Here is a 115343-nt window from a genome sequence, read left to right as displayed (position 1 = left end):
TGGCACCAAGCGCATTGGTATCGCTATTGGCCAGCGCCTGACCGGCAGCAGCCGCGCACTGGAGCCCATCAAGGCCAACAATGGCGCCCCCAACTGGGAACAGCTGGAAGCCATTGTCAAAGAGTGGCAACCGGATGCCTTTGTTACCGGCTTGCCGCTGAACATGGATGGCAGCCAGAGTGATATGAGCCTGCGCGCCGCCAAGTTTGCCCGTCGCCTGGAAGGCCGCCTGCACAAGCCGAGCTACACCCAGGACGAACGCCTGACCAGCTACGAAGCCAAGGGCATGGTGATCTCCGACAGCGGCGAACGTGATTTTGGTAAACACTCCGTCGATGGTTTGGCGGCACAATTGATTCTGGAAAGCTGGATGAACGAAAACCCCCGTTCATCTGAATCGCAGTAAGGGAGAACCCATGCAGTTACCTGATATTGAGCAAACCTGCCAACAACTGGCCACCGACCTGCAAGCCAATCTGGCCAGCCGTGGCATTGAGCAGCCGTTGATTGTTGGTATTCGTACCGGTGGCGTCTGGATTGCCGAAAAACTGCATTCGCTGATGCAACAGCAGGAAGCCGTTTACAGTGTCGACATCAGCTTCTACCGCGACGACTTTACTCGCCACGGCCTGCACCCACAGGTCAAAGGCTCCGAGCTGCCGGACACCATCGAAGACCGTCACATTGTGCTGGTCGACGACGTGGTGATGAGCGGTCGCACAGTACGCGCTGCCATCAACGAGCTGTTCGACTACGGTCGCCCGGCCTCCATCACTCTGGTGGCCTTGTTTGATATCGGTCGTCGCGAGTTGCCAGTGCAGCCGGACGTATGCGGTGCCACACTGGATCTGGCCGACGGTCAGCTGGTGAAACTGAGCGGTCCTCAACCACTGACCGTCAGCCTGCTGTAAGTCACAGCCCAAACACGCAGGATTGGCCAGAGCGGCGGCTGGCCAATTGATTTCCCGCCAGAGTGCCCCTAGTATTCGCGCCGCTTCACCCCGCCCAGACAACTTGCACGGTTCTGCCAGGAATTCAGCCATGAATACAGATCCCAGCCAGATTCAGCTCACCGCCGACGGTCGACTGAAACACTTCCTGACCACAGAAGGTCTCAGCAAGGACTTGCTTACCGAAATTCTCGATACCGCCGACTCCTTTATTTCCACCCAGGAGCGCTCGGTTAAAAAAGTCCCCTTGCTGCGGGGTAAAACCGTCGCCAACCTGTTCTTCGAGAACAGTACCCGTACTCGCTCCACCTTCGAGCTGGCGGCCAAACGCCTGTCGGCCGACATTCTCAATCTGGATATCCAGCGTTCTGCCACCTCCAAGGGCGAAACCCTGATGGATACCCTGTGGAACCTCGAAGCCATGTACAGCGACATGTTCGTGGTGCGTCACGCCGACTCCGGTGCAGCCCACTTCATTGCTGAACACGTTACCCCCAACGTTGCCATCATCAACGCCGGTGACGGTCGCCATGCGCACCCGACCCAGGCCATGCTCGACATGCTGACCATTCGTCGTCACAAGGGCTCGATTGAAGGCAAGGTAGTCGCCATTGTTGGCGATATTCTCCACAGCCGCGTTGCCCGCTCGCAGATTCACGCGCTGAACACACTTGGTGCCGCCGAGGTCCGTGTGGTTGGCCCTGCCACCTTGCTGCCACGTGATATCGAAGCACTGGGCTGTAAAGCCTATTACGACTTCAACCTGGCGCTGCGCGATTGCGACGTGGTGATCATGCTGCGGCTGCAAAAAGAGCGTATGCAGAACGCCCTGCTGCCGAGCGAAAGCGAGTTCTTCAAACTCTACGGTCTGACCACCGAAAAACTGGCACTGGCCAACCCGGACGCCATCGTGATGCACCCGGGGCCAATCAACCGCGGTGTTGAAATTGAATCCGCCGTTGCCGATGGCCCACAGTCAGTAATCCTGAATCAGGTCAGCTACGGCATCGCCGTCCGTATGGCGGTCATGGCCATGGCGATGAGTGGCCAGCAGTCTGAACAACAAGCCGAGCAGCAAGCCAAAGGGGAGACAGAGGCATGAAATACCTGCACATCCGTGACGCCCGTGTGATCGCTCCGGCTCAGCAACTGGATCAAGTGTGCGACATCTACCTCAGTGAAGGTCGCATTCGCGCCATCGGCCAGAAACCAGCTGGCGGCACCATTGAATCCACCCTGGATGCCAACGGCCTGTGGCTGGTACCGGGCTTTATTGATCTCAGTGCCCACCTGAACGAACCGGGTTTCACCCAGCGCGGTACCATCTTCAGTGAAACCAAAGCCGCCGCCAACGCCGGTTTTACCCATGTTTGCGCTCAGCCGCTGACCAAGCCCGTGGCCGACAGCCCGGCGGTCGTTCAGCTGATGCTGGAAAAATCCGCCAGTGCCGGTCAGGCGCAAGTGCTGCCCCTGGGCGCACTGACCCAGGGGTTGGCCGGTGAGCAAATCGCCAACATGGTCGGCCTGACCAGTGCTGGCTGTGTGGCCCTGTCGAACGCCCGTAAGCCGGTCAAGGACGCCTACGTACTGCGTCGTTTGATGGAATACGCCGCCACCTACGATATTCGCCTGTTCCTCGATGCCAACGACGCCGCACTGTCCGCCGGTGGCGTGATGCACGAAGGCCCGACTGCGACCCGCATGGGTCTGGCAGGCATTCCTGAGACGGCCGAAACCATCGCGCTGGCACAAATCATCCTGCTGGCCGAACAGACCGGCGCACGGGTTCACATCAGCCAGATCAGCTGTGCTCGCAGTGCCGCCATGCTACGTGACGCGCGCCAGCGCGGCCTCAACATCAGCGCCGACGTCGCCATGGCCAACCTGTGCTACACCGACGCCAAGGTGCAAGGCTTTGATGGCCGCTTCCATGTGCAGCCACCGCTGCGCAGCGAATCTGACCGTCAGGCCTTGCTGGCCGCCGTCAATGCCGGTGAATTGGCTATCTGTTCCAACCACCAGCGTCACGAAAGCGCAGCCAAGAAAGCGCCGTTCGCCGAAGCCGCTGTTGGCATCGCCATGTACGATGACTTCATTGGCTTGTTGCTACAACTGGTCGACGCCGGTGAGCTGACGCTGACCTCTGCCCTCAACGCCCTTAGCAAGCTGCCAGCCGATGCCCTGCAAATGGCCGTCGGTTTCGAGGAAGGCAAGGTCTTTAATGCTGCCCTGATCGACCCAACCAGCACCAACGAGCATGGCGTTAACGGCAAGGTGGTCGCGACCTTTGTGGACGGTTTCCGCACTCTCAAGGCCTGATTGATCAACCTCTGTTCAGGCAAATGCCCGACAAACCGTTCAAACCCGTCAGAAACTTTGCTGACTGACGGGTAGCCTCACAAATGCCTCCTATACTGGAGGCATGACCCTCACTCTCGATCGCTCCCGCTTCCGACAAATCAGCCAATGGCAAGACCAGTTTCTGCAACTGAATCAGCAGCGACTGGGGTTGGCGCGCGGCCTGTTGTCCGCCCGCCATCAACACCTGCTGACCCTGCTGCCGTCGATGCTGCACTTCAACCACCCGCAACTGCCGGGGTTTGTCGATTTTCACACCCCACAGGGCATCGATCATTTCCGCAGCGATGCGCCGGTCGAGCAAGCCATGCGCTACCTGTTGAAAATGATCCCCCGACTCGACGCCCACCAGCGTCTGCAAGGCGTCATCGGCGGCCTGTATCTGATGGGCAGCATGGGCACGCTGGCGCAGAACCAGCACAGCGACCTGGATATCTGGGTGTGCCTCAACCAGCCACTGGCCGCCAAACAGCGCCAGCAACTGCAAACCAAATGCGACCGGATTGAAAAATGGGCCGAAGAACAAGGGGTGGAGCTGCACCTCTTTATCATGGATCTGGACGAATTTCGCAGCGGCCAGCAGAAAGCCGCCGAGGGCGAAGACTGTGGTACCAGCCAGCACCTGTTGCTGCTTGATGAGTTTTACCGCAGCGCCATCTGGCTGGCCGGGCGCTGGCCCTCCTGGTGGCTGATTCCGGTGCGGCTCGGTATGCAAAGCGCCGAGGAGTACTGGAGCGAATTACTGCAACAGGATCTGGTGCAACCGGACCGTTGGCTCGACTTTGGCCATATTGGCTCGATCCCGGTCAACGAGTTCATGGGCGCGGCCATGTGGCAACTCAACAAAAGTCTTCACAGCCCCTATAAATCCCTGCTGAAACTGATGCTGTACCGCTCCTACGCCAGCACCTACCCCAATGCCCAACCGCTGTGTCAGGACCTCAAAACCCTGGTGCACGCTGGTGTCACCATCGCCAGTCAATGCGACGCCTATTTGCTGATGGTGCAACGACTGTCGTCGTTACCGGGGCTGAATCAACAGCGACTGGAGCTGATTCGGCGGGCGTTTTACTACAAGACCGGATTGCGGCTCAGCAAAGTCAGCGAAGAGGAACTGAAAAGCAACTGGCGAGCCAGTGGCATGATGTTCCTGGCCCAGCAATGGCAGTGGAGTGAAGAGCGGCTGCAAGAACTCGACAGCAACCGCCAGTGGACACCGCAACAGGTGTTCCGGGAACGCAATGAGCTGGTCAATGAGCTGATGGGCAGTTACCGCCAGCTGCGGCAATTCAGCGACCGCCATGCCCGCGAAGTGCATATCAGCCCGGGGGATATCCAGCGCCTCGGCAATCAGATGCACGCCGCCTACGACGCTCGCCCCGGTAAAATCGTCCCCATCAATCCGGGCATCTCCCCCGATCTGGTGCAGCATCATGTCACGCTGGTGCACTTTCCTGGCGTCTGGCAACTGGTGCCGGGCTTCTGGCAAGAGATTCCCCCCGACCGGCATATCCTGCGCCAAAGTCCGAGCCTGACGGAATTACTGGTGTTTGCCGAACTGAACGGCATGCTGGGGCGCGATACCCGCATCAGTAGTTTTCCCGCCGAAGCCGTCAGTCAGCATGAACTGAAGCTGACGCTGGGCAATATCCGCGAGTTGATGTCACGTGAGTTCGACAGCCCCGACTGGCTCGAACAACCCCATATCACCCATGTGCGGGTCTTCATTAACGCCGCCGACGACCCCATGGCGGAGCTCACCCGTCAGGGCATCCACAAGATCACCGATCACGACGACGTGCTGAACTTCACCGGTGCCAGTGTCAATCTGGTGCGCACCATCGAAATCCTCACCCGCAACCAGTGGGGCGAATGGCAGGTCGAACACTGCCGTGGCCAGCAAGCTCTCAACCACTGCCTACAAATGCTGATGCCGTGGCTAACCCACAGCGAACAGCGGCCGGACTTTGGCCTCAACTGCTACAGCACCACCCGCTCGGCACAGATTCGCCAGCGCCTGCTGAGGCTGATGTCGAATGCCATCGACCAGTACCAGCACCACCATGGTGCCTGTATTTACCGGCTCGGCAATCGCCGCTACGGCCTGCACCCGCAACAAACCAACGACCTCGATGAGCCACAACAATGGCTGACGGCCGACATCACCGATGATGACCAGCTAATGCGTTATCTGGCCCAGCCCAGAGGCCGCTATTCGGCCACCTTCAGCGATGCCCATTGCCCGATGCCAATGCCGCTGAACGACATCATGGCTCACTGCCAACCCAACCGCTGGCAGCTGTTCTTTCAGCAGCGCGGAGCCACCATCGACTTCTATCTGGTCGACGAATTTGCCGCCCTCGTGCGCTACCGACTGCAACGTACCGAGCTGAAATACTGGCTGCTGCCGACCTTGCGTTTTCTGCTGCAACTGCAAAGTCGCTGGTACGGCAACCAATCCGACTTTGCCGGACTGAAACTGTTTGAACTGGTGGAGCACCAACACCTGCACCCGATCTACAAATCGGTGGAATACGACTGGCAAGTGCACCCGCGGGACATTCCCGAAGCCGCCAATGAGCCGCCCGCAATTGAACTCACCGCCCGCTACGACAACGACCGCCAGCCCACCCTGTACTGCAACTACGAGGAATTCAGCGTCTGGCAGTACGGACCACAGCTGTACCAGACCGTCTGCAATCGCATCATCGAATTGCGTACCCAGCACGGCCAGTACCCCTGCTACCTCAGCGACCTCGAAATGGAAGACAGCAGCAACCGCGACCTACTACTGCACTGGCATCGCAAACAGGAGCAGGAACTGCACATCAACGCCGAACTGAAGCCTTCCTGAAGCGCCAACCAAGACAGCCCAGCCGCGGTGTGTATAATGCTGGGTAACCAAAGATACAGGCCCAACGCACACTGAAGCCGAGGCCTGCGAGTGAACGCTTGCAGGGGTTCGAAGCCGGTGTGTCGTCAACGGCCACAGCACAAGAGTTTTAGCATGAAGCACCTTCTGCGCACCCGCACCCTGTGGCTGGCCACGCTGGCTGTCAGCGCCCTGTTGCTGGGCGGCTGTGGACAAAAAGGCCCCCTGTATCTGCCTGATCAACCGGATACGGAACAGACCTCCTGATATGTCAGTATTTACTTACCAGCAGGGCAGCCTGCACGCTGAAAACGTCGATCTGGCAGCCCTGGCTGCACAACACGGCACCCCACTGTACGTCTACTCCCGCAAGGAACTGGAAACCCAGTATCTGGCCTACGACAAGGCACTGGGCGACTGGCCTCATCAGGTCTGCTTTGCGGTGAAATCCAACTCCAACCTGGGTGTGCTGAACGTACTGGCACGACTGGGCGCCGGTTTCGACATCGTCTCTCTGGGCGAACTGGAGCGCGTACTGGCCGCCGGTGGCGATCCTGCCAAGGTGATTTTCTCGGGTGTTGGCAAGCAAGCCGCCGAAATGCAGCGCGCGCTGGAAGTTGGCATCGGTTGCTTCAACCTCGAATCCGAAGCCGAACTGGAACGCCTTAACGACGTGGCTGTCGCGTGTGGCAAAGTGGCCAACATCTCCGTGCGGGTTAACCCGGATGTCGATGCCCAGACCCACCCGTACATTTCCACCGGTCTGAAAGACAACAAATTTGGTATCGCCATTGAGCGGGCACCGGCCGTGTACGAACGCGCTGCCAGCCTGCCGGGCATTAACGTGGTCGGTGTCGACTGCCACATTGGCAGCCAGCTGACGTCCATCACCCCATTCCTCGACGCGCTGGATCGTCTGTTGCTGCTGGTCGACGACCTGGCGGGCAAAGGCATCAGCATCGAGCACCTGGATCTGGGCGGTGGTTTGGGCGTTTGCTACAACGACGAGCAACCGGCGTCTCCGGCCGAGTACATCAGCGCGGTGAAAGAAAAACTGGGCGACCGCAAGTTCACTCTGGTGTTTGAGCCGGGTCGTTCCATTTCTGCCAACGCTGGTGTATTCCTGAGCCAGGTTGAGTTCCTCAAGCTCAACGAACACAAGAACTTTGCCATCATCGACGGCGCCATGAACGACCTGATTCGTCCATCGCTGTACTCCGCCTGGCAGGACATCAAAACCGTCAAGCAAACCAGCGACGCGCCGGTACGTACCTTCGACCTGGTTGGCCCTGTGTGTGAAACCGGTGACTTCCTTGGCAAGGACCGTGATCTGGCACTGGAACAAGGCGACCTGATTGCAGTGATGTCCGCCGGGGCCTACGGCTTTGTGATGGCTTCCAACTACAACACCCGTGGCCGTGCTGCGGAAATCATGGTCGACGGCGAGCAATCCTACGTGGTGCGCGAACGCGAAACCGTAACCGACTTGTTCAAGGGCGAGCACCTGCTGCCGGAGAACGCATGAGAGTCAAATTCAGCAAGATGCACGGCATCGGCAACGACTTTGTGGTGATCGATCTGGTCACCCAAACCGGTCGTATTCGCCCGCAACGTGTGAAAGAGCTGTCGGACCGCAACTTTGGCATCGGCTTCGACCAGATGCTGATTGTCGAACGGCCGTCACGGCCGGACGTCGACTTCCGCTACCGCATTTTCAATGCCGATGGCAGTGAAGTCGAAAACTGTGGCAATGGCGCCCGTTGCTTTGCCCGTTTTGTCTACGACAATCACCTCACCGGCAAGCGCGACATCAAGGTTGAAACCGCCAACGGCATCATGGAACTGCACCTCACCGACGACGGTCAGGTGGTGGTCGACATGGGCCCGGCGATTCTGGAACCGGCACAGATTCCACTGGTCGCCGAGCAGTTCATGCCGGAGTACCAGCGCATGATGCCCGAGATCGGCGACGTAAAATTCGGCGCCGTTTCAATGGGTAATCCCCACGCTGTGATTCGCGTCAACGACGTCGACAACGCTCCGGTTGAACATTGGGGCCCGATTGTCGAAGCCTGTGAATACTTTCCCAACAAGGTCAACGTCGGCTTCATGCAGATTGTGAACCCGAACGAAATCCGCCTGCGGGTGTTCGAACGCGGCAGTGGCGAAACCCTCGCCTGCGGCACCGGCGCGTGTGCCGCCGTGGTATCCGGTCAGTTGCGAGGCTGGTTGCAGCCCGGCGTACTGGTACACTTGCCCGGCGGTGATCTGAAAATCGACTGGGACGGCAAACACAGCGTCCGTATGACAGGCCCGGCCGAAACCGTCTTTGAAGGACGTGTAAACATCTGAATGGCAACAGCAATATGCAGCAGCAGGTAACAGCATGAGCCAACAACCGAGACTGACCGAAGCCGATGTTGTGCAGTTTCTGGAAGACCACCCGGACTTCTTCGTGGGCAAGGACGACCTGCTGTCGCAGCTTCGTATTCCCCACCAGACCAGTGGTGCCACCAGTCTGATTGAACGTCAGGTGCAGGTGCATCGCGACCGCAATATCGAATTGCGCCAGCGACTGTCCGACCTGCTGGAAAATGCCCGTCGTAACGACCACCTGTTTGAAAAGACCCGCCGTCTGGTACTGGCCCTGATTGAAGCCAACAGCTGGCTGGCGCTGCATACCGCCCTCGATGACGCCCTGCGCAACGACTTTGCGGTTGATTCCTGGGCCATGCTGCACTTCACCGAACGTCAGCTGGAACGTCCGCTGATTGCCATTCGCAGTCAGGAGCAACAGCGCAATATCCATCGTATGTTCAAGGGGCACCGTGCTATCTGTGGACAGCTGCCACGTAATGACATGGCAGCCCTGCTGAACCTCGACACCACCGACATGGGCTCGATTGCCGCCGCCCAGATTCGTGGTCAGGACAACCACGGCGTACTGGTACTGGCCAGCCACAACGAAAGCCACTACCGCACCTCGATGGACACCCTGTTCCTCGACTACCTCTGTGACGTACTGGCCCTGCGCCTGCAACAAACTCCGGTAACGCGCTAAGCGCGTTACCGCCGATCGGGAATTTGCCTTGGCTATCAAGCTGATCACCTTCGACCTCGACGACACCCTCTGGAATCCGGCCGACGCCCTCGTGCGTGCCGAACAGGTCTGCTACGACTGGATCACCGAGCGTTGCTCCGGCATCGCCGACCTCTACTCACTCAGCGGCCTGCGTCAGTACCGCATTGAACTGGGCGAATGTTATCCACAGTTGGCCCAGCAGGTATCCAAACTGCGCGAAGAAAGCCTGCGCCGGGTTGCCATGCAAGCGGGATTGAACCGCGATGACGCGGCAGAACTGGCCCAGCAAGCCTTTGACGTGTTTTACCGCGAGCGCAGTCGGCTCGACCTGTTTGATGCCACCCTGCCGCTGCTGAACAGCCTCAAACAGCGCCTGCCGGTGATTGCCGTCACCAATGGCAATGCCGACCTCGAACTGATTGGCGTCGACCACCTGTTTGATGCCTGCATCACCGCCGATGCCGTTGGCATCGCCAAACCGGCCCCGGATATGTTCCACGCGGCGCTGCAACACGCGGGTGTTGAAGCCCACGAATGCATTCACATTGGCGATCACCCGCACAACGACGTGGATGCCGCTCGCCAGCTGGGGATTCACGCCATCTGGACGCCGCTGTACCAACAAACATGGCCGCAAGACCTGGCAGCGCCGCAATACCAGATCAGCGCACTGGAGCAGCTCGACGAGCTGATTCAACAGATTGAACAGGCCCACGCCTGAGCTGCTGAATCACAGCACCAATAAAAACGGGGAGCCAATGGCTCCCCGTTTTTGTTCTGCATTCTTCACCAGCACATCGTCGCCTCAGATCGGGCGACTGCCGTAGTTCGACTGTGGCTTACGTGGTGGATCAGCCATCACGTTATCGTCGACCTGTTGAATGCTGCCACCCCGAGCCAAAAACGCGGCGACATCGTCTTCCAGCGCTTTGCGGGCTTCGTTGTGAGCAGTCATGGATTTGGCATCTTCTTCCTTTGGCTCAGCGGACTTGGCCGCCTTGGCCGGTTTGCCATTCTCTGAATCGACGCCAGAGTCATCACTGACGCCTGCTTCATCGTGCAGGTCTTCGTCATGCAGTTCAAAGTCCTCGTCAGACATGGAATGTCCCTCCTGTTGGTGCAAGCCCATTAGATATAGACAATCCTGCCGTTACTGCCGCGCCCTGAAACAATTCATAACAAAAAACCGCCAAGCCAACCCGTTACTGGATACAAGTCTGGCGAGCAATGCCAAAGCGACGAATGCGCCGGTACAGGGTTGGCCTGGAGATATTCAGCTGGCGGGCAACGGCACTGAGGTTCCATTGCTGCTGCTCCAGCAACTGCGCCAGCTGTCGCGCTTGTGGGTCCGTATCGATTGCCCCGGCCATGGTGTCAGCATCACTGCGGTCATTCAGGCCAGAACATTCAGCATCGGGGACTTCCACCTGCTGGAGCCTGGAATAAGCCTGCTGGGGCCTGATGATCGACTCCGGCAGCTGCGCCACTGTAATCACATCCGTTTCGGCGTTGGCTTCGGCATAACCCAGCACATTCACCAGCTCCCGTACGTTGCCCGGCCAATGCCACGCCAATAGCGCGCTGACGGCGTCAGCACGCAGCCGCAGTGATGGCCGCCTAACCCTAACCTTAAGAGCGTTCAGCAAGCTGCGCATCAAAAACTCTCTGTCGGCCCGCTGCCGCAGTGGCGGCAAGGTCAGTGTCGCGCCGTTAAGACGGTAGTAAAGATCAGCCCGGAACGACCCATTAGCCACGCGCTCGGGCAGGTTCTGATGCGTCGCGGCGATCACCCGGCAATCGACCGTCACCGGTTTGTCGGCTCCCAATGGCGTAACCTGCTGTTCGGCCAGCACCCGCAACAGGCGGGTTTGCAACGCCAATGGCATGTCGCCAATTTCATCCAGAAACAAGGTGCCGCCATGGGCTTGTTGTATCAGTCCTTTGGCGCCTTTGGAGCGACCGCCGGTAAACGCGCCGGGACAATAGCCAAACAGTTCACTTTCGATCAGCGACTCGGGAATGGCCGCACAATTAACGGCAATAAACGGGCCTTTGCCCCGTTCACTGCTGCGATGAATGGCGTTGGCCAACACGTCCTTGCCACTGCCGGTTTCACCCAGAATCAGCAAGCTGACCTGACGATTACGGAAGCGTTTGGCCTGCTGCAAGGTCTTGCGCATGGCGGCGTCGTCGCCGGCCAGCGCATCCAGCTCGGCGACACGTTCACTGAGATCGCTGCGACGCAGCGGCTCTTGTTCCTGCACCGGTTCAATCAGGCTGCCATAGAGGGTTTGCTGGGCAATACGAAACGCCCGTACACCATCCGGGCAGTCGTGGTTGATCGACAAGACGTCGTCCAGCGGGCAACCCAAAAGATCAGCCAGAGCCATCGGCGAAGGGGATGATTGACGCCCCGCAGCAGAGCTAGCACCGGAGATAGAAAAGGCCCGGGAGTCGAGCAAACGACGGCCTGCGGTATTGGCCGCCACAATATCACCGTTGTGGTCCAGCGCCAGCAAAATACGGCCATTCAGGGCCACCAGCTCGCGGCTTTCGTCGGCCCGGAAAATCAGCTGTCGACGATAGCAACGCAAGAAATAGGCATCTTCGATCATGCGGGCGTAAAGCTGGGTCAGATGCAGGGCAAAGGTCTGGCTGGCCCGCACATCCGGTGCGTTCAACGCCGAGATATCCAGCACCGCCAGCAGCTTGCCAAACGGATCGAAAATGGGCGCGGCGGTACAAGTGAGACCGATATGCGCACCGTCGAAATGATCGCCCCGATGACAGGTCAGCGCCGCTTGCTCCTGAATGCAAGTGCCCACTGCACAGGTTCCGGCATAGGCTTCGCTCCAGTCAGAGCCCAGATACAAACCCGCCCTACGCAGCACGTCATGCTGATCCTGCCGGCCATGAAACTGCACCGTAATGCCACGGCTGTCGGTCAACAACAGTACATAACCCAGTGACTGAATGCTGCGATACAACTGGTCCACACCCGCACGGGCCACGGCCAACAGCTCATCGGCGGCATCCTGATGCTCACGCAGCGCGCTTTGGGTGAGGATGCGAGCCGGTTGCTGACGGCCCGGCTCTAACCCGTAGTCCTGCAAACAACGCCACCATGAGCGGCCAATCAGGTCGGCCGCTTCAGGCATACCTCGGGTGCTGCGGGCAAACTGCAACAGTTGGTCGGTATGGCGGCGATGATCCAGCGTCGTCGAGAAAGCAGTCATGCAAGGCATCCTTGTCTACCACGCCGGCAGACGAATTATTGTTATCGGACGTTTGAACCCAGATTACCCGCTTTGTTTGATCGCTGTCGTAGGGCTATTCGTTCCACACCCAACGGGCGTTACACCTGTAACGCCACCGCAACAGCTGTAAATCCGTTGTCGTTACAGCTGTATCGAAGATGTGAAACGCGTTGAAAAGCACAGTGTTCACAACTGCGCCCCAATAAAAAATACTCACATAAAATCAACCACTTAAGAATTCCGGCATAACAAATATCCGGGCTGGCACAACGGCTGCAATAGCCACCACAGGGATCGTCAGATGACCCCCACTCACTTGCAGCAACAAAAACAACAAGCCTGCTCAGGAGCTTCATATGACCCAGCACAGCCTTTCTCCCGCCAGTGCCAGCGCACAACAATGGCTCGACCAGTTCAATCAGGCCCTGCGCCACGATGGCCCCCGGGCCGCCGCCCAACTGTTTGAAAGCGACGGTTTCTGGCGCGATCTGGTGGCCTTTACCTGGAATATCAAAACCATGGAAGGCCAACAGCAAATTGCCGACATGCTGGCCGCTACTCTGGATAACGTGCGGCCGTCCAACTGGCAGCTGGAAGAAGATGCCAGCGACAACGACGGAACGATTGAGGCCTGGATTACCTTCGATACCGCCGTAGCCCATGGCCGGGGCCACTTGCGACTGCGCAACGGCAAGGCCTGGACATTACTGACCACCATGGTGGAGCTGAAAGGCCACCCGGAACCACGCGGTTTTAACCGCCCCCGTGGCGCTGAACATGGCATAAACAAGCACCGCCAGACCTGGCAGGAGAAACGTCAGCACGAAGCCGAAACCCTGGGCTACAGCGAACAACCCTACTGCCTGATCATTGGCGGTGGTCAGGGTGGCATTGGCCTCGGCGCACGGCTGAAGCAGCTGAATGTACCGACCCTGATCATCGACAAACTGGAAAAGCCCGGCGATGCCTGGCGTCGCCGTTACAAGTCCCTGTGTCTGCACGACCCGGTGTGGTACGACCACTTGCCGTACATGCCCTTCCCGGACAACTGGCCGGTGTTTGCGCCAAAGGACAAGATTGGCGACTGGCTGGAGATGTACACCAACATCATGGAGCTGAACTACTGGGGCTCCACCGAATGTACCTCGGCTCGCTACGACGAACAGGCGCAAGAGTGGATTGTGCACGTCAAACGCGACGGGGCTGAGCTGGTGCTGCGGCCCAAACAGCTGGTGCTGGCAACGGGCATGTCGGGCATTCCGAATATTCCGTCACTGCCCGGTCAGGATGTGTTTGAAGGCGAACAGCATCACTCCAGCCAACACCCCGGCGGCGAAGCCTATGCCGGTAAGAAAGTGGTGGTACTGGGCGCAAATAATTCGGCTCACGACATTTGCGCCGCACTGTGGGAGCACGGCGCCGACGTCACCATGATCCAGCGGTCGTCGACCCACATCATCAAGTCCAACAGCCTGATGGAGAACGTGCTTGGCGGGCTGTACTCGGAAGAAGCGGTTCAGAACGGCATGACCACCTACAAGGCCGACCTGACCTTCGCCTCGATTCCGTTCAGAATCATGCCGGAGTTCCACATTCCGCTGTATCAGCAAGTAGCCGAGCAGGACAAGGAGTTCTACCAGGGCCTTGAAAAAGCCGGCTTTATGCTCGACTTCGGCGACGATGGCTCTGGCCTGTTTATGAAGTACCTGCGCCGAGCGTCGGGCTATTACATCGATGTGGGTGCCTCCGAGTTGATCGCCAGTGGCGACATCAAACTGAAAAGCCACACCACCATTGAGCGCCTGACTCGCAACTCGGTGATTCTGACCGACGGCTCCGAGCTGGAGGCCGATCTGGTGGTGTACGCCACCGGCTTTGGTTCCATGAACGGCTGGGCCGCCAAAATCATTTCACAAGAGGTCGCTGATAAGGTCGGCAAATGCTGGGGAATGGGATCAGACACCACCAAGGACCCAGGCCCCTGGGAAGGCGAACTGCGCAATATGTGGAAACCCACACGCCAGCAAGCGCTCTGGTTCCACGGTGGTAACCTGCATCAGTCGCGGCACTATTCGCAGTATCTGTCGTTGCAGCTGAAAGCTCGTATGGAGGGCATTGCCACGCCAGTGTACGGCATGGAAGACGTGCATCATCTGGCCTGATGGCTGTTTGAATCAGGCTATCTAAAACAACCGAAAACAACCGGCAGGGCTTGCCCTGCCGGTTTTCAAGTTTGCGAAGTTTACAGTTGCAGGTAGGTATAGGCCTGCAACGACTCCGACAATTCACGCTGGAACAGCGCCTTGTCTTCGGTGGTCAGCTGGCTTTGTGCCACCTGACTCATCAAGCGGTGACGAATGTCGTCGGCATCAAAGTTCACGTAACCCAGCACCTTGGCAATGTGGTCCCCCCACACCGGGTTGCGCAGCTGTGGTTCGCCGTTGCTGTCCATCACCACGTCGACCGAGTCGGTATCGCCAAACAGATTGTGCAGGTCGCCCAGAATCTCCTGGTACGCCCCCACCATAAAGAACGCCATCAGGTCTCCGCGCTGAATCGACGGCATCGGCAAACTGGTGCTGAGTCCTTCACTTTCCACGTAGGTATCAATGCGGCCATCGGAGTCACAGGTGATGTCCTGCAGCACGCCGCGGAAGTTCATCGGCTGGTCGTGACCGCTGACCGGCAGGATCGGGAAAATCTGCTCAATGCCCCAGATGTCCGGCAAGGACTGGAACAGCGAGAAGTTGACGAACACCTTGTCGGCCAGCTTTTCCTGCAACTCGTCGATCAACGGGCGGTGGGAGCGGTTGGCCGGGGTCAGTTTGTCCATCAACAGCTGGCAACAGCGGGTGTACAGGGTTTCGGTACTGGCCCGCTGCGGCAGGCTCAAAAGCCCCAGACTGAACGCCGTATTGGCTTCAGCCACCCAATGCTGAACGTCGTGAAACTGCTCTACCAGACCACTGGACGAACGACTTTCGAGCAGGATTTCATAAGCCCGGTGCAAACCTTTCAGACACGCCGGATCGTCTTCTTCCAGTGCCGCCAGCTCGCCGTCGGAGGATCGCTCGTGGTCGATGATTTCGGTCAGCAGCACCGCGTGGTGGGCGGTCATGGCGCGGCCGGATTCGGTGATGATGTTGGGCTCGGTAGCGCCCAGCTCGGTGCAGATTTCCTTCATGGCTTCGACGACCTTACGGGCGTATTCGTCCATGGAGTAGTTCATCGAGCAGTAGCTGCGAGAGTGGGTGCCTTCGTAGTCAACGCCCAGACCGCCGCCCACGTCGAGCCACTGCACCGGCACATCCAGCTTCACCAGCTCGGCAAAAATACGGGTGCACTCGCGCAGGCCGGTGTGAATGTCGTGAATATTGGCCAGCTGCGACCCCAGATGGAAGTGCAGCAGTTGCAGGGTATCGAGCTGATCGCTTTCTTTCAAAAGCTCGATCACCTGCAGAATCTGCAAGGCCGACAGACCAAACTTGGATTTCTCGCCTCCCGTGTTCTGCCAGTTGCCCTTGCCGATGGTGGCCAGTCGGGCCCGCACACCCAAACGCGGTTTGACGCCCACGCGCTCGGCTTCGCGCAGGATCAGCGGCAGCTCGGACATTTTCTCGATCACCAGAAAGACGTTGTGGCCCATTTTCTCGGCCATCAGCGCCAAACGAATAAAATGGGCGTCCTTGTAGCCGTTGCAGACGATATTGGCCTTGATGTTACGGGCCTGGGCCAGCACCGCAATCAGCTCCGGTTTGCTACCGGCTTCAAGACCAATGCGCTCCAGCCCGGCCTGTTGCTGACCGGCGACAATCTGCGCGACCACCGGCTGCTGCTGGTTCACCTTGATCGGGTACACCGGAGTAAACCCGCCCTGATAGCCAAATTCCTCACGGGCCTTGCTGAAGGCTGTTACCAGACTCTGGACACGGTGATGCAGGATGCCGGGAAAACGCACCAGCACGGGCAGCCGCAAGCCTTCCTGCTTGACCCGTTCGGCCAGATTCTGCAAATCAATACCGGCATCAACGGCCGGGTCCGGGTGCATACTGACACGGCCTTGCTCATTGATACGGGCATAGCCCTCGCTCCAGTGCGGCAGGTTGTAGACGTCACGGTGATATTGCGGAGTCTGACTGGTCATTGGCGGTCCTGAGTTCAGATTCGCTTGGCGCGAATCAAGGGTTAAGGTATCTTGCGGCGCTCTGGGCCGCCCCGGTTGTTGTCGGGTTGCTGCCGTCCTCGCTGGCGCTCGCAAGGCGACCGATTTTAAAGAACATCGATTCATTTGAGTATCTGATATGACACATCCACTGGCAGACGGCTGGTTTACTGAAGTATTCGATCAGGAAGGTTCCGCGTTTTCACTGAAAGTGAAGGCCAAAATCGACTCCGCCCAAAGCGAATTCCAGACCATCGACATCTATGACACCGAAACCTTCGGCAAATTGATGGTGATCGACGGTTGCACCATGGTGTCGACCCGCGAAAACTTCGTCTACCACGAAATGATGTCTCACGTGGCGCTGTTTACCCATCCGAATCCAAAGCGCGTGGCCATCATTGGTGGCGGCGACTGCGGCACCCTGCGCGAAGTACTGAAGCACCCGGGCGTTGAACAGGCGACTCAAGTCGACATCGACGAGCTGGTGACCCGCATGTCCGAGAAGCACTTCCCGGAGCTGTGTGAATCCAACAACGACCCACGTGCCAACATCCTGTTTGCCGATGGCATCCAGTGGGTGAAGGACTGCGCGCCGGAATCCCTAGACATCATCATCATCGACAGCACCGACCCGGTCGGCCCTGCCGAAGGCCTGTTCGCTGTCGATTTCTACAAGGATTGCTTCAAGGCGCTGGCGCCAAACGGCATCGTTGTACAGCAGTCTGAGTCACCACTGTTCCACACCGAATCGATCATCAAGAAGATCCACGAAGACATGGCCGTTGCCGGGGCCTCCAGCAGCCATACCGTGCCGTTCCCTCAGGTGATCTACCCGTCCGGTTGGTGGAGCTGCACACTGGCCAGCAAAGGCGGCGATGCCACCAGCTTCCGCATTGAAGACGCAGCCAACAAGGCGTTCCGCACCGAATACTACAACGCTGAAATTCACGCCGCCGGTCTGGCACTGCCGGAATTCATGCGTCGTGCATTGGGCATCAGCGATTGATGCTCTGACTGGCGCTGACCAGCCAGGTTACAGGCAGCCACAAAAAAACCGCCGGGGTTTACACCCAGGCGGTTTTTTTATGTGTTGCTGTCGTGCGGCCGCTTAGTGGGCCTGCTGCCAGGGTCCGGGTAACGGTTGCGGGTACCCGGCCACAGGCATGTTATTCACGACCTGCCATAAACTTGATGGCGGCGAGGATCTCGTCGTCCGAGCAGTCCAGACAGTTGCCCTTCGGTGGCATGGCGTTGATGCCCTTGATGGCGTTTTTGAGGGTGATGTTCATGCCTTTTTCCAGACGCGCATCCCAGGCAGCGACGTCACCTTTCATCGGTGCCCCCAACACACCCGCTGCGTGACAGGCAGTACAGGCGGCGTTGTACACGTCTTCGCCTGAACGGGGACCAGAGCTGACCGCAGCGACGGCACCGCCACACTCAGCACCCACACATACCTCGCCTACTGGCGCGATACGGGCTTTGATCTTTTCTTCACTGGACGCAACAGCAGCAAAGGTTTGCGCTGCAATCAAAGTTGCAGCAGCTACAACGAGTGCTTTCAAATGGTTCACAGGGATCCCCTTCCAGGCTAATACGGCATTTATAGAATTAGAATGCGCAAATTATAGCGACTTTTTATTGGGCGGTGGAATCGCACACAATGATCGAGGGCAAGGGACCCTAGGGAAATTAGTATTAATTCTGTATTCAAAAGGTAGCCGGCCAAGCTGATGGTTGAAAACCGGTCCTGCGGCTTCTGAGCCTGTCTGACGCCCGTTAGCAAGAGTCTCTCCAAAGTATGTCTGGCAAAACACGATCCGAAAATCTCGATTATTCGCCAAAGCGCGATCAAGACGATGCCCCGCCGTTGCAATGCAACACCGCCAAGGTAGAGTGAGCCTCAGGATACCCTCATCACGGTGCCGGTGTGCCCGGGAGTATCACCAAACCGCCAAGGAGCACATGCATGACCCATCCCTCTATTCGTCTGGTAACCACAGGTTGCCTGCTGAGTTTGCTTACCCTGTTGCTGCCAGCCTGTACGGTCAAGCTGGCCGCGCCGGAAGAACCCATCACCATCAACCTCAACGTCAAGATCGAACACGAAGTGCGGGTCAAGGTAGAGAAAGACCTCGACAACCTGTTTGAACAAAACGACGCCCTGTTCTGATTGTGGAGATTTCCGAATGAAAACCCTGATGACCTTCTGTGCCCTGATGCTGATGAGTCTGGGCGCTGCCGCCATGGACCTCGACACCGCCCGTGAAACCGGTCTGGTCGGTGAGCGACTGGACGGCTACGTCGGTGTAGTGAACGCCAGTGGCCCGGTGGACGCACTGGTGGCTGAGATCAACCAGCAGCGCAAGCAGCACTACCAGCAAATCGCCAACAAGCAAAACACCCCGCTGGCCAACATTGAAAAGATTGCCGGTGAAAAACTGGTCGGCAAAGCCAAACAACAAGGCTACTTTTATCAGTCGGCCAACGGTGAGTGGGCTCAGGACTGAGTCTGACCTTCTGCTATCAAGGAGTTATTCATGGGTACAAGTACCATTGTCACACTGGTCGTCATCGCGCTTCTGCTGGTGTATCTGGTGTCGATCTACAACACGCTGGTGAGCTACAAAAACCGCTACGAAAATGCTTTCGCGCAAATCGAAGTACAGCTCAAGCGCCGCTACGACCTGATTCCCAATCTGGTGGAAACCGCCAAGGCCTACATGAGCCATGAGCGCGAAACCCTGGAAGCGGTAACCGCCGCCCGTAACGAAGCCGTGGCCGGTTTGAAAGCCGCCGCCAGTATGCCGGGCGCAGCCGATGCCATGGCCAAACTGGCCAGCAGCGAAACCGCTCTGGGTGGTGCCCTGAGTCGTCTCAGCGTGACCATGGAAGCCTACCCGGACCTGAAGGCCAACCAGCAAATGATGCAGCTGTCGGAAGAACTGACCAGCACCGAGAACAAGGTGTCGTTTGCGCGTCAGGCGTTCAACGACGCCGTCACCAGTTACAACAGCTACCGTCAGTCGTTCCCACCGGTGTTCTTCGCCAATATGTTTGGCCACCGCGACAATGCCAAGCTGCTGGAATTTGCCGACAGTGCCGCGATTCAGGCAGCGCCGAAAGTCTCGTTCTGATCAGGGTGACCACACCCTGATGGGCAGCGGAGCCATAGGCCCCGTTGCCTGACATCAGAACGCCTGTCGTACTAACCGGACCCATCCATGGATTTTTTCAATCAACAGGACCTTGCCCGCAAGCGCACCCGTCGCTTGCTGATGCTGTTTGTCGCCGCTGTGGCCACACTGGTCGGCGCTCTGAATCTGGTGGCCGCCGCGCTGGTCTGGTACGGCGCCGACAAATCGGTTAACACCCCGCAAACCGCCAACAACCTGAGCCTGAGTGGCATCTGGACAGACCCTTATAACTGGCAACACGCCGGTTGGGTCACACTGGGCACGCTGGCCGTGATCATTAGCGGTAGCCTGATTAAATGGCTCAGTTTGCAAGGCGGTGGCAAAGTCGTCGCCAGTTCATTGGGCGGCCGCCTACTGATTCCCAACAGTAAGGATTTTTACGAACGGCGATTACTGAACGTGGTGGAAGAAATGGCCATCGCCTCGGGCATGCCGGTACCGCCGGTGTACGTTTTGCCCGACAGTTCCATCAACGCCTTTGCGGCGGGCTATCAAGCCTCCGATGCCGTCATTGGCGTGACCGAAGGCTGCATGAAAAAGCTCACCCGTGATCAACTTCAGGGGGTCATTGGTCACGAGTTCAGCCACATCGCCAACGGCGACATGCGCCTCAATATTCGCTTGATGGCGTTGCTGTACGGCATTCTGTTTATCGCCCTGATCGGCCGTTTTTTACTGGAATCCGGCGCCCATGGCAGTCGTATACGCAGCCGCGACCAGAAAAACGGCCTGCCGCTGTGGGCGATTGGACTGGCGATGACCGCACTGGGCTATCTGGGCGTGCTGTTTGGCAACCTGATCAAGGCCGGTGTCTCGCGCCAGCGGGAGTTCCTGGCCGACGCTTCCGCGGTGCAATACACCCGCAACCCGCAGTCCATTGCCGACGCCCTCAAAGTGATCGGCCACGGCGCTGGCAGCCGCATCCGCAGCCCCGAGCGGGAAGAAACCGCCCACCTGTTTTTTGGCAGCGCCATGAACTTCCGTTTTTCGGGATTTGCCACTCATCCACCGCTGGAAGACCGTATCCGTCGGATTCAACCCAACTGGGATGGTCGCTATCTGGCACCACAAACATTGCAGCAGGCCAAACAGGAGTCGCCGGAGTTGGTGGCTGCGGATAACAGCAGCCTGGGCTCGCCTGCGGCGGCGACGCTGGTTGGCGTTAGCTCTGAGCTGAGTGCGGCGCTGCTTGCCGCCGAAGCCAGTGTAGAGAAGACAAGAGTAGAAAAGGTCAGTGTAGAAAATGACACGGGGGCTGACAGCCTGCAGCGGTTGGCAGACCTGCAAGCCATGGCGCGGGAGCCATTCTCGGCCCAAACCCTGATTCTGTGCCTGTTGATGGCACCGGCCGAGCGTTTTATTCACAGCCAGCAGCAGGACATCGTCCTGAGATCCCTCGGCCAGGGCCTCTACAAGGAGGTGCTGCGCTGCAGCGCCAATGTGCGACAGCTGCCCGCCAGCCAGCGCTTGCCGTTGGTCGAACGGGCGATCCCTGCATTAAAACAACTGTCAGACAGCCAGTACCGCAGCTTCCACAGCGCGCTGGTTGCCATCATCAAGTCGGACGGTCAGATTGATTTGTTCGAGTGGTGCCTGTTCCGCTTGCTGAACCAGTATCTGGACAACCATTTCAATCAGGCCAGGCCCGTCAAGGAGTCGGTCAAGAAGCCGGAGCAGGTAAAACAGGACATCGCCGTGCTGCTGTCGTACATGGCGCACCACGGTCACGACGACGACGGTCAGGCCGCCAGTGCATTTAATGGCTGTTTGGCCGACGGTGCCTTTGGCTCGTTGGGCATTCAGTATCAGCCGGTCGATCATCGCCTCAAGCCGCTGAACCAGAGCCTCACGCGCCTGACCGGCCTCTATCCGCATGTAAAAGGACGGCTGATCAAGTCACTGGTCGCCTGTGCCCGCTACGACGGCGAGCTGCGCACCGTTGAGCGCGACCTGATTCAGGCCATCGCGGCGATTCTGGAATCGCCGGTACCCGCTGGCGTGCTGGATTCTCCTGACGTTCGCTAACCGCGGTACTCATCATCGACCAGCAACCCGCCTGCGAGCATCAGCTCGCAGGCATCAGGCCACAGGATTGCAGTGTTTTGGACATCATGGCCACATGGCGCTGACTGGCGGCCTGAAAGGCCTCGCGGTTAAGGTGCAAGGCTTGCAGCCAGTGTTGATAGGTCTGCAAGGCTGCTTGCCGGGCATCTTGCCGAGCCGCTGGCCAGGCCTCTTGCCCGACAACCGCCGCGACGGTTGTTTGATCTCCGTCTTCCCTCGCTTCACGACCACCACCATCTTCCCCACCGTTCCGGCCTTCCCCACTTTCTATCGCGTCACTATTGGCCCCGTTCGCCACGTCCGTTAAGCCAATAGTAGAAACCTGCAAAAGCCGCTCAATGGCATCCAGACGCTGCAATAGCGCCCCGCCCAAGCGGTCATTGCGGCTCATATACGGCTGCAGCCCTGTCAGATAGAACTTGTGCAATACGTTTTGAACAATGTCAGCATCCGGGGTTTTCCGGCCCGTCGGACACAATGGCCGCTGCGTCAGTCGATACTCCAGCAGGTCTGCGACCCGATTCAGACGATGGGTCAGTTGTTGCTGGGTTCTCGCCCAACGGCCGATGCTTTCCCCCAGCAACAAGCTCTGCAGCTGTTGCTCGAACACATCGGCGTCGTACTCAATGTGCGCAGTTTTCCAGTCGGTCTCTGCAGCCATGCGCTCGCCAAGAGCAAGGGCGTAGTCGAGTGCTGCCAGCGTGGCACTGATATGGCCGTCATTGTCTTGCTGCCAATCCAGCAAGGGCGCCGAGCGCGCCGTCAGCGCCTGCCATTCCTCACCACCAAGCCAGGCATTCCACCACAACGCCAGTCGCTGTTGATGCTTCAACTGCAATGCCGACGCCAACGCCTGTGCCAGTTCCGGCTTGTCTTCACGCAGCTGCTCGACGCACTCCGGCCCCCAGTTGATAAAGTCACGTTGCTGGTGCAGCACCTGACTCGGAGCCGCGACCTTGCCCAGTACGCTATTGCCCTGCGCTACAACAGCGCCCAAACGGCACTGATTCAGGCTCAGAAAATCGAGCAAGTCGATGTCCGGCGCTGCCAACCCGATGCGCAGCGCCCGCGCGGATGGTCGTTCGGGCACGGCGTACTCACTGGTTGGCCCAGCTGCCTGATCCTCCAGCGACAAGGCTCGCGCCATGCGCTCGGGATACTCGTCCAGCTGATCTTCCGTAGTGCTGACACAACCGCTCAACAGCAGCCACACAGACACTGCCAACGCATGAAAAAAGGGCGCTTTCAGGCGCGCCAGTGGCACTTGGGAATCCCTTCCGGAAAGCGTATGGTGGTTGGACATAACCCCTCCAGACGGTTGATGGACCGGCCTGCAGCCGGTCAGAGAATGACCGCTTTTATTGTGACCCGTGCGGGATTTGTTTACTATGCGCCCGTTCTGAACCCCAGAGGCCCACAACCATGAACACCGTCGTATACCCTGGTACCTTCGATCCCATTACCAATGGTCATACGGATCTGGTGGAGCGTGCATCGCGTATGTTCGACCACATCATCGTTGCCGTCGCGGACAATCCAAAGAAACGTCCGATGCTGGATCTGGAAACCCGGGTCGACCTGGCGCAAAGCGTACTCGCCCACCTTCCTAATGTAGAAGTTGCCGGTTTCAACAACCTGCTGGCTGAGTTTGCCCGCAAACGGGGTGCTAACATTATTCTACGCGGCCTGCGGGCTGTGTCCGACTTCGAATACGAATTCCAGCTGGCCAACATGAACCGTGTTCTGGCACCCAGCGTGGAAAGCATGTTCCTGACACCGGCAGAGAAATACTCCTTTATTTCCTCCACGCTGGTGCGTGAAATCGCATCCCTGCAGGGCGATGTCAGCAACTTTGTCCACCCGGCGGTGGAAAAGGCCCTGAAACAACACGTGAACAAGATCGGATAAATCCGGCATCACGACCCTGAAAGACCGGACTTACCACCCGGCACCGCGTGAAACAGATCGGACCAATCCGGCATCGCGCATCAGCACCGGGCCATCTACCCGGTTCTATCCAGTGATTAGTTAGAGCGGGCACTGCTGCCCGAATTGGAGATAAACATGGCATTGATCATTACCGACGAGTGCATTAACTGCGACGTGTGCGAGCCTGAGTGCCCGAACGAAGCGATTTCTGCCGGTGAAGAAATTTACGAAATCGAACCATCCAAGTGCACCGAGTGTGTGGGCCACTACGATGAGCCACAGTGCCAGTTGGTATGCCCGGTGGACTGTATCCCTCAGGATGACAACAACATGGAAACCCAGGAAGAACTGGAGGCCAAATACGAGCGCCTGACCGGTAAAACCATTTCCTGAGAACGCTTTGTTCTGATCCAATCGAAGCCCGCCGCTTGCAGGGCTTCGATGGGTTATCCACACTGCCTGTCATGATGACAACAAGGCACCCAAGGATAGCCCATGCTCCTCTCCTCAAGGCTGCATCAGCCAACCCGAAAGCCCCTATCCCGTATCGCCCGACTGGGCACCGCACTGCTCCTTGGCAGCAGCCTGCTCGGCCTGTTGAATGCCTGCAGTAGCGAGGCCGTTCAAACAGCCCCAGCAACGCTGCCAGCCATCAATCCTGCTGCCGCAACCGGCAAGCAAGCCATCGCCAGTGCCCACCCGTTAGCCACTCAAGCCGGCATGGACGTGCTCAACGCGGGCGGTAATGCCTTTGATGCTGCCATTGCCGTGGCAGCCAGCCTTGGCGTGGTCGAGCCTTACAGCGCCGGTATCGGTGGCGGTGGTTTCTGGCTGCTGTATCAGGCCGACAGCAAGCAATACCGCTTTCTTGATGCCCGCGAAACCGCACCAGCAGCCGCCGGACGCGATTACTATCTGGATGCCAATGGAGAGGTCGTCCGCGATCGCGCCATCAACGGCCCGACCGCCGCCGGCATTCCGGGTCAGGCAGCCGCGTTTGCCTGGCTGGCCGAGCACTACGGCAAGCTGCCATTAAGCCAATCGTTAGCGCCAGCCATCCAACAAGCCAACGATGGTTTTCCTGTCTATGAACATTACCGTCGCCTGATGGGCTGGCGCCAGAGCGCCATCCAGCGATATCCGGAAAGCAGCCGCCTGTTTCTCGATAACGGTGAGATACCTGCCGTGGGTTATATGGTCAAACAGCCTGAACTGGCGCTGACGCTTAAAGCACTGGCCCAGCAAGGTCACGATGGCTTCTACAAGGGTAAAACAGCTCAGATGCTGGTAGACGGCGTTCAGCAGGCAGGTGGCGACTGGAGCTTGCAGGATTTACAGAATTATAAGGTGGTTGAGCGTGCGCCAATCCGGATCAGCGCCGGCCACGGCCAGTTTGAACTGATCAGCGCGCCGCCGCCGTCTTCCGGCGGTGTGGCACTGGGTCAGATGCTAACCATGCTGGACCAGTTCGACTGGCAAAATATGAACACGGTACAGCAGGATCATCTGTTGGCCGAAGTGATGCGTCGGGCCTATCACGACCGCGCCAAATACCTGGGTGACCCGGATTTTGTCGACGTGCCTGTGGATAACTTGCTGTCCAGAGATCACAACATTGAGTGGGCCAGCTCAATCGACCTTAACAAGGCGACCCCAAGCATCATGCTACAAGGCCCGAAAAACATCGAAGAAGGTTTTCACACTACCCATCTTTCAGTGCTGGATGCCGACGGCAATATGGTTTCCGCCACGCTGAGCATCAATCTGCCCTTTGGGTCGGCATTCACCGTACCTGGCACAGGCGTGTTGCTGAACAACGAAATGGACGACTTTTCCGCCAAGCCCGGCGAGCCTAATGCCTATGGTTTGGTCGGCGCCGAAGCCAATGCCATTGCCCCGGGCAAGCGCCCACTGTCGAGCATGAGCCCGAGCTTTCTGGTGTCCAAAGATCAAACAGCCATACTCGGCACACCGGGCGGCAGCCGCATCATCACCATGGTGTTACTGGGCAGCCTCGAAGCCATGCAAGGTAAGCCGGTCGAAGACTGGGTATCGCGCCCACGTATTCATCACCAGTATCTGCCGGACGTGATCCAGTACGAAAGCGGAGCCTTGTCTGACGAGGAAATGGCAGGCTTGCGCGCGCTGGGGCACCAGCTCAAGGACGTTGGCCGTAAGTATGGCAATATGCAGGCGATCAAGATAGATAACAACACTGGTGCAGTCAGCGCAGCAGCCGACCCACGTGGGTTGGGGCAAGCGAAGGTTGAGCAGAGAGATTAACAACCTGCAACACCAACAAAAACGCCAGCATCATGCTGGCGTTTTTTATGATTTGCCCGGCAGCACAAATCAATACTTCTGGCAGCGGGAGCAATACACAGTCGCCCGCTGACCCAGACGAATCTCTTTAAGTGGTTCTTCACACACTCGGCATGGCTTACCGCCACGACCGTACACTTGCAGCTCCTGGGCAAAATAACCGGGCTGGCCATCGCTGTTCACAAAGTCGCGCAGCGTAGTGCCGCCCTGCTCGATCGCCTTGCCCAACACCTCACGAATGCAGGCAAGCAGCTTTTCGTAGCGCGGCTTGCTGATTTTGCCCGCCTGCGCGGTCGGCCGAATACCCGCCATAAACAGGCTTTCATTGGCGTAGATGTTCCCCACCCCCACCATGGTGGCGTTGTCCATGATGAACAGCTTGATCGCCTGCTTCTTGCCACGGCTCTTGTCGTACAGGCTCTGGGCGGTCAGACCGGTTTGCTCGGGCGGCAGCAGCGGCTCTGGCCCCAGCACGGCAATCTGCTCCAGCGTGGCATCGTTCGGTTGCCACAGCAGCGCGCCAAAGCGGCGAGGGTCGTGATAGCGCAGCACCCAGCCGTTCGACAGCACCCAGTCGATATGATCGTGCAAGCGGGCGTCTTCTTCCGGCTTGACCATCCGCAACGACCCCGACATCCCCAGATGCCACACCGCAGAACCATGGTCGAAGGTCACCAGCAAATACTTGCCACGGCGATCCAGCGACACAATGGTCTTGCCGACCAACTCAGCGATTTCGTCCGCCACTGGCCAGCGCAGCTTAGGCTGGCGAATGATTACCTTTTCAATGGTCTGGCCTTTGGTCCACGGCTCGATACCGCGTTTGGTGGTTTCTACTTCGGGTAATTCAGGCATAGGCGGTCTGGTGTCTGGGGTGGAGTTGAATCGCGCATAGCGTCGGACGTCGGAGAGTCATTCTAAAGCCGTGTAGATCATAAGCAACGCCTCAGACCTCCGACGAACAGGCATAAAAAAACCCGGAAAGCCGAAGCTTACCGGGTTTTTCAAGCGTCTCTGCGAGACAGGGAGCAAGATCAATTACTTGATCTTGGCTTCCTTGTACATCACGTGCTTGCGAACAACAGGATCAAATTTTTTGATCTCCATTTTCTCAGGCATGGTGCGCTTGTTTTTGTCAGTCGTGTAGAAGTGACCAGTGCCAGCACTGGAAACCAGACGGATCTTATCGCGTGGCATGTTAGTACTCCTTAGAATTTCTCACCGCGAGCACGCAGCTCAGCCAGCACCGTGTCGATGCCTTTCTTATCGATGATGCGCATGCCCTTAGCGGATACACGCAGACGAACAAAACGCTTTTCGCTCTCTACCCAGAAGCGGTGGTATTGCAGGTTAGGCAGAAAACGGCGCTTGGTTTTGATGTTTGAGTGGGAAACGTTATTCCCGGTAACAGGACCTTTACCTGTAACCTGACAAACCTTAGACATGGATCTAGCCCCGATTCTTAACTGTATCTATCTATACTTGAATTCGTTAGCAACCGTGGGCTCGGGGAGCGATATTTCGCACCACCAGAAAGGCCCTGGCTGAAAAGAGTTGCGCTTTATACCAAACCCAATTCAGCCCCGCAAGCAGAAGTGTATTTTTTGATCGAAAAAAGCGCTTCTGGTGTGAATATTGGCCCAAACCCGATTTTTTTGCCTTATATCCAGCCTCTTTCGGCAAACGACACGGTTTCGCCATCACCAATCACCAGATGATCCAGAACCCGAATATCCACCAATCCCAATGCCTGTTGCAAACGGTCGGTAATATGGCGATCGGCCCGACTGGGTTCCGACACCCCGGACGGATGATTGTGGCCAAAAATAACGGCAGCCGCGCCACAAGCCAGCGACTGCTTGACCACTTCCCGGGGATACACCGCCGCCCCATCGATGGTGCCACGGAACAACTCCTCCGATTTGATCACCCGGTTCTGGTTGTCCAGATACAACACCACAAACACTTCGTGGCCGAGATCACGAATACAGGACGACAGATACTGGCGGGTTAAATCCGGGCTGGTGAGGGCGTTGCCGCGTTGCAGCTGTTCAGCCAGATGCCGACGGGCCATTTCCAGCACCGCCTGTAATTGGGCGAATTTGGCGTTGCCAAGCCCCATGGGTTCACAGAACCGTTCCTGGCTGGCGGTTAGCAGTGGCCGCAGGCCACCAAAGTCCTGCAACAGCTCGCGGGCCAGGTCAACGGCACTTTTGCCTTTCACCCCGGTGCGCAGAAAAATCGCCAGCAGTTCGGCGTCGGTGAGTGCCTCGGCCCCACGAGCCAACAGTTTTTCGCGCGGCCGTTCCTGCTCTGGCCAATCGGTAATTGCCATCCTGCCTCCTTGCATTATTGGCGAGGCCTACTGCCATCCATGGCATGCCCGTGAATGTCAGCGAGCCGGTTTCAGGTGCCGTTCATACTGCCATATTTTTTCGCCGTGGCAGCCGGCGCAATGGTTACATTTGGGCTGAAGCCGTCGGGCTGGGTATACTGCCGCGGTTTTTTCTTTGCTGCGGTGAATCTGGCCATGCAACAACTTGCTAACAAACGCATCCTGCTGGGCATCAGTGGTGGCATCGCTGCCTACAAATCGGCAGAGCTGGTGCGCATCCTGACCAAAGCCGGTGCTGAAGTACGCGTGGTGATGACCCAGGGCGCGCTGGAGTTTATTACGCCACTGACACTGCAAGCCCTGTCCGGCAATCCGGTGCACCACACCTTGCTGGACGAAGAAGCCGAAGCCGGTATGGGCCATATTGAATTGGCCCGCTGGGCCGATGTGATTCTGATTGCCCCGGCCACCGCCGATCTGATTGCCCGTCTGGCAGCCGGTATGGGCGACGAGCTGCTGACCACCCTGGTACTGGCCAGCAAGGCACCGGTGTTTCTGGCACCGGCCATGAACCAGCAAATGTGGGCAGCCCCGACCACTCAGGCCAATCTGCAAACCCTCGCCGACCTCAAAGGCGACGACTTTGGGTTGTTTGGCCCGGACGCCGGTGTGCAGGCCTGTGGCGACGTTGGCCCCGGTCGCATGCTGGAACCGGTCGACATTGCCGCCCTGCTGGCCAAGCGCTTTCAGGCTGGCGTGTTAACCGGCAAAAAAGTGGTCATTACCGCCGGACCTACTCGCGAAGCTCTCGACCCGGTGCGCTACATCAGCAACCACAGTTCCGGCAAAATGGGCTACGCACTGGCACAGGCCGCACTGGACGCCGGCGCTCAGGTAACCCTGATATCCGGCCCGGTGCGCATTGCCGCCCCTGATCGCGTCACTCTGGTGAATACGGTTTCCGCCCAGGACATGCTGGAAGCCTCTATGGCCTGCATGGGCGAATGCGATCTGTTTATCGCCAGTGCCGCTGTGGCCGACTACCGCCCTGCTGACGTGGCCAAACACAAGATCAAGAAAGCCGGTGACGACATTCAGATCACCCTGACCAAAAATCCGGACATCGTCGCTACCGTGGCCAACCATGAACAGCGCCCTACAACCGTGATTGGCTTCGCTGCCGAAACCAACGACGTCGACGGCTACGCCCGCGGCAAACTGGCCAGCAAGCGCCTCGACATGATCGTTGCCAACGACGTTTCACGCTCGGACATCGGCTTTAACTCCGACGACAACGCCGTCACCCTGTACAGCCGCGACGGCCATCAGGACTTTGAGCGCATGAGCAAGTCCTTGCTGGCGACCAAGTTGATACAGGCCTTTGCCGAGCGTCTGTCGAACACCCAACTTTTGCAGACTGAGCCGGACAACGGCCAGTAAAACGCAAGCGACTACCTACTTTCGAAACAGGACATTCCATCGTGCATACCATGCAATTCAAGATTCTCGACGACCGTCTGGGCAACAGCATCCCACTGCCGGAATACGCAACGCCGGGCTCCGCGGGTCTGGACCTGCGTGCCTGCATCGAAGAAGACAGCATCACCATTGAGCCGGGCCAGACCGTACTGATCCCGACTGGTATGGCGATCTACATTGAAGATCCGGGTCTGGCGGCGATGATCCTGCCGCGCTCTGGTCTGGGCCACAAACACGGTATCGTGCTGGGCAACCTGGTGGGCCTGATTGACTCCGATTACCAGGGGCAGCTGATGGTATCCTGCTGGAACCGTGGTTCCGAGGCTTTCACCCTGAACTTCGGTGAACGTCTGGCGCAGCTGGTGCTGGTGCCTGTGGTACAAGCGCAATTCCAGCAGGTGGAAGAATTCACCGCCACTGAACGCGGCGAAGGCGGCTTTGGTCATTCAGGCCGGAGTTAAGGTCTTTTCAAGGCCGCTGTTCTATCCAGAGGCTTTGCCTGTAACCAAAACCTCCCTATGACCTCTTGGGAGGTCTTACCTCCCGCCGGTCGGCATCCCTCCGCCTCGCGCTACCGGTTCGCTGTTCGTCTTCAAACGGCGACTCCTGCAAAACACGCCCGGATGCGGCATCCCTGCCTTAACCGGGCTGCTCGGCCATCCATGGCCGTACGTTTTACCCGTCTTGTTTTCATCCGGCTCACCTCAAGGCGCAAAAGCCTTGCCGCAACAACGTATTTCAGACCAGAGAACTTCTGGAACTTCCAAGCCTTCGCTTCTTTGAAAAGCGGTGTAGCGGGACCACCCCGCGCATCGAGGTGAGCTCCGAACGAGCAAAAATGAACAGGGAGGAGGGCCATGGATGGCCCGGCAGGCGATTCCGGGCAGGGATGCCCGGTTGAGCCGGCCCGTTGTTCATTCGAAGCGAGGGAGGTATCAGCGAACCGGTAGCGCAAAAGTCTTGCCGCAACAACGTATTTCAGACCAGAGAACTTCTGGAACTCCCAAAGCCTTCGCTTCTTTGAAAAGCGGTGTAGCGGGACCACCCCGCGCATCGAGGTGAGCTCCGAACGAGCAAGAATGAACAGGGCGGAGGGCCATGGATGGCCCGGCAGGCGATTCCGGGCAGGGATGCCCGGTTGAGCCGGCCCGTTGTTCATTCGACGCGAGGGAGGAACCAGCGAACCGGTAGCGCAAAGCAGGGTTTGCCCGTCCGGCCAAGGGATAAGATCCCTTAAGAGGACAGAGGCTTTGAGTCAAACCAACCGCTAGCAACTGTGCTCGGACTCAGCGCCACATAAATCCGGGCAAATCCTCAAACTCAGGCCACTCGTCATCAGACATCATTCATACGCATGGGAGGAACCAGCGAACCGGCAGCGCAAAGCGGGGTTTGCCCGTCCGGCGTAGGGGCAAGGCCCCTGAAGAGGACAAAGGCTTTGAATCAGACCAGCCGCCAGTAGCCATGCTCGGATTCAGCGTCAAATAAATCCGGGCAAGAGGCAATACCCCCTGAAGAGGACAGAGGCTTTGATAAAATCCACTCCCCTTCACGAACAACGCATCCCATTAGCAGTAACCACTAACCTCGCGCTATACTCCGCCCCCAAGAATTCGAATAACCCCGCCGAGAGGGCCGTTCCCGTCCTCTTGCCCGGCATCCAATGGAGCTTTCACCATGCCTCTGAACGGCAAAGACGCCATGAACACCGTAAACGTACTCAGCCAGGCACTGCCTTACCTGCAGCGCTTTGTTGGCAAGACCGTAGTCGTAAAATACGGCGGTAACGCCATGATCGACGAGGAGCTGAAGAACAGCTTCGCCCGCGACATGGTGATGCTGAAGCTGGTTGGTATTAACCCGATCGTGGTTCACGGCGGCGGCCCTCAGATTGGTCAGTTGCTGGAAAAGCTCAACATCGAAAGCCATTTCGTCAACGGCATGCGTGTCACCACCGAAGAAACCATGGACGTGGTGGAAATGGTGCTGGGAGGTCTGGTGAACAAGGACATCGTTAACCTGATCAACCAGAATGGCGGTAACGCCATCGGTCTGACCGGTAAGGATGGCCAGCTGCTGCGTGCTCGCAAGCTGCATGTCACCAAGCGTTCTCCGGATCTGGAAAAAGACGAGATCATCGACATCGGTCACGTCGGCGAAGTCGCCAGCATCAACGTCAAAGTGCTGAACATGCTGACCAACAGCGACTTCATCCCGGTGATTGCCCCGATTGGTGTCGGTGAAGACGGTCATTCCTACAACATCAACGCCGATCTGGTGGCTGGCAAGGTGGCCGAGGTACTGCGTGCCGAGAAGCTGATCCTGCTGACCAACATTGCTGGCCTGATGGATAAGGAAGGCAAGGTAATGACTGGCCTGACCACCACCCAGGTGGACGAGCTGATCGAAGACGGTACGATTTACGGCGGTATGCTGCCAAAAATTCGCTGCGCGCTGGACGCGGTTCACGCAGGTGTAACAAGCTCGCATATCATTGACGGTCGCGTTGCCCACTCCACCCTGCTGGAGCTGTTCACCGATGAAGGTGTGGGCACCCTGATTACCAACCGCAAAAACTGATAGCACACGCGCTTAAAGGAGGCACGATGGCGGAGGATAAGCTGTCCCGCAGAGATCAGATTTTACAGGCTCTGGTGCATATGCTGGAAACCCAACCGGGTGCGCGTATCACCACCGCCAACCTGGCCAAGGAGGTCGGTGTTTCTGAAGCCGCCCTGTACCGTCATTTTCCCAGCAAGGCGAAAATGTTCGAGGGCCTGATCAGCTTTATTGAAGAGACCATTTTCAGCCGTATCAACCGCATCTTGCAGGATGTTGATGCGGCCGAAGATCGCTGTGAGCACACCCTGATGCTGGTGCTGACGTTCGCCGAGCGCAACCCTGGCATGTGCCGGTTGTTGTCGGGTGATGCCCTGGCAGGTGAAACCGAACGCCTGAGAGACCGCATCCAACAGCTGTTCGAACGACTGGAAACCCAGTTCAAGCAGATTCTGCGCGAAGCAGAGATGCGCGAAGACAAGTTGCCAGCCCAAACCGCCAGTTCTCTGGCAAACTTGCTGACCGCGGTGCTGGAAGGTCGTATTCGTCAGTATGTGCGTACCGGTTTCAAGCAGAAGCCAACCACGTACTGGGATGAGCAATGGCCGCTGCTGAAAAGCCAGCTGCTGCGCGAAAAGCGCATTCCGGCCTGATCGGCTGACCAGCTACACAAACAAAAAAGCAGCCGTTTCAGGCTGCTTTTTTGTTTCCGGCGCGTTGATATCTTGGGACCTGGCGATCCTGCTAATACCTGTCCAAGGTATCAACGGGTCTGAAAGGCGCGATCGACGCGGTCAAAATCCACGTCTTCGTACAAGGTGCCCGCCGGATACACTTGCAGAATGCGCAACCGCTCGTACTGCTCGGCGTATTCACGGGTGATGCGGCCAAATTCGGACTGACGGTCACGGATGTCACGACGGAACTCATTCTGGGCCGAGACAATCTCATCGACTTCCCCCTGAATGTCTTCCGGAACCGGCAGGTTGTCCTTGGTATAACGGCCGGCAGTTGCCTGAGCCGAGCGCAGCTTTTCCTCCAGACCATCAATCCGGCGACGCAACAGGGCAATGTAGGTGTTGATCTCTTCGGTCTTGCGCTGGCGCGCCCGCTCGACGTCTGCCGGCTTTTCATACAGTCGCAGCAGTTTCAGGTCTTCCGCCTGCTGCTGTTCCATACGGGTTTTGCGGGCCGCGGCTGCGGACTCATTGGCCTTTATCTCGGCCAACTCTTCCGGCGTTGGCGCTGGCGGTACCGACTCCAGCAGCATGCCGCTGGAGTTGAGCACGTCATACCCCATGCCGGTGTATTCCACCGGAATATGATCTTTAAGGATGATCCGGCCATCCACTTCAAAGCGGTACAGCCGGGCGGCCTCCGCTGGAAGCACCCAAATGGACATTGCTATCAGGCACACACACCAGCGGACTGGCTTCATCGTTACTTCACTCCATACTGAGCCCGGTAGGCTTCGATCGCATCAGCGTATTGTTTCAGTGAATCCTGCCCTGAAACGAAGTCCAGAACCTGGTTCAGGTTCACAATACTGACGACTTCAATACCGAAATCGCGTTCGACTTCCTGAATCGCACTCAGTTCACCCTGACCTTTTTCCTGACGATCCAGCGCAATCAGAGCAGCCGCAGCCTTGGCTTCAGGAGCCGCTTCGATCATAGCCATCACTTCACGAATGGCCGTACCGGCAGTGATCACGTCATCGACGATCACTACGCGACCCTCCAAAGCAGCACCCACCAGGTTGCCGCCTTCGCCGTGGGTCTTGGCTTCCTTGCGGTTAAAGACGTACGGTACGTCTTTGCCATAGTCGTTGGACAGCGCCACGGTCATGGTCGCAGCCAAAGGAATGCCTTTGTAAGCCGGGCCAAACACCACGTCGTATTCAACACCGGAGTCTTCCAGTGCAGCGGCATAAAAACGACCCAGTTTGGCCAGCGCACCACCGGTTTTGAACATGCCGGCGTTGAAGAAATACGGGCTGGTTCGGCCAGATTTGAGGGTGAATTCACCAAATTTAAGCACGCCTTGCTGAATGGCAAACTCAATAAATTCTTGCTGATACGCTTTCATAAATTATCCTGAACCAGTACAAACGAGCGGGCTGGCCGCTCAAGAGAAAAACAAGACACAACACCGGAAGCCTGTACTGACCAATGCTGCCATTCGCAGTAGTATCAACGACTTGTAACCTTTGGTCATGGCTATCATGACACTGTGGCAAAGTCTGGCATACCTGCGTTCGAGATGATGCGGTATGATACACGCTTCACTAGCTGGGAACCACGTATGCGAGTTATCACTTTACAGGTAGACGGATTACAACAGGCGGTCGACAAGGGCCTGTACACCTGGTTGGCCATGGCCGATGCGGATGTTGTCACCATCCAGAATCTGCGCGCCAAGGAATACCAACTCTCGGATGACGTGGTCTACCCAAAAGACTTCAACGCATACTTTTTTGATGCGGAAGCCGATGAGTACTCCGGTGTTGCCATCCTCACCAAAGACGTACCCAAAGCCATCATGACCGGGCTGGCGTTTCCGCAGTGCGATATTCAGGGCCGTTATATCCAGGCCGATTTCCCGCACGTCAGCGTTGGCTCGATTCTGTTCCCGACGGTCGATGCCCACAACAGCCTGGAAGACAAACTGGCGTTCCAGAAGTCGTTCCTTGAGCATTTGCAGAAAAGCCGTCGCAAACGTCGTGAATTCATCATTTGCGGTAACTTCGAAGCGGCTCACAAAACCATCGACCTGGCCGACTGGCAGGCCAACCAGGAAACCCCGGGCTTCCTGCCGGAAGAACGTGCCTGGTTCGACCAGATCTTCGGCCCGGTGGGTTATGTAGACGCCTTCCGTGAAGCCAACTTCGGTGAAAACCAGTTCACCTGGTGGCCGGACGAAGAAAGCGCCCGTCGCAACCAGAACGGCTGGCGCAAGGACTACCAGATTTGCAGCCCGAACATCCGTCAGTACGTGGTGGACGCCAAGATCGACACCAACCTGCAATTCGGTGACCACGCTGCCGTAATGGTGGAATACGAGTTCGACGAAGAATAATCCGGCTTCCCGGCCCGGATTGTTACTGCTAACGAATTCCCACAAAAAAGCCCGCGAACATCGCGGGCTTTTTTGGTTTTCACGGCGCTGAATAGCCCTGAAAAATGAATCAGCCGTTCAGAGCCGCAATCTGCAAATCGGAAATTTCGTTGATGCCTTTTTCCGCCAACTCCAGCATGGCGTTCAATTCAGCGCGGGTGAAGGTATCGCCTTCGGCCGTACCCTGAACTTCCACAAAGCCGCCGTTGGCGTCCATGATCACGTTCATATCGGTTTCAGCGTCGGAGTCTTCCGGGTAATCCAGATCCAGTACCGGCTCACCCTTGTAGATACCCACAGACACCGCGGCAATCATCTTCTTCAGCGGCTCGCCTTTCACCTTGCCGTTTTTCTTCAGCCACTCAATCGCATCCACCAGCGCCACACAAGCACCGGTGATGGACGCCGTGCGGGTGCCGCCATCGGCCTGAATCACGTCACAGTCGATGGTGATGGTGTTTTCACCCAAGGCCTTCAGGTCGACCGCCGCACGCAAGGAACGGCCAATCAGGCGGGATATTTCCACCGTACGGCCCTGCTGCTTGCCCTTGGCCGCTTCGCGGATCATGCGAGAACCGGTTGAACGTGGCAGCATGCCGTATTCCGCGGTTACCCAGCCCTGACCTTTGCCACGTAGGAACGGTGGTACATTGGTATCGGCACTGGCGGTACAAATCACTTTGGTATCGCCGAATTCCACCAGCACAGAACCTTCCGCATGCTTGGTGTAGTTGCGGGTAATCTTCACTTCGCGAAGTTGATCGAGAGCGCGACCGCTGGGTCTCATAGGGAATCCTCTTTCTGTGCCAATAGTTTTCAGGCGGGCATTATAACGACATAGCCGTGGGGTCTGGCCACCGTTACAATCAGGGAAAACGAATGCCAATCAATAAACGGGGAACACGATGGTTCACAGCATGACCGCTTTCGCACGCCAGCAGGCTGAAACACCCGCCGGACAAGTGATCTGGGAGATTCGTTCGGTCAACCATCGTTATCTGGAGCCTCACTTCCGCCTGCCGGACAGTTTCCGCGAACTGGAAACCCGCCTGCGCGACGCCATCAAGAAGCACCTTAACCGCGGCAAGGTAGAATGCACCCTGCGCCTGCAAGGGGTACAGCAACAGGACGAATTGAAGCTGAACCAGGCGCTACTGGGACAACTCAACACGGTATTGGCCAATGCCGCTGAGCAAGTCCCCACTGCCACTCCGGCCAACCTGCTGGAGATTCTGAAATGGCCCGGCGTACTGGAAACGGACCAGCCGGATGCCAAAGCCGTGCAACAAGCCACCTTGCAAGCGTTCAACGCGGCACTGCAAGCGCTTGCCGAAGTGCGCGCCAATGAAGGCGCCAGCCTCGCCGATATGATCCAGAGCCGTCTGGACACCATGAGCGAATTGGTGAATCAGGCCGACCAGCACATGCCGGAAGCCCTTGCCGCCCAGCGCCAGCAACTGCAAACCCGACTGGCCGACATGCTGGATAACCTGGAGCAGAATCCGGCCGCCAGCGAACGACTGGAGCAGGAAATGGTAATCCTGGCCCAGAAAGCCGACGTCGCCGAAGAAATCGACCGCCTGCGCACCCACATCAAGGAAGTGAACGCCATCCTTAAACGCAAGGAACCGATTGGCCGCCGCCTCGACTTTATGATGCAGGAGCTCAATCGCGAAGCGAATACGCTGTCGTCGAAATCACTGACCAGCACCATGACCGGCATTGCCGTGGAGCTGAAAGTGCTGATCGAACAGATGCGCGAGCAAGTGCAGAATATTGAGTGATCCAATGACGGATATCGGCGCCCGCATTCCTTCCATCCTTGTACTGATCCGCCAACAGGTTCCGGATTTACTGGCGGTCTATGGTTTTGGCAGCCAGTTTAACGGAACCGCTGGCGCCGACAGCGATCTGGATCTTGCGGTACTGGTTGCGGGCAAAGCCGATACCTTGCAGCTGTGGCAGGTATCTTCTGAGCTGGCCGAACTGGCCGGTTGTGATGTCGACTTGCTGGATTTGCGAGCGGCCTCAACCGTGATGCAGTATCAGATCATCACCCAGGGCGAGCGACTCTGGCAGCTGGACCATCAGGCCGGTGTTTACGAGAGCTTTATCCTCAGCGCCAAAACCGAACTGGACGAAGCCCGCGCCGGGCTACTCAAGGACATTCAACAACGAGGCAGCGTCTATGGCCGATGATGTGCTGATCAACAAAGCCGCAACGATCGAGCGTTGCGTTGGCCGGGTTCAGGAAGAATACGAAGCCGACAAAGCCAATTTTGCCACCAACTATTCCCGTCAGGATGCCGCCATTCTCAACATCCAGCGCGCCTGTGAAGCGGCCATTGATATGGGCCAGCACCTGATTCGCCGTGAAAAACTTGGCGTACCCCAAGGCTCCCGCGACGTCTTCAAACTGCTGGAGCAAGGTCAGTGGATTACCGCCGATATCGCCGACGTAATGAAACGCATGGTCGGCTTCCGAAACATTGCAGTACACGACTATCAGACCCTGCAACTGCCCATCACCGTTGCCGTCATTGAAAAGCACCTAACGGACTTTCTGTCCTTCAGCCAGTGCATTCTGCAAAAAGATGCTGAATCCTGAGGCGTTCACCGTGTTGCTCAGCGATCGCTGAGCACCGCCAAAAACCGCTCCAGACCACCAAGCAGCTGTGCCTGTTGTTCTGGCTGTTGCGCGATATCCAGCCCCGTACCCTTTCCAAGCAGCGCCAGCTCAACGCAGGCATCGTCAATGATATTGGCCGACATGGTGGTGAGGATTTCGCGAGTGCTATCCAACGCATGATGGGCACGTGGCGAGGTATTGATCAGCATCACGGGCTTTTGATAAAACGCCGGGCTGCTGACCATCCAGTCGAGGGCATTTTTCAACACACCGCTGATGCCGTGGGCGTATTCCGGTGAGGCAATCACCAACCCATCGGCAGCCTCTAACTGTTCGAGCAATCGGGCAACTGCCTCAGGCAGATCGTGCTCAAGGTCGGGGTTAAACAACGGCAACGCGGCCAATCTGGCCCACTGAAACCCGACGTGCGGCGCGGCAAGTGATTCAGTCGCCTGTAACGCTGCGCGGTTCTGTGAATACCTGCGCAGGCTGCCACACAAAGCCAACAGTTCCGCCATTCAATCCTCCTTATCGAACAGACAGCAAATAAAAAGCCCCGCATGTATATCACGGGGCTGTGTCTCTGACTCGGTATTCCGAAGTGGTCTATTTCAAGGCTTACTCAGAGTCAGACTGGCCGATTTTACGCATCACGTAACCCGCGGCGGCTGCGACCACAACGATGGTCAGCAGGTGATCCGGGCTGGAAATAAAGTGCACCAGACCGGCCAACAGGTTAGTGCTTTCATGGCCGTCGTGCGCCATCGCCATCACAGGAGTAACTGCCGCTGCCGCAACGACGGCCTTTTTGATCAGGTGTTTCATGGTCTGTCCTTATAAAAGAAATTAAACAACCGCTTTGGCTGGCGGGATCTGTTTGGATTCCAGCATACCTTCGCTGATGATGAAATTGATGATGTCATCCATACCTTCGGCTTTCTTCAGGTTGGAGAATACGAACGGGCGTTCGCCACGCATCTTTTTGGCATCGCGATCCATCACTTCCAGTGAGGCACCCACAATTGGCGCCAGGTCGGTCTTGTTGATGATCAGCAAATCAGATTTGGTAATACCCGGGCCGCCTTTGCGCGGAATCTTGTCGCCTGCGGAAACGTCGATCACGTAGATGGTCAGGTCAGACAGCTCCGGGCTGAAGGTAGCGCTGAGGTTGTCACCGCCGCTTTCAACGAATACCACGTCCAGCTCGCCGTGACGCTTACGCAGCTCATCAATGGCAGCCAGGTTCATGGAGGCATCTTCACGAATGGCCGTATGCGGACAGCCGCCGGTTTCCACACCCATGATGCGGTCGGCACTGAGGGCTTCGTTGCGGGTCAGGAATTCGGCATCTTCCTTGGTGTAGATGTCGTTGGTTACCACGGCAATGTCGTAGTGCTCACGCAGCGCTGCACAGAGGGAGCGCAGCAGCGCGGTCTTGCCTGAGCCTACCGGGCCACCCACGCCAACGCGCAGGGTTTGTTTTGGTTTAGTCATTCTTTTCCCTATCCAATCATCTTTGGGATACCTGAGAGCGTTATGAGCGATGTAAGTACCCGCGCAATGGCTCTCAGCTTCGAAATAGTCGTGTGTACATATGCTCATGCTTGCTGCTGGCAATCGCCAGACCCGGCAAACCAGCACCAATATCGTCTTCTTCCACCAGCGCCGCTGCGGCAATGGCGGTGGATAACTCTGGTTGCAGCTCAACCAGTAACTGCTGTGCCTGGGTCTGACCCAGCGGCACCAGCTTGGTGGCGGCAGCAATCTGGTTTTCCAGCCACGACCACAAAAAGCCGTTAGCCGCTGATGGGTAATCAATGCCCCAGCGGCTGGCGGCCACACCAAACAGCACCACAAAGCTGACGTCTTCGCTCGACTCGAACGGCTGTTCAAGATCCAGACTGTTCATCAAGCGCACCAGCGCTTCGCCCATGGCAGTGTCGGTCAAACGTAATTCCTTCGTTTCCCGGCAAGCCAGAATCAGGTTATTCAACTCACGCAGCCGGGCTTCCTGCTGACCTTTATCCACAAGCTCACAAGCATCCATCACCCGTTTGAGTACCGGTACATCGGTAGAGCACAGGCCCAGATGCAGCTGCTCCCGCGCCCATTCGGCAACTTGTGGTGCCTTGCGAATCCAGCCGGTTTCGATGGCGTATTCAAGGCCATGGGAAAAGGCGAAGCCGCCGACCGGCAAGCTCACCGAAGACAGGTGCATTAGCCGGACAAGTTGCAGGCCAGCTGCACTCGTTGGCTCAGGAGCTATCTGCGTTGGCTCAGCTGTGTTGTCTGTTGCTTCGATACGCTCATTTAACATCAGTAAACTCCGCTATCTCATTAACAGACGCCTTGCTGAGCCTGCCTCGATAACGTTCCTGCTTGGCAGCCCAACTATCAGTGCTCATGGTCGTGTGAGTGGTCATGGCTATGCGAATGGCCGTGGTCATGAGAGTGGCTGTGCCCGTGCGAATGATCATCATCATGGCCATGGGAATGCCCACCGAGGCCTTTGAAGTAAGCGCCATTCTCGGGAACGAACACCGCTTCCTTACGGCTGATATTCAGCTCCAGCAGCTCCAGCATTTGTTCTAACACGTGATCAGGAGTGATACGCAGCCACTTATCGCCCACCTGCAACTTCACATGGCGGTTGCCGAGGTGATAACAGGCACGGGCAAAGGTGTGCCAGTCGTCGCAAGTGGCTTCGGTGACCGGCTCCGGCGCACCCTGTACCTGAATGATCTTGCCGCAATGAGACTTCAGGTATTCGCCCACCAGCAGGGCTTTGCCGCGCTCCAGGAATACCCGCACTTCCTCGCCATCGGTACTGGTCAGTTTCAACCGACCACGGTCGCGTTGTTCGTGGGTCAGGCAGACCGTGGCGTAAACCGGGCCTGAGGCTTCAGTCCCCAGACGTTCATAAATTTCCAGCATGGATTTCTCCGTATCGGAGGCAAGCCTCCTCCTACAACGATGACTTATCCGACCTCGTTCCCACGCTCCGCGTGGTAACGGTTTGGCCAAAACAGCTCAATTAAAACAGGTTATACAACTGAGCTAACGGCAGTTCGGTAGCCGGTTCGCAGGTAAGCAGCTCACCATCGGCGCGTACTTCATAGGTTTGCGGGTCGACGGTGATGGTTGGCTGCCAGTCGTTCAGCACCATGTCTTTCTTGCCGATGTTGCGGGTGTTTTTACAGGCCACCAGCGTACGGTTAATGCCCAGCTGTTCGGCAATGCCGTTGTCGAGCGCAGCCTGGCTGACAACCGTAAATGAGGTTTTCGCAGCAGCTTTGCCGTGGGCACCAAACATCGGTCGGTAATGCACCGGCTGTGGGGTCGGAATCGAGGCGTTCGGGTCGCCCATTGGCGCGGCAGCGATCATGCCACCCTTGATGATCATCGACGGCTTGGTGGCGAAAAACGCCGGTTTCCACAGCACCAGATCCGCCAGCTTGCCCGGCTCAATGGAGCCTACTTCATGGCTGACGCCATGGGCAATCGCCGGGTTGATGGTGTACTTGGCGATATAGCGACGGGCGCGGAAGTTATCGGTGCCGCATTCTTCGTCTTCCGGCAGCAGCCCAAACTGCACTTTCATTTTGTGCGCCGTCTGCCAGGTGCGAGTCACCACTTCCCCAACACGGCCCATGGCCTGGGAGTCGGAAGAGATCATCGAAAACGCACCGCGGTCGTGGAAGATGTCTTCGGCAGCGATGGTTTCCTTACGGATACGGGAGTCGGCAAACGCCACGTCTTCCGGGATGGTGCTGTCGAGGTGGTGACACACCATCAGCATGTCGAGGTGTTCATCAACGGTGTTAACCGTATACGGACGGGTCGGGTTGGTCGATGACGGCAATACGTTCGGGTAAGCACAGGCGCGGATAATGTCCGGCGCGTGGCCGCCACCGGCACCTTCGGTGTGGTAGGTGTGGATCACCCGATCCTTGAAAGCGCCAATGGTGTCGTCGACAAAGCCGGATTCATTCAGAGTGTCGGTGTGAATCGCCACCTGCACGTCGTATTTTTCCGCCACACTCAGGCAGCAGTCGATGGCCGCAGGCGTGGTGCCCCAGTCTTCGTGCAGCTTCAGGCCACAGGCACCGGCTTCCAGTTGTTCTTCCAGCGACTCTGGCAGTGACGCATTGCCCTTACCCAAAAAGCCGAAGTTCATTGGCAAATCGTCGGTGCTCTGAATCATCTTGCCGATGTACCAGGGACCGGAGGTGCAGGTTGTAGCGTTGGTGCCGGTGGCCGGGCCGGTGCCACCACCAATCATGGTGGTGACGCCGCTCATCAGGGCTTCTTCGACTTGCTGCGGGCAAATAAAGTGAATATGGGCATCGATGCCGCCGGCGGTCAGGATCGATCCTTCGCCAGCAATTACCTCAGTGCCCGGGCCAACAATGATATCGACATTGGCTTGTACGTCCGGGTTACCGGCCTTGCCGACACGGACAATACGCCCTTCCTTGATACCCACATCGCCTTTGACCACGCCCCAGTGATCCAGAATCACGGCGTTGGTGATCACCAGATCCATCGCCCCTTCGGAGCCATCGGACGGGTGATTCACAATCTGGCTCTGACCCATGCCATCGCGGATGACCTTGCCGCCACCGAACTTCACTTCATCGCCGTAGACGGTGAAGTCTCTCTCAACCTGAATCCACAGCTCGGTGTCTCCCAAACGTACCTTGTCACCCACGGTTGGGCCGAACATCTGGGCGTAGGCAGTACGATCCATTTTGGCAGTAACGGTCGATTCATCAGCGCCTTCAGCAGCGCCAACCGAGCCCATCACATCACCGCGGAAGCCGTAGATTTCACGCTTGCCAGCAAACTCCACCAGCTCGACTTCGCGGCCCTGACCCGGCTCAAAACGCACCGCAGTACCAGAGGCGATGTTGAGGTGAAAGCCCTTGGCAGCGTCGCGATCGAAACTCAACGCCGGATTGGTTTCGGCAAAGTGATAGTGGGAACCGACCTGAATCGGACGGTCACCGGTATTTTCAACACGCAGCTTGAGGGTCTTGCGACCGGCGTTTAATTCAATCTCGCCGCTGGCGGCTTGTACTTCACCTGGAATGAACATGGAAGCTCCTTAATATTCTGGCGTCTGGCGTCTGGCGTCTGGCGTCTGGCGTCTGGCGAAAATTATTTGAATCTCTGGCAGGCCAACAAGCTCCAAACACCCGTATCCTGACACCCGACCAGCTGTTGGGCGGGGCCCAACCTACAATTTATTCGAGCGATTTTGGGGCGGTCGTAGGTCGGAAAAGCGCAGCGCCTTCCGACATCGATTGTGTCGGATGGCATTCGCTTCGCTCACTTATCCGACCTACAACTGCGTCAGACGTCTGGCTTCAGACATCCGACGTCCAGCGAGTTAACAAATTGGCTCGTGAACCGTCACCAACTTGGTCCCATCTGGGAACGTCGCTTCCACCTGCACTTCGTGGATCAACTCCGGCACGCCATCCATCACCTGATCGGCGGTCAGCAGGGTTTTGCCGTAGCCCATCAATTCGGCCACGGTTTTGCCGTCACGGGCGCCTTCCATGATTTCCATGGTGATGTAGGCCACCGCTTCCGGGTAATTCAGCTTGAGGCCACGGTTCAGGCGGCGCTCGGCCAGCAAGGCTGCGGTAAACACCAGCAGCTTGTCTTTCTCTCTTGGCAACAGTTCCATAGAGCCCTCGTTGTTATTTCATTTCGGGTCGCCCCGAGCCGTTACCACGCAGGAGCGTGGGAACGAGTTAATCGCGCCCGACGCCAGACACCTGACGCCAGACTTTAAATCACGTCGCCCAAATCCTCGGCGGACAGGCGCTTCTGTTCAGTAACAGAGGTCGAATCCGAGCCCAGCATTCGACGAACAGGTTGCGGGCCTGTTCGGAGCATGAACCCAGATAGCGAACAATCAGAAAATCGTGGTTCAGGGTAACGCCAGCTAACGCCTGTGAGTCGCGGGCGTTCCAGCCATCACACAGGTCACGCAGCTCATCCATCAAGGCTTCGGTAATCTGAGCGTTACTACCTGAATCATTATCAACCGAACCACTGTCGAACGGCCCGGCCACCATCATGCCGCTGATCGGCCGATTTTTGAGGCCGCTGTTGGCACTCAGCATGGCCTGCTGGCCCTTGCTATTCGCACCAATCACCAGCCGTTCACGCAGACACAGCTTGCCATCACGATAGATGTTCAGGGTTTGATTCAGGGCACTGTCGGCGTTGAACAACGCACATTGCGCGGGCAATCCCAGGCTGGTGACGTCCCAACCGATATAACGAGCGTTACCCTGAAGGTTCACTCGGGTATCCAGTTTGGTCACGGCACCCGGATAGATAATGGCTTCCAATGGCAGCCATTCCAGCGAAGCGTTGGCAGCGACGTTGAATTCAATGATCTGATGTTGCAGGGTTTTGTCACCCCGAGCGCGGTATACGCGGCCTGCCCCCGGCGTGGTAATCAGCGCCTGTGCCTGCTCGCCGAGGTTGGCGCCAATGGCAAGCGTATCGCCAGACACCATGCCACCCGGCGGGTGCAGCAGATACAGGTGCGCCAGTTCACGACCTTCGGGGTAAAACGGCTTTTGAATGTACAGAGGCCCCTGATGGGACTTTGTTTTCAGAACGGAGCCACGGGCGGTAGACTCGATGCCCAGAGTCAAAGAGGCATCCCAGCGGGATGCTTGCGTGGTTGCGTCGCCGTGATTTACCGGGCTGTCCGTCTGATTGTCAGGCTGGGCCTGCGTCGTCGATGAGACGGCGAGGTTCATGCAAATCGCTCCTTGTTACGGCTGGGCTGATGATTCAGGCCACACAATGACCACCCGGTCAGGTTTTGCCAGCATCATACCGCCAGATACTGCCGAATCAGCTCATCGGACAGATTGTCCATTTTGTCACTAGCGACGACCCGACCCTTTTCCATCAGCCGGAATTCACGGCCAACCCGGCGGGCAAAGCCCAGCTTCTGTTCGACCAGAATAACGGTTAATCCCTCTTCTGCATTGAGTTTCAGGATCACATCGCCTATTTGTTTGACGATGTTAGGCTGAATGCCTTCGTTGGGTTCGTCAAGGATCAGTACCTCGGGCTCAATAACTAACGCTCGTCCGATAGCCAATTGCTGCTGCTGACCGCCAGATAAATCGCCACCACGACGATGCATCATCTCCTTCAGGACCGGGAACAGCTCGAAGATTTTTTCCGGAATATCGTGGGTTTCATTTTCGCGTCCAAGCATTTTCAGGCGCTGCTTGCGAATCGGCAGGCCGATACGCAGGTTCTCTTCCACCGTCAGCATCGGGAAAATATCGCGGCCCTGTGGCACATAGCCAATGCCCGCCAAAGCGCGGGATTCGGCGCTTTGTTTGTGCAGAGCTTTGCCGTTCAACAGAATTTCGCCGTTGGACACTGGCAGCAAGCCCATCAGGCACTTCAACAGAGTGGTCTTACCCACACCGTTACGGCCCATGATGCAGGTGCAGGAGCCCTTTTCGATATTGAGGTTCAGGTCCCACAGAATCTGGGTGCCGCCGTAAAGCTGGTTTACCTGATTAATGGCGATCATGCGTCTTCCCCCAGATACACTTCAATCACGTCTTTGTTGGCCTGGATCTGATCCATGGTGCCTTCCGCCAGTACCGAGCCCTGATGCAGTACCGTTACTGTACGAGCGATAGAACGCACAAATTCCATATCGTGTTCCACCACAATCACAGTGCGCTCACCAGCCAGCGATTGCAGCAGTTCTGCGGTACGTTCGGTTTCCTGCGGTGTCATGCCTGCGACCGGCTCATCCACCAGTAACAAGCGCGGATCAGCCATCAGCAACATGCCGATTTCCAGCCACTGCTTCTGACCATGGGAAAGCGCACCCGCCAGCATAAAACGCTGTTCTTGCAGACCAATGATGTTCAACACCTCGTCGATGCGTTGAATCTCGGTGGGCGACAACCGCGCTAGCAGGGTCGGGATCACCCCCTTGTTGGATTTCAGCGACAGCTCGAGATTGTCGAATACCGTCTGGGCTTCGAACACGGTTGGCTTCTGGAATTTACGGCCAATGCCGAGCTGGGCAATTTCATCTTCGCTGCGGTCCAGCAGATTGATGTTGGAACCAAAATAGACGGTGCCGGAGTCCGGTTGGGTTTTGCCGGTAATCACGTCCATCAGGGTGGTTTTACCGGCGCCGTTGGCACCAATCAGACAGCGCAGCTCGCCGTCATTGATGTACAGGTTGAGATCGTTCAGTGCCTTGAAGCCATCAAAGCTCAGGTTCAGGCCTTCCACGTACAGCAGCACCTGCTTGGATACGTCCACTTGCTGGGGCTGGTCCGGCACCAGAAATGGCCAGACCTGATCCGGCCGGAAAAATTCGCTAGCCTGCTCACGGGCCTTGCTGACGCGCTCTTCAATCATGTTCATGCGCTGGCTCCTTCGGCAGTGTCACTTGTCTTGCGGTCGTTAGCTGATGACGGACCAGACGGCCCGGAAAATTTATCCTTCAACTGACCATACAAACCCATCAGTCCTTTTGGCAGATACAGGGTTACCAGCACAAACAGCGCGCCCAGCATAAATAGCCAGCCTTCCGGCAGAATGGCGGTAAAGCGGGTCTTGGCGTAATTCACCAGCAACGCCCCAACGACAGCTCCGATCAGGGTTCCACGGCCACCCACAGCGACCCAGATCACCACTTCAATGGAGTTAATTGGAGAAAACTCGCCCGGATTGATGATGCCGACTTGCGGCACGTACAAGGCACCGGCTACCGCCGCAATCACCGCCGAATACACAAACAGCCAGACCTTGTAGGTTTCGGTCTTGTAGCCGATGAAACGGGCGCGGGATTCGCTGTCGCGTACCGCCAGAATCACCTTTCCCATACGGGAGTTCATGATCCAGTGGCTGGTCACCAGCGCCACACTCAACAGAGCCGCGGTAATCAGGAACAGCACAATGCGAGTGGTATCGGATTGCAGGTCAAAGCCAAGGATGTCCTTGAAGTCGGTCAGGCCGTTGTTGCCACCAAAGCCCATTTCGTTGCGGAAGAAGGCCAGCATCAGCGCGTAGGTCAACGCCTGGGTCATGATCGACAGGTAAACGCCCGTCACGCGGGAACGAAAAGCCAGAAAACCGAACACATAAGCCAGAATACCCGGCACCAGAATCACCATGATCATGGCGAACCAGAACTGATCCATACCGAGCCAGAACCACGGCAGCTCCTGCCAGTCGAGGAACACCATAAAGTCCGGCAGGATCGGGTTGCCATACACACCACGATCACCAATCTGACGCATCAGGTACATGCCCATGGCGTAGCCACCCAGCGCGAAAAACGCACCGTGGCCAAGGCTCAAAATACCGCAGTAGCCCCAGATAACGTCGACGGCCAGTGCCAGCATGGCGTAACACAGATACTTGCCTAACAGGGTGATGGTGTAGGTACTAACGTGTAGCGCCGAACCTTCCGGCGTGAACAGGTTAAGGCAGGATGCCAGTACCGTGGCCACCAGCAGAATCATCACAAACGGCATCACTCGGCCACCCGGTTGACCACGATTGGCGAAGATAGAAGAAATCAGGGAGCTCATTCGGCCGCCCTCCCTTTTTGAGGAAACAGGCCTTTCGGACGTTTCTGAATAAACAGGATGATGAACACCAGCACCAGAATGCTGGCCAATACCGCGCCGGTGACCGGCTCAAGGAACTTGTTGGCAATGCCCAGCGAGAAAGCCGCCACCAGAGTGCCCCACAAATTACCGACGCCACCGAATACCACCACCATAAAGGAGTCGATGATGTAGCTTTGGCCGAGGTTAGGACCAACGTTCGTCAGCTGGCTCAGAGCCACACCGGCGATACCGGCAATACCGGAACCCAGACCAAAGGTCAGCGCATCCACACGATCCGAGCGAACGCCCATAGCACGGGCCATGGCACGGTTCTGCGATACCGCACGAACGTTCAGACCGAGGTTGGTTTTCTTGAGGATGATCAACAGCGCGAAGAACACCAGCAGCGCAAACGCCAGGATGTACAAGCGGTTCAGCGTCAGTGACAGCACCGGGTTGATGTCCAGCGTGCCGGACATCCAGCTTGGAGTGGATACCGGTACGTTCTGCGGCGAAATCACCGTGCGCACCAGCTGCTGCAGGAACAGGCTGATACCAAAGGTCGCCAGCAGCGTTTCTAACGGGCGTCCATGGAGATGGCGAATCACACCACGCTCAATGGCGACACCCACCAGACCAGACACAATGAAGGCCGCCGGAATCGCAATCCAGATAGACAGGTCGATGTGATTCGGCAGCAGCATCTGAATGATGTAGGTGGTGTAAGCGCCCAACATGATCATTTCGCCGTGGGCCATGTTGATCACCCCCATCACACCAAAGGTGATAGCCAGACCAATGGCTGCCAGCAGCAGTACCGAGCCGAGGCTCAGGCCAAAAAACAGCTGGTCGACAAAGCCGTAGAACTCGACTTTCTCCTGAATCTTGCTCAAAGCCTTACTGGCAGCAGCGGATGCCTTGGCGTTGTAGTCGCTGTGATCCGGCTCCATTTCCGCATACTGGCGCAGCAGGTTACGCACATCCTGCTCCAGACTGCCTGACAGCTGTTCGATAGCGTCCATTTTTTCTACATCCGAGTTGCCTTCGGCCAGGGCGTACATCGCCAGCGCCAGATCCATGGTCGCCATAACATCGGCATCGGTTTCATTTTCACGGGCTTCGCTGATGGCCAGCACCGTGCTGTCGTCGAGGTCGGACAGCAGGCTGCGAACCGCTGCGCCACGCTTGGCAGGGTCTTCGGAAGACAATTGAATGCGCGAGATAGAATCACGCAGGAAACCGCGTAACTTGTTGTTTACACGAATCTTTTTGGTATCGCGCTTGCCAAGGCCAGTGACCGGTTCAGCGGTCAGGAGGTCCTTGTAGGAGGTCTCACCGTCGACTTCCTGCTGGCCAACCACCCGCCCTGTGGCTTTTACGTAATAGAGGTCGCCATTCAGCATGGTACGGAACAGCGGCAGCATGGTTTCACCACCTTCACGTGCCAGTGCTTCCAGCACAGGAATGGCTTTGGTCAGCGACTTTTCTGTCAGCTGCTGCACCAGTTTCGGAATGGTTTCAGAGTCGGAATGGCCGGCCTGAATGGCAGCTTCAGCGGCGTCAGGCTCGGCGCCATGGGAAAGCGCGGGCAGCAAACACCCCATCAGCCAGAAACTGATGCACATTAGTTTTTTCACGTTGATCTCCGCTTCGGTTGTAACACCCCGCAGTGGCGGGTGAAGCTGTGGATAAATGGGTGGTGCGAGGTCGTTTTAATTTGAAGGTACAGCAGGCTATCCGTTAAGTGACATTCCTTACTGCACCCGCAAATACATGCGTCTTCACCGGATTCACATCGGAGCAGGATGGGCCAAGCCCATCGGTTGTTGGGCGGGGCCCAACCTACCCTGACGTTAACATCCGGAGGAATTGAACCCGGTATCAGGGATACCCGGTTCCAGTTCCTCCGACAGTCTCCAGGAACAAGCCTTACTCGGCAGTGGCCATGCTGCCACCACACGACTTGGTCTTGACGTTGTAGTTGCCGCACTCGGTAGGCGCAGTCCAGTCAGCGATCAGGTCCTTGGAACCTGGCAGGAAGTCGGACCATGCGTCACCAGCCACCACGCCGTCGGTTTCCCAAACCACTTCAAACTGGCCGTCGTCCTGAATTTCGCCAATCAGAACCGGCTTGCTCAGGTGGTGGTTTTTGTTCATCACCGCAACACCACCCGTCAGGTTCTTCACTTCCTGACCGATCATGGCTTTTTCAACCGCGTCTACGTCGGTAGTACCGGCTTTCTCAACCGCTTGCGCCCACATTTTGAAACCAATGTAAGTCGCTTCCATCGGGTCGTTGGTGACGCGGTCTTCGTTCTTGATGAAGGTTTTCCAGGTATCGATGAACTGTTCGTTTTCCGCGGTATCCACGGACTGGAAGTAGTTCCAGGCGGCCAGGTGGCCTACCAATGGTTTGGTGTCGATACCGGACAGTTCTTCTTCACCTACCGAGAAGGCAACCACCGGGATGTCTTCCGCAGAGATACCCTGGTTACCCAGTTCCTTGTAGAAAGGTACGTTGGCGTCGCCGTTGATGGTAGAAACCACGGCAGTCTTCTTACCCTTGCTGCCGAATTTCTTGATGTCGGAAACGATGGACTGCCAATCGGAATGACCGAATGGGGTGTAGTTCACCATGATGTCCTTGGCGTCCACGCCTTTGGACTTCAGGTAAGCTTCCAGAATCTTGTTGGTGGTGCGTGGGTAAACGTAGTCGGTGCCAGCCAGTACCCAACGCTCAACGTCGAGGTCGTTCATCAGGTAGTCAACCGCTGGAATGGCCTGCTGGTTCGGCGCTGCACCGGTGTAGAACACGTTTTTGGAAGACTCTTCACCTTCGTACTGAACCGGGTAGAACATCAGGCCGTTCAGTTCTTCAATCACTGGCAGTACCGATTTACGGGACACTGACGTCCAACAACCGAAAATCACATCCACGTCTTTTTCAGTCAGCAGCTCACGGGTTTTTTCCGCAAACAGAGGCCAGTTGGAAGCCGGGTCAACCACGACAGGCTCGAGCTTTTTGCCCAACAAACCGCCTGCCTTGTTCTGCTCTTCCACCATCATCAGTACGGTGTCTTTCAGCGTGGTTTCGGAGATCGCCATGGTGCCGGACAGGGAGTGCAGTACACCGACTTTAATGGTGTCTTCTGCGGTCGCGGTAAAGGTAACCATGGACGTACCCAGTGCCAGAGTGACACCTGCAAACAGCTTGTTGAATTTCATATCGAGTTCCTGTGCTCGTTATCGTTTGTGGCCAGATGGCCTTCCCCAGAACAGTTTCAGTATTCGATATTCTTGTAACGGCAGGTATTGGCCGATTAACGCAAGCCCATGCGTTGTTTTACGTAGCGGGGTACGTCATTTGACGTAGGTGCTCTGGCGTCTGGCGCCTGGCCAATAGCGTGGGAGGGAGCTTGCTCTCGATAAACCATCGCCAGCAAAGCAACAAAGTAAAAACAGCAGGCACAAAAAAGCCGCTCAAAGAGCGGCACAAGGGTATCCAACCAGCATGATCAAGGGAGCTAAGACCATGGTTACCTGGCTGAGGGGCAACGACTGCGCCCACTCCAACGACGGAGAGCCGATCAGGAGTTGCGCGCAGCCATAATCTGTTCGTACATTTTGGTGATGTCGTTCATTTTCCAGAGGATGGATTCGGTGGTCACTGAGATAACGGTCGGCACATAGCGACCGGATTCATCCAGTTTGAAGCCGCTTTGCGAGAAGGCCCATTGGCTGCCTACCCGTTGCAGGGCTTGCTCGACTTCCGGGGTGTTCATGCCAGAGGCTTGCAGTTTTTGCAGGGATTTTTCGAACAGCGCGATGGAGTCGGAAAATTCCTGACGTACTTCATCGGAATCAATGCGCCAATACATCGCCAGATAGGCCTTGGCAATGCGCTGCGACAACATCCGCTGACGGCCGGAAATATTGACCAGCTCGGCACTTGGGACGTTGGCGAATTTGGCAATCTCCACCACCACGTCGTTACAGGCCGTCAGCAGCTGGCGGTTTTCTTCCATAAACCCGAGGATTTGTTCTTTGTTGGGTTTTTTCAGCAAGCCACCACGATGCTGGTTCCAGATGCCTTGCACCTTGTTCAGGCGGGCTTTGATCTGGTCGGTGGGTGCGTAGTTCATCAGCGCTTCCAGGCGCTCTTCGAACAGCCCCATGGATTCGTCAAGCTGCTGCTGGGCAACGTCGGTTTTAACGTCGGCACCAATCATCAAATAGCTTTTCATCATGCGCTGGGACAGCATGCGCTGGCTGCCGGAAACGTTGATGGCCTCGGCGTCGTTCATGGCAAATGAGGGAACGCTGAAGCCCAGCAGGCTGGCAAGTACCAGCAAGGAAGTGATCAGGTTTTTCATTCGATCCTCCACTCTCTGTAGTCGGGTAACTGTGATACCACAGCGATCTCCCGAAGAGCGGACAAAAAAATAGCCAACCTCACAGGAGATCAGCTTTGATCTGCGATCAAATGACGGCTGGAGGGGATATCCCCAGCCTGCATCGGAGTCTTGCAAGTGCTCCGCCGTTGGAACACTGTTACTAAACTACCCGAAGAGTTGAGTGGTGAACAGAATTGTAGGACAACTCACTTTGCCAATACCGACAATTGAATGCCCGTTTAGCTATTTTGACCTTGAACACTGTTACAAAAGCTGTCAGTAGCGACGCCTTACTCGACAGCCAGCAATCGCAGTGCTACGCCTGCCGCCGCCGTGCGGTTTTCCACCCCCAGTTTCACAAACACCTGCTCCAGATGCTTGTTCACAGTACGTGGGCTCATGCCCAGAATTTCAGCGGCATCGCGGTTGGCCTTGCCATTGGCAATCCAGTACAAGACTTCCGACTCCCGCTCGGTCAGGCCCAACTGCTGACGCAGCATGGCGGCCCCGGTGGGGCGTTCGCCGTCAATCAGCTTCAACAGCGCCTGACCATTGCTCTGGGTTTCGACAAAGCGTACCGACAAGGGGTAGGAAATATCGTTAAACACCAGTGTCTGCCCGGCGGAAAGAGGCTGACTCAGCCACTGCTGTAACTGCGGTGCCAGCACCGCTTTCAGGGTCAGGTCATCGACCCGGGCTTTGGACAGCAAAGCATGAACCTGCGGGGTCGCCCAGCTGGGCAGGCCATCGACAGCCACCGTGAGCAGGTGCTGGCCGGTGGAGTCCAGTGCCGTGTGTGCACTGTGGGTAAGACGGGCATTCTTCAAATGTACCCGCATGCGGGCCAGCAATTCCTGCGGTTTGATTGGCTTGGTGAGGTAGTCGACACCGCCAGCATCCAGACCTTTCACCACGTGCTCGGTTTCGGTCAGGCCGGTCATAAAGATCACTGGAATGGCGGCCAGCTCAGGGTCGCTTTTCAGCAACCGACAGGCTTCAAAACCGTCCATGTTCGGCATGATGGCATCCATCAGGATCATGTCCGGCTTCATTTTGCGGGCAATGTTGAGCGCCTGACGGCCTTCCAGCGCCACCAGCACCTCGACTCCGGCGGCTTCCAGGGCGTCGTTGATCAGGCTCAGTGAATCGGGGGAGTCGTCCACCACCAACACCATGTCCGCCCGGCTTTCGGGAGCGGTGGTACTGGCAAAACCGGATTCCGTTGTGGACATCATGACGGGAGCATTCCTGCTTCTGAAAACTGCAAAGGAGTTTGATTCTCGTCGATAAGCTTCATCAAACACAAGCGCCATGGTCCGATTTGCCCAGTCAATCCCGTGCTCTGCTGGGCCATTTGGCGGGCCGGTGTGGTCAGAGTCATGTCAGAGTCATGATTGTGTGCTGTCCGGTTGGGCATCCGCCAGCAGTTGTTCGCAGGCGTGCTGCAATCCCTGATACTGATACCCTGCCGCTAACTGTTGCAATGACGTCAGCCAACCCGGCTTAGCGGTGTCAGTGGCTATAGCGATGTCAGTAGCGATATCAGTAGCCACAACACTGTCAGTCAGCGCCTCCAGACACTGCTGGACGCCCTTGCGATAGCCCATTTCCGCATACGCCATCAGCTCGCGCAGCTGTTGCTGCTGATGTTCATTCAGTTGCTCGAGTTTTGCCTCTTCCGAGGCCGTTGCAGCGGTGGACGGCTGCGCCCAGGACCACTGCAATTGCAGTTGTTCCGCCAGTACGCTCAACAGCCGTCGGTTAGCCACCGGCTTGACCAGATAGTCGTTGTAAATGGCCTGTTCATCGGCACTGCGATCCTGCTCCTGAGCATCCGCCGATAGCATCACCAAAGGCACGTCGAGCCCTTGCTGACGCAACAGCGCCGCCAGTTGCAAACCGCTCATGCCCGGCATTGAGATGTCCAGCAAAAACAGATCCGGCACCTTGCCCATCAGCTCGTCCAGCAAGCCAAGGCACTGCTCGGCGCTGCTGGCTTCCAGCACCTGAAAGCCCAACGGCCGTAGCAAATCGGCCAATAATCCCCGTACCACCGGATCATCGTCGACTAGCATCAGCGTACGTTGATAGCCCTGGTAACCAACCAGATGACGGGTATCGGCCAGCTCGTCTTCAGAGCGGGCGCTGTCGGTTTGGTCGCTCAGCCACGGCAACATCAGCGAAACCCGGAAGCAACTGCCCTTGCCCGGCTCACTGTCGACTTGCAAATCGCCGCCCATGATGTCGACCAGCAGCCGCACAATGGTCAGTCCGAGGCCGGTGCCCGGCAGGCTGGCGGTGGCCTGATCACGGACGCGCTCGAACGGGTCAAAAATCCGCTTGAGTGCCTCGCCATCAATGCCCGGCCCGGTGTCCCGAATAGAAAACTCCGCCACCTGATTGCGGTAGCGAATGTCGAAATGCACCTCACCCGACGGGGTGTATTTCACCGCATTCGACAGCAGGTTGATCAGAATCTGGCGCAGACGTTTTTCATCGGCCATGGTCCACTGCGGCAGCTTGCCCTGCACCGAGCTCTCAAACCGAATGCCCTTTTTGCTGGCTTCCATGGCAAACATGGCTTGCAGCTGGTCAATCACGGCAGGCAGCTCGACCCGCTCGCGGAACAGCTCCAGCCGCCCGGCTTCAATGCGGGAAATATCCAGCAGACCGTCGATCAGGTCGGTCAGGTACTGGCCCGAACGCTGGATAATTTGCAGACCATTGCGATGAAAATCCGGGGTATCGGTGCGGTTATCCAGCAGGTGGGCGTAACCGATCACCGATTGCAGTGGCGTTCTCAGCTCGTGACTGATGCCCGTCAAATAACGGCTCTTGGCGGCATTGGCACGCTCAGCCAGCTCCTTGGCCTGTTGCAGCTCGCGGTCGGTTTCCTCGTGGGCCTCGATTTCGGTCATCAGCTTGCGGGTCTGGCGGTTGGATTCCTTTTGCGCCACCACGCGGCTTTCATGGGCCAGCAGGAACAACCAGGACACCACCCCGGAAACAATCAGCAGGGTGAAAAACAAGGTCCAGAGGGTTTGCTGCAACAGCTCAATCTCGGCCGCCGACTGCGGTGCCATCTGCCGGTAAATCAACGCCAGCAAGGCGGCATTGAGCAGGTTCACCACCAGCAACAAACCCACAAACTGCCCCAGCCGGGAGTTCACCAGCCTGACGGTGGCGGTGGAGACAAACTTCGACAGGAAATGGGTAATCTGCCGCGACACCCGGCCGTAGGGTTTGCAGGCATCCATGCAGCGCACATCGAGGCTGCAACACAAGGAACAGATGGGCAGTGCATAGGCCGGGCACCAGCTCATGTCTTCCGGCTCGAAGTGGTTTTCACACACACCGCACTTATGGGTACCGCTGTGGCTGTGCTGCAAGGCATCGGGCAACGGTCGTCCTTGCGTTGCCGCATCCACCGGTGCCGGGGTCAGTGCCAGTTCATCCAGCTCTGGTGAGGTACGCGCCAGATAGTATTTGCCGCCGGTCATCCAGGCGATAAAGGGCACCGCGATAAAACACACCAACAGGCTGACAAAGTGACTCAGGGTCGCCAGCACATCGCCAAATACCCCGAGATACGACAACACTCCCAGCGTCGTCGCCAGCAGCATGGAGCCAACCCCAACCGGGTTGATGTCGTACAGGTGCGCCCGTTTGAACTCGAGGGTTTTCGGGCTCAGGCCCAGCGGTTTGTTGATCAACAGATCAGCCGCCAGCGAACCCAACCAGCTGACCGCCAGAATCGCAAACACCCCCAGTACCGCTTCCAGCGCCTGATAAATGCCCAATTCCATCAACAGCAAGGCAATGGTGACGTTGAACACCAGCCACACCACCCGGCCCGGATGGGAATGCGTCAGCCGCGAGAAAAAATTCGACCAGGCAATCGAGCCCGCATAGGCGTTGGTGACGTTAATTTTCATCTGCGAAATGATCACCATCAGCGCCGCCAGCAGCAGTGCCGTTCCCTCTGACTGGGTCAGGTAAAAATACACCCGCTGATACATATGGGTCGGATCGGTGGCTTCGGCGTAGCTCATGCCCTGGGTAATGGCCAGATAGGCCAGAAACGAGCCCAGCAGCATTTTGATCATGCCGATCAACACCCAGCCCGGCCCCGCCAGAATCAGCCAGAACCACCAGCGTTTGCGGTTGTTGTCGTTTTTCGGCGGCATAAATCGCAAATAATCCACCTGCTCGCCGATTTGCGGCACCAGTGCAAAAAACACCGAGGCAGCCGCCCCAAACAGCAGGATGTTGAAGCTGCCGGCAGCGCTGTTGACGGCACCGGCGGCAACATCCGCTTCCGGTAGGCTGTCCGCCGCTGGCAAGGCCTGCCCAAGGCCACTGAAACCGGTCCAGGCGGCCAAATGCTCCGACTCGTTAATGATCACCACCGCCAGTGCCGCCAGCTGCAAGGCCACCCACAACAACTGGGTGCCTGACTGGAATTTACTGATGGTCTTGATGCCGTGGGTCACAATCGGAATCACCGCCACCGCACAAAGGAAGTAACCAATCGCTAACGGCACACCCAGCAGGGCATGCAGAGCACCGGCCAGAATCACCGCCTCGATGGCAAAGAAAATAAACGTGAAGGTGGCGTAAATCAGCGAGGTCAGGGTCGAGCCCAAATAGCCAAAGCCTGCTCCGCGGGTCAGCAAATCGATATCGAGTCCGTGACGGGCGGAGTAGTAGGTGATCGGGAAACCGGTGATAAAAAACAACAGACACACCACCAGCATAGCAGCGACGGTGTTGGTAAAGCCGTAATTCAGGGTAACCGCTGCGGCTATGCCTTCCAGCGCCAGAAACGCTGTGGCGCCCAGCGCCGTTTGCGCCACCCGTTCGATCGACATCCGGCGACCGCTACGAGCGGTAAAGCGCAGCGCAAAGTCTTCCAGCGTCTGCTCGGTGACCCATTTGTTGTAGTGGCGGCGAACCTTGAATATTCGTTGAGACGCAGACATGCAAAGACAACACGCAAATCAGCGAGCATAACCACTTGCTGACGGATTACGAGCGACGAATGTGGCCAGCCCTGCAATTGGCAATTTTGTCTTGGGCAGCTGGAACACGCTCTCAGCAGGCCCTCTGCAACAAGCCCGCTGCAACAATCCGTTCTGGTTAAGGAACGTACAAAACCGAACCAGGAGCTTAAGCAAGTGCCTTATAAACAGCGCCTGCCGTTCAGTGCCTGAAACCTGATATAGCAGCTTGATATTGGAGCTTGATATTGGAGCTTGATATCGCAGTTTGGTCTCGCAGCTTGATATCGGCACGGGACAACAGGCTCAAACAACAAATACACGCCATTCCGGGGCTGGGCTACGCCCATCCCGCAGTAGAGGGATGCGCAGGAGGCAATCATGTTCAAGCCATACACCATTACGGAACGCTGGCCCGCCACCAACCCGGACATTATCCAGCTCTACAGCGTCGATACCCCCAACGGTCTGAAAGTCTCTGCCATGCTGGAAGAATGCGGTCTGGCGTATGAAAAACACCTCGTCAGCTTCAGCGACGACGAGCAACACTCGGCGGAATTCCAGTCGCTCAACCCGAACGGCAAGATCCCCGCCATCATTGATCCGCACGGCATGGACGGCAACCCACTGGGACTGTGGGAGAGCGGAGCCATCCTGATCTACCTGGCGGAGAAAACCGGCCGTTTTATCCCCAGCGATCACCACGCGCGCTACCGCACCATTCAATGGCTGATGTTCCAGATGGGTGGCATCGGCCCGATGTTCGGGCAATTTGGCCACTTCCACTCCTACGGCGGCGCCAACATTGAAGACCCCTACGCGCTGGAGCGTTATAAGGGCGAAACCCAACGTCTGCTGACGGTACTCAATGAGCGACTGCAAAACCGCACCTGGATCATGGGCAACGACTACACCATTGCCGACATCGCCAGCTGGCCATGGGTACGCGCCCTGACGGTGCACTACGAAGCCCGCGAGACATTGGAATTGAGCAATTACCCCAACGTCACCCGCTGGCTGAACCTGTGTCTGGAACGCAGCGCCAGTGTGGCGGTACTGAACGACTGATTCTGTCCTTGACGGGACAAGCCACCGGCCTCACGCTGGTGGCTCATTCGGGACACTCCGAAGGCCAGTGACCCTATCAATTAAATTGATACATAACGGCCGTTACCTAATTAGTCAGCCATAGAAGTACCCCGTAAACTCCGGCGCTTATCCTGACGATTCTGGCACCTTCCAAGCCATCTGGTGCCTGCTGGAGCCCTTCATGTTGCATGCCCTCGCCACGGCACTGACCCCCATCTTCAGTCTGATGTTGCTGGGGATTCTGTTAAGCCGCAAAACCGACTATCTGGACAGCCCCCAACTGGGCAGCCTGGTGTCCAATGTCGGGATTCCTGCCTTGCTGTTGCACTCGGTACTGGTGATGGAAATGGACGTCGAAGCCATGGGTAGCCTGATTCTGTCGACGGTGGTGATTCTGGCTTTGGTCGCCATGATCAACTGGGGACTGCTGAAGTTACTGAAGCTGAGCCCGACGTTTTATGTCTCGCCATTGACCAACCCCAACACCGGCAACCTCGGCTTGCCGGTCTGCTTCGCCTTCTTTGGACAACCGGGCCTGGCGGCCGGAATCGTGATTTCATCGGTGGTGCAGATCAGCCACTTCACCCTTGGCACCGGCACCATGTCGGGCAGCTACCACCCCAAAGCACTGTTGAAAAACGGCCCGGTAATGGCATTGCTGCTGGGCGCGCTGCTGTTGTTACTGGATTGGCAACTGCCGACCCCGGTCATGAACACTCTCGATATGCTGGGCTCTATCACCCTGCCAGTGATGCTGTTACTGCTGGGCCGCTCGGTGTCGCAGCTGAAGCTGTCCGACAAGGGCGCATTAGGGCGCGTACTGCTGTTTTCGGCCTGGCGACCGCTGGTCGGCGTCGCTGTGGCGTTTGTGGTGACCCGCTTTATGCCCCTCAGCAGCACCGAGCAGCTCACCATGATGGTGCAGATGGCCATGCCTATGGCGGTCATCAGCTACCTGCTCACCGTCAAATACGGCGGTCCGAAAGACGAAATTGCGCTGATGATTTTGCTGTCGATGCCCTTTTCGTTTCTTACCGCCAGCGCGGTCTGGTGGTTTGGCCTGCATTAAACCCCGGGGCCGCCATCGCCTGCCAATTCGGGTTATACTGGATAGCTATTCACGAACATGTTCGGATCTCTGAGACAATGATTGGCACCCTGTTTATTTTTTCGGCCCCATCCGGTGCCGGCAAAACCAGTCTGGTAAACGCCCTGCTGAAAACCACCAAGCACATTGGTGTGTCGGTATCCCACACCACCCGCGCGCCGCGTCCGGGTGAGGAAAACGGCGTGGCTTATCACTTTGTGTCTGTCGACGAATTCAAAACCATGATCGGCAACGCGGCCTTTCTGGAACACGCTCAGGTGTTCGACAACTTCTACGGTACTTCCCAGCCATGGGTGGAAAGCGAGTTGGCGGCCGGCCGCGACGTGATTCTGGAAATTGACTGGCAAGGTGCCGAGCAGGTGCGCAAGCTGATGCCGGAAGCCGTGTCGGTGTTTATTGCGCCGCCGTCCATCGAAGCCCTGCGTGAGCGCCTGACCAAGCGTGGTCAGGACGACGAAGCCACCATTGAACGCCGCATGCGCGACGCCCAGTCTGAAATGAGCCACTACTGCGAATACGACTACCTGATCATCAACGACAACTTCGACAACACCCTCGAAGAGTTGCGCTCCATTGTGATCGCCCGTCGTCACCGTCTGGAAGCCCAGCGTGAACGTCACGCCGACACCCTGCAAGGCCTGTTAAACGGCTAACTCCGTTTAACCGCAAGAATACAAAACGCCCGTCAGGAGTGATCCCGACGGGCGTTTTTATGGCCGATTTTTTGGCCAAAGGAGCGGTCACAGGGGCGGTCAGAATCAGAAACCACCCGGCGGAGTGCCGCCCATATCCCCATCTGGTGGTGTCCCGCCCATGCCACCGCCACTCATGTCATCACTGCTGTCAGAGCGGCTGTAACCATTGCTGCTGTCGATCATCAGCTCTTTCCAGGCCAACAGGGAGCCGTCCGACATTTTGTGGGTATCCAGCAGATACTCTTCGTAGCCGGTGCTCGGAAACACGGTGTCGTCGTAGTTGTAGGTATCCGGCAAACCGCGACCGGTGTCGCTGTAGTCGGTGCAGTTGGTGATGATGTCGTCGACCAACGTGTCGGCAAAACCCACCTGGGAGGTTACGTAGGTCAAGTCGTCGATGATCACCATAAAGTGAATGTGCACCGCCCGGCTCGAGTACCAGCTTGGCCAGCAGGTGCTGAACCAGACATAGCCATCGTCGTCGGTGGTTTGGGTGCCGCGAAAGAAATCGTTGCTGGTGTATTCCTCATCGCCGCCGGTGCAGAAATCCACCGCGGTCATGCCATCGCCGGAGTAGACCCCGTAGCGGTCGCAATGCCAGATATCGACCACCGCGCCAGCCACCGGATCGCAGTTTTCGTCCACCACCCTGAAGCACAAACGGGTTGGCAAACCGTCGAGCCCTTCGGAAATGTCTTCCCGCTCAACAGAATCCGAATAACAGGGGCCTTCGGTGGTTTCGGTGGTGAGGGTGCAAGTGGAATAGCTGCCCTCCTCGAAGGGGTTGGGGTACTCCACCGTGGCGTTGCTGGTGCCGCCCGTCGCCCAGTCAACATCGCTGTTGTCCTGACTCAGGGATTCCGTGCTGCTGGAATCGTCCGTCGAGCTATCAGAAGAGCTATCAGTAGCGCTATCCGAAGTGCTGTCATCGGTTGTTGTGCTGCCCGCGGTCGAGCTGTCTGAACTGCTGCCGCAGCCCACCAGACCACTAACAGGAATGGCAACGGCCAATGACGCCGAGCTGAGCAAGAGTTTGCGACGGCTGATTACGTCCATCGAAGGCGTATTTTTCATAAGAGAGTCCTCATCCATGCCATGAACAGAAACTGCTGATGGTGCTAATACCGCTGATGAGGGTAGCCCGAGAAACACTGTGTTTTTTTAAGAAAACGGCCAACCAGACAAAGCCATACCCTTCTTTACCGCCATGCCAACATTTTCATACCGCCAACGGCGTTTTGCTCACAGAGCACCACAGAGTGCCAACGTTATTCCACACTTGGCTGGTCTGGCCAGCGATGCTGGCGACCGTCTGTAGTGACCGCCAGAAAGGCTTGTTTCTGCTGTTGCAGCCACGCCAATGCTGTCGCCTGTTTGAGCATGGCAATGGTCGACAAACAACCGGCCAACAGCGCACTGCCAGACACCACCGTGACCGACGCCCAGTAGTCCACCGGGTAGCCGGTGCGCGGGTTAAGAATATGGCAATAACGACGGCCATCCAGATCAAAGCCCCGTTCGTAATTGCCACTGCTGGCAACACCACCCTGATACACCGGCAGCCCGGCCAGCGGCTGATCCGGTTGCGCGGGGTTACGCACCGCCACGAGCCAGGGTGAGCCGTCGGCCTTCGGGCCGAGCACCTGAATATCGCCGCCAAAGTCGATCAGACCGGAGCGAATGCCCAGCTGCTGACACACCGCCGCCGCCCGATCAACGGCGTATTCCTTGCCAAGGCCACCGAGGTCCAGCTCCATATCGGCGGGAATCTGAACCTGATCCGATTGCAGCTGCATACGCTCCAGCCCAATCCGCCGTAACAAGGGTTGCAGGGTCTGCGGTTCGGGAAGCCGCGGCTGGCGAAAATCCCACGCCTGTTGCAATACCCCCGAGCTGATATCAAACAGTCCGTCGCTCTGTTGAAAGCACAGCCAGGCAAAATTCAGCAACTGATGAGTCTCAGCATCAATCGGGCAAGCCAAACCGGCGCGGGCATTCAGCTGCGACAGCACGCTGTCTGGTTGATAGCGGGAATATTTGGCTTCGATACGGCGGGTCTCAGCTTCCACCGCCGCTGCTGCTTGCTGCGTCAGACGGCGGTCGTCACAGCCAAGATGCAACTCACAAGGGCCACCCAACGCCGTGAAATGACAGCGCCAGAGCCCCTCCGCAACCTCCTGGATCACCTCTCGAGTAACCATTGCGGCATCAGTACTGATAAGACACTCCCAGACTGAACAGCTGATAGTCCACCAGCCCCGGAGTTTCCTTGTCAGTATCTCCCACCAGCGCCAGACCTTCCGAGGCATCGTAGGTTTGGTAGTCCAGCGACAGCGACCAGGCCTTCCAGCCCAACTCGGAACTGAGCCCCAGCGCCAAGGCACCATAGGTCGACAAACGGGCATCCGAGCTGTGCGGGTTATTGGCATCCGGCGTTTGTTCAAGGCCATAAAACGCCGCCTGACTCTGGCGGTAGTAACGCAGCATCGGTGTCAGCTCAAAGCGCCAGTGAACCCCTGTCCAGCGGCTCACCAGCCGGGTGGTGAGAGTCTGCGAACGCACGGACCAGTCGTCCTGATACCAGCGGGCATCCAGATGCCAGCCGTTTTCTTGCCCTGGCCCCCAGCGGAGGTAGTGGCGGTAGCGACTGCTCAATGCCAGCATGGCGCGGCTGTCGGGGCGGCGATCGTCGGTTTTGTAGGGGTCGGACAGATAACCACTGCTGTGGGTAGCAACCAACCCCAGATTCAGCGCCGAATCCTTGTTCAGCACCAGCGATACGCCCTGAAACAGCGACACCGTGGTTTTGGTTGCGCCATCGGCCTGCTGACGGGCTGTGGATAACTCCGGATCAGTTGGCGACAGGGTGTCATGAGCCAGGCTCACGCCGCCCTGCAAGGTCGCCATGTCGTTAAACAGAGCCAACGAGCCATTCACCCCGGCTGCTAACGACTGATAGTCGTTTTCGCTGGAAATCGCCACCGAGCCACCCACGGTGCCCTGCTCGAAATAGCGGGTAGGCGCCAGCTTCAGGTCGATGCGGGTGTCGTCGATGCTGGCACCGCTCATCACCAGCACGCTTTGGCCGTCGCTGTTTTCGTAGGTCTGCATCGGTGATGCACCGGACATGGTTTCGTATTGCAGCTCAGAGGTCAGGTACCAGTCGTCGGCAATCGGCGTATCGAACCCCAGTTGGTGCACATTGACGCTATAGCGGTCGGTAACACCGTTGAAGGTCCGCGAGGCCGGGGCATCGTCTTCCTGATACTGGCTGTTGCGGTAACTGATGACGCGTTCGTCGGGACGCGCTTCTGCCTGTGCATCCGCCACCGGCAACGCCATACTGGCGGCCGCTGCCGACAACACCGCAAAGGCGGTTAACGGCTTCTGTTGCTGACTCATCCGTTGCACCCGCAACCACCACCAGCGGCCCCAAAACCGCCCGAGCTGGCTTCCTTGCTGCTGTGAATATGATCATCGAGGCTGCGCTTGAGGGCATTGCTGTCCCAGCTCATGACGTCAGAGCCCAAATGGCCTCGCTGCCAGGGGGCCACCTGGGCACACCCCGATGCCAGCAACAGACTGCCGCACAGTAGCCCGGCAGCAACACGAGTGATTCCCTTGTTCATGACGGGTCCGCCAATACCGCTTCAATTTGCTGACGAATCTCAGCCTCGTCCTTGCTGCTGAAGCCTGCATGCACCCAACGCACCACGCCTTTGCGGTCAATCAGGACCGCCGTTGGCATGCCCATGACCTTGTACTTCTCTGGCAGGGTCGCCATGCCATCGAACAGATTGGTGTAGGTGACGCCGTAACGTTCAACAAACTTCAGAGCCGGGGCTTGTTCGTCGTCGAGATTGACCGCCAGAATCCGCAAGCCCTCTGACGCTAGCTCCTGATGCAGGGCTTCCATAAACGGCATCGACTTGCGGCACGGCGCACACCAGGATGCCCAGAAATCCAGATACACCACCTGACCACGGTGATCCTGCAGGGATTGTTCAGCTTTAGTTCCCAGAACAGGTAAACGGAAGTCCGGTGCCGGATCACCGGCACTGACGGCCATCGCACTGGCAGGAAGCAGTCCCATTGCCACCACCGCCATTAACGTCAAAGCCGGTTTTTTCACCATACCCTGCGCCTGACGGGCCGCCGTGGCAGCACCAGCACACAATGTTGATAATTTGATACGCATTCGAAAACTCCGATGATCAGGCAAATATCCGGAACGGATTGGAACCCAGGGAATAGGATTGCACCACCGCACTGTTGTCGATTCCCAGCAAGGCACGCAGCGAGGCATTCACATGGGCTGGCGTCAACCGCTGGCCATTGGCGCTGTCGATCAGGCCGGTTTCGGTATTGATCGACTGCGCTTCAAAGCCTGGCCCACTGGCACCAAACACCCGACCGCCAGTGGCTTGAGGGTGCAGCACCATCATACTGGTTACTGGCCAGTGATCCTTGCCATTGCCGGAGTTGTAGTATGGCGTGCGGCCAAAGTCAGAGCCAATCACGATGGTGGTTCGGTCGGCCACGCCCGCATAGGTCAGCGCCTGCACCAGAAAGTGTACCCCTTCCAGCAGGTCGCCCAACCGAGGATAAGCGCTGGCGTCGTGATTGCCGTGGGTGTCAAAACCGCCGTAGTTCAGCGTTGCGCCAGCACAGAGGTTGGACGCAAACGCCGCCGCCACCACTTCGGCCTGGCTTTTCAGGTCATTGGCGCGGTTGCTGTTCCAGTTCAGGTCACGACTGACGTTGGCCTGAATGCTTTCCAGCGTTGGCACCATCAGGGCCAGGTTGTTATCGGCCCCCCGGATGTTGGCCAGCGCCTGCAATTGCTGACGACGTTGCAGCAGCTCGGCATTGTCCAGCTGACGCTGCAAACGGGCGTTACGCGCAGCGATCACCGGATCGTACAAATCAACCGACGCATCGGCGCTGCGATAGATAAAACCGCGCTGGTCGTAATACAGGTTCGGGTCGGCCAGCTGGGCAATGAAATCGGCATTGCTGGCCCGCGCCCGCGCCACCAGTGAGTCGGTGAAGTCGTAACCTCCATTGCTGATGAACGCCAGCGGCAAGGTCGGTGCAACCGCCGCCGCGTACAGCGCCGCAATGTTGGGATAACCGGTTTCTTCGTTGCCGGACCACACCACCCGCGAGCCGGTGTCGTGGTTGTTGGTTTCGGTATCGATGCCGTTGATCACCGTCAGCTGGTTGCCGTATTGGGTGAAAAAGGTGTCGAACTGGCTTTCGATCCGCGCCCGCACCTCCACGTCGTTTGATACCCCTTCCGGAATGGCGCTCCATTGAATCTGGTTAAAACGCTTGCTGCCGTCCAGCGCCACGGAGTTGGTCGAGCCTTCGTAGCGGTCGCTGTTCTCGCTGTACAAACCGTTCAGCCCTTTGGGATCGCACAGGCTGGTTGGGTCCCAGCCGCCGCTGGCGTTCACGGCAACGATGAATTGCGGCACGCTGGCAGCGTGCACACGGGATGCCGCAAACGGCGTCGCCAAAAGACCGGTGGCGGCCATCATTTGCAGAAAATTGCGTCGTTTCATGTCTGGCCTCCTTATTCGTAGACGAAGCGGTAGTCGGTCATCAGGTAGGTAATCACGGCAATCCAGGCACGGATGACGTAATCCGGATCATCGTCAATCCGTTGCTCCTCGGGCAGATTGCCATCGCTGCGCCCTTCGGCGTTGCGCTGCCACCGGGCGCGGCATTCCCACTCCAGCCAGTTACCCATCGACGGCTCCATTTGCTCATCGCTTGCAAGCAAGGCCCGGCCCTGCAGCCAGGTGGCTTCGAACAGCTGATAGGCCGCTTCCACTTCAGCATGGTCTGCGCTGACCTCTTCACCAAAGAAGGTCCAGAACAGGTAGGCGATGTTTTCACGAATGCGCTGGGCTGAAGAATCGATGGCATTGCCGTCCATGTCCTGCGGCATGGTATCGACCGCCACATCGGGGAACAGCACCCGCTCGGAAACGGCCTTGGTAAAGTCGTAGGCCACTGCCCGACAGGCCATTTCAGAGGCCATACGGTCCTGAATGGCAATCATCAGGCCGCTCGGCTCACGGATCATTTCCACGATGCTGTCGGAGTCCATGCCGCCGTACATGATGCGGTTGCTCTCGTAACGGAATTCATCCCAGCCAAAGCCAATCACGGCGTTGAGCTTGTTCTGCATTTGCTCCGGACTGAGGAAACGACTGGCACCAAACTGGCTGCTGGTGGCGTGAATGCTTTGGTCAACAGCGGCGGCGCGGAAATACGGCGACATCAGAATGCCCTTCACCGCGGTCTTGATGCGCCAGCCGTCGTTCACCATGTTGGTGGCGATGGTGTTGATCACCTTACGCTGGTCGTTGTACGCCTTCAGGTCTGCGTCACTGCCCTCGCTGCCGGGTGCGGCCAGCAGGTGGGTGGCCATCATGCCCTGATAGAGGGTGCGTACCGTCGCCCAGGCAAAGTTGGGGTCGGCGGCGGTTTCTTGCCCCAGCCATTGCAGCATGTTGCGGAAATAGCCACCGGAACCGGAAATCGGCATCGTTTTTCCATTAAACCCCGGCGCTTCGATGTCAGAACTGTCCCAGCTGTTGCGCGATGACGGCCCGGTGACGATATAACGGCCGTTGTCGGTCCAGTGCTGAAACGCCGAGGCCACCGGGTCCATCACCTGATGGCAGCCGTAACAGGCCGGGTCCAGCAGGGTCGGATTGGCAATGCCGCTGCCAACCCCGTCTTCCGGGCGATCACCTTCGATGGCCAGAATATCGATATCGAGGAAATAGTCGTAAAAGATCCGCGACCGGTGACGGTTGCGGTTGGTGTAGGTTGTCGGGTAGCGATTCAGGAACATCGGTGACGTCAGTACCCCGGCGTGTGGATAACCGCCAATGGCGTATTCGGTGTCGTGAGTAATACGCGCTGGCTTGAAGTCGGTTGGGTCGTAATAAATACGCTCACCGCTGGCCGGCACCAGCACACCGTCTTCTTCATAGGCCTCCACTTCGGCACAGACTGGCTCGTCCAGCTGGCGGAAGCTGGCCGCACCGTCGACCAATTCGGCGTCGTATACCTGTTGGCTGTACCAGTTAACCATCATGTAGTCGGCGGTCACAAACAGCGTATGGGGCTGCTCGGTCATGGCCGCGTAACGCACCAGTTCAAGCGGCTCGCGGGCAACGGCATCGTTGGCTTCGGTTCGCAGACAGCTGCGCAGACTGCTTTGCTCATCGTTCGGATACTGGTCGTTGTACCACTTGCGATTGGGGAAATCGTCGGCATCGAGCAGGTTAATGCCACCCTGGGTCAGGTTGGACGACAGGTACTTGTCGGTCAGGAACTGCTCGTTGAAGACCGTCATCAGGTATTCGTAAAAGGCGTCTTCGTTCATCACCTCATCCAGCACCGCCGACAGCCCGTCTTCACCTTCCAGACGCACCCGGTTCAGCTCGCTCTGGCTGGGTAAACGACCCAACATCAACAAGGTAGCGCGTCGCAAGGTGGCGCTGTACGGCTCGGCCGTAACACCTTCAATCGACAGCGCTGAGACCGTTGCGCTGCCACCATTAAAGGCCTGCATAATGTACTCGGCGACGTTACTGGCGCAGTCGCCCACACAGGAAGATACATTGGCCACCGGCATGGTGCGGCTGATCTCATCGGCCAAAACGTCAACGGATGAGCAGGTTGCACAGGCCACCAGCGATGACCCGACCGATGTGCCATTGCCTTCCAGACCATGACAGGAAGCGCAGCTGCTTTGGTAAATAGCACGGCCCTGTTCGTTGACCACCACCGCAGCATCACCGGATTCCGTGACGCTGCCGTCGTAACCATCGTCCATACAGCCAGACAGCAAACCCAACGCCGACAATGCCAACAGCGTGCGCAACGCCCGGCCAATAGCGTCACCGGCACTCCGTGCCAGGCTATGAGTGTCGGCTTGGGTTTGGGTTTGGGTTTGGGTTTGGGTTTGACCAGTAAACGGCCGTCGCCACGCCGCCGGGGTCAGCAAGCGGGCATAACGCTGCCGGACTCCCGCCAGGCGCCACCCGCTCGGCCACTGGTGATCAACAAGGGATCTCATCAAGGTTTCCTCAATAGGGTCACGGTGTATCAGTGTTTTTTGGGTAGTCGTTTTTGGTATTCGTTATCGGTATCCGCCGTCGCCATTGCGACCGGGATTGGGGCACTGCGCCTGACCACCCGAAAACTGCCTTACATTACCCGACACTCCATGAAGCTTTGCTAACAAAAAACACTGGTTCTGTGATCCGGTTGGCAAGGCAAATCCCGCCAATAGCCGCGCGCTGACAGAAAGTGTCAGTTAGCGCCGCTGGCCGCTACTCCTGTGCTATTCACCCTGGGACTCTCCACTGCTTTTCAACAAGACCCCTAGCGCCCGGAGCAGACGGCGGTCGAGATGCCCCGCCAGCTGGCTGCTAATGACCAATTGGCATCACAAGCCCCTTCCATCGTTCAAAAATTCAGCTACAATGTTCGGTCCTATCGATTTAAAACCATGACGGAAACCCTATGGCCCGCGTAACTGTTGAAGATTGCCTGACTAACGTTGATAACCGCTTTGAACTGGTCATGTTGGCTACCAAGCGTGCCCGCCAGATCGCCGTTGAGGGTTCTGAGCCGCTGGTTGCAGAAGAAAACGACAAGCCAACCGTTCTGGCGCTGCGCGAAATTGCTGAGGGCCTGGTAACCCCAGCGTCTGTTGCCGCACAGGAAGAAGCAGCTGCACAAGCTGACGAATACTGATCCAAAGACAGCGCATCAATCGCCGGAGATCTGAATGCCCACTCTTGATGCCCTGTCCGAGCGCCTTTCCCATTACCTGAGCCGCCAGCAAATCCAGCAGGTGCGCCGGGCCTACTACTACGCCGAACAAGCCCACGACGGACAACGTCGGCGTAGTGGTGAACCTTACATCATCCATCCGTTAGCCGTTGCCAGCATTCTGGCCGACATGCATCTGGACCATCACTCGCTGATGGCAGCCATGCTGCACGACGTGATTGAAGATACCGGGATTCCGCGTTCCGCACTGGATCAACAGTTTGGTGAAACCGTCAGCTACCTGGTAGATGGCGTCTCCAAGCTGACCCATATCCATTTCGAAGACAAAGAGCAGCAACAAGCCGAAAACTTCCAGAAAATGGCAATGGCCATGGCACGGGACATCCGTGTGATTCTGGTGAAGCTGGCTGACCGTCTGCACAACATGCGCACGCTGGGCTCCTTGCGGCCTGAAAAGCGTCGTCGCATTGCTCGCGAAACCCTGGATATCTATGCCCCGATTGCCCACCGCCTGGGCCTGAACAGCATTCGGGTAGAGATGGAAGATCTCTGCTTTGAAGCCATGCACCCGATGCGTTCCGACCTGATTCGCAAAGCGGTGAAAAAGCATCGTGGCAGCCACGCTGAAATCATCAGCAACATCGCCAACACCATTCGCAATCGCCTTAGCGAAGCCAATATTTCGGCCCGAGTGGTAGGACGCGAAAAGCACCTGTTCAGCATCTATTCGAAGATGGCGAAGTCCAAGAAAAAGGACATCGACGAAATCATGGATGTGTACGGTTTCCGCATCATCACCGATGAAGTGGACAGCTGTTACCGCATCCTTGGTATGGTCCACAGCCTCTTCAAACCGCTGCCCGGCCGCTTCAAGGATTACATCGCCATTCCCAAGGCAAATGGCTATCAGTCGTTGCACACTACCCTGTTCAATGCTGGTGAAGTGCCAATTGAAATCCAGATTCGTACCGAAGAAATGGACGCCATGGCCAACTACGGCATTGCCGCCCACTGGCTGTACAAGTCGGAAAGCGATCAGGCCAGTGGTTCCCAGCGTGCCCGCCAATGGGTGCAAAACCTGCTGGAACTGCAAAAGAACGCCGGCAGCCCGCTGGAATTTGTCGAGCACGTGAAGTTCGACCTGTTCCCGGAAGAAATCTACGTGTTCACGCCAAAAGGCAAGATCATGACGCTGCCCGCCGGGGCAACGCCCATCGACTTTGCCTACGCCGTGCACACCGACATTGGCAACCAGTGCATTGCCTGTCGTATCGACCGGCAGTTGTCGCCGCTCAGCGCCAAGCTCAGCAGCGGCCAGACGGTACAGGTGGTCACCGCCCCTAACGCCCAGCCGAACCCGGCCTGGCTCAATTTTGTGGTGTCCGGCAAAGCCCGTTCCGGTATTCGCAGCTACCTCAAGAGCCAGCGTCGTTCCGAATCCGTGGTGTTGGGTGAGCGGCTGCTGAACAAGGCCCTGGCGGCGTTCGACAAGTCACTCAACGACATCGCTCTGGAACAGATCGACCTGGTGCTGAAGGAAACCAACAACAAGGAACTGGAAGACCTGTTGGAAGAAATCGGCTCCGGTAACCGCATGGCACCGCTGATTGCCCGCCGCTTCCTGGCCGCCACCCGTGACGCCGACATTAACCTCGAATCGACCCCGGAAACCCCGTTGTCGATCAAGGGTACCGAAGGCTTGCTGGTGAGTTTTGCCAAGTGCTGCAGCCCGATTCCTGGCGATCCGATTGTTGGTCACGTCAGCTCTGGCAAAGGCATCGTGGTACACACCGAAACCTGCCGTAACATCGGTGATATTCGCAGCAATCCGGAAAAATGCGTGGCCCTGAGCTGGGACAAGGACATCGACAGCGACTTCACCGTCAGCCTCAAGGTGTACATGGAGACCCGCCGCGGCCTGATCGTGGCTCTGGCGTCTGCCATCAACATGGCCGATGCCACCATTGAGAACATCAATGTCGAAGAGCGTGATGCCCGCCTCAGCGTCACCAACCTGAAGGTCAACATCACCGGCCGTAAGCACCTTGCCCGGGTGATGCGCAAGCTGCGTAACATTGCCGGGGTCAACAAGATCGTGCGGTTGAAAAACTGATCATCGGCCTGCGATCAGCCAATGATTAGCCTGTGAAAAAGAAACAAAAAAGCCGCTGACGAATCAGCGGCTTTTTTGTTGTTGGCGATGCGGTTATTGCTGTCAGTTTTAAGCCATCCGGCTGAACACTCAGGAGTATCCCAATTCGGTCAGAATCTCATCGTAGCCCTGACGGAAGCCCTGATACCTGAATTCATACCCCAGCGCTTTCAGGCGGTCATTGCGACAGCGGCGGTTGGCCCGTCGGCTGGCTTCCGGCATGTCGTGATCCGGGTCGACATCGTCGATGCGCTCCTTGATCCACTCCAGCACATCAAACAGCGGCGCAGGCTCATCATCGGTGGCCAGATAGAGGGTATCGAGCGCCTCGTCCGCCAGTGCCTTCTCGGCCAGAAATTTCAGTACCCCGATGCAATCATCGCGGTGAATGCGATTGGTCCAGATCGGCGGCTCGGGGTCACAATGATTGCCCCTGCGGGCCTGCTCGATCATGCGATTACGACCCGGGCCATAAATCCCGGTAAAGCGCACGACCGTGGCGGGAAAACGGCTGTCCAGTAACGCCTGTTCGGCCAGCAAATGCTCTTTACCGGCAAACGCTGCCGGTTGGGTTTCTGACTGCTCGTCGACCCATTCGCCATTCATCTGATGGTAAACACTGGTGCTGGAGACAAACAGGAAGCGTTTGAGCGCTTGCTGCGGTAATGCCTGAATCACGTTTTTCAGGCCATTAACGTAAAACTCATGATACGACTCGCGGGAAAACACCGGCGAGGCAATGCTGTAAACCACCAGATCGAGATCGTCCGGCAGCGCCAGCAGGGTTTCGGGGTCGGTCACATCGGCCTGAATCCATTGCACACCGGGAATCTCGTTGCGCTCGGCAGCACTGCGACGCAGCGCCCAGACATCGTGCTGAGCCACCATGGCCGCTGCCAAACCACCACCGATGTCTCCTGCCCCAATAATCAGAATACGAGCCATCTGTTTCTCCTTACATTCACCGTTTGCACGTTCAGGGCTTGCCGCCCATAAAAACAGTTTAGGTGCTGACGCTCAGGTTCGTAAGACTGAATAAAACGATTCTGTCGTCAGCTATTTACTTGAGGCCAATGATAGGTAAACTAAATCAAATTCTTCATCGCTATGAAGGCAACCAATTATGACCTTGACCGAACTGAAATACATCGTAACCCTGTCTCAGGAAAAGCATTTTGGCCGCGCCGCGGAAAAGTGCTTTGTCAGCCAGCCTACCCTGAGTGTTGCCATCAAGAAACTCGAAAATGAGCTGGATATTGCGATTTTCGAGCGCAGCAAAAGTTCGGTGTCGGTGACCCCACTAGGTGAACGCATCGTCGCCCAGGCCCAACGGGTACTGGAAGAAGCCCGCTCCATCCGCGAGCTGGCCAGTGCCGGCAAGGACCAGCTGAGCTCACCGCTGAAAATTGGTGCCATTTTCACCATCGGGCCGTACCTGTTCCCGCATCTGGTGCCACAAATCCACCAGCGCGCGCCCTCCATGCCGCTGTACCTGGAAGAGAACTACACCGGCACCCTGCGCCGCCAACTGCGCGACGGCGACCTCGATGCCATCATTGTGGCGTTGCCGTTCAACGAACCCGATGTACTGACCCGGCCGCTGTACGATGAAAACTTTGTGGTAGTGCTGCCAAAGAACCACCCGTGGAAGAATCAGCAAACCATCGAGCCCGAACAACTGGCCGATGAAGACCTGCTGATGCTGGGCGAAGGCCACTGTTTCCGCGATCAGGTGTTCGAGCACTGCCCGGCCCTGAGCCGCAAGCACCACACCCGTTTGGGCAGTGTGCTGGAGGGCAGCTCGCTGGAAACCCTCAAGCACATGGTGGCGTCCGGATTGGGCATTACCGTGCTGCCGGAATCCGCCATCAGCAATCTGGATCGCAATCTGGTGATTACCCGTCCGTTCACCAATCCACAGCCATTCCGCACCGTGGCACTGGCGTGGCGCGCCAGCTTCCCTCGCGGTCAGGCCGTCGACCTGCTGATCGAAACTGCCCGTCAGTGCAGCATCAGCCGCTAAGCGGCCAACGCCCCGGGAACGCAGTATCGCCATGGACCCGCAACTGGATCTGACCCGCCTCAAGGGCGTCGGGCCCAAGCTCAAGGAGCAGCTCCAGCGCCTCAATATTGAGTCGCTGGCGGAGCTGCTGTTTCACCTGCCATTTCGCTATGAAGACCGCAGCCGCATCCAGATGATTGGCAGCCTGCAACACCAGCAGCCCGCGGTGATTCAGGGCGAAGTGCGCAGCGCCGACGTGCTGTTTGGCAAGCGTCGCTCGATGCTGGTGAAACTGGCCGACCACAGCGGTGTGATCAGCCTGCGCTTCTATCATTTCAACGCCAAGCAGAAAAACCAGTTCCGCAAGGGCGCGTTGGTGCGCTGCTATGGCGAAGCCCGTCGGGGTGCCAGCGGGCTGGAGCTGTATCACCCGGAATACCAGCTACTGGACGATGCCTCGGAAGAATTGCCCGAAGCACGCCTGACGCCGGTCTATCCCGCTACCGAAGGCATCAGCCAGCAACGACTGCGGCTGCTAATGGAACAGGCGCTGGAATTTCTGCGTGACGACAGCGTACCGCTCAACGACTTGCTGCCCCCTCAATGGCTGGCCGAATGGCACTTGCCGACGCTCAAACAGGCGCTGCTGTTTTTGCATCAGCCGCCCGCCGACGTGCAACTGGAGCAACTGCTGAACGGCAGCCACACCGCCCAACGTCGACTGATTCTGGAAGAACTGCTGGCGCATCAGCTATCGATGCATCGACTGCGTTCAAAAGTGCAGCAAGACGGTGCCCCCGTGATGACACCTGCAGGCACGCTGAAGCAACAGCTGGTCGCGGCCCTGCCATTTACTCCCACCAACGCCCAGCAGCGGGTCACCGGAGAGATTCTCAACGATCTCAGCAAGCCAGTGCCCACGCTACGGCTGGTGCAAGGGGACGTCGGCTCCGGCAAAACCCTGGTCGCCGCCATGGCCGCTTGTCAGGCGCTGGAAAGCGGTTTTCAGGTGGCCTTGATGGCACCCACCGAAATTCTCGCCGAGCAGCACTTTATCAATATGACCCGCTGGTTCGAGCCACTGGGCATCAAAACCGGCTGGCTGGGAGGCAAGACCCGCGGCAAAGCCCGTAATGAATCCTTGCAGGCCATCGCCAGCGGTGATGCCCAACTGGTGATTGGTACCCATGCGCTGTTTCAGGACGAAGTGCAGTTCCAGCAGCTGGGGCTGGTGATCATCGACGAGCAACACCGTTTTGGCGTCCACCAGCGGCTGTCGCTGAAGGAAAAGGGCAACCTCAATGGCCAGTCACCCCACCAGCTGATCATGACCGCAACGCCCATTCCACGGACGCTGGCGATGAGCGCCTACGCCGATCTCGATACTTCCATCATTGACGAGCTCCCCCCCGGACGTAGTCCGATCCAGACCGTCGCAGTATCGGACAACCGCCGCGAAGAAGTCATCTACCGGGTGGCCAGCGCCTGTCAGGGCGGCGCCCAGGCGTACTGGGTGTGCACCCTGATTGAAGAAAGCGAAGCACTGCAATGCCAGGCCGCTGAAAACACCGCCGCCGAACTCACCGAACAACTGCCGAACTTGCGGATTGGCCTGGTGCATGGCCGTCTCAAAGCGCAGGAAAAAGCCGCCATCATGGCGCAATTCAAGGCCCACGAACTCGATTTACTGGTGGCCACCACCGTGATTGAAGTGGGCGTCGATGTGCCTAACGCCAGTTTGATGGTGATTGAAAACCCGGAACGACTGGGACTGGCACAGCTGCACCAGCTGCGTGGTCGCGTTGGCCGGGGCTCAGTCGCCAGCCATTGCGTGCTGCTGTACAAAACGCCGCTGTCGATGACCGGTAAACAGCGCCTGCAAGTGATGCGCGACAGCCAGGACGGCTTCTACATTGCCGAACAGGACTTGATGATTCGCGGCCCCGGCGAGGTACTGGGCACTCGCCAGACTGGCCTGCAAACCTTGCGGGTGGCCGATTTACAACGGGATGGCGAGCTGCTGCCAGCAGTACGCGAAATGGCCACGCACTTGTGGAATAACCATCCATCGGTAGTCGATCCGCTGATCGATCGCTGGCTTGGTGAAGCCGAACGCTTCGCCGGTGTGTAATCAGGCTTTCTCTCGACACCTGACACCTGACACCTGACACCTGACACCCGACACCCGACACCCGACACCCGACACCCGACACCCGACACCCGACACCCGACACCCGACACCCGACACCCGACACCCAGCATTCCCCGCCAGCCGACAGAACAAGCCAGTTTCGCCGCATCGGCGCAAAATTTTCCGCCAGCCTTGCCACGCTGAACTATATTTTTCTAATAGCCTGAGATTCCGGAAGCCTGACACCGCAGCCGTTGCTGCCAATCATCACGCCTCCACGGACTCAGCGCCTCATCAAACGACAATTTGAGATGTTGGAGTAGGTAATGGCAATACCGGCCTCTGTGCAAAAGGTTCTGGACGAATGGAACGTCGAATACTCGATATCTGATGGTTTTCAAAACGAGCGGACGATGATCGAAACCGGATTCGGCACTACCCCAGGCAATTACGCCAAGGTTATTTTTCTCAAGGACACCGCGGGCAAGGTGCAGGTGGTGATTCCTGCCAACCGCATGCTCGACCTCAACCTGATTTCCCACCAGACCGGCCGTCAGTTCAGCGCCGTACCGCCAGAAGAGCTGGCACAGCTGAAACGCCAGTTAGGGCTGGATGATTTTCCGGCACTGCCGCAACTGACCCGACTCGACAGTCTGGTTGACCGCAGCTTGCTGGAGTATTCCGAACTGTTTATCCAAACCGGCCATGGCGACCAGCACCTGAGCATGCCAACCGACCAGTTCCGGGCGCTGACCGCCAGCTCACAAATTGGCAACTACACCGCCGCCCTGCAAATCGATGTGCTGCACAACGACGCCAGCGCCGATCAGGAAGATGTTCATGCTGCGGTCGAACAATTTACCCCACTGCGTATCCAGCAACGCCTGCAAGACACCCTCGACCTGCCGCCGCTGCCGGAAACCGCCCGCAAGATCATTGAACTGCGGGTCGACCCTGACGCCGATACCGTCACACTGGCGCGTACCATTGAAGTCGACCCTTCGATTGCCGCCCAGGTGATGAGCTGGGCCCGCTCGCCCTACTACCGCTCACGCGGCAACATCAACACGGTGGAAGAAGCCGTGCTGCGGGTACTGGGATTTGATCTGGTGATGAACCTGTCATTGGGGCTTGCTCTGGGCCGCACGCTGAGCGTGCCAAGAGAAGGCCCACACGGCTACACGCCGTTCTGGCAACAAGCGGTGATGGGCGCGGCACTGGCAAGCGAATTGACCCGCAAGATCAAGGGCAAGAAAAAGCCGGACAGCGGCCTGGCCTACCTGTGCGGCTTGCTGCACAACTTTGGCTATCTGGTGTTAGGTCAGGTATTTCCGCCGCAGTTTTCGCTGATTAACCGTCATATTGAAGCCAACCCCCACATCAACCGCTTCTACATTGAACGGCATTTGCTGGGGCTGTGCCGGGAACAGATGGCCAGCCTGCTGCTGGGCCAGTGGAATTTACCCGCGGAGGCCGTGCTGGCCATTCGTCAGCAGCACAACCCGTTCTATTGTGGCGACCACGACAACTATGCCCAGCTGCTGTACGTCACCACTCGGGCACTGCGCCAGCGGGGCTATGGCGACGGCCCGGTCGAGGCGCTTGATCCCAACGTGCTGGACGCATTGGGCTTGACGCAGGAAACCGTCGACGAGGTCGCCGATGAACTGATTGAACACGTGGGAGAATTGGCGGATATGGTCACGGCGCTGTCTTCCTGACAGCCCGGCCATCAGCGCTGTTAAATCACGGTATTCAAGCGCCCTGACGGCCGTCAGGGACGAAATATGTCCGAGTGTTTCAGCTCAGGAATCACTTCCAGCAAGCCGTCCAGTCCCATCCGCCGCAAGTGGCGTTGGTTACGCTCGGGAATCCGCTCCGGGTGGCTTACCGACGCCAGCGCCTGCTCCATGTCGTCTTCCCGAATCAGGTGCAACATAGGGTACGGAGAACGGTTGGTGAAATTGCTCGGATCTTCCGGCGCTTCGCCTTCAAAGCAGTATTGCGGATGAAAGGTCGCCAGCTGAATCACCCCTTCGTGGCCCATTTGCTGCAACAACTCGTCGCAAATCATGGCCCAGTTCCAGTACTCGTCAAAGTCCTGCAAGGCATGAGGCACCACAAACAAGGCGGTCGGAAGTTCGGCGGGATCGGCATCGACCACTTCGGCCAACAGATCCATGAATTCTTTGGTGATCTGATTCAGATCGGAGGAGTCACTGACCCGGATGGCCAGTTTCGGCATAACCGGATGGGCGAAAGGACAGAGTCCCTCGCCCACCACCAGCCGGGAAACCCAAAGGTGGGTTAATGCTTCGGCTGTCATCACTGTTGCTTATTGAACAGCGTCTTTCAGACCTTTACCTGGCTTGAAAGCAGGTACTTTGGCAGCAGGAATGGTGATAGCAGCACCAGTCTGTGGGTTTTTGCCCTGACGCTCAGCGCGGTTACGTACTTCGAAAGTACCGAAACCGATCAGGCTTACGTTGTCGCCTTCAGCCAGAGCCTGAGCGATACGGTCAGTGATCACAGTGATCACTTCAGACGCTTTTTCCTTGCTCAGGTCAGTTTTCTCTGCAATGGCCGCTGCCAATTCTGGTTTACGCATGAAATATCCTCTCTATGAAAGATACGGGTTATACCAACCCGATTTTAAAAATAAAGGCACACCTGTGAGCCCCGACCGTCCACAAGGTTCTGTAAATATCACAAAAGCTCGTAAATGCCGTCGGATCTGATCCCGACAAAACCGATCAACCCGTGGCAAAAGCCGGTCGATGACGCTGACCGGGTCAACAGGGCTACACCATATCCTCGCCCAGCGGCTGAATAAAACAAATTGCCGTTTCAAGCCAGCATTGCCCAAATTGTAGCCTGAGCCGCATGGTTACTGGGACCGGCCGCCTAAGCTACTGTCGAAATCGGCGAAAATCAATGGAAGAAAGCCCGACTCTTGCCAGTATTTGTGATTTGGCGCATGCTCCGCCGCCATGATTTCCCCGATTGCCTGCCAAACGCGCCCCTTTTTCACACCCGCTCCGCCGTGGAGCGGCCTGCACCGCAGCGCCGCGCTGCCATTACCGGCATCCCAGCGGCGCTGGCTGACCGACACCGGATCACTGACCCTGAGACTGTCCCGAATGGATCAACGCCAGTTCAGCGTCACACTCGTCAGCGAGCGTCAGGGACGTGCCAATCCGATCGAAAGCCGCGACCTGGGCTTACCCACCAGAGCCCCTGTGTGGATTCGGGAAGTACTGCTGTTGCTTGATGACGACTTGCAGGTTGAGGCGCGTACCGTTATTCCGATGCGCTATTTGCGCCAACTGGGCAACCCGGTACGCCGTCTGGGCAACCGCTCACTGGGCAGCTTCCTGTTTCGCCACCCACAACTGCAACGCCAGCCGATGCGGTTTTGCCGTCAGCCGACGCACAAAAGCGCCCGCGGCCGTCTGCAAGACCCCGTCACCAGCCCCTGGTGCCGCCGTTCGGTGTTTCACATTGGCACCAGCAAACTGTTGGTCAGCGAGGCATTTGCCAGTACCCTGCTCAGCGGCCAGCCCTGAAGGCCGCGCACCAACCCGATTTCGACCCGCACCACAGCAAGGACCCCGATATGAAGCCGTTGACCCAAACCCTCGATCGAGTCTGGCCAGACTGGCACCAATGGGTTCAGATCACACGGTTCGACAAACCGGTGGGTTCCTATCTGCTGCTATGGCCCACCTTCTGGGCCTTGTGGATTGCCGCTGAAGGGGTGCCAACGCTGGCCAACCTGATTATTTTCACACTGGGCGTGTTCCTGATGCGCTCTGCTGGCTGTGTGATCAACGACTACGCCGACCGTGAAATAGACCGCCACGTCAAACGCACCAAAGACCGGCCGCTGACCCAGGGCCGACTGACCGAAAAACAGGCGCTGATCGGCTTTGCCGTACTCTGTCTGACGTCGTTTGTGCTGGTGTTGTTCACCAACAGCCTGACCATCTGGCTGTCGTTTGGTGGCGTGGCGCTGGCGGCCCTGTATCCGTTTATGAAACGTCACACCTACCTGCCACAGGTGTTTCTGGGGGCGGCGTTTTCGTGGGCGATTCCGATGGCGTTTGCCGCCGAAGCCAATCAACTGACCACCATCTGCTGGTTAATCTTTATTGCCAAACTGAGCTGGACGGTGGGCTACGACACCATCTACGCCATGGTCGACCGTGATGACGATTTGAAGATCGGCGTTAAAAGCACCGCCATTCTGTTTGGCGACATGGATGTGACGATTATCGCCACCCTCTACGCGGTGGCGCACTTATGCCTGCTTTCCGTTGGCAGCCAACTGCAACTACACTGGAGCTACTGGCTTTGCTGGCTGGCCGCTGGCGGCTTCATGGTCTGGCAAATCATCAACATCCGCAGCCGCGATCGCATGGGCTGTTTCCGTCAGTTTCGACTGGCGCATTGGTATGGCGTGATGATGTGGGCAGGTTTGATTGCGGGCTATGCCCTGCGCTGAGCCCGGGCATTGGCCAGGCCACCCGTGAATGGCGCTGTCGACCGGCTTTTGACGAGTCGCTGACAATGTCACACCGCTGTAACACAAGGCCAGTGTAATACTAGCCGCCTATTAATATTGTGTGACAATTTTGTGACGAGCAACCTATGACTAAAGCTGGCAAAAGCGTCTTGATCGTAGACGATGAAGCACCGATTCGTGAAATGATCGCCGTGGCCCTGGAAATGGCCGGTTACGAATGCATGGAAGCGGCTAACGCTCAGGAAGCCCATGCACAAATTATCGACCGCAAACCCGACCTGATTCTGCTCGACTGGATGCTGCCTGGCACCAGCGGGGTGGAATTTGCCCGTCGTCTGAAGCGTGAAGATCGCACCGCCGAGTTGCCGATCATCATGCTGACCGCCAAAGGCGAGGAAGACAACAAGGTTCAGGGTCTGGAAGCCGGTGCCGACGATTACATCACCAAACCTTTCTCCCCTCGTGAACTGGTTGCGCGCCTGAAAGCCGTACTGCGCCGTTCAACCCCGCAGGGCATCGAAGAACCGATTGAAGTCAGCGGCCTGCTGCTGGACCCGGTTTGCCACCGCGTGACCTCGTTCGACAAGCCGCTCGACATCGGCCCGACCGAATACCGCCTGCTGCAATTCTTTATGACCCACCAGGAACGTGCCTATTCACGTGCACAGTTGCTTGATCAGGTCTGGGGCGGTAACGTTTACGTCGAAGAGCGCACCGTGGATGTTCATATTCGTCGACTGCGCAAGGCGCTGGGTGAAGCCCATGAACATATGATTCAAACCGTTCGTGGCACCGGCTATCGTTTCTCTACAAAAGTTGCCTGATATTCAATGAATCCAATTTGGCGCAGGGAGTTGCGTCGCGTGTTTTACCTGTTGGTAATGGGCGTGGCGCTGGGTTACTACCTCGACAACCCCTTCATCGGCATTTGCGCCGTACTGGCTGGCTATATTGGCTGGCACTGGCTACAGCTCTACCGCCTTAACCAATGGCTTGAAGATGGACAAAGCTCCTTGCTGCCCAGAACCCTCGGGATCTGGGGCTCCGTCTTTACCCAGACCCAACGTTTGCAGCAACGCAGCATTAAAAACCAGCAGCAACTGCAAGGCGTGATCAACCGTATTCAGGACTCCACAGCGGCGTTGAAAGACGCCGTGATGATGGTCGACTCCACCGGTGCGCTGGAATTCTGGAATCAGGCCGCTGAAGGCTATCTGGGCTTGCGCCATCCGGTCGACCTCGGCCAGCCGATCACTAACCTGATCCGTACGCCGGAATTCAAATCCTACTTTGAACAAGCCGACTACCGCGAACCGCTGGTGATCAAATCGCCGGTGAACCCGCAACTGTCGTTGCAGTTCAACATCACCCTGTTTGGCCGTCGTGACCGCTTGATTCTGGTACACGACATCACCCGCCTGAAGCAGCTGGAACAAATGCGCAAGGACTTCGTTGCCAACGTCAGCCACGAACTGCGCACCCCACTAACGGTGATTTCCGGCTATGTCGAAACCATGCAAATGGGTGCCGACATGCTGCCACCACGCTGGGCCCGCATGCTGCAACAGATGAACAGCCAGAGCCACCGCATGGGCAACCTGATCAAGGATTTGCTGATGCTGTCGCAGCTGGAAACCAGCCAGGCCAAGGATGAACAAAGCATCGACGTCGAAGCCATGCTGCAATCGATCGAAACCGATGCCCGTGCGCTCAGCAACGGTCGTCATCAGGTCAATCTGGTGCATGCCGACAAGCAGCGCCTGACCGGCAACTACAACGAGATTCGCAGTGCTTTCTCGAACCTGGTGTTCAACGCGGTGAAATACACCCCGGACGGTGGCTCCATCAACATTGAATGGCGCCAAACCCGACACGGCGGCTGTATGAGCGTAAAAGACAACGGTATTGGTATTGCTGCACATCACGTGCCGCGACTGACCGAGCGTTTTTACCGTGCCGACCCCAGCCGCAGCATTGAAACCGGCGGCACCGGTCTTGGACTGGCCATCGTCAAACACGTGTTGCTACACCACCAGGGCGAGCTGAAAATCGAAAGTGAGGAAGGCAAAGGCAGTACCTTCAGCTGTGTGTTCCCGCTGAAGCGTATGACCGACGGCGTTGCTGACGCGACTAGCGACAGCGAGCAATAAAGCGCGACAGGGCGTCCATTTTTTCGGGGTCGTCGTCGACAATCCGGATGCGGATCTGAATGGTTTCGGCATCCGGATGCGGCTCCTGTGCTTGCAGCATCCGCACAAAGCCGTTAATCCGTGCAATCACCTCTTGTTGGTCATCGGTGATATCAATCACCACCTGCTCCAACAGCCCCGGCACCTCACCACTGCGTTTGAAAACCCCCAGCAGCTCGATCAGATTCATGTCCTTGATCACCAGCTTGGCTTCCCCACCGGAAGCAAACCGCACCACTGCAAGCCCCATCGCCTTGCCACCACCCTTGGGCTTTTTCTCTGCCGCCGCAACCGGTTGCCCAGCCAACAGCGGTGACCCGGCAGCAGGCTTTGGCTTGGCAGGCGCTGAGGGTTTGGCCGGGCTGGCACTACCGCCCATCAAGACCGACGCACCGCCCATGTCCCCGGCGACCTTCTGTTCAGACGTTTTCACCGGCCGTACTTTCAGGTGCCGAAACACCATCCGGGTCAGCTTGTCGACGAAAGCATCGCGGGTAAATGGCTTGCCGATGTAATCCGACACCCCCGCTTCCACCGCCTTGACCACATGATCCTTGTCGCCCCGGCTGGTGATCATCATAAACGGCGTTTTTTCATGCTGGCTTTGCGAACGCATCCATTGCAGCACCTCCAGCCCTGACATTTCGGGCATCTCCCAGTCACACAGCACCACATCCACCTTGTGGCTATTGAGCATGGCCACCGCTTTCTTGCCATTAATGGCTTCCACCAACTGGCAATTCGGGTAGGTTTGCTTGACAGCTTTTTTCACCAGATCGCGAATAAACGCCGCATCATCTACCAACAGAAAGGTCAACTCGGCCATGCCTTGTGCTCCGCACCAGAAAACGCAGGTCCCCCTGCCTGATTCCTCAGCGTAGACGAGGTTGACGCTGCTCGCGCTCCATCTGCCACATGGTGGCACCAATGACCGCCGCCGGAGGCACCAGACAATTGAGTACCGGCACTGCCATCAGCAACGATACCGATGCACCAAAGCCATAAGCCGTCCAGCGCGTCTCGGCAACAATCTTGCGGCTGCTGCGGAAGTCTTTCTGATGGTTATCGAGGGTGTAGTCACTGTATTGCAGCGACATCACCCAGCTACCAAAGGCAAACCAGACAAACGGCATCACCGGAATCAGCAACGGCAGCAACCAGGGAATCACAAACAGCAGCAGATAGCGCGGCATGTAATAGGCCATTTTCACCAGTTCGCGGCCAAGCGTGCGGGGAATCAGACTGGCCAGACTCTCCTCCGGCGCAACAATGCCGTAACGCTCTTCAATCTTGCCCGCCAGCAAGCCGTAAAACGGGCTCGCCAGCAGCAACAAAATGGCCGAAAAGAAGTAGCCCGACACCATCACCGACAGCAACACAGCAACCGGCACAATCAACCACGCCAGCCAGGCCCACCAGCCTTCGTGCAGCCAGTCCATGCCGGTGACATAACCCACCGCCCAATACACCCCGGCGGTCAGAATCACCAGGTTCATCAGAATAGGCAGCCATACATAACGGCGAATGCCCGGTTCATTCAGCAGCGCAAAGCCTTTCAGCAGATACCCTGCCCCACTTACGAGGTTGTCTTTCATTTCCAGTCCGTGCAACAAATTGACAGTTTTTATACAATGCGCGCCCCATTGCGCAAGAGACACACCCACCATGACGCCTGATCGTCTTGACCGAGTGGTATCCACCCTCAATCGTCGGCAGCCGGACCTCACCGTGATTACCGACGAAGTCTACAAGTCCCACAACCAGGCGGCCATTGCCCGTACCTGCGATGCCTTCGCAGTACAGGACCTTCACGTGGTGTGGCCAAGCCGTGGCAGTGGCGATTTCCGCATGAGCAACGCCACCGCGGCAGGCTCCGGCAGCTGGGTAACGGTCAACACCCACGACAACATTGAAAGTGCCATCACCGGCTTGCAGCAACAGGGCTTCCGCGTGTGCGCTGCGCACCTGACCGACCGCGCGACCGACTTCCGCGACTACGATTTCACCCAGCCAACGGCGCTGCTTATGGGCACCGAAAAGGAAGGCGTCAGCGATATCGCCGCCGAACTGGCCGACGAACACCTGATCATTCCGATGTACGGTATGGTACAGTCGTTTAACGTTTCCGTCGCAGCGGCTATTATCCTTCATGAAGCCAGCCGTCAGCGGGAAGCCGCAGGCATGTTCGACCAGCGCCGCATGAGCGACGAGCGTTTCGAGCAGCTGCTGTTTGAATGGTGCCAGCCTTCAGCCACCAAACTGTGTCACAAGTACAAATTGCCGTATCCGGCACTGCGTGAAGACGGCGAAATTGCCGATCCACAGGCATTTTCACAACTGATCAATGAACAGGCGCACAGCCGCTGATTACCGCCATTTTCTGTTGTAGCGACATTGCCCATAAAGCTTGTGCGATATATCGCACAAGCTCGTGCGACATACCGAATTTCTCCCTCCAGACTATCCACAAAATCCAACGAAGAAATATCCAAGTGTTTGTTTTTAAAGGGTTTTTATAAATCACCCAAGCCTTGGATTCCCAATTGTCGGGTTTGGTTCACATAACGAAAGTTCTTCCTTTGCTACATTTCTATCCGCAGGCAGCACTTGATCAGGACGATCACCAGACAGCAGGACGTTGATCTGGTTGTAACGGACGACATTACTCAGGATGAGTGAGATGGATCTCAACACGGAGTGTTTGCAGGACAAGGTCTGGATGACCTCGACGATTCAGGATGAATCGGGCACGGACAGCAGGATAAGGTCTGGATGACCTCAACGATTCAGGATGAATCGGCACGGAGAGCAGGACAAGGTCTGGACGACCTCAACGGTTCAGGATGAATCGGGCACGGACAGCAGGACGCCTCAGGATGAGGTTATGGAACACGGATGATTATGCCGGGATGGCATCGCAAGGATTTGCGCAGGGAAGATTGGCCAGGATGCTTACCAGGACGGTGAAGGGACAATCAGCGATGGATTCGCGCAGGGATGACCAACACGATGGATTGTGGCAAGGATGATCGTGGAATCATGGAAAGTTCCAGGGTGCTGTGGCGGCCGGTACAGGATGTACTGCCGCCCATTTAACACCTGATCTTCTACACTCGCCGTTCAGGCACGCTTTACTCTTCTTTTTTATTCCCCAAAACACGCACGCTCAATATCTTCAGCCAAGCTCAGCTCGCGCACACTTGCCATGGTGTTTGGCCGTGTTGTCTTGCCGCTTTGTCTTGCCCGTAGTCTTGTGATGTAGCACCGAACGTTATGCCCGGGTTCAGCTTTTGCGATGGAATCGCTCGGCCATCAACCCCAGCGCTGTAAACGCCACCACGACTGAAACGCCGTAGTATTGCGCTGACACACTCATCAGTAAGCTTGCCAACAACGGCACCACCCAAACAGTGATCGCCCCGTAGCCGAACGTACAGAGCGCAATAAAGACAGCCACCCGAACCACCATCCAGTGCTTCCTGACCGCACGCCGTACCATGCCGTTAATCGTATCGCCAAAGACCACCAGCAAAGTGGCAACCAGTGCTAACGCAATATCGTGATTGTAGGGTCTGATCCAACCCGAAAGACTGACAAGAAGATCCATTCTGATTCCACAACGGCGGTGGCCAATAAGTGGTCGTTCAGGGCGAACGTCCGTTTCAGAATGAAGAATAGCAGGCATAAAAAAACCCGCGTAAAACGCGGGTTTTTTAATATGGTGCCGGCACCAAGAGTCGAACTCGGGACCTACTGATTACAAGTCAGTTGCTCTACCGACTGAGCTATACCGGCTAAGTGGGCGTGAATATTACTGATGAGATTTCACTGCGTCAACAGAAAAATCTCGTAATATTCTGAAAAACCGAAGTTTTTTTATTCGCCGCTGTGGTCCTGTTCGTCCTGCTGGGCACGCTCTTCCATCTCACTGATGGAGCTGTGACGAACGTCTGCACCACTGACCACGTAGATCACCTGCTCGGAGATGTTACGGGCGTGGTCACCAATACGTTCTACCGCACGCAGAATCCAGAGGATGTTGATCGCCTGGGAGATGGAGCGTGGATCTTCCATCATGTAGGTGATCAGCTCGCGCAGGGCAGCGGAGTACTGCTGGTCAACCAGCTTGTCGTTACGTACCACGTCCAGAGCACCTTGCACGTCACAACGGGCAAAGGCGTTCAGCGCACCAGAGATCATTTTGCAGACCTCGGCACCCATGTAACGAATGGACTGCTGGGAGAAGCCATTGGCGGCGTTGCCACCGACTTCACGAGCATGTACGGCAATTTTGCTGGCTTCGTCACCAATACGTTCAAGGTCACGTACCACGCGGGATACGGCCAGAACCATACGCAGGTCGGAGGCTGCAGGCTGACGGCGCACCAGAATCTGGGTGCATTCGCGGTCAATCTCAACTTCCATCTGATCCACCTCGTCTTCACGACGAATGATGTCGTCGGCAGGCGTTGAATCGCCAGACGTGATGGCCTCGATGGCATTGGCAACCTGACGTTCAACCAGGCCGCCCATTTCCATCATCTGGCTGCGGATGGCTTCAAGGTCAGCGTTGAACTGACCTGAAATGTGTTGGTTAAAACCAATCTCCATGGAGGAACCTGAGTTAGGCACTGAAATGCTCCTTTAGCCGAATCGGCCGGTAATATAGGCTTCGGTCAGGGCGTGCTGTGGCGTGGTGAAGACCATGTCGGTCGGATTCACTTCGATCAGCTGACCCAGGTGGAAGTAGGCTGTACGTTGGGAAACACGAGCTGCCTGCTGCATCGAGTGCGTTACGATGGCAATCGTGTAGTTCTCACGCAGTTCGTCAATCAGTTCTTCAATCTTAGCAGTTGCAATCGGGTCCAGTGCGGAACACGGTTCATCCATCAGGATCACTTCCGGGTCGACCGCAATGGTACGGGCGATACACAGACGCTGCTGCTGACCACCTGACAGGCCGGTACCCGGCGCGTGCAGACGATCTTTCACCTCGTTCCACAGACCAGCGCGCTGCAAGCTGCGCTCCACCACTTCGTCCAGCTCGTCACGGTGGTTTACCAGACCGTGGATGCGTGGACCGTAGGCGATGTTGTCATAAATGGATTTCGGGAACGGGTTTGGCTTCTGGAATACCATGCCAACCCGCGCGCGCAAAGGTACAACATCCACCTTTGGAGCATAGATATTTTCGTCGTCCAGCAGAATGTCGCCAGTGATGTTGCAGATATCAATGGTGTCATTCATGCGGTTGAGGCAGCGCAGGAAAGTCGACTTGCCGCAACCGGAAGGGCCGATCAATGCAATCACTTCATTGGCGCCGATGTCCAGACTGACGTCGAAGATGGCCTGTTTTTCCCCATAAAACACGCATACGTCACGTGCTTTCAGCTTGGGATTGTCGCAGAACGGTTCGCCATCGGTTTTGTGGTTTTCAATGATGCTCATAACTAAATCCTGAGAAAAAACTTACCAACGACGCTCAAGACGGCGACGCAGCATTACGGCTACTGTATTCATCGCGATCAGGAAGCCCAGCAGCACAATGATGGCGCCTGATGTACGTTCGGTGAAGGCGGCTTCCGGGCTGTCTGACCAGAGGAAAATCTGAACAGGCAGAACCGTCGCCGGGTCGGTAATGAAGCCCGGTACGTCAACCACGAAGGCAATCATACCAATCATCAAAAGCGGTGCAGTCTCACCCAGAGCCTGCGCCATACCAATGATGGTACCGGTCAACATGCCCGGCAGTGCCAGTGGCAGTACATGGTGGAACACCACCTGCATTTTCGAGGCACCCAGACCAAAGGCAGCTTCACGAATCGACGGTGGTACCGCCTTGATGGCAGCACGACCGGAAATAATGATGGTTGGCAACGTCATCAGGGTCAGTACCAGACCACCCACCAGCGGCGTGGAACGGGCAACACCAAAAATATTGATGAAGATCGCCAGACCCAGCAGACCAAAGGTGATACTCGGCACCGCCGCGAGGTTGTTGATGTTGATTTCAACGATTTCGGTGATGCGGTTCTTCGGTGCAAACTCTTCCAGGTAAATGGCAGCGGCCACACCAATCGGGAACGACAGCAGGAAAGTCACCAGCAAGGTCAGCAAGGTGCCTTTGATGGCGCCATGCACACCGGCCAGTTCTGGCTCACGGGAATCACCGTTGGTGAAGAAGCTGGTGTTGAAGCGGGTTTCCAGACGACCGGCTTCGACCCACTGCATGGCCCACTGGTACTGGACATCGCTCAGGCGACCCTGAATGCCCTGTGGGTAGTCATGCTTGAACCACTGGTCGACTTCGTCGTCCATGATCAGGTCAACCTTGATGGTGTCGCCAATCAGATCCGGGTTGTCGAGTACAAGCCCCTGCAATTGCCAGTGTGCGCCAACGCTGACCATGCTGTACAGGTCACGACGCTGACTGCGCTTGGTGACGTTCATTTCGTCACGCAGCTGCTGCTTGATCAGTCCCTCGTAGTTACCGTTCATCAGCTCTTTTTCAGACGACTGACGAGTCAGACCCAGGTAGTCCTTGTCGAGGTGAACTTCGGTGTGCAGCACGGTCTGCGCGAAGGCCGAGGTGCCTTTCGACAGAATGTTGCCAAACAGCACCACCAGGCACAGCAGACCAAATGCGATAGACAGCATACCGTAGGTGCGGAAGCGGGACTCCGCACGGCGGCGGCGTCCCATACTGCGCTCAACTTTGGCGCGAGTTGTCATGGTTTGATTAGTCATATTGTTCCCGATACTTCTGTACCACTTTCAGTGCAACGTAGTTCAGCGTCAGGGTCACCAGGAACAGAACCAGTCCCAGTGCAAACGCGGCCAACGTTTTGGCGGAGTCGAATTCCTGGTCACCGACCAGCAGGGTCACGATCTGTACCGTCACCGTGGTCACGCTTTCCAGCGGGTTAGCGGTCAGGTTGGCTGCCAGACCAGCGGCCATGGCTACAATCATGGTTTCACCAATGGCGCGGGACACCGCCAGCATCACAGCGCCGACAATACCCGGCAGAGCCGCAGGCAGAACCACCTGACGTACGGTTTCGCTGCGGGTCGCACCCAAACCATAACTGCCGTCACGCAGGGACTGTGGTACCGCGTTGATCACATCGTCAGACAGCGACGATACGAACGGAATAATCATCACACCCATCACCAGACCAGCAGCAAGGGCGCTTTCAGAGGAAACGGTAAGACCCAGGTGGGTGCCGAACTCTTTCAGAATCGGAGCAACCGTCAGGGCGGCAAAGAAGCCGTACACAACGGTTGGAATACCGGCCAGTACTTCCAGTGCTGGCTTGGCGAAGCTACGCACACGCGGGCTGGCGTATTCGGACAGGTAAATGGCCGACATCAAACCAATCGGCACCGCGATCAGCATGGCAATAAAGGAAATCAGCAAGGTACCGGTGAACAGAGGTACCGCACCAAAACTGCCGGAGGAGCCAGACTGGTCGGCTCGCAGGGCAACCTGTGGTGACCAGGTGGTGCCAAACAGGAATTCGATCGGGCTGACCTTGCCGAAGAACATCCAGGCTTCGAACAACACACTGGCCAGGATGCCAACGGTGGTCAGTACAGCAATACCGGAGCTGGCGAACAGCATGCCACGGATAATGCCTTCCATTTCATTTCGGGCGTTACGGCTCGGAACCAGGCGACGCAGGGTCAGCGCAAAGCCCGCCAACGCCAGCGCCAGAATCACGCCCGTACTCAGCAGTTCGTTGCGCGACTGCAACTCAACCAGGTGCAGAATCGCAGGGGACAGTGATGCATCAGCTTCCACGTTGGCACCGTTAGCGAGGTTATGAACCTTGCTCAGCGCCAGTTGCACACTGGTTCCGCCCTGCTCCTGCACTGCCTGAGGCAGTTGGGCAACCAACAAATGATCAATAACCGGCTCGTCCATAATGCCCCACAGGAGCATCAGTAACAGCGGTGGCAAACAGGTCCACAGGGACAACAGGGAACCGTAATGGCCTGGCAGGGAGGAAAGTGGCGTATCGGCCGAAGCCAGTGACTTCGCGCGCCGGGTGCCTACCAGATATGCGATAACGCATAGAATCGCGATGGTGATGAGCAGGAAGCTGAACGTCATGAGACAGGCCTGAAATTAAACGAAATTACCGGCTTAAGCCGGATTTATATCGGAGGTAGTCCATCAACCCGGCAGGCCGGGCTGATGGTAGCAACAAACTTACAGGGTCTTCAGAGCCTTAACGTTTGCTTCTACTTCCTTGCGGGCGGATTCAAGCATAGGAATCATGCCTTTGTCAGCAAGATAACCGTCTTCGCCCATTGCGCGAGGGGAAGTGAATTCGGCCAGGTACTCCTGAATGCCAGGAATCACGCCGATGTGAGCCTTCTTGACGTAGAAGAACAGGGAACGGCTGATTGGGTAAGAACCTTCAGCAATGTTGTCGAAAGTTGGCTTCACACCGTCAACGATGGCACCTTGAACCTTGTCTTCGTTCTGCTCCAGGAAGCTGTAACCGAAGATACCGAAGGACTCAGGGCTGGCGTCCAGCTTCTGAACGATCAGGTTGTCGTTTTCGCCAGCTTCAACGTAGGCGCCGTCTTCACGCAGACCGTGACATACGGCCTTGTACTTGTTCTTGTCGGACTTCTTCATGTCCTTGATGAACGGGAACTGCTTACAGCCACCTTCCATCGCCAGTTCAACGAAGGCATCACGGGTACCGGACGTTGGTGGTGGACCCAGAACCTTGATTGGGGTGTTTGGCAGCGCCGGGTTCACGTCTTTCCAGGTCTTGTACGGGTTTTCGATCAGGGTGTCGGAACCGTCAGTCGCAGGAACGTTCTTGGCCAGCGCCAGGAAGATGTCCTTACGGGTCAGTTCAACGTTATCAACCTTGCTGGAGTGAGCGAACACAATGCCGTCGAAACCGATGGTTACTTCAACGATGTCTTTTACGCCGTTTTTGGCACACAGCTCGATTTCAGACTGCTTGATCTGACGGGAAGCGTTGGTGATATCAGGAGTCGCATCACCCACACCGGAACAGAACAGCTTCAGACCGCCGCCGGATCCAGTGGATTCAACTTTTGGGGTTTTGAAGTCAGTAGACTTACCAAAGCGCTCGGCCACAACAGTGGAGAATGGGTAAACGGTAGAAGAACCGACGACGCTGATGTAGTTACGCTCTGCAAAAGCAGAGGAGCTGAAAGCAGTTGCCAGCAACAGAGCACCGGCTGCGATAGTACGTTTCATGATGTTTCCTTCGTTGCGACATTACGACCTGCACTCAACCACAGGTAGACCACCTGTTTTGCAAAGGCTGCTCTGCAAATCTGACCGCCGCCATACTGTTACTGTTTTGTGACATTAAAGTTACAGGCTAGACGGAATCGTGAAGAATTTTCGATTTTTTCACTCGCAGGCGCAGACAGCCCTGTCAGCAGGTGTAGCGATGAACCGAAAAGCAGTACACTGCTCACTAATAATTTCAAATAATGAGTGTGGCGATGAAACCAGTATCAAAGGACGACTCTGTGCCGTCTCCCAGTGGCGAACTGGCTCTGCGGCTGATCCCGACCCGGGGTGATACCAATGTGCATGGCGATATCAGCGGTGGCTGGGTGGTGGCACAGATGGATCACGCTGCCGAAACCGTTGCGGCCAGAGTGGCCAAGGGTCGCATTGCCAACGTGGCACTCGAATCCGTGGTGTTTATGTCGCCCATTCGGGTCGGTGCAGCCGTGTGTTTTTACACTCGCCTGTTGGATATCGGCTCATCGTCCATTCGCATTGCCATTGAAGTCTGGACCCAGAATCCGAATGAAGATGAGCGTCGCAAGGTGGTTGATGCTGTGTTTGTGTACGTTGCCATCGACGACACCGGCCGCATTCGCCGGGTACCCAAGGCGAAATAAACCGACGCCGGCACAGGCGTCGGTATTCCTGGGTCCCTTGTCAGTCTGCTGCAGGTGTTACAGCACCGTCAGTTTGGCAAAGCTGACCACCAGCCATTTGCTGCCGGCATCGTCAAAATTCACCTGCACGCGCAGCCCTGGCCCCTGGCCTTCAAACTGCAACACGGTGCCTTCGCCGAACATCTCATGAAAAACCCGCTGACCCAGCCCGAAGGGCAGGTCTGCGCCCTTGGTGAACATGGCTCGACGGGGCTGACTGTCACGGGCCGTGACCGGCCGGGTGACGCTGTTTTTCAGTCGTACTTCCTCGATCAGCTCGGACGGCACTTCGCGAATAAAGCGCGACGGCGTACTGAAGTTCTCCTGACCGTGCAGACGACGGCTTTCGGCATGGGTCATCACCAACTGCTCCATCGCCCGGGTGATGCCAACGTAGGCCAGACGGCGCTCTTCTTCGAGGCCATCACCGTCATCCATCGACATTTTGTGCGGGAACAGGCCTTCTTCCATGCCCGCCAGCACAACCTGTGGAAATTCCAGACCCTTGGCTGAGTGCAGGGTCATCATCTGCACCGCATCGTCGTATTCTTCGGCCTGGCCTTCGCCTGCATCCAGTGCTGCACTGTCGAGGAATTGCGCCAGCTGTGGCACCTCTTCGTCTTCGCCCTCAAACAGCTTGGCCGCGTTGACCAGCTCTTCGAGGTTCTCGATACGGGCCTGACCTTTCTCGCCTTTTTCTTTCTGATGGTGAGCGATCAGACCGGATTGCTGGATCACGTTGTCGACGATCTCGTGCAGCTCCAGCTCTTCAATGCCAACGCTCAGCTCATCAACCAGTTCCATAAAGCCGTCCACCGCGGTACTGGCGCGTTTGGGCAAAGCGCCCTGCTGGACCACCATGGAGCAGGCTTGCCACAACGAACAACCCTGATCCCGCGCTACCGAACGCAGGACGTCGAGGGTTTTCTCGCCAATCGCCCGCGACGGCACGTTGATCACGCGTTCCATGGCGGCATCATCGTCGCGGTTCATCAGCAACCGCAGGTAGGCAATGGCGTTCTTGATTTCAAGCCGTTCGTAGAATCGCTGACCGCCGTAAATACGGTACGGAATACCCGCTCGCAGCATGGCTTCTTCAAGGGTGCGGGACTGGGCATTGGAACGATACAGGATGGCCATTTCGGTGCGCTGACGACCCTGTCGGGTCCAGTCTTCCACCAGATCGGCGATGTAGCGGGCTTCGTCCTGTTCGTTAAAAGCACGGTACAAACGCAACGGCGAGCCATCTTCACCATCGGTGATCAGGTTTTTGCCCAAACGGCCGCTGTTGTTCTGAATCACGGCGTTGGCTGCCGCCAGAATGTTGGCCGTTGAGCGGTAATTCTGTTCCAGCTTGATCAGCTCGGCACCGGGGAAATCGGACTGGAAGTTGCGGATATTGCCAATATTGGCGCCCCGCCAGCCGTAGATGGACTGGTCATCGTCGCCCACCGCCATGACGGATACCGACTGGCCTGCGAGGTTACGAATCCAGGCGTACTGGATGTTGTTGGTGTCCTGAAACTCGTCCACCAGAATGTGGCTGAAGCGCTGCTGGTAGTGCTGCAACAGGTCGGGATTCTGCAGCCACAGTTCGTGGGCTCGCAGCAGGATTTCGCCAAAATCGACCATGCCGTTTTGCTGACAGTGTTCTTCGTAGATGAAGTAGAAATCCCGCAGGGTGCGGGCAAACGGGTCGGCCGACGGCAGTACATGAGCGGCCCGGCGACCTTCGTCTTTTTGCTCGTTGATAAACCACTGCAACTGCTTCGGCGGATAACGGCTCTCGTCGACGTTATTGGCTTTCATCAAACGCTTCACCAGCCGCAGCTGGTCATCGCTATCGAGAATCTGGAAATACTGCGGCAGCTTGGCTTCGCGCCAGTGATGCTTCAACAGTCGATGCGCCAGACCGTGAAAGGTCCCTACCCACATGCCGTTGGCAGGCACTTCCAGCAATTGCTCCAGACGCCCTTTCATCTCGCGGGCAGCCTTGTTGGTGAAGGTCACCGCCATCACAGCAAACGGCGACACCTGCTCTACCTGCAACAGCCAGGCGATGCGATGCACCAGCACCCGGGTCTTGCCCGAACCGGCCCCCGCAAGCACCAGCTGATGGGGTGAGTTGGCCGCCACGGCGTTGCGCTGGGCGTCGTTCAATTGGTCTACGAGTAATGAAATATCCATGCGGCGAGTGTATCAGATGGCTGCTTTTCAGGGTCGATAATCACAATGTACCTGTTTTTTTGTACAGCACCTAGAAGTATGGCGACGAAAGCCCGCCGAGCGGCGTATAATCTTTTCCATAATTTCAAGAATGCAGACCCATTATCGTGACAAACAGCCCTATTCTGGCTCAGATTTCCAGATCCATTCCCGATCTCCGCAAGTCCGAAGTCAAGGTTGCCGAGTTCGTCCTCAAGTCGCCGCAACAGGTTGTGCACATGCGCATTGTTGATCTGGCCCAGGAGGCTCATGTCAGCGAACCCACCATCGTGCGATTCTGCCGCGCCATTGGCTGTAACAGCTTTCAGGAGTTCAAGGTTCGCATTGCCCAGGAAGTGGCCATCAGCAACAACATCGGTCAGTTTGCCATCGGCGACAACGACAGCATCGATGAGCTGTGCAGCAAGATTGCCGATACCACCATCCAGCGGTTGCACCAGGTCAAATCCCAACTGGTGGCGGAACAGGTCGGCGAGGCGGCCAAGGTCATCAGTCTGGCAACCCGGGTCGAGTTTTATGGCTATGGCGCCTCTGGCGCGGTTGCCACCGATGCCCAGCACAAGTTTTTCCGTCTTAACGTTGCCACCGCCGCCTACAGTGATCCGCACATGCAGGCGATGTCGGCGGTGACTCTTGGGCCCAACGACGTCGCCGTTGCCATCTCCCAGAGTGGCCGCACCAAGGATCTGCTGAATTCCATTGCCCTGGCCCAGCAGCACGGTGCCAAAATCATCAGTCTGGCACCGGCCAATACGCCGGTCAGTCAAGCCGCAGACCTGCCGATTCATATCAATATCGAGGAAGACACCGATCAGTTCACGCCAATGACCTCGCGCATTGCGCACCTGATGATCATCGACATGCTGGCGGTCGCGGTAACCCAACAACGTGGGCCGGAATTTGCCCGTCATTTGGGCAACATCAAACGCAGCATCAAGTCGTTGCGACTGGATCAGCACGAAGAACACACGCTGCCGAATATCGAACAGCCATGAGCGGAATGCGGTAATGAAAACGGCAGACAGCGGGCTGCCAACACGCCAAACAGGCCAGCACAAAGCTCGTCGAACAAAAAGTGGCCAATCAGGACGAAATCCCAAAATGTGACATGACACGCCATTTATGTCATGTCAGTGCAACCATAAACCGGCAAAATAGACACAGTATTCCTAACTATAACAAGGAGCTGGGCTATGGACGCTGCTGTAAAACTGGATACGCACGAAGAAGTGGTTTCGATCGACACGGATGGCAATGTGGTGGTCAACAAGGAGAGCCATATGTCTCCGAAGCTGGTCGCCCGCCGCGCCATTGAGGCGCATCTGGAGCGTAAACGTCTGGAAAAGGATCTGGACAACTACTACGACTTCGACGACCTGTAAGCAGTTAACACAGGCCAACACCTTTAAAGCCCGCAATTGCGGGCTTTTTTATGGTTCACGTTTACCGAGAAATAACTTAATAACGAACCCCAAATCGGCGGAAGATATGGCCGATTAACCAGGCCGGGCCGATCAGCAGAAACTGCACATCCTTCAAAAAAGACGGACGCTTGCCTTCAATGTGGTGGCCGACAAACTGCAAAATCCACAACACCACAAACAGACCGATGTAAAACCACCACACCGCCGCCAACTGACGGCTTAGCCATTCATGCGCCAACAGGCACACGCCGGTCACCAACAACATCACCGCCGCAATCGGGGCGGACAAACGCCAGTAGAACATCATGGCAGGCACCGCCGCCAACACCGCCCAGTTCAGCCCCCACTGACGTCCTGCATCAGGGAACGGCAGGGACGCCAGTAGCCCAACCACAATCCAGTAGATCAAGGGCACACAGAGCCAATGAATGGCCTTGTTGGTGGGATTACGGTGACTGACCGCGTAAAGGTCGAACCAGTCCTGCATGGTCAACGCGTTGTTATTGTTCATGGTCGCTCCTGACCGGTGCTCCGGCTGTCGGCTAGTAATCAAACGTTTGTCTAAATCTGGCACGCCGAACAGCAGCAGGCAATCGACGCAATGGCAAACGGCCCGAGTTGTCCTTTTGAACGGTCAGTTGGACGTTACTCCCGACTCCCCGCTCACTCCCGACCTCAGACCTCAGACGCCCGACTCCCGACGCCATAAACGCAAAAACCCGGCCGAAGCCGGGTTTTCAAGCAGAGATGGAATCTCTCAGGAGTTACTCAGTGATCACTTACCAGTGAACTCTGGGTAAGCTTCCATACCACATTCGGAGATATCCACACCTTCGTATTCTGCTTCTTCGCTAACACGCAGACCCATAACCGCCTTGATGATGCCCCAGGTGATCAGGGAAGCTACGAATACCCATACGAAGATAGTCAGAGCGCCAACCAGCTGGCCGCCGAAGGTTGCGTCGGAGTCGGACAGCAGTACCGCGAAGATACCCCACAGACCAACAACACCGTGTACAGAGATCGCACCCACTGGATCGTCGATTTTCATCTTGTCCAGAGTCAGGATGGATACCACAACGATCACACCACCGATGAAGCCGATAATGGTCGCCAGGAAAGGTGTTGGATCAGCAGGTTCTGCAGTGATCGCAACCAGACCAGCCAGCGCGCCGTTCAGACACATGGTCAGGTCCGCCTTACGGAACAGGATGAAGGCCAGCAGCAGAGCGCCGATCAGACCACCTGCCGCAGCAGCGTTGGTGTTAACAAATACAGAAGCAACTTCGTTGGCAACGCCTACGCCAGACAGCTGCAGGGTAGAACCACCGTTGAAACCGAACCAGCCCATCCACAGGATGAAAGTACCCAGGGTAGCCAGTGGCAGGTTTGCACCTGGAATCGCACGGATTTCGCCGTTCGCGCCGTATTTGCCCTTACGAGCACCCAGCAGGATAACACCCGCCAGAGCAGCAGCAGCACCAGCCATGTGAACGATACCGGAACCGGCGTAGTCGGAGTAGCTCAGTTCGTACATGCCGAATACAGAAGCACCACCCCAGGTCCAGGCGCCTTCCATTGGGTAGATGAAACCAGTCATCACTACCGCGAAAGCCAGGAAAGCCCACAGCTTCATACGCTCGGCAACTGCACCGGATACGATGGACATGGCAGTTGCAACGAAGACAACCTGGAAGAAGAAGTCAGAAGCGCCAGAGTAAGGCAGAGAAGCATCTTCAACACCGTTACGGAAGTCAGCCTGACCGGCCAGAACCTCAGCGATAGCAGCATCGGTCATGGAAGATACGTTGTCGGTGCCGGACAGGAAGTAGCCGCCGCCGTACATGATTTCGTAGCCGCAGATCAGGTACATGGTACAAGCGATCGCGAACAGCGCTACGTTTTTGGTCAGAATTTCAGTGGTGTTCTTGGAGCGAACCAGGCCCGCTTCCAGCATGGCGAAACCTGCCGCCATCCACATTACCAGTGCGCCACACACCAGGAAATAAAAGGTATCCATGGCGTACTGAAGTTCAAATACTTGGTTTTCCATTCTAAGCCCCCCGCATCAGGCTTGATTGAATTTTTTTGTTGGCTGTTTAGGCCGTTTAATTACAGTGCGTCAGCGCCGGTTTCACCGGTACGGATGCGTACAACCTGTTCCAGCGCAGTGACGAAGATTTTGCCGTCGCCGATCTTGCCAGTGTTGGCTGCTTTGGTGATGGCTTCGATAACCTGTTCGGACAGGTCGTCGGCAACCGCTACTTCAATTTTTACTTTTGGCAGAAAATCCACCACGTACTCTGCACCGCGGTACAGTTCGGTGTGGCCTTTCTGACGACCGAAGCCTTTAACTTCAGTCACGGTAATACCCTGAACGCCGATCTCAGACAGCGCTTCACGTACGTCGTCCAGCTTGAATGGCTTGACTACTGCAGTGATGAGTTTCATATGAAAACTCCTTGTTTCTCTAAGGGATGAATAATGGCCTGTGCGGAGGCACCGACCATTGTATGCGTTTTACATCTCGATAGGCAGGCTGTAAGACACAACGTAACGAGTGGATTTATCCATGGAGTCATCAACTTCTTCGTCGATGATCTTGGAAGCCGTGAAAGAAATCTGGTCGTTGTAGGCGTAGCTCACATCAATGTGGGTGTAGTCTGCGCCGGTGTCGAAGTTGGAACCCAGAGCCACAGAGAAGGCAGTATCAGGAATCGCAACGTCCACAACGCCGTACAGGCCGTCTACGTCGAAGTCGCTGTTCTTGTACAGAGTCAGGCCAGCGATGTCGTAAGACAGACCCAGGTAGAATTCAGCCGCATCATCAAATTCATCATCGGCAGTTTCGGTGTAGATGTAGGTTACGTAGCCCAGGTCGTAGCCCAGGTCACCGGCTTCACCGGCAAAACCTACGTAGAAGTCAGTCTCGGTACCCAGCTCGGAGTCACCGGAAGAAGTCCATGCACCCAGGTACAGGCCAGACTCGTGACTGTAATCCAGGGAACCAGCAACAACAGCAGAACCTGCGCTCAGGTTCTGACCACGCCACAGGTAGGAGCTTGCAACGTCAACGGAAGCAGACACTTCTGCCTGGGCAGTGTGTACCGCAGCCAGACCTGCAGTCATGGCGCCAGCCAGAGCAATTACTTGAGACAGCTTTTTCATTGGTATTTCCTTCATCGGTAAACGTAAGTAGTTCATCATTACTTTTTTCGGTGCTTGCGAAGGCTATTTACCTTTCTGTGCACACTTATAGTTATGTGATGAGGTTCTTAGCAGCGACCGTGCCAAGTCCGAAAAGCATTGAGTTCACAGGCCTCAAAGCGGTTTTTTGCTACCATCCGAAGGAAAAGCATAGTTGCTCAGCACATTTTTTGTGCAGACAGAAAGTAATGAGCACTATTTTTGAGCAGTTACTGAAAGCACCCTGTTCGATGTTGGTGCTTTCTTTTTTGAAAGCCCAAAACCAGTGCGGGTATATTTGAAAGAAAGGGGAGCCCTTTATGAACAGCGCAGAAATTCGTATGAAAATCGAAGAGTTACTGGCCAAAGCACCGGGAGCTCAGCTGCCATCTGGCATGCACAAAAATCTTGCACAACATTTAACCAGCTGGTTGGGTGACTCTGAATGGGTCACGCGGGATGAATACGATCGTTTACAGCACACACTCGCCGCCACAGAGCTGAAGCTGCAAGCGTTGGAACAACGCCTGGAAGCCATCGAGCGCTCCTGAACCAGACCGGACTAAATCCGACGGTAATCCGCCCGGGGTTGAGCGTTAACCCCGAGGCGCCTGCTTTTGCTTCCAGATCTCGTATCCGTTCACAGCCGCATGAATCGCCAGTGCAGCGGCAGCTGCTGCGCCAATCGCCCCCAATCCCCGAACATCCATCAAAAACAGCCCACTGGATAACATCAGAAAGGTTGGATAAAACAGCGTGCGCTTCAGTACCAATTGCAATTTGTTCATATCAATTTCCTTGCGTGTCTCTGTTCAAGCAGAGCTTTCAAACCAGAAAGGGCCGCAGCTGACGACAGCCAGCCCGGCCCTGACAAGACTCAATGATCAGTCGCGGTGACCGTCAAAGGCGTCGTTTTCGTGCTTGATGATGGCGTACATAAAGCCCAGAAAGGCCACAAACGCCAGGCCGCACAGAAAGGCCACCATGCCTGGACTGTCGGCAAAGGTGAAATAAGCGGCAACGCCTTCCCAGCTATCAATTGGTGCAGAATCCATAAGACTGTCCTCTGTTTGCATTCGTCAGGGCGGCGACCCAACGCCACCCGTGTTAGTGAACGATGGGGTATCAGTTACTCAGCGCGCCATTGCCTGGCAGCTGGGCTTCGGTTGGGTTTGTGCCTTCAACGATGTCACGTGCAGGTACACGCTCGCCGTATGGCACGGCCGGGATCTCAACCAGGTCCAGACCGGCAATTTCAACCTTCGGTGGTACTCGCAGCATGTCCAGCTTCTTCAGCAGCAGTGACGCCGCATAGCCAGGAATAAAGCCCAGTACACACATGATCACCGCACCCATCAGCTGGCCACCGAAAGAAATGTCCGGAGCGCCTTCTGGTACGTTCGGGTAACCGGAAGCGAATACGCCCACCAGTACCACACCCAGGAAGCCACACCAGCCGTGTACCGCAACTGCGCCTACTGCGTCATCGATACCGGCTTTTTCAACCAGCTTGCCAACCATTGGCATGGTGATGCCGCCAAAGATCGCCAGAATGAACGTCAGGCCCGGGTAGTACAGGTCAAGGCCAGCCGCCACAGTGATGATGCCAGCCAGACCACCAGACATGGTCATGAACGGTTCACGAGAAGACAGGTAAGCGCCAATCACACCACCGGCAAAGCCCATCAGGGTGTTGAAGGCAAACGCGGACAGGTTGGTTGGGTTGCCGTAAATGGTGGTCCAGCCAGTGTCGCCGCCGTTGAAGATGATGCAGCCACCCAGGAAGCCGAAGAAACCAACAATGATCATCATCAGGCCAATCAGCGCCATCGGCAGGTTGTGCGGAATAATGGCCATCGCTTTGCCATCAACAAACTTGCCGACACGAGGCCCCAGATTGATCAGCACACCCAGCGAGAAGAAACCGGCAATCGCGTGCACCACACCAGACGCACCCAGATCGTGGTAGCCCAGATCCAGCAGCAACCAACCGTCAGGGTGCCAGCCCCAGGCACCGGCCAGAATCCATACCACAGAGCCCACCAGCACGGTCAGGATCAGGTAAGCACTGAGGCGAATACGCTCGATCACGGCACCAGACATAATGGAGCCAGTGGTCGCACCGAACATGGCGAACGCTGCCCAGAAGATACCGGTACCCAGATCGGTTGCGTCCGGACCCATGGAGGCCGTCCAAGGCAGCGCACCTGATGCATCAATTGGCACAAAGCCGTTCGGGAAGGCGTTGTAGATCCACCAGCCAAAGAAGTAAAAGGTCGGAATTACCACCGACAGGGTCAGGATGTTTTTCATACCGGAGGCCAGGGCGTTTTTCACCCGTGAGGCACCGATCTCGTAGGCCAGGAAGCCTGCGTGAATCATGAACATGATGGCAGTACACCACCAGTAGAACACCTCGATGTTCATCGCCTGGTGCATCTCAAATGCCGCCTTAAAGGCTTCGAGCTCTTCTGGAGTCATGGGAGTTCCCCTCTCTTTTCATTGATAGTCAATGCGTTCCAGTTCCCCGATCTGGCCTGCCCCCAAACCATACTGACCGGACAAAAATATTCGCGAGAGGAATACTGCATTCACGGTGCCAACCTGAAGTTCAGCGACAACAACCGAAAAGTGGCCGCTTTGGCACTCCGAAACCGCCACACAGCCACACAAATCACGACCCTTTGTCGGCTATGGCCTATGGGTAAACGCAAGGATCGTGGCTCAGATTCCACGCTGCTGCTTCATCTCAGGGAACGCACTGATGCACCGACCCGAAATGCCGCACTAAGCCAGTGCACTAATAGGGCTACTGACAGGACGACTGATAGCGCCAGGCGGCCCTTTGATGAAAAAACCATCGCCACTGCACAGAAGTTAATCAGCCATAGAACAAATTTTCCGTTATGGCCTCAGAATCAGGGCATTTGTTACATGCTTGAAAAGATTCCCCGACAAACTTCGTGGATAATGGATGATCCAAAAGATCAAGAAAGCACATCGACAATCCGCTCGATCAGGAGACCTGACATGCTGAGACGCACCAAAATCGTGGCCACACTGGGCCCGGCTACCAACACCGACGAAAAAATCGAACAACTGATCGACGCGGGTGCCAACGTTTTCCGACTCAACTTCTCTCACGGCGACGCCGACGACCACCGCGACCGTGCGGCATCCGTCCGCCGCGCTGCCAAGAAGCTGGGCAAACACGTGGCCATTCTGGGTGACCTGCAAGGCCCGAAAATCCGTATTTCCCGCTTTGCTGAACAAAAAGCCTTCCTCGACCGTGGCCAGAGCTTTGTACTGGACGCCACCCTCGACCGCGACGCAGGCAACAAGGAAGTTGTGGGCATCGACTACAAGGCCTTGATTGAAGACGCCAGCGTCGGCGACGTGCTGTTGCTGGACGACGGCCGCGTCGTGCTGAAAGTCACCGAGACCCACCCGCAAAAGCTGGTAACCACGGTTGAAGTAGGCGGCTGGTTGTCGAACAACAAAGGCATCAACCGCCTCGGCGGTGGTCTGTCTGCCAAGGCGCTGACCGACAAGGACAAGGAAGACATCAAACTGGCGGCCGAGCTGCTGGTTGATTACCTGGCGGTCTCTTTCCCGCGCGATGGCCGCGACATGGAAGAGGCCCGCGAACTGCTGAAAGCTGCCGGTGGTCACGCTCACCTGGTGTCCAAGATTGAACGCGCCGAATGTGTTGCCAGCCCGGAAGCGCTGGACGACATCATCAGTGCCTCCGACGCTGTCATGGTGGCCCGTGGCGATCTGGCGGTTGAAATTGGCGATGCCGAACTGGTTGGTGTGCAGAAGAAAATCATCGCTCGCTCCCGTCAGCTCAACAAGCCGGTGATCACTGCGACCCAGATGATGGAGTCCATGATCGATAGCCCAATGCCGACCCGTGCGGAAGTATCCGACGTCGCCAACGCCGTGTTCGACTACACCGACGCAGTGATGCTGTCAGCCGAAACCGCTGCGGGCGACTACCCGGTGGAAGCCGTGGCCGCCATGGTGCGTATTATTGAAGGTGCCGAAGCCCACCCGATGGTAAAACGCTCCAAGCACCGTCTGTACGAAGACATGCACGAGATCGATGAAACCATCGCTCTGTCGGCCATGTACGCAGCCAACCACCTGCAAGGTGTGACTGCCATCATCGCCCTGACCGAAACCGGTGCGACGCCGCGCCTGATGTCCCGTCTGCGCTCTCACCTGCCGATCTTCGCCTACTGCCGCCGTGAAGACACCCAGTCCCGCGTGGCACTGTACCGCGGCGTACAAACCGTGCCGTTCTACGCCGACCAGCTGGAGCCAATCACCATCAATGTCAAGGCGGTTGAATTCCTCAAGGAAGCTGGCCACGTGAAATCCGGTGACTACGTTGTGATTACCCGTGGCGACCACCTGAACGCTCAGGGTGGCACCAACACCATGAAGATTGTGAAAGTCGATTAATCTTCCCGTCTGGCGTCTGGTTGGGCCGCACTCGGATCTGGCGTCTGGCGTCTGGCGTCTGGCGTCTGGCGTCTGGCGTCTGGCGTCTGGCAACAGCATGTAGGGTGCGCAATGCGCACCACTACCTCTTAATCGACTCCCGAGCCTACGCGGCCCACTCACTCCCGACTCCCGACTCCCGACTCCCGACTCCCAACATCAACGATTTATTCACCTGCCTCATCACGACAATCACTGCTTGATTTCAATTAACTCACTGTTCAGCCATTGTTCAACGCCAGCCAGCTACGTACACTGACTTCAAATTAACGCCGAGCTGTTTGCTCTAACGCCTGCGTAAGAAACGGGTCTTTCTTGCGACCAACAGGTTATGAACACTCAGCCGTGGCACAGACTGGTTTGCCAGTCTGAGGATGCCAATGCATCCCGGCCACCAGGGTTCTGCGGGAAACCGCAGTGCCTCCCGCATTTGGAAAGGTGTGACATGACTCATTTTGAACCTGCACTGCGCGACCGCCACGGTCGCCGGTTCAGTTACTTGCGCCTGTCGATCACCGATGTGTGCAATTTCCGCTGTAATTACTGCCTGCCCGACGGTTATCAGAAAACCGCTGGGCCGGAGCCATTGCAACTGGCCGAAATCGAACAGGTGATTGGTTCGTTTGCCCGGCTGGGCACACGTAAAATCCGCATCACCGGCGGCGAACCCAGTGTGCGCCGCGACGTCACCGATGTGATTCGCGTTGCGGCCAACACCCCCGGTATTGAACAGGTCGCCATCACCACCAACGGCTACAAGCTGGCGGCACTGGTCGATGACTGGGCGGCGGCCGGTTTGCAGCAGGTCAACCTCAGCATCGACAGCCTTGATGCCCAACGCTTCGAAGACATCACCGGCTACAAGCATCTGGATCGCATTCTGGCAGGGCTCGACCGGGCACTGGAGCTGGGGCTGAAGGTCAAGGTGAACGCCGTGTTGTTGAAAGGCTTCCAGCAAAACGAACTGGGTGAATTTCTCGACTGGGTGAAACACAAACCGGTCGCGGTGCGCTTTATTGAATTGATGCAAACCGGCGATCAACCGGTGTTCTTCTCAGAAAACCACGTCCGTGCCGAAGCCATCCGCCAGCAGCTGATCGACAGCGGCTGGAGCGAAAAAGCTCGCGGGTTACACGATGGTCCGGCGCAGGAATTTGAACACCCGCAATACGCTGGCCGCATCGGTCTGATTGCCCCCTACAGCAAGGATTTTTGCAGCAGCTGCAACCGACTGCGCATCAGCTCGATGGGCAAATTGCACCTCTGCCTGTTTGGCGATCAGGGCCATGACCTCAGGCCGTTGCTGCAGTCACAGAATGACGGCAGCCAGCTGGATCAGGCGCTGCTCTCGTTGCTGGGCATGAAAACCGAAACCCACTACCTTCACGACGGCGATACCGGCGCAACCCGCCACTTCGCCATGCTGGGGGGCTAGCCATGAGCAGTCAGGACACGACGGTTGTAGGCATCTTATTAGCTGGCGGGGAATCCCGCCGCATGGGGCAAGACAAGGCCAGTTTGCCAGCCCATACCAACAGCCCACATTCAACCCTGTTGGCCCAACAGGTGGCGCTGTTGCAGCAACTGCCGCTGGCACGCTTGTGGATAAGTCGTCATCCAAGTCATCCACCATTGGACCCGGCACTGGCAGCACTGACCGTCAACGACGCCAGCAGCGACAGCCATCTGGGGCCGTTGGCGGGCATACACAGCGCCCTTCAGCACGATCAGCAACAGGCACAGCAGCACACTCAGCTCAAAGCCGATGCCGTACTCATCATTCCGGTCGACCTGCCGCTGCTCGACAAAGCCACCGTCAGCCAACTGCTGAATACCGGCGTACAGTCCGGCCAGGCGTGCTACTTCCTGCAGGATTATTTACCGCTGTATTTGCCGCTGGTTAGCCGTTCGGAATCGGACACCAACATCACCGACTACCTCGAGCAGACCCTTAATGCGCCGGAGTCGGAACCCAAAATCCGCCGCTCCATTCGCGGCCTGCTCTCGCTGTGCCAGCCGTTGTCGTTGCAACCGGCCGACGCCAGCAAGCTCACCAATACCAACACCCGGGATGAATGGAACGCCGTTCAATCCCGGCAGGGAAATTAAGGAATCACCATGTCCAAGACATTCACCGACCAGTTTGTACCCCTGAACATCGCCATCCTGACCGTTTCGGATACCCGCACCGAAGACAACGACACCAGTGGTCAGGCGCTGGTTGAACGTCTGACCGAAGCCGGCCACAAGTTGGCCGACAAGAAAATCATCAAGGACGACAAGTACCAGCTGCGCGCCCAGGTGTCCCAGTGGATTGCCGACGACAGCACCCAGGTGATCATCACCACCGGTGGCACCGGCTTCACCGAACGCGATACCACACCAGACGCACTGGTACCTCTGTTCGACCAGACCATCGATGGCTTTGGTGAACTGTTCCGCCAGATTTCCTACCAGCAGATCGGCACCTCCACCATTCAGAGCCGTGCGGTTGCCGGTTTGGCCAACAGCACGCTGATCTTCTGTGTACCGGGCTCCACCGGCGCTTGCCGTACCGCCTGGGACGACATCATTTCCAGCCAGCTGGACAGCCGTTTCAAGCCATGCAACTTCGTGCTGCGCCTGAAGAACACCGCCCAACAACTGTGCGACAGCCGCGGCTGAGCCCGGCTAACGCCAGACAGGTTTAGACAATGACAGATCAATCCACCCAGGGCTTCTCCCACGTTAACAGCGCCGGCGAAGCCAATATGGTCGACGTCAGCGCCAAACAAGCCACCGTGCGCGAAGCCCGTGCCGAAGGCTTTGTGCGCATGTCGGCCGACACGCTCAACAAGATCATCGAAGGCAACCACCACAAGGGCGACGTCTTTGCCGTCGCTCGTATTGCCGGTATTCAGGCAGCCAAGCAAACCAGCAACCTGATTCCGCTGTGCCATCCGTTGATGCTCAGCAAGGTAGCAGTGGAGTTTGACGCCGAGCCCGAGCACAACCGCATTCGTATCGAAAGCTACTGCAAGCTCACCGGCCAGACCGGCGTCGAGATGGAAGCCCTGACCGCCTGTTCGGTCGCCGCGCTGACTCTGTTCGACATGTGCAAGGCGGTAGACCCTTCCATGGTGCTGGACGGCATTCGGGTGTTGGAAAAAGTCGGCGGCAAAACCGGCCACTGGCAAGCAACTGAAGGCTCAGATAAAGCTCAAAGCGAAGGAGCAGGCGCATGATTCAGGTGCTGCTATTTGCCCGCCTGCGCGATGAACTGGGCACCGGAACCGTGAATCTGGAAATCCCATCCCCAGCCAGGGTCAGAGACGTTCGAGCCGCCTTGTGCCAGCAATTTCCGCAGCACCGTGCACTGCTGGCAGAGGGCAAGGCACTGGTAGCGATCAACCAGAACCTCACCAATGACGAACAGGCTAGCGTCAGCGAGCGCGACGAAGTGGCGTTATTTCCACCGATGACCGGGGGATAACTTCGGTGATAATTTTCCGGACGACGTCAACATGACTGTGGATAACTGGCAAGACCGTATTCAGGTGCAAACGGCCGACTTCAGCGTTGATGAAGAATACCAGCGCCTGTGCTGCGACAACGCCGCCGACGGTGCCGTGGTGTTTTTTGTTGGCCGTGTGCGCGACCGCAACCAGGGCGATCAGGTATCACTGCTGGAACTGGAACACTACCCCGGCATGACCGAAAAAGCCCTGCAAGGCATTGTCGACGATGCCCGCAGCCGATGGCAGCTGGGCCGCGTCAGCGTGGTGCACCGGGTTGGCCCAATGAACATTGAAGAGCAAATCGTCTTTGTTGGGGTATCCAGCCCCCACCGAGGCAACGCCTTTGAAGCGGCCGAATACATCATGGACTACCTCAAAAGCCGCGCACCGTTCTGGAAAAAAGAACGTATTCTTGATACCAACGGCGAACTCCGCGAAGAACGCTGGGTCGACGCCCGCGACAGCGACAGCGCCGCCCTTGAACGCTGGGAATAACCGCTGTACTCAGAATCGACGGAGTCCCGTTCCATGCTGACATCTCTGGAAAACCGCATTCCCCCACCCATAGTCGGGCTCGCCACCGCCGTCCTGATGTGGCAACTGGCAGGTCATATACCGGCGCTCACCGACATCAGCGCCCTGCAATGGCTCATGATCGCCGTGCTGGCAGGCTGTGGATTAACCCTCGATTTGCTGGCATTGGTCGACTTCTTCAAACGCAAAACCACCTTTAACCCACTGGCCCCTGAGCGAGCCAGTACTCTGGTCACCGGTGGAATGTACCGTTTCAGCCGCAATCCCATGTACCTCGGCATGCTGCTGAATCTGCTGGCCTGGGGCTGCTTCCTTGGCCACTGGGCCGCGCTGCTGCCACCGTGGCTGTTTGTCCTCTTAATTAATCACTTCCAGATTTTGCCGGAAGAGCGCGCATTGCAGCAGCTATTTGGAACAGACTTCACCAACTACCGACGTATCGTCCGGCGCTGGCTCTAGTAAGATTTGGGCAAAGGACCCTCTGAATAACTCTGCACAGCTCTGCGCGAGTCCTGCAGGTTGTCAGAACAAGGCGGCGAATGCAGCGGAATGGCTGGTCCTTTCCAAATTCGCCAATGCCGTTCTGGCGGGTTGCAGGCCGCGCCCTGCGGGGATGGCAGGGCATTGCTGACTCTGTGTCGCTGATTTTTGACTTGACCCGTCAGGCCTGCAAATCAGCTTCGTGATTCAGCTTCGCCCTGTCATCCAGAGCGGACACCGAGTTATTCAGAGGGTCCCTAACCCATTTCAGGGCGAACAACGGACCCAACCGACCATTTAAGCGTCAGAGCAGTGGCTCGGCGGCTGAGAGCGACCGTCCGTATCCCTCGTCCCGCAGGAGTCAGCTTATGTCCTCGGCACCCATGCCGACGATTTTCATCCCCCACGGCGGAGGCCCCTGGCCATTCGTTGATCTGGGAAGTCGTTTTGGCGAACAGGAAATGCAACATCTGAAGCAGTTTCTGGAGCAATACCCCAAGACACTGCCGCGCCAGCCCAAAGCCTTGCTGGTGATCAGTGCTCATTGGGAAGCCCCGGTGGCGACACTGGGTACGGCCGAACAGCCCGATATGTTGTACGACTACTACAACTTTCCCGAAGCGGCCTATCACATTCAATGGCCTGCACCGGGCTGTCCGGAACTGGCCCCCCGAGTAGCAGAGCTGCTGCACAAGGCTGGCTTTGCCACCGACGCCGACGACCAGCGAGGCTACGACCACGGCACCTTTGTGCCGCTCAAACTGATGTTTCCCGACGCCCAAATTCCGGTATTGCAGCTGTCGCTGATGCGCAATCTCGATGCTGCCAAACACATCGAACTGGGTAAAGCCTTGCAGCCGCTGCGTGACGAAGGCGTGCTGATCATTGGTAGTGGCATGTCGTTCCACAACCTCAAACGGCTACGCCAGCACGATACGCCCGATATCAGCAAACCCTTTGACGAGTGGTTGAAAGAAGTCGTGGCGCTGAAACCGGAGTGCCGACAACGCAAACTGGGTGACTGGATTTGTGCACCGAACGCCCGTATTGCACACCCTCGTGCAGAGCACTTGCTGCCGCTGATGGTGGTCACCGGAGCCGCCGGTAACGATCATGGTCGGGTGGTGTTCAATGGCCTGTTCGCCAATTCCTGGGTCACCGGGGTGGAGTTCTGCCGCGCCTGTCAGCAGCTGGTGTAAATACAAAACGCCCCGCAATGCGGGGCGTTTTGCTGTTGGCCGACCGTCACAACACGCGGACGCTCAGTAGTCGCCTTCCAGTTTGAAACCTTTGGCGGTGCCAACCAGATGGTCGGCATCAGCTTCCGATGCCAGCTTGATCATCAAACGCAAATCGTTTGGTGAGTCGGCGTAGGCCAACGCATCCTCGTAGGTAATCTCGCCCTGTTCGTACAGGTGGTACAAGGCCTGATCGAAGGTCTGCATGCCCAATTCAGTCGATTTTTTCATCAACGCCTTGAGCTCATGCACATTGCCCTTACGGATCATGTCCGACGCCAACGGGGTATTCAGCAGCACCTCAATCACCGCCCGACGGCCCTTGCCATCCGGGGTCGGCACCAGCTGCTGGGCAACAATAGCCCGCAGGTTGAGTGACAAATCCATCCAGATCTGGCTGTGACGCTCCGGCGGGAAGAAGTGCAGCACCCGCTCCAATGCCTGGTTGGCGTTGTTGGCGTGCAGGGTGGCCAGACACAAATGGCCGGTTTCGGCGAAGGTAATGGCCTTCTCCATGATGTCCGGCGAACGCACCTCACCAATCATGATCACGTCCGGCGCCTGACGCAGAGCGTTTTTCAACGCCACATCAAAGCTTTCGGTATCCAGGCCCACTTCCCGCTGGGTAATGATGCACTGATCATGCTGGTGAATGTATTCAATCGGGTCCTCAATGCTGAGGATATGGCCCTTGCTGTTGTGGTTACGGTGGCCAATCATACTGGCCAGCGAGGTCGACTTACCGGTGCCCGTTGCCCCCACAAACAGAATCAGGCCACGCTTGGCCATCGCCAGATCCTTGATCACATCCGGCAGTCCCAGCGAATCGACCGATGGAATGCGGGTTTCGATGCGACGCAAGACCATGCCGCAGACGTTACGCTGATAGAAAGCACTGGCCCGGAAACGGCCAATGCCACGGGCGTTGATGGCAAAGTTAAGCTCTTTGTAACGCTCAAACTCGTCCTGCTGATGGTTATTCATCAGGCCCAGTACAATGTCACGGGTTTGCTCGGCCGCCAGCGGGGTTTTGCTAAGCGGCAGCAGCTGGCCGTGTACTTTCATCGAGGGCGCTACGCCTGCGGTAATAAACAGGTCGGATGCCCCTTTTTCCACCATCAGGCGTAAAAACTTGTCCATCGACATGGATCGTATCCTCTGGCCGGATTACGGCGCTAACAATGAATCAGAACTGATCCGGGTTCTTCGATTTTTCACGGGCCGATTCTTTCGACACCAGGCCGCGCTGCACCAGTCCTTTCAACGACTGATCCATGGTCACCATGCCGTAAGCGGCGCCGGTCTGGATGGCCGAGTACATTTGCGCCACCTTGTCTTCACGAATCAGGTTACGAATCGCCGGGGTACCAATCATGATTTCGTGAGCCGCCACACGACCGCCACCAATGCGCTTCAACAGCGACTGGGAAATAACTCCTTGCAGGGATTCCGACAGCATCGAACGCACCATGCCTTTCTCTTCGGCCGGGAAAACGTCGACGATACGGTCAATGGTTTTGGCCGCTGAGGTGGTGTGCAGGGTGCCGAACACCATGTGGCCGGTTTCTGCCGCGGTCAGTGCCAGACGAATGGTTTCCAGGTCTCGCATCTCACCCACCAGAATCACATCCGGGTCTTCACGCAGGGCGGAGCGCAGGGCTTCGTTAAAGCCGAGGGTGTCACGGTGAACTTCACGCTGGTTGATCAGCGATTTTTTCGGCTCGTGAACAAATTCGATCGGGTCTTCAATGGTCAGAATGTGGTCGTGCTTGTTCTCGTTGATGTAGTCGATCATGGCCGCCAGCGTGGTCGACTTACCGGAACCGGTCGGGCCTGTCACCAAACAGATGCCCCTAGGCAACGACGCCAGCTCCTTGAACACTTCCCCCATACCCAGCTGGTCCATGGTCAATACCTTGGACGGAATGGTACGGAACACCGCGCCCGGGCCGCGGTTCTGGTTAAAAGCGTTGACACGGAAACGGGCCACACCCGGCACTTCAAACGAGAAGTCGGTCTCGAGGAATTCCTCGTAATCCTTACGCTGCTTGTCATTCATGATGTCATACACCAATGAATGTACTTCCTTATGACCCAGCGCAGGCACGTTGATACGGCGAACATCACCATCGACGCGGATCATCGGCGGCAAGCCTGCTGACAGGTGCAAGTCAGAAGCACCCTGTTTGGCGCTGAATGCGAGCAGTTCGGTAATGTCCATTGCCTGAATTCCTCCAACGGCGTGAATATAGAAAGACTAGATGAGACAGATGCAGACTGGCTCACGGTTTTATAAGATTCCCGTAAGCCCGATACATTCTCTGGCCTGCAACCGCCGCCAGAGCCGACTCATCCTAAACAAAGCGTATTGAATGTCTACACTTGCCGAACACTACCAGCAGGTCCAGCAACGCATTAAGCAGGCCTGCCAACAGAGCCAGCGTGATCCCGCCGAGGTTGAACTGCTGGCTGTCAGCAAAACCAAACCGGCCAGCATGGTGGAGGAATGTTACCAACAGGGGCAGCGCCAATTTGGTGAAAATTACCTGCAGGACGCGATGGAAAAGATCCCTGCTCTGGCCGACCTTGCTAACATACAGTGGCACTTTATCGGGCCATTACAATCGAACAAAACCCGCGCGGTGGCAGAGAATTTCGACTGGTTGGCAACGCTTGAGCGGGAAAAAATTGCCCGCCGCCTGAGCGAGCAGCGACCATCCGGCAAAGCCCCGCTGAACGTGTTGATTCAGGTCAACATCAGCGGCGAGGCACAAAAGTCCGGCGTTGAACCCGGCGCCATCGCCGCTCTGGCCAGCGTCATTGAACAATTGCCGGGGCTTACCCTGCGCGGTTTGATGTGTATTCCCGAAGCAACCGATGATGAATCGCATTTGCGCGGCCAATTCCGCCAGATGAAGCTATTATTTGATGAGCTGGCTCAGCAACACCCGCATGTAGACACCCTGTCGATGGGGATGTCCGGCGATCTGGAGCTGGCCATTGCCGAAGGCGCCACCCAGGTGCGCATCGGCACCGACATTTTTGGCGCCCGTAACAGCACGGGCACCACCCTTTGAAAATAAACGGTTTAAGGACACCCACATGACACAAATCGCATTTATTGGCGGCGGTAACATGGCCACTGCCATTATTGGTGGCCTGCTGCGCCAGGGCGACGTTTCTGCGCAAATGGTTCAGGTCAGCGATCCGGGTGAACAGCAACGCCAGAAGCTGGAAGCCGATTTCGGCATCCAGACCTTTGCAAGCAACCTCGACGCCATTGCCAACGCCGATACCGTCATCATGGCGGTGAAGCCACAAATGATGAAAGAGGTGCTGGCACCACTGCAGGCCACGCTGGCCAACCGTCAGCCGCTGCTGGTTTCAATTGCGGCTGGCATCAGCATTGAAAACCTCGAAGCCTGGTCCGGCTGCCAATCCGTTGTGCGCTGCATGCCCAACACCCCGGCCCTGGTCGGTGCCGGTGCCAATGGTCTGTTCGCCAACGACGCGGTAACCGTTGACCAACGCAACGCCGCCGATCGCCTGATGCAAGCCACCGGCGTCACCGTATGGGTCAAGGAAGAAGCAGAACTGGACATCGTCACAGCACTGTCTGGCAGTGGCCCGGCCTATTATTTCCTGCTGATGGAAGCCATGATCAACAGCGCCAAAAGCATGGGCCTGAGCGAAGAAACCGCCACCTCACTGGCACTGCAAACCGCCTTTGGTGCTGGCAAAATGGCCATTGAGGCCGACGTTGGCCCAGCCGAACTGCGTCGTCGTGTGACCTCACCGAACGGCACCACCGAGCGCGCGATCTTCACGTTTGAAGGGGCCCACCTGCGCGACATCGTCAGCGCCGCCATGGAAGCCGCCCGCAAGCGTTCTGAAGAACTGAACAAGGAACTCGGGTAACGCTCAAACGGTCGTTAAAGGAGCAACGGGCGTCTATTCCCTGTCTCCTTTAACGGGTACTTTACCGGTACACTTGATATAACCATCAGCCCGAACACATCGATACGGAGTTTTCATGTCCCCAATCGCATCCGCAGGACTTCTGCTTATTAACGCCATCGGCGGTCTGGTACTGCTGGTCTTCCTGCTGCGTTTCTTGCTCCAGCTGGTACGTGCCGACTTCTACAATCCGATTTCACAGTTCATCGTCAAGGCATCCAACCCGCTGCTGATTCCGCTGCGCCGCGTGATTCCGGGCTTTGGCGGCATGGACATCGCCTCACTGGTGCTGGCCTACGGCGCCCAGTTGATCACCATGGCGCTGATCATGGTGGTGTCCGGCTACGCCGTGCCGTGGATGAACGTACTGGCCTGGGCTGCTATTGGCCTACTGGGCCTGCTGCTCAATATCTACTTCTGGGGCGGCATCATTGTAGCCATCGCCTCCTGGATTGCCCCCAACAGCTACAACCCGGCGCTGATTTTGATCAACCAGATTCTGGAACCGGCACTGCGTCCGATCCGCAACAAAATGCCGGACCTTGGCGGCCTCGACCTCAGCCTGTTTGTGCTGCTGATGGCCATTCAGCTGTTCGAGATTCTGATTATTGGCCCATTGGCGGCCACCGCCATGATGCCGCGCGGCTTGGGTATCGGCGTTTAATCGCCAAACCCCAAGCTCCAACTCTGAGGGAAGCTGCTTGCTGTCGATGAAGGTTTTATCGAGAGCAAGCTCTCTCCCACAACATTATCCAGCCCTTCCCCTGTTCTCACCCAACTTCTAACTCCCCTAACCCAGCGCCCGACTCACGAGCCTGCGCGACCCGCTCACTCCCGACGCCCGACTCCCGACTCCCGACTCCCGACTCCCGACTCCCGACTCCCGACTCAGCCCCTGAATCACCGAATTCCGGCACAGCGCAAGACATTGATATTCCGCGCGGCTACAATGGCTGCCCTGTTCAGGAGGTGCTCATGTCACAGCAAGAGTCGGATCAAAAGACCACTCACTTCGGCTACCAGACCGTAGCCAGCGAAGACAAACAAGCCATGGTGGCGGATGTATTCCATTCCGTGGCGGCCAAGTACGATGTAATGAACGACCTGATGTCGTTTGGTGTGCATCGCTTGTGGAAACGTTTCACCATCGAAATGAGTGGTGTACGTCCGGGTAACCGGGTGCTGGATCTCGCAGGTGGTACCGGCGACCTGACCAAGAAATTCTCCCGCATCGTTGGCCCGCAGGGCAAAGTGGTGCTGGCAGATATCAACTCCTCGATGCTCAACGTCGGCCGCGATCGTCTGACCGACGAAGGCTATGTTGGCAACATCGAATACGTTCAGGCCAACGCCGAATGTCTGCCGTTTGAAGACAACAGCTTCGACGCTCTCACCATCGCCTTTGGTCTGCGTAACGTCACCGACAAGGACGCCGCGCTGCGCTCGATGACCCGGGTACTGAAGCCAGGCGGTCGCCTGCTGGTACTGGAGTTCTCCAAGCCAACCAATCCAGTGATGAGCAAGGCCTACGACCTGTACTCCTTCTCGGCGCTGCCGTTCATGGGCAAAGTGGTGGCCAACGACGCCGAAAGCTACAAGTACCTGGCCGAATCCATTCGTATGCACCCGGATCAGGAAACCCTCAAGGGCATGATGGAAGACGCTGGCCTGGTGCGTTGCAGCTACCACAACCTCACCAGCGGCGTGGTTGCGCTGCACCGTGGGATCAAGCCCTGATGAGCTGGTTGCCGGTCGAACTGGGGCAAGCGGCGCTGATTCCTGCCGAAGCTGCCATTAATCATGCCCTGCGGTTTGACCCGGGCAGTCAGGTGTTGCTGGCCAAAGCGGCCGGCAAGCTGGTGCACATTCGACTGGCGGGCACCGCCACGGTCGCCATCCGGCTGCTCGACGACTCGATCGTACTGAGCCTGTCGACCGACGAACTCAGCGAAGACGGCCCCTACCCCGACGTTGCCCTGATTGGCACCAGCAGCGACTTTCTGGCGCTGGCCCGAGCCGACAACAAAGCCAGCGCGATGTTGTCCGGCGGCATTCTGGTCGATGGCGACACCGAACTGGCCATTCTGCTGGGCAAACTGGTTGATCAGATGAACATCGACTGGGAAGCCATGATTACCCCCGTCACCGGTGGCATGTTGGCCCATCAACTGGGTCAGGGACTGCGTGGTTTGATGGGCTGGGGCAAACGCACCGGCCGCACCTTCAAAACTGCCGCCCGCGACTACCTCTACGACGAAGCCCGCATTCTGGTGCACCCGGCCGAGC

At 57.1% G+C, this 115343-nt stretch carries 114 protein-coding genes, 1 tRNA gene and 1 riboswitch (2 of these 116 running past the window's edge); of the genes, 58 read left to right on the top strand and 57 right to left on the bottom strand.

All coding sequences use genetic code 11. From position 1 onward, the window contains the following. From ruvX to G516_RS0102590, 10 genes are all read left to right on the top strand, one after another. On the top strand, positions 1-406 hold the 3' portion of the coding sequence (gene ruvX, locus G516_RS0102635; protein WP_036533861.1) for a Holliday junction resolvase RuvX. It extends 47 nt beyond the left edge of the window; 406 of the gene's 453 nt are visible here — the last part of the coding sequence; its start codon lies beyond the left edge, outside the window; it ends in the stop codon at positions 404-406. 10 nt (positions 407-416) lie between these two features. Continuing rightward, positions 417-911, top strand: coding sequence for a bifunctional pyr operon transcriptional regulator/uracil phosphoribosyltransferase PyrR (gene pyrR / locus G516_RS0102630; RefSeq protein WP_028292349.1), 495 nt, complete (start codon positions 417-419; stop codon positions 909-911). A gap of 130 nt (positions 912-1041) precedes the next feature. Further along, the gene (locus G516_RS0102625) at positions 1042-2052 is read left to right on the top strand and encodes an aspartate carbamoyltransferase catalytic subunit (protein WP_028292348.1); all 1011 of its coding nucleotides are present in this window, start codon (positions 1042-1044) and stop codon (positions 2050-2052) included. Then, positions 2049-3269 (top strand): dihydroorotase, encoded by a 1221-nt coding sequence (locus G516_RS20710; protein ID WP_051218849.1) that lies wholly within the window; start codon positions 2049-2051, stop codon positions 3267-3269. The genes G516_RS0102625 and G516_RS20710 overlap by 4 nt, the downstream gene beginning before the upstream one ends. A 103-nt stretch (positions 3270-3372) precedes the next feature. After that, entirely contained in the window at positions 3373-6162 is a 2790-nt protein-coding gene (locus G516_RS0102615; RefSeq protein ID WP_028292347.1) for a class I adenylate cyclase, read from the top strand. Between the two features lie 153 nt (positions 6163-6315). Continuing rightward, a complete protein-coding gene (gene lptM / locus G516_RS24235) occupies positions 6316-6447 on the top strand; it encodes an LPS translocon maturation chaperone LptM (protein WP_084644817.1) in 132 nt (43 codons plus the stop codon). 1 nt (position 6448) lies between these two features. Continuing rightward, on the top strand, positions 6449-7705 hold the full coding sequence (gene lysA / locus G516_RS0102605; RefSeq protein WP_028292346.1) for a diaminopimelate decarboxylase: 1257 nt from the start codon (positions 6449-6451) through the stop codon (positions 7703-7705). Beyond that, positions 7702-8532 carry a diaminopimelate epimerase gene (dapF, locus tag G516_RS0102600; protein WP_028292345.1) on the top strand — a complete coding sequence of 277 codons (831 nt, stop codon included), beginning with the start codon at positions 7702-7704 and terminating at the stop codon, positions 8530-8532. The genes lysA and dapF overlap by 4 nt, the downstream gene beginning before the upstream one ends. Positions 8533-8566: 34 nt before the next feature. After that, positions 8567-9241 carry a DUF484 family protein gene (locus G516_RS0102595; RefSeq protein WP_028292344.1) on the top strand — a complete coding sequence of 225 codons (675 nt, stop codon included), beginning with the start codon at positions 8567-8569 and terminating at the stop codon, positions 9239-9241. Between the two features lie 28 nt (positions 9242-9269). Continuing rightward, a complete protein-coding gene (locus G516_RS0102590) occupies positions 9270-9983 on the top strand; it encodes an HAD family hydrolase (RefSeq protein ID WP_028292343.1) in 714 nt (237 codons plus the stop codon). Between the two features lie 84 nt (positions 9984-10067). Here the strand turns inward: G516_RS0102590 and G516_RS0102585 are convergent, their stop codons facing one another. Beyond that, a complete protein-coding gene (locus G516_RS0102585) occupies positions 10068-10361 on the bottom strand; it encodes a hypothetical protein (RefSeq protein ID WP_028292342.1) in 294 nt (97 codons plus the stop codon). A 103-nt stretch (positions 10362-10464) separates the two neighbouring features. Next, positions 10465-12498, bottom strand: coding sequence for a sigma-54-dependent Fis family transcriptional regulator (locus tag G516_RS0102580; RefSeq protein ID WP_036533857.1), 2034 nt, complete (start codon positions 12496-12498; stop codon positions 10465-10467). Positions 12499-12875: 377 nt separating this feature from the next. Here G516_RS0102580 and G516_RS0102575 point away from each other — a divergent pair, with 377 nt between their 5' ends. Further along, complete coding sequence (locus G516_RS0102575; protein ID WP_028292340.1) at positions 12876-14681, top strand: flavin-containing monooxygenase; 1806 nt, start codon at positions 12876-12878, stop codon at positions 14679-14681. Positions 14682-14761: 80 nt separating this feature from the next. On the opposite strand, the gene speA is transcribed toward G516_RS0102575, so the two are convergent. Next, positions 14762-16663, bottom strand: coding sequence for a biosynthetic arginine decarboxylase (speA, locus tag G516_RS0102570; RefSeq protein WP_028292339.1), 1902 nt, complete (start codon positions 16661-16663; stop codon positions 14762-14764). A gap of 157 nt (positions 16664-16820) precedes the next feature. Between speA and speE the strand changes: the two genes are divergently transcribed. After that, positions 16821-17690 (top strand): polyamine aminopropyltransferase, encoded by an 870-nt coding sequence (gene speE, locus G516_RS0102565; protein WP_028292338.1) that lies wholly within the window; start codon positions 16821-16823, stop codon positions 17688-17690. Positions 17691-17850: 160 nt separating this feature from the next. Here the strand turns inward: speE and G516_RS0102560 are convergent, their stop codons facing one another. Next, positions 17851-18258: a c-type cytochrome gene (locus G516_RS0102560; RefSeq protein WP_028292337.1), complete on the bottom strand. Its 408-nt coding sequence runs from the start codon at positions 18256-18258 to the stop codon at positions 17851-17853. Positions 18259-18653: 395 nt separating this feature from the next. Here G516_RS0102560 and G516_RS0102555 point away from each other — a divergent pair, with 395 nt between their 5' ends. The 4 genes from G516_RS0102555 (at position 18654) to G516_RS0102540 (ending at position 21906) form a co-directional block, all read left to right on the top strand. Beyond that, a complete protein-coding gene (locus tag G516_RS0102555) occupies positions 18654-18857 on the top strand; it encodes a YnbE family lipoprotein (protein ID WP_051218848.1) in 204 nt (67 codons plus the stop codon). 16 nt (positions 18858-18873) lie between these two features. Further along, positions 18874-19194, top strand: coding sequence for a YdbL family protein (locus G516_RS0102550; RefSeq protein ID WP_028292335.1), 321 nt, complete (start codon positions 18874-18876; stop codon positions 19192-19194). A 30-nt stretch (positions 19195-19224) separates the two neighbouring features. Next, positions 19225-19821, top strand: coding sequence for a LemA family protein (locus G516_RS0102545; RefSeq protein WP_028292334.1), 597 nt, complete (start codon positions 19225-19227; stop codon positions 19819-19821). Between the two features lie 87 nt (positions 19822-19908). After that, the gene (locus G516_RS0102540; protein ID WP_028292333.1) at positions 19909-21906 is read left to right on the top strand and encodes a M48 family metallopeptidase; all 1998 of its coding nucleotides are present in this window, start codon (positions 19909-19911) and stop codon (positions 21904-21906) included. A 40-nt stretch (positions 21907-21946) separates the two neighbouring features. Here G516_RS0102540 and G516_RS0102535 read toward each other — a convergent pair whose 3' ends face one another. Next, entirely contained in the window at positions 21947-23248 is a 1302-nt protein-coding gene (locus G516_RS0102535; protein ID WP_084644816.1) for a DUF3080 family protein, read from the bottom strand. A gap of 119 nt (positions 23249-23367) precedes the next feature. On the opposite strand from G516_RS0102535, the gene coaD reads away from it, so the two are divergent. From coaD to ggt, 3 genes are all read left to right on the top strand, one after another. Then, on the top strand, positions 23368-23853 hold the full coding sequence (gene coaD, locus G516_RS0102530) for a pantetheine-phosphate adenylyltransferase (RefSeq protein ID WP_028292331.1): 486 nt from the start codon (positions 23368-23370) through the stop codon (positions 23851-23853). 156 nt (positions 23854-24009) lie between these two features. Then, complete coding sequence (locus G516_RS0102525) at positions 24010-24267, top strand: YfhL family 4Fe-4S dicluster ferredoxin (protein WP_028292330.1); 258 nt, start codon at positions 24010-24012, stop codon at positions 24265-24267. Between the two features lie 102 nt (positions 24268-24369). Beyond that, positions 24370-26157 carry a gamma-glutamyltransferase gene (gene ggt, locus G516_RS0102520; protein WP_084644815.1) on the top strand — a complete coding sequence of 596 codons (1788 nt, stop codon included), beginning with the start codon at positions 24370-24372 and terminating at the stop codon, positions 26155-26157. Positions 26158-26226: 69 nt separating this feature from the next. Here the strand turns inward: ggt and mutM are convergent, their stop codons facing one another. The 4 genes from mutM to radC all read right to left on the bottom strand — a co-directional run bounded on the left by mutM (position 26227) and on the right by radC (position 28531). Next, a complete protein-coding gene (gene mutM / locus G516_RS0102515) occupies positions 26227-27051 on the bottom strand; it encodes a bifunctional DNA-formamidopyrimidine glycosylase/DNA-(apurinic or apyrimidinic site) lyase (RefSeq protein ID WP_028292328.1) in 825 nt (274 codons plus the stop codon). 183 nt (positions 27052-27234) lie between these two features. Next, positions 27235-27393, bottom strand: a complete 159-nt coding sequence (gene rpmG / locus G516_RS0102510) for a 50S ribosomal protein L33 (protein WP_036533854.1) — start codon at positions 27391-27393, stop codon at positions 27235-27237. Between the two features lie 11 nt (positions 27394-27404). Continuing rightward, complete coding sequence (gene rpmB / locus G516_RS0102505; protein WP_028292326.1) at positions 27405-27641, bottom strand: 50S ribosomal protein L28; 237 nt, start codon at positions 27639-27641, stop codon at positions 27405-27407. 215 nt (positions 27642-27856) lie between these two features. Beyond that, positions 27857-28531: a RadC family protein gene (radC, locus tag G516_RS0102500; RefSeq protein WP_028292325.1), complete on the bottom strand. Its 675-nt coding sequence runs from the start codon at positions 28529-28531 to the stop codon at positions 27857-27859. A gap of 195 nt (positions 28532-28726) precedes the next feature. Between radC and coaBC the strand changes: the two genes are divergently transcribed. From coaBC to slmA, 4 genes are all read left to right on the top strand, one after another. Further along, positions 28727-29971, top strand: a complete 1245-nt coding sequence (coaBC, locus tag G516_RS0102495) for a bifunctional phosphopantothenoylcysteine decarboxylase/phosphopantothenate--cysteine ligase CoaBC (protein WP_028292324.1) — start codon at positions 28727-28729, stop codon at positions 29969-29971. A 50-nt stretch (positions 29972-30021) separates the two neighbouring features. After that, a complete protein-coding gene (gene dut, locus G516_RS0102490; RefSeq protein ID WP_245582594.1) occupies positions 30022-30471 on the top strand; it encodes a dUTP diphosphatase in 450 nt (149 codons plus the stop codon). Positions 30472-31687: 1216 nt separating this feature from the next. Beyond that, the gene (gene argB, locus G516_RS0102480) at positions 31688-32590 is read left to right on the top strand and encodes an acetylglutamate kinase (protein WP_028292321.1); all 903 of its coding nucleotides are present in this window, start codon (positions 31688-31690) and stop codon (positions 32588-32590) included. A gap of 26 nt (positions 32591-32616) precedes the next feature. Further along, positions 32617-33222 carry a nucleoid occlusion factor SlmA gene (gene slmA / locus G516_RS0102475; RefSeq protein WP_028292320.1) on the top strand — a complete coding sequence of 202 codons (606 nt, stop codon included), beginning with the start codon at positions 32617-32619 and terminating at the stop codon, positions 33220-33222. 110 nt (positions 33223-33332) lie between these two features. On the opposite strand, the gene G516_RS0102470 is transcribed toward slmA, so the two are convergent. Continuing rightward, entirely contained in the window at positions 33333-33971 is a 639-nt protein-coding gene (locus G516_RS0102470) for a hypothetical protein (RefSeq protein WP_028292319.1), read from the bottom strand. A gap of 38 nt (positions 33972-34009) precedes the next feature. After that, positions 34010-34657: an orotate phosphoribosyltransferase gene (gene pyrE, locus G516_RS0102465; protein WP_028292318.1), complete on the bottom strand. Its 648-nt coding sequence runs from the start codon at positions 34655-34657 to the stop codon at positions 34010-34012. A gap of 216 nt (positions 34658-34873) precedes the next feature. On the opposite strand from pyrE, the gene G516_RS0102460 reads away from it, so the two are divergent. Next, a complete protein-coding gene (locus G516_RS0102460) occupies positions 34874-35647 on the top strand; it encodes an exodeoxyribonuclease III (RefSeq protein WP_028292317.1) in 774 nt (257 codons plus the stop codon). A gap of 109 nt (positions 35648-35756) precedes the next feature. On the opposite strand, the gene rph is transcribed toward G516_RS0102460, so the two are convergent. Continuing rightward, positions 35757-36473, bottom strand: coding sequence for a ribonuclease PH (gene rph / locus G516_RS0102455; RefSeq protein ID WP_028292316.1), 717 nt, complete (start codon positions 36471-36473; stop codon positions 35757-35759). A 130-nt stretch (positions 36474-36603) separates the two neighbouring features. Here rph and G516_RS0102450 point away from each other — a divergent pair, with 130 nt between their 5' ends. The 3 genes from G516_RS0102450 to hepT are packed head-to-tail and all read left to right on the top strand — an operon-like array spanning position 36604 to position 38294. Next, a complete protein-coding gene (locus G516_RS0102450) occupies positions 36604-37470 on the top strand; it encodes a YicC/YloC family endoribonuclease (protein WP_245582589.1) in 867 nt (288 codons plus the stop codon). Between the two features lie 4 nt (positions 37471-37474). Then, a complete protein-coding gene (gene mntA / locus G516_RS0102445) occupies positions 37475-37885 on the top strand; it encodes a type VII toxin-antitoxin system MntA family adenylyltransferase antitoxin (protein ID WP_036533847.1) in 411 nt (136 codons plus the stop codon). Next, complete coding sequence (gene hepT / locus G516_RS0102440) at positions 37875-38294, top strand: type VII toxin-antitoxin system HepT family RNase toxin (RefSeq protein WP_028292313.1); 420 nt, start codon at positions 37875-37877, stop codon at positions 38292-38294. Before mntA ends, hepT begins: the two co-directional genes overlap by 11 nt. 17 nt (positions 38295-38311) lie before the next feature. On the opposite strand, the gene G516_RS0102435 is transcribed toward hepT, so the two are convergent. The 16 genes from G516_RS0102435 to G516_RS20685 form a co-directional block, all read right to left on the bottom strand. Further along, positions 38312-38833 carry an NADPH-dependent FMN reductase gene (locus G516_RS0102435; RefSeq protein ID WP_028292312.1) on the bottom strand — a complete coding sequence of 174 codons (522 nt, stop codon included), beginning with the start codon at positions 38831-38833 and terminating at the stop codon, positions 38312-38314. 100 nt (positions 38834-38933) lie between these two features. Next, positions 38934-39140, bottom strand: coding sequence for a HupE/UreJ family protein (locus tag G516_RS20705; protein WP_036533845.1), 207 nt, complete (start codon positions 39138-39140; stop codon positions 38934-38936). A gap of 21 nt (positions 39141-39161) precedes the next feature. Further along, entirely contained in the window at positions 39162-39809 is a 648-nt protein-coding gene (ureG, locus tag G516_RS0102425) for an urease accessory protein UreG (RefSeq protein WP_028292311.1), read from the bottom strand. Between the two features lie 73 nt (positions 39810-39882). Further along, the gene (locus G516_RS0102420; protein ID WP_051218847.1) at positions 39883-40533 is read right to left on the bottom strand and encodes an urease accessory protein UreF; all 651 of its coding nucleotides are present in this window, start codon (positions 40531-40533) and stop codon (positions 39883-39885) included. Between the two features lie 176 nt (positions 40534-40709). After that, complete coding sequence (gene ureE, locus G516_RS20700) at positions 40710-41249, bottom strand: urease accessory protein UreE (protein WP_036533843.1); 540 nt, start codon at positions 41247-41249, stop codon at positions 40710-40712. Positions 41250-41349: 100 nt separating this feature from the next. Further along, complete coding sequence (ureC, locus tag G516_RS0102410) at positions 41350-43413, bottom strand: urease subunit alpha (RefSeq protein ID WP_084644813.1); 2064 nt, start codon at positions 43411-43413, stop codon at positions 41350-41352. Between the two features lie 294 nt (positions 43414-43707). Further along, positions 43708-44010, bottom strand: a complete 303-nt coding sequence (gene ureA, locus G516_RS0102405; protein WP_028292308.1) for an urease subunit gamma — start codon at positions 44008-44010, stop codon at positions 43708-43710. Between the two features lie 109 nt (positions 44011-44119). Beyond that, complete coding sequence (locus G516_RS0102400) at positions 44120-45103, bottom strand: urease accessory protein UreD (protein ID WP_028292307.1); 984 nt, start codon at positions 45101-45103, stop codon at positions 44120-44122. 74 nt (positions 45104-45177) lie between these two features. Next, positions 45178-45900, bottom strand: coding sequence for an urea ABC transporter ATP-binding subunit UrtE (urtE, locus tag G516_RS0102395; RefSeq protein ID WP_028292306.1), 723 nt, complete (start codon positions 45898-45900; stop codon positions 45178-45180). Next, the gene (gene urtD / locus G516_RS0102390; RefSeq protein WP_028292305.1) at positions 45897-46757 is read right to left on the bottom strand and encodes an urea ABC transporter ATP-binding protein UrtD; all 861 of its coding nucleotides are present in this window, start codon (positions 46755-46757) and stop codon (positions 45897-45899) included. Before urtD ends, urtE begins: the two co-directional genes overlap by 4 nt. Next, positions 46754-47929: an urea ABC transporter permease subunit UrtC gene (gene urtC / locus G516_RS20695; protein ID WP_036533840.1), complete on the bottom strand. Its 1176-nt coding sequence runs from the start codon at positions 47927-47929 to the stop codon at positions 46754-46756. The genes urtD and urtC overlap by 4 nt, the downstream gene beginning before the upstream one ends. Beyond that, positions 47926-49587 (bottom strand): urea ABC transporter permease subunit UrtB, encoded by a 1662-nt coding sequence (gene urtB, locus G516_RS20690; protein WP_245582588.1) that lies wholly within the window; start codon positions 49585-49587, stop codon positions 47926-47928. The genes urtC and urtB overlap by 4 nt, the downstream gene beginning before the upstream one ends. A 292-nt stretch (positions 49588-49879) precedes the next feature. Next, the gene (gene urtA / locus G516_RS0102375; protein WP_407635447.1) at positions 49880-51124 is read right to left on the bottom strand and encodes an urea ABC transporter substrate-binding protein; all 1245 of its coding nucleotides are present in this window, start codon (positions 51122-51124) and stop codon (positions 49880-49882) included. A 413-nt stretch (positions 51125-51537) separates the two neighbouring features. Next, positions 51538-52323 carry a type IV pili methyl-accepting chemotaxis transducer N-terminal domain-containing protein gene (locus G516_RS0102370; RefSeq protein ID WP_028292303.1) on the bottom strand — a complete coding sequence of 262 codons (786 nt, stop codon included), beginning with the start codon at positions 52321-52323 and terminating at the stop codon, positions 51538-51540. 311 nt (positions 52324-52634) lie between these two features. After that, on the bottom strand, positions 52635-53579 hold the full coding sequence (locus tag G516_RS0102365) for a response regulator transcription factor (protein ID WP_245582587.1): 945 nt from the start codon (positions 53577-53579) through the stop codon (positions 52635-52637). Positions 53580-53732: 153 nt separating this feature from the next. Further along, entirely contained in the window at positions 53733-57326 is a 3594-nt protein-coding gene (locus G516_RS20685; protein ID WP_084644811.1) for an ATP-binding protein, read from the bottom strand. Between the two features lie 399 nt (positions 57327-57725). Between G516_RS20685 and G516_RS0102355 the strand changes: the two genes are divergently transcribed. The 3 genes from G516_RS0102355 to gmk all read left to right on the top strand — a co-directional run bounded on the left by G516_RS0102355 (position 57726) and on the right by gmk (position 60194). After that, a complete protein-coding gene (locus tag G516_RS0102355; protein ID WP_028292301.1) occupies positions 57726-58412 on the top strand; it encodes a glutathione binding-like protein in 687 nt (228 codons plus the stop codon). A 202-nt stretch (positions 58413-58614) separates the two neighbouring features. Further along, positions 58615-59502 carry an AEC family transporter gene (locus tag G516_RS20680; protein ID WP_051218846.1) on the top strand — a complete coding sequence of 296 codons (888 nt, stop codon included), beginning with the start codon at positions 58615-58617 and terminating at the stop codon, positions 59500-59502. A gap of 77 nt (positions 59503-59579) precedes the next feature. Continuing rightward, positions 59580-60194 carry a guanylate kinase gene (gene gmk, locus G516_RS0102345; protein WP_028292300.1) on the top strand — a complete coding sequence of 205 codons (615 nt, stop codon included), beginning with the start codon at positions 59580-59582 and terminating at the stop codon, positions 60192-60194. 105 nt (positions 60195-60299) lie between these two features. On the opposite strand, the gene G516_RS20675 is transcribed toward gmk, so the two are convergent. The 7 genes from G516_RS20675 to G516_RS0102310 all read right to left on the bottom strand — a co-directional run bounded on the left by G516_RS20675 (position 60300) and on the right by G516_RS0102310 (position 68340). Further along, entirely contained in the window at positions 60300-61310 is a 1011-nt protein-coding gene (locus tag G516_RS20675) for a dioxygenase family protein (RefSeq protein WP_036533838.1), read from the bottom strand. Positions 61311-61504: 194 nt separating this feature from the next. Continuing rightward, positions 61505-62437 (bottom strand): FAD:protein FMN transferase, encoded by a 933-nt coding sequence (locus G516_RS0102335; RefSeq protein WP_051218844.1) that lies wholly within the window; start codon positions 62435-62437, stop codon positions 61505-61507. A 7-nt stretch (positions 62438-62444) separates the two neighbouring features. After that, positions 62445-63638, bottom strand: coding sequence for a DUF3570 domain-containing protein (locus G516_RS0102330; RefSeq protein WP_028292298.1), 1194 nt, complete (start codon positions 63636-63638; stop codon positions 62445-62447). After that, positions 63635-63865: a DUF4266 domain-containing protein gene (locus tag G516_RS0102325; RefSeq protein ID WP_028292297.1), complete on the bottom strand. Its 231-nt coding sequence runs from the start codon at positions 63863-63865 to the stop codon at positions 63635-63637. The genes G516_RS0102330 and G516_RS0102325 overlap by 4 nt, the downstream gene beginning before the upstream one ends. Next, positions 63862-64434 carry a TlpA family protein disulfide reductase gene (locus G516_RS0102320; RefSeq protein WP_051218843.1) on the bottom strand — a complete coding sequence of 191 codons (573 nt, stop codon included), beginning with the start codon at positions 64432-64434 and terminating at the stop codon, positions 63862-63864. The genes G516_RS0102325 and G516_RS0102320 overlap by 4 nt, the downstream gene beginning before the upstream one ends. A 16-nt stretch (positions 64435-64450) precedes the next feature. After that, positions 64451-65803, bottom strand: a complete 1353-nt coding sequence (locus G516_RS0102315; RefSeq protein WP_028292295.1) for a DUF1501 domain-containing protein — start codon at positions 65801-65803, stop codon at positions 64451-64453. An 11-nt stretch (positions 65804-65814) separates the two neighbouring features. Further along, positions 65815-68340, bottom strand: coding sequence for a c-type cytochrome (locus G516_RS0102310; RefSeq protein ID WP_028292294.1), 2526 nt, complete (start codon positions 68338-68340; stop codon positions 65815-65817). Positions 68341-68789: 449 nt separating this feature from the next. On the opposite strand from G516_RS0102310, the gene rpoZ reads away from it, so the two are divergent. Beyond that, the gene (gene rpoZ / locus G516_RS0102305; RefSeq protein WP_028292293.1) at positions 68790-69023 is read left to right on the top strand and encodes a DNA-directed RNA polymerase subunit omega; all 234 of its coding nucleotides are present in this window, start codon (positions 68790-68792) and stop codon (positions 69021-69023) included. A 34-nt stretch (positions 69024-69057) separates the two neighbouring features. Further along, positions 69058-71175, top strand: a complete 2118-nt coding sequence (gene spoT / locus G516_RS0102300; protein ID WP_028292292.1) for a bifunctional GTP diphosphokinase/guanosine-3',5'-bis pyrophosphate 3'-pyrophosphohydrolase — start codon at positions 69058-69060, stop codon at positions 71173-71175. 129 nt (positions 71176-71304) lie between these two features. Here spoT and G516_RS0102295 read toward each other — a convergent pair whose 3' ends face one another. Next, positions 71305-72159, bottom strand: a complete 855-nt coding sequence (locus G516_RS0102295) for an NAD(P)H-binding protein (protein ID WP_028292291.1) — start codon at positions 72157-72159, stop codon at positions 71305-71307. Positions 72160-72337: 178 nt separating this feature from the next. Here G516_RS0102295 and G516_RS0102290 point away from each other — a divergent pair, with 178 nt between their 5' ends. The 3 genes from G516_RS0102290 (at position 72338) to G516_RS0102280 (ending at position 77068) form a co-directional block, all read left to right on the top strand. After that, positions 72338-73237: a hydrogen peroxide-inducible genes activator gene (locus G516_RS0102290; protein WP_028292290.1), complete on the top strand. Its 900-nt coding sequence runs from the start codon at positions 72338-72340 to the stop codon at positions 73235-73237. 25 nt (positions 73238-73262) lie between these two features. After that, positions 73263-75347: an ATP-dependent DNA helicase RecG gene (recG, locus tag G516_RS0102285; RefSeq protein ID WP_281168004.1), complete on the top strand. Its 2085-nt coding sequence runs from the start codon at positions 73263-73265 to the stop codon at positions 75345-75347. A gap of 326 nt (positions 75348-75673) precedes the next feature. Further along, positions 75674-77068, top strand: a complete 1395-nt coding sequence (locus G516_RS0102280; RefSeq protein ID WP_028292288.1) for an HDOD domain-containing protein — start codon at positions 75674-75676, stop codon at positions 77066-77068. 53 nt (positions 77069-77121) lie between these two features. Here the strand turns inward: G516_RS0102280 and G516_RS20670 are convergent, their stop codons facing one another. Together G516_RS20670 and G516_RS0102270 are read right to left on the bottom strand one after the other, a co-directional pair. Then, positions 77122-77673 (bottom strand): DUF1415 domain-containing protein, encoded by a 552-nt coding sequence (locus G516_RS20670; RefSeq protein ID WP_051218842.1) that lies wholly within the window; start codon positions 77671-77673, stop codon positions 77122-77124. 9 nt (positions 77674-77682) lie between these two features. Continuing rightward, complete coding sequence (locus G516_RS0102270) at positions 77683-77955, bottom strand: HU family DNA-binding protein (protein WP_028292287.1); 273 nt, start codon at positions 77953-77955, stop codon at positions 77683-77685. Positions 77956-78337: 382 nt separating this feature from the next. Between G516_RS0102270 and G516_RS20665 the strand changes: the two genes are divergently transcribed. The 4 genes from G516_RS20665 to phoR all read left to right on the top strand — a co-directional run bounded on the left by G516_RS20665 (position 78338) and on the right by phoR (position 82022). After that, positions 78338-78913: a chorismate--pyruvate lyase family protein gene (locus G516_RS20665; RefSeq protein WP_084644808.1), complete on the top strand. Its 576-nt coding sequence runs from the start codon at positions 78338-78340 to the stop codon at positions 78911-78913. A gap of 50 nt (positions 78914-78963) precedes the next feature. After that, positions 78964-79851 (top strand): 4-hydroxybenzoate octaprenyltransferase, encoded by an 888-nt coding sequence (ubiA, locus tag G516_RS0102260; protein WP_028292286.1) that lies wholly within the window; start codon positions 78964-78966, stop codon positions 79849-79851. A gap of 146 nt (positions 79852-79997) precedes the next feature. After that, positions 79998-80696, top strand: coding sequence for a phosphate regulon transcriptional regulator PhoB (phoB, locus tag G516_RS0102255; protein ID WP_028292285.1), 699 nt, complete (start codon positions 79998-80000; stop codon positions 80694-80696). Positions 80697-80702: 6 nt separating this feature from the next. Next, on the top strand, positions 80703-82022 hold the full coding sequence (gene phoR, locus G516_RS0102250) for a phosphate regulon sensor histidine kinase PhoR (protein ID WP_028292284.1): 1320 nt from the start codon (positions 80703-80705) through the stop codon (positions 82020-82022). Here phoR and G516_RS0102245 read toward each other — a convergent pair. After that, positions 82003-82887 carry a response regulator gene (locus G516_RS0102245; protein ID WP_028292283.1) on the bottom strand — a complete coding sequence of 295 codons (885 nt, stop codon included), beginning with the start codon at positions 82885-82887 and terminating at the stop codon, positions 82003-82005. The genes phoR and G516_RS0102245 overlap by 20 nt on opposite strands. 46 nt (positions 82888-82933) lie before the next feature. Continuing rightward, entirely contained in the window at positions 82934-83656 is a 723-nt protein-coding gene (gene cysZ / locus G516_RS0102240) for a sulfate transporter CysZ (RefSeq protein ID WP_028292282.1), read from the bottom strand. A gap of 70 nt (positions 83657-83726) precedes the next feature. Here cysZ and trmH point away from each other — a divergent pair, with 70 nt between their 5' ends. After that, complete coding sequence (gene trmH / locus G516_RS0102235) at positions 83727-84428, top strand: tRNA (guanosine(18)-2'-O)-methyltransferase TrmH (protein WP_028292281.1); 702 nt, start codon at positions 83727-83729, stop codon at positions 84426-84428. A 916-nt stretch (positions 84429-85344) separates the two neighbouring features. Here the strand turns inward: trmH and G516_RS0102220 are convergent. The 7 genes from G516_RS0102220 to G516_RS0102190 form a co-directional block, all read right to left on the bottom strand. Next, positions 85345-85668, bottom strand: coding sequence for a DUF3392 domain-containing protein (locus G516_RS0102220; RefSeq protein WP_028292280.1), 324 nt, complete (start codon positions 85666-85668; stop codon positions 85345-85347). A 112-nt stretch (positions 85669-85780) separates the two neighbouring features. Then, positions 85781-85856 (bottom strand) — tRNA-Thr (locus G516_RS0102215). Positions 85857-85937: 81 nt separating this feature from the next. After that, entirely contained in the window at positions 85938-86693 is a 756-nt protein-coding gene (gene phoU / locus G516_RS0102210; protein ID WP_322785967.1) for a phosphate signaling complex protein PhoU, read from the bottom strand. Positions 86694-86705: 12 nt separating this feature from the next. After that, the gene (gene pstB, locus G516_RS0102205) at positions 86706-87509 is read right to left on the bottom strand and encodes a phosphate ABC transporter ATP-binding protein PstB (RefSeq protein WP_028292278.1); all 804 of its coding nucleotides are present in this window, start codon (positions 87507-87509) and stop codon (positions 86706-86708) included. A gap of 21 nt (positions 87510-87530) precedes the next feature. Then, complete coding sequence (gene pstA / locus G516_RS0102200) at positions 87531-88808, bottom strand: phosphate ABC transporter permease PstA (protein ID WP_028292277.1); 1278 nt, start codon at positions 88806-88808, stop codon at positions 87531-87533. Beyond that, a complete protein-coding gene (gene pstC / locus G516_RS0102195) occupies positions 88801-90174 on the bottom strand; it encodes a phosphate ABC transporter permease subunit PstC (protein WP_028292276.1) in 1374 nt (457 codons plus the stop codon). The genes pstA and pstC overlap by 8 nt, the downstream gene beginning before the upstream one ends. Before the next feature lie 99 nt (positions 90175-90273). After that, the gene (locus tag G516_RS0102190; protein ID WP_028292275.1) at positions 90274-91308 is read right to left on the bottom strand and encodes a PstS family phosphate ABC transporter substrate-binding protein; all 1035 of its coding nucleotides are present in this window, start codon (positions 91306-91308) and stop codon (positions 90274-90276) included. Between the two features lie 254 nt (positions 91309-91562). On the opposite strand from G516_RS0102190, the gene G516_RS0102185 reads away from it, so the two are divergent. Further along, the gene (locus tag G516_RS0102185) at positions 91563-91970 is read left to right on the top strand and encodes an acyl-CoA thioesterase (RefSeq protein ID WP_028292274.1); all 408 of its coding nucleotides are present in this window, start codon (positions 91563-91565) and stop codon (positions 91968-91970) included. A gap of 57 nt (positions 91971-92027) precedes the next feature. Here G516_RS0102185 and uvrD read toward each other — a convergent pair whose 3' ends face one another. Beyond that, a complete protein-coding gene (gene uvrD / locus G516_RS0102180) occupies positions 92028-94196 on the bottom strand; it encodes a DNA helicase II (RefSeq protein ID WP_028292273.1) in 2169 nt (722 codons plus the stop codon). Positions 94197-94342: 146 nt separating this feature from the next. Between uvrD and G516_RS0102175 the strand changes: the two genes are divergently transcribed. Next, positions 94343-95230: a MurR/RpiR family transcriptional regulator gene (locus G516_RS0102175; protein WP_051218839.1), complete on the top strand. Its 888-nt coding sequence runs from the start codon at positions 94343-94345 to the stop codon at positions 95228-95230. A 198-nt stretch (positions 95231-95428) separates the two neighbouring features. After that, positions 95429-95617 carry a PA3496 family putative envelope integrity protein gene (locus tag G516_RS0102170; RefSeq protein WP_028292271.1) on the top strand — a complete coding sequence of 63 codons (189 nt, stop codon included), beginning with the start codon at positions 95429-95431 and terminating at the stop codon, positions 95615-95617. A 76-nt stretch (positions 95618-95693) separates the two neighbouring features. On the opposite strand, the gene G516_RS0102165 is transcribed toward G516_RS0102170, so the two are convergent. The 4 genes from G516_RS0102165 to G516_RS0102150 form a co-directional block, all read right to left on the bottom strand. Next, positions 95694-96170: an Mpo1 family 2-hydroxy fatty acid dioxygenase gene (locus G516_RS0102165; RefSeq protein ID WP_028292270.1), complete on the bottom strand. Its 477-nt coding sequence runs from the start codon at positions 96168-96170 to the stop codon at positions 95694-95696. Positions 96171-96434: 264 nt separating this feature from the next. Next, a complete protein-coding gene (locus G516_RS0102160) occupies positions 96435-97712 on the bottom strand; it encodes an ammonium transporter (RefSeq protein WP_028292269.1) in 1278 nt (425 codons plus the stop codon). A 59-nt stretch (positions 97713-97771) separates the two neighbouring features. Next, a complete protein-coding gene (gene glnK / locus G516_RS0102155) occupies positions 97772-98110 on the bottom strand; it encodes a P-II family nitrogen regulator (RefSeq protein WP_028292268.1) in 339 nt (112 codons plus the stop codon). A 69-nt stretch (positions 98111-98179) separates the two neighbouring features. Continuing rightward, positions 98180-98827 (bottom strand): TorF family putative porin, encoded by a 648-nt coding sequence (locus G516_RS0102150; RefSeq protein WP_028292267.1) that lies wholly within the window; start codon positions 98825-98827, stop codon positions 98180-98182. A 338-nt stretch (positions 98828-99165) separates the two neighbouring features. On the opposite strand from G516_RS0102150, the gene G516_RS0102145 reads away from it, so the two are divergent. Then, the gene (locus G516_RS0102145) at positions 99166-99396 is read left to right on the top strand and encodes an accessory factor UbiK family protein (RefSeq protein ID WP_028292266.1); all 231 of its coding nucleotides are present in this window, start codon (positions 99166-99168) and stop codon (positions 99394-99396) included. A gap of 45 nt (positions 99397-99441) precedes the next feature. Here G516_RS0102145 and G516_RS0102140 read toward each other — a convergent pair whose 3' ends face one another. The 3 genes from G516_RS0102140 to G516_RS20660 form a co-directional block, all read right to left on the bottom strand. Next, positions 99442-99633: a hypothetical protein gene (locus tag G516_RS0102140; RefSeq protein ID WP_028292265.1), complete on the bottom strand. Its 192-nt coding sequence runs from the start codon at positions 99631-99633 to the stop codon at positions 99442-99444. Between the two features lie 96 nt (positions 99634-99729). Then, positions 99730-99900, bottom strand: a complete 171-nt coding sequence (locus G516_RS24845) for a hypothetical protein (RefSeq protein WP_169449486.1) — start codon at positions 99898-99900, stop codon at positions 99730-99732. 70 nt (positions 99901-99970) lie between these two features. Next, positions 99971-101326, bottom strand: a complete 1356-nt coding sequence (locus G516_RS20660) for an ammonium transporter (protein WP_036533828.1) — start codon at positions 101324-101326, stop codon at positions 99971-99973. A gap of 549 nt (positions 101327-101875) precedes the next feature. Between G516_RS20660 and pyk the strand changes: the two genes are divergently transcribed. The 9 genes from pyk to G516_RS0102080 all read left to right on the top strand — a co-directional run bounded on the left by pyk (position 101876) and on the right by G516_RS0102080 (position 109061). Further along, positions 101876-103312 (top strand): pyruvate kinase, encoded by a 1437-nt coding sequence (gene pyk, locus G516_RS0102125; RefSeq protein ID WP_028292264.1) that lies wholly within the window; start codon positions 101876-101878, stop codon positions 103310-103312. 297 nt (positions 103313-103609) lie between these two features. After that, positions 103610-103808, top strand: a riboswitch (molybdenum cofactor riboswitch). Further along, positions 103797-104786, top strand: coding sequence for a GTP 3',8-cyclase MoaA (gene moaA / locus G516_RS0102120; RefSeq protein ID WP_028292263.1), 990 nt, complete (start codon positions 103797-103799; stop codon positions 104784-104786). It overlaps the preceding riboswitch by 12 nt. A gap of 2 nt (positions 104787-104788) precedes the next feature. After that, a complete protein-coding gene (locus G516_RS0102115) occupies positions 104789-105460 on the top strand; it encodes an NTP transferase domain-containing protein (RefSeq protein WP_028292262.1) in 672 nt (223 codons plus the stop codon). Positions 105461-105469: 9 nt separating this feature from the next. Next, complete coding sequence (gene moaB, locus G516_RS0102110; protein WP_028292261.1) at positions 105470-106015, top strand: molybdenum cofactor biosynthesis protein B; 546 nt, start codon at positions 105470-105472, stop codon at positions 106013-106015. 29 nt (positions 106016-106044) lie between these two features. Continuing rightward, positions 106045-106575: a cyclic pyranopterin monophosphate synthase MoaC gene (gene moaC / locus G516_RS0102105; protein ID WP_028292260.1), complete on the top strand. Its 531-nt coding sequence runs from the start codon at positions 106045-106047 to the stop codon at positions 106573-106575. Next, positions 106572-106823 carry a MoaD/ThiS family protein gene (locus G516_RS0102100; RefSeq protein WP_028292259.1) on the top strand — a complete coding sequence of 84 codons (252 nt, stop codon included), beginning with the start codon at positions 106572-106574 and terminating at the stop codon, positions 106821-106823. Before moaC ends, G516_RS0102100 begins: the two co-directional genes overlap by 4 nt. 31 nt (positions 106824-106854) lie before the next feature. Then, a complete protein-coding gene (moaE, locus tag G516_RS0102095) occupies positions 106855-107343 on the top strand; it encodes a molybdopterin synthase catalytic subunit MoaE (RefSeq protein WP_028292258.1) in 489 nt (162 codons plus the stop codon). 33 nt (positions 107344-107376) lie between these two features. After that, a complete protein-coding gene (locus G516_RS0102090) occupies positions 107377-107841 on the top strand; it encodes a methyltransferase family protein (RefSeq protein ID WP_036533824.1) in 465 nt (154 codons plus the stop codon). A 389-nt stretch (positions 107842-108230) separates the two neighbouring features. Beyond that, complete coding sequence (locus G516_RS0102080) at positions 108231-109061, top strand: DODA-type extradiol aromatic ring-opening family dioxygenase (RefSeq protein ID WP_028292256.1); 831 nt, start codon at positions 108231-108233, stop codon at positions 109059-109061. Positions 109062-109124: 63 nt separating this feature from the next. On the opposite strand, the gene G516_RS0102075 is transcribed toward G516_RS0102080, so the two are convergent. Both G516_RS0102075 and G516_RS0102070 read right to left on the bottom strand, forming a co-directional pair. Then, entirely contained in the window at positions 109125-110246 is a 1122-nt protein-coding gene (locus G516_RS0102075; protein ID WP_028292255.1) for a PilT/PilU family type 4a pilus ATPase, read from the bottom strand. Between the two features lie 40 nt (positions 110247-110286). After that, positions 110287-111321: a type IV pilus twitching motility protein PilT gene (locus tag G516_RS0102070; protein WP_028292254.1), complete on the bottom strand. Its 1035-nt coding sequence runs from the start codon at positions 111319-111321 to the stop codon at positions 110287-110289. 151 nt (positions 111322-111472) lie between these two features. On the opposite strand from G516_RS0102070, the gene G516_RS0102065 reads away from it, so the two are divergent. The 5 genes from G516_RS0102065 to G516_RS0102045 form a co-directional block, all read left to right on the top strand. Continuing rightward, positions 111473-112177 (top strand): YggS family pyridoxal phosphate-dependent enzyme, encoded by a 705-nt coding sequence (locus G516_RS0102065; protein WP_028292253.1) that lies wholly within the window; start codon positions 111473-111475, stop codon positions 112175-112177. Between the two features lie 25 nt (positions 112178-112202). Beyond that, positions 112203-113018: a pyrroline-5-carboxylate reductase gene (proC, locus tag G516_RS0102060; RefSeq protein WP_028292252.1), complete on the top strand. Its 816-nt coding sequence runs from the start codon at positions 112203-112205 to the stop codon at positions 113016-113018. 115 nt (positions 113019-113133) lie between these two features. Beyond that, positions 113134-113721: a YggT family protein gene (locus tag G516_RS0102055; RefSeq protein WP_028292251.1), complete on the top strand. Its 588-nt coding sequence runs from the start codon at positions 113134-113136 to the stop codon at positions 113719-113721. A gap of 311 nt (positions 113722-114032) precedes the next feature. Beyond that, positions 114033-114794: a bifunctional demethylmenaquinone methyltransferase/2-methoxy-6-polyprenyl-1,4-benzoquinol methylase UbiE gene (gene ubiE, locus G516_RS0102050; protein ID WP_028292250.1), complete on the top strand. Its 762-nt coding sequence runs from the start codon at positions 114033-114035 to the stop codon at positions 114792-114794. Beyond that, positions 114794-115343: the 5' portion of a ubiquinone biosynthesis accessory factor UbiJ gene (locus G516_RS0102045; protein ID WP_028292249.1), read on the top strand. 140 nt of this gene lie beyond the right edge of the window; 550 of the gene's 690 nt are visible here — the first part of the coding sequence; its start codon is at positions 114794-114796; the stop codon falls past the right edge of the window. The genes ubiE and G516_RS0102045 overlap by 1 nt, the downstream gene beginning before the upstream one ends.

The sequence above is a fragment of the Oceanobacter kriegii DSM 6294 genome (assembly GCF_000422845.1).
Classification (GTDB): Bacteria; Pseudomonadota; Gammaproteobacteria; order Pseudomonadales; family Oceanobacteraceae; genus Oceanobacter; species Oceanobacter kriegii.
The sequence above is the reverse complement of the archived record's forward strand: the minus strand, read 5'-3'. Positions and strand labels throughout refer to the sequence as shown.

Coding starts and splice junctions, on each gene's coding strand:
- pyrR (WP_028292349.1), top strand. CDS start 417: ATGCAGTTACCTGATATTGAGCAAACCTGCCAACAACTGGCCACCGAC.
- G516_RS0102625 (WP_028292348.1), top strand. CDS start 1,042: ATGAATACAGATCCCAGCCAGATTCAGCTCACCGCCGACGGTCGACTG.
- G516_RS20710 (WP_051218849.1), top strand. CDS start 2,049: ATGAAATACCTGCACATCCGTGACGCCCGTGTGATCGCTCCGGCTCAG.
- G516_RS0102615 (WP_028292347.1), top strand. CDS start 3,373: ATGACCCTCACTCTCGATCGCTCCCGCTTCCGACAAATCAGCCAATGG.
- lptM (WP_084644817.1), top strand. CDS start 6,316: ATGAAGCACCTTCTGCGCACCCGCACCCTGTGGCTGGCCACGCTGGCT.
- lysA (WP_028292346.1), top strand. CDS start 6,449: ATGTCAGTATTTACTTACCAGCAGGGCAGCCTGCACGCTGAAAACGTC.
- dapF (WP_028292345.1), top strand. CDS start 7,702: ATGAGAGTCAAATTCAGCAAGATGCACGGCATCGGCAACGACTTTGTG.
- G516_RS0102595 (WP_028292344.1), top strand. CDS start 8,567: ATGAGCCAACAACCGAGACTGACCGAAGCCGATGTTGTGCAGTTTCTG.
- G516_RS0102585 (WP_028292342.1), bottom strand. CDS start 10,361: ATGTCTGACGAGGACTTTGAACTGCATGACGAAGACCTGCACGATGAA.
- G516_RS0102580 (WP_036533857.1), bottom strand. CDS start 12,498: ATGACTGCTTTCTCGACGACGCTGGATCATCGCCGCCATACCGACCAA.
- G516_RS0102575 (WP_028292340.1), top strand. CDS start 12,876: ATGACCCAGCACAGCCTTTCTCCCGCCAGTGCCAGCGCACAACAATGG.
- speA (WP_028292339.1), bottom strand. CDS start 16,663: ATGACCAGTCAGACTCCGCAATATCACCGTGACGTCTACAACCTGCCG.
- speE (WP_028292338.1), top strand. CDS start 16,821: ATGACACATCCACTGGCAGACGGCTGGTTTACTGAAGTATTCGATCAG.
- G516_RS0102555 (WP_051218848.1), top strand. CDS start 18,654: ATGACCCATCCCTCTATTCGTCTGGTAACCACAGGTTGCCTGCTGAGT.
- G516_RS0102550 (WP_028292335.1), top strand. CDS start 18,874: ATGAAAACCCTGATGACCTTCTGTGCCCTGATGCTGATGAGTCTGGGC.
- G516_RS0102545 (WP_028292334.1), top strand. CDS start 19,225: ATGGGTACAAGTACCATTGTCACACTGGTCGTCATCGCGCTTCTGCTG.
- G516_RS0102540 (WP_028292333.1), top strand. CDS start 19,909: ATGGATTTTTTCAATCAACAGGACCTTGCCCGCAAGCGCACCCGTCGC.
- G516_RS0102535 (WP_084644816.1), bottom strand. CDS start 23,248: ATGTCCAACCACCATACGCTTTCCGGAAGGGATTCCCAAGTGCCACTG.
- coaD (WP_028292331.1), top strand. CDS start 23,368: ATGAACACCGTCGTATACCCTGGTACCTTCGATCCCATTACCAATGGT.
- G516_RS0102525 (WP_028292330.1), top strand. CDS start 24,010: ATGGCATTGATCATTACCGACGAGTGCATTAACTGCGACGTGTGCGAG.
- ggt (WP_084644815.1), top strand. CDS start 24,370: ATGCTCCTCTCCTCAAGGCTGCATCAGCCAACCCGAAAGCCCCTATCC.
- mutM (WP_028292328.1), bottom strand. CDS start 27,051: ATGCCTGAATTACCCGAAGTAGAAACCACCAAACGCGGTATCGAGCCG.
- rpmG (WP_036533854.1), bottom strand. CDS start 27,393: ATGCCACGCGATAAGATCCGTCTGGTTTCCAGTGCTGGCACTGGTCAC.
- rpmB (WP_028292326.1), bottom strand. CDS start 27,641: ATGTCTAAGGTTTGTCAGGTTACAGGTAAAGGTCCTGTTACCGGGAAT.
- radC (WP_028292325.1), bottom strand. CDS start 28,531: ATGGCAATTACCGATTGGCCAGAGCAGGAACGGCCGCGCGAAAAACTG.
- coaBC (WP_028292324.1), top strand. CDS start 28,727: ATGCAACAACTTGCTAACAAACGCATCCTGCTGGGCATCAGTGGTGGC.
- dut (WP_245582594.1), top strand. CDS start 30,022: ATGCAATTCAAGATTCTCGACGACCGTCTGGGCAACAGCATCCCACTG.
- argB (WP_028292321.1), top strand. CDS start 31,688: ATGCCTCTGAACGGCAAAGACGCCATGAACACCGTAAACGTACTCAGC.
- slmA (WP_028292320.1), top strand. CDS start 32,617: ATGGCGGAGGATAAGCTGTCCCGCAGAGATCAGATTTTACAGGCTCTG.
- G516_RS0102470 (WP_028292319.1), bottom strand. CDS start 33,971: ATGTCCATTTGGGTGCTTCCAGCGGAGGCCGCCCGGCTGTACCGCTTT.
- pyrE (WP_028292318.1), bottom strand. CDS start 34,657: ATGAAAGCGTATCAGCAAGAATTTATTGAGTTTGCCATTCAGCAAGGC.
- G516_RS0102460 (WP_028292317.1), top strand. CDS start 34,874: ATGCGAGTTATCACTTTACAGGTAGACGGATTACAACAGGCGGTCGAC.
- rph (WP_028292316.1), bottom strand. CDS start 36,473: ATGAGACCCAGCGGTCGCGCTCTCGATCAACTTCGCGAAGTGAAGATT.
- G516_RS0102450 (WP_245582589.1), top strand. CDS start 36,604: ATGACCGCTTTCGCACGCCAGCAGGCTGAAACACCCGCCGGACAAGTG.
- mntA (WP_036533847.1), top strand. CDS start 37,475: ATGACGGATATCGGCGCCCGCATTCCTTCCATCCTTGTACTGATCCGC.
- hepT (WP_028292313.1), top strand. CDS start 37,875: ATGGCCGATGATGTGCTGATCAACAAAGCCGCAACGATCGAGCGTTGC.
- G516_RS0102435 (WP_028292312.1), bottom strand. CDS start 38,833: ATGGCGGAACTGTTGGCTTTGTGTGGCAGCCTGCGCAGGTATTCACAG.
- G516_RS20705 (WP_036533845.1), bottom strand. CDS start 39,140: ATGAAACACCTGATCAAAAAGGCCGTCGTTGCGGCAGCGGCAGTTACT.
- ureG (WP_028292311.1), bottom strand. CDS start 39,809: ATGACTAAACCAAAACAAACCCTGCGCGTTGGCGTGGGTGGCCCGGTA.
- G516_RS0102420 (WP_051218847.1), bottom strand. CDS start 40,533: ATGCACCTGTCTTCGGTGAGCTTGCCGGTCGGCGGCTTCGCCTTTTCC.
- ureE (WP_036533843.1), bottom strand. CDS start 41,249: ATGCTGGAAATTTATGAACGTCTGGGGACTGAAGCCTCAGGCCCGGTT.
- ureC (WP_084644813.1), bottom strand. CDS start 43,413: ATGTTCATTCCAGGTGAAGTACAAGCCGCCAGCGGCGAGATTGAATTA.
- ureA (WP_028292308.1), bottom strand. CDS start 44,010: ATGGAACTGTTGCCAAGAGAGAAAGACAAGCTGCTGGTGTTTACCGCA.
- G516_RS0102400 (WP_028292307.1), bottom strand. CDS start 45,103: ATGAACCTCGCCGTCTCATCGACGACGCAGGCCCAGCCTGACAATCAG.
- urtE (WP_028292306.1), bottom strand. CDS start 45,900: ATGATCGCCATTAATCAGGTAAACCAGCTTTACGGCGGCACCCAGATT.
- urtD (WP_028292305.1), bottom strand. CDS start 46,757: ATGAACATGATTGAAGAGCGCGTCAGCAAGGCCCGTGAGCAGGCTAGC.
- urtC (WP_036533840.1), bottom strand. CDS start 47,929: ATGAGCTCCCTGATTTCTTCTATCTTCGCCAATCGTGGTCAACCGGGT.
- urtA (WP_407635447.1), bottom strand. CDS start 51,124: ATGGTTACCTTTACCGCGACCGCAGAAGACACCATTAAAGTCGGTGTA.
- G516_RS0102370 (WP_028292303.1), bottom strand. CDS start 52,323: ATGAAAAACCTGATCACTTCCTTGCTGGTACTTGCCAGCCTGCTGGGC.
- G516_RS0102365 (WP_245582587.1), bottom strand. CDS start 53,579: ATGATGTCCACAACGGAATCCGGTTTTGCCAGTACCACCGCTCCCGAA.
- G516_RS20685 (WP_084644811.1), bottom strand. CDS start 57,326: ATGTCTGCGTCTCAACGAATATTCAAGGTTCGCCGCCACTACAACAAA.
- G516_RS0102355 (WP_028292301.1), top strand. CDS start 57,726: ATGTTCAAGCCATACACCATTACGGAACGCTGGCCCGCCACCAACCCG.
- G516_RS20680 (WP_051218846.1), top strand. CDS start 58,615: ATGTTGCATGCCCTCGCCACGGCACTGACCCCCATCTTCAGTCTGATG.
- gmk (WP_028292300.1), top strand. CDS start 59,580: ATGATTGGCACCCTGTTTATTTTTTCGGCCCCATCCGGTGCCGGCAAA.
- G516_RS20675 (WP_036533838.1), bottom strand. CDS start 61,310: ATGAAAAATACGCCTTCGATGGACGTAATCAGCCGTCGCAAACTCTTG.
- G516_RS0102335 (WP_051218844.1), bottom strand. CDS start 62,437: ATGGTTACTCGAGAGGTGATCCAGGAGGTTGCGGAGGGGCTCTGGCGC.
- G516_RS0102330 (WP_028292298.1), bottom strand. CDS start 63,638: ATGAGTCAGCAACAGAAGCCGTTAACCGCCTTTGCGGTGTTGTCGGCA.
- G516_RS0102325 (WP_028292297.1), bottom strand. CDS start 63,865: ATGAACAAGGGAATCACTCGTGTTGCTGCCGGGCTACTGTGCGGCAGT.
- G516_RS0102320 (WP_051218843.1), bottom strand. CDS start 64,434: ATGCGTATCAAATTATCAACATTGTGTGCTGGTGCTGCCACGGCGGCC.
- G516_RS0102315 (WP_028292295.1), bottom strand. CDS start 65,803: ATGAAACGACGCAATTTTCTGCAAATGATGGCCGCCACCGGTCTTTTG.
- G516_RS0102310 (WP_028292294.1), bottom strand. CDS start 68,340: ATGAGATCCCTTGTTGATCACCAGTGGCCGAGCGGGTGGCGCCTGGCG.
- rpoZ (WP_028292293.1), top strand. CDS start 68,790: ATGGCCCGCGTAACTGTTGAAGATTGCCTGACTAACGTTGATAACCGC.
- spoT (WP_028292292.1), top strand. CDS start 69,058: ATGCCCACTCTTGATGCCCTGTCCGAGCGCCTTTCCCATTACCTGAGC.
- G516_RS0102295 (WP_028292291.1), bottom strand. CDS start 72,159: ATGGCTCGTATTCTGATTATTGGGGCAGGAGACATCGGTGGTGGTTTG.
- G516_RS0102290 (WP_028292290.1), top strand. CDS start 72,338: ATGACCTTGACCGAACTGAAATACATCGTAACCCTGTCTCAGGAAAAG.
- G516_RS0102280 (WP_028292288.1), top strand. CDS start 75,674: ATGGCAATACCGGCCTCTGTGCAAAAGGTTCTGGACGAATGGAACGTC.
- G516_RS20670 (WP_051218842.1), bottom strand. CDS start 77,673: ATGACAGCCGAAGCATTAACCCACCTTTGGGTTTCCCGGCTGGTGGTG.
- G516_RS0102270 (WP_028292287.1), bottom strand. CDS start 77,955: ATGCGTAAACCAGAATTGGCAGCGGCCATTGCAGAGAAAACTGACCTG.
- G516_RS20665 (WP_084644808.1), top strand. CDS start 78,338: ATGATTTCCCCGATTGCCTGCCAAACGCGCCCCTTTTTCACACCCGCT.
- ubiA (WP_028292286.1), top strand. CDS start 78,964: ATGAAGCCGTTGACCCAAACCCTCGATCGAGTCTGGCCAGACTGGCAC.
- phoB (WP_028292285.1), top strand. CDS start 79,998: ATGACTAAAGCTGGCAAAAGCGTCTTGATCGTAGACGATGAAGCACCG.
- phoR (WP_028292284.1), top strand. CDS start 80,703: ATGAATCCAATTTGGCGCAGGGAGTTGCGTCGCGTGTTTTACCTGTTG.
- G516_RS0102245 (WP_028292283.1), bottom strand. CDS start 82,887: ATGGCCGAGTTGACCTTTCTGTTGGTAGATGATGCGGCGTTTATTCGC.
- cysZ (WP_028292282.1), bottom strand. CDS start 83,656: ATGAAAGACAACCTCGTAAGTGGGGCAGGGTATCTGCTGAAAGGCTTT.
- trmH (WP_028292281.1), top strand. CDS start 83,727: ATGACGCCTGATCGTCTTGACCGAGTGGTATCCACCCTCAATCGTCGG.
- G516_RS0102220 (WP_028292280.1), bottom strand. CDS start 85,668: ATGGATCTTCTTGTCAGTCTTTCGGGTTGGATCAGACCCTACAATCAC.
- pstB (WP_028292278.1), bottom strand. CDS start 87,509: ATGAGCATCATTGAAAACCACAAAACCGATGGCGAACCGTTCTGCGAC.
- pstA (WP_028292277.1), bottom strand. CDS start 88,808: ATGACTAATCAAACCATGACAACTCGCGCCAAAGTTGAGCGCAGTATG.
- pstC (WP_028292276.1), bottom strand. CDS start 90,174: ATGACGTTCAGCTTCCTGCTCATCACCATCGCGATTCTATGCGTTATC.
- G516_RS0102190 (WP_028292275.1), bottom strand. CDS start 91,308: ATGAAACGTACTATCGCAGCCGGTGCTCTGTTGCTGGCAACTGCTTTC.
- G516_RS0102185 (WP_028292274.1), top strand. CDS start 91,563: ATGAAACCAGTATCAAAGGACGACTCTGTGCCGTCTCCCAGTGGCGAA.
- uvrD (WP_028292273.1), bottom strand. CDS start 94,196: ATGGATATTTCATTACTCGTAGACCAATTGAACGACGCCCAGCGCAAC.
- G516_RS0102170 (WP_028292271.1), top strand. CDS start 95,429: ATGGACGCTGCTGTAAAACTGGATACGCACGAAGAAGTGGTTTCGATC.
- G516_RS0102165 (WP_028292270.1), bottom strand. CDS start 96,170: ATGAACAATAACAACGCGTTGACCATGCAGGACTGGTTCGACCTTTAC.
- G516_RS0102160 (WP_028292269.1), bottom strand. CDS start 97,712: ATGGAAAACCAAGTATTTGAACTTCAGTACGCCATGGATACCTTTTAT.
- glnK (WP_028292268.1), bottom strand. CDS start 98,110: ATGAAACTCATCACTGCAGTAGTCAAGCCATTCAAGCTGGACGACGTA.
- G516_RS0102150 (WP_028292267.1), bottom strand. CDS start 98,827: ATGAAAAAGCTGTCTCAAGTAATTGCTCTGGCTGGCGCCATGACTGCA.
- G516_RS0102145 (WP_028292266.1), top strand. CDS start 99,166: ATGAACAGCGCAGAAATTCGTATGAAAATCGAAGAGTTACTGGCCAAA.
- G516_RS0102140 (WP_028292265.1), bottom strand. CDS start 99,633: ATGAACAAATTGCAATTGGTACTGAAGCGCACGCTGTTTTATCCAACC.
- G516_RS24845 (WP_169449486.1), bottom strand. CDS start 99,900: ATGGATTCTGCACCAATTGATAGCTGGGAAGGCGTTGCCGCTTATTTC.
- G516_RS20660 (WP_036533828.1), bottom strand. CDS start 101,326: ATGACTCCAGAAGAGCTCGAAGCCTTTAAGGCGGCATTTGAGATGCAC.
- pyk (WP_028292264.1), top strand. CDS start 101,876: ATGCTGAGACGCACCAAAATCGTGGCCACACTGGGCCCGGCTACCAAC.
- moaA (WP_028292263.1), top strand. CDS start 103,797: ATGACTCATTTTGAACCTGCACTGCGCGACCGCCACGGTCGCCGGTTC.
- G516_RS0102115 (WP_028292262.1), top strand. CDS start 104,789: ATGAGCAGTCAGGACACGACGGTTGTAGGCATCTTATTAGCTGGCGGG.
- moaB (WP_028292261.1), top strand. CDS start 105,470: ATGTCCAAGACATTCACCGACCAGTTTGTACCCCTGAACATCGCCATC.
- moaC (WP_028292260.1), top strand. CDS start 106,045: ATGACAGATCAATCCACCCAGGGCTTCTCCCACGTTAACAGCGCCGGC.
- G516_RS0102100 (WP_028292259.1), top strand. CDS start 106,572: ATGATTCAGGTGCTGCTATTTGCCCGCCTGCGCGATGAACTGGGCACC.
- moaE (WP_028292258.1), top strand. CDS start 106,855: ATGACTGTGGATAACTGGCAAGACCGTATTCAGGTGCAAACGGCCGAC.
- G516_RS0102090 (WP_036533824.1), top strand. CDS start 107,377: ATGCTGACATCTCTGGAAAACCGCATTCCCCCACCCATAGTCGGGCTC.
- G516_RS0102080 (WP_028292256.1), top strand. CDS start 108,231: ATGTCCTCGGCACCCATGCCGACGATTTTCATCCCCCACGGCGGAGGC.
- G516_RS0102075 (WP_028292255.1), bottom strand. CDS start 110,246: ATGTCGATGGACAAGTTTTTACGCCTGATGGTGGAAAAAGGGGCATCC.
- G516_RS0102070 (WP_028292254.1), bottom strand. CDS start 111,321: ATGGACATTACCGAACTGCTCGCATTCAGCGCCAAACAGGGTGCTTCT.
- G516_RS0102065 (WP_028292253.1), top strand. CDS start 111,473: ATGTCTACACTTGCCGAACACTACCAGCAGGTCCAGCAACGCATTAAG.
- proC (WP_028292252.1), top strand. CDS start 112,203: ATGACACAAATCGCATTTATTGGCGGCGGTAACATGGCCACTGCCATT.
- G516_RS0102055 (WP_028292251.1), top strand. CDS start 113,134: ATGTCCCCAATCGCATCCGCAGGACTTCTGCTTATTAACGCCATCGGC.
- ubiE (WP_028292250.1), top strand. CDS start 114,033: ATGTCACAGCAAGAGTCGGATCAAAAGACCACTCACTTCGGCTACCAG.